The 86,012-nt window shown below is 38.0% G+C and carries 86 protein-coding genes, 6 tRNA genes and 1 rRNA gene; 14 read left to right on the top strand and 79 right to left on the bottom strand.

The window, feature by feature from the left end:
- Window positions 1-30 precede the first annotated feature (30 nt).
- The 10 genes from H9D55_RS00480 to H9D55_RS00435 form a co-directional block, all read right to left on the bottom strand.
- Window positions 31-1,182 (bottom strand): LysM peptidoglycan-binding domain-containing protein, encoded by a 1,152-nt coding sequence (locus H9D55_RS00480; RefSeq protein WP_186075861.1) that lies wholly within the window; start codon window positions 1,180-1,182, stop codon window positions 31-33.
- Between the two features lie 263 nt (window positions 1,183-1,445).
- The gene (locus H9D55_RS00475) at window positions 1,446-2,903 is read right to left on the bottom strand and encodes a C40 family peptidase (RefSeq protein WP_186075859.1); all 1,458 of its coding nucleotides are present in this window, start codon (window positions 2,901-2,903) and stop codon (window positions 1,446-1,448) included.
- Between the two features lie 141 nt (window positions 2,904-3,044).
- Complete coding sequence (locus H9D55_RS00470) at window positions 3,045-3,371, bottom strand: c-type cytochrome (RefSeq protein ID WP_186075857.1); 327 nt, start codon at window positions 3,369-3,371, stop codon at window positions 3,045-3,047.
- Window positions 3,372-3,440: 69 nt separating this feature from the next.
- Complete coding sequence (cccB, locus tag H9D55_RS00465) at window positions 3,441-3,758, bottom strand: cytochrome c551 (RefSeq protein ID WP_186075855.1); 318 nt, start codon at window positions 3,756-3,758, stop codon at window positions 3,441-3,443.
- A 202-nt stretch (window positions 3,759-3,960) separates the two neighbouring features.
- A protein-coding gene (gene prfB, locus H9D55_RS00460; protein WP_186075853.1) for a peptide chain release factor 2 occupies window positions 3,961-5,065 on the bottom strand; the annotation gives its coding sequence in 2 pieces (ribosomal slippage) (window positions 3,961-4,992 and window positions 4,994-5,065; 1,104 coding nt in all).
- A gap of 10 nt (window positions 5,066-5,075) precedes the next feature.
- Window positions 5,076-7,601 (bottom strand): preprotein translocase subunit SecA, encoded by a 2,526-nt coding sequence (secA, locus tag H9D55_RS00455; protein ID WP_186075851.1) that lies wholly within the window; start codon window positions 7,599-7,601, stop codon window positions 5,076-5,078.
- A gap of 121 nt (window positions 7,602-7,722) precedes the next feature.
- Entirely contained in the window at window positions 7,723-8,274 is a 552-nt protein-coding gene (gene hpf / locus H9D55_RS00450; protein ID WP_186075849.1) for a ribosome hibernation-promoting factor, HPF/YfiA family, read from the bottom strand.
- Between the two features lie 54 nt (window positions 8,275-8,328).
- Window positions 8,329-8,874 (bottom strand): ComF family protein, encoded by a 546-nt coding sequence (locus H9D55_RS00445; RefSeq protein WP_186075847.1) that lies wholly within the window; start codon window positions 8,872-8,874, stop codon window positions 8,329-8,331.
- Window positions 8,875-8,928: 54 nt separating this feature from the next.
- Entirely contained in the window at window positions 8,929-10,173 is a 1,245-nt protein-coding gene (locus tag H9D55_RS00440) for a DEAD/DEAH box helicase family protein (protein WP_186075845.1), read from the bottom strand.
- A 60-nt stretch (window positions 10,174-10,233) separates the two neighbouring features.
- Window positions 10,234-11,121, bottom strand: a complete 888-nt coding sequence (locus tag H9D55_RS00435) for a DegV family protein (RefSeq protein ID WP_186075843.1) — start codon at window positions 11,119-11,121, stop codon at window positions 10,234-10,236.
- A gap of 86 nt (window positions 11,122-11,207) precedes the next feature.
- Between H9D55_RS00435 and H9D55_RS00430 the strand changes: the two genes are divergently transcribed.
- Window positions 11,208-11,843 (top strand): YigZ family protein, encoded by a 636-nt coding sequence (locus tag H9D55_RS00430; protein ID WP_186075841.1) that lies wholly within the window; start codon window positions 11,208-11,210, stop codon window positions 11,841-11,843.
- Here H9D55_RS00430 and H9D55_RS00425 read toward each other — a convergent pair.
- Window positions 11,838-12,890, bottom strand: coding sequence for a glycosyltransferase family 4 protein (locus H9D55_RS00425; protein ID WP_186075839.1), 1,053 nt, complete (start codon window positions 12,888-12,890; stop codon window positions 11,838-11,840). The genes H9D55_RS00430 and H9D55_RS00425 overlap by 6 nt on opposite strands.
- A gap of 136 nt (window positions 12,891-13,026) precedes the next feature.
- On the opposite strand from H9D55_RS00425, the gene H9D55_RS00420 reads away from it, so the two are divergent.
- The gene (locus tag H9D55_RS00420) at window positions 13,027-14,076 is read left to right on the top strand and encodes a GGDEF domain-containing protein (protein WP_186075837.1); all 1,050 of its coding nucleotides are present in this window, start codon (window positions 13,027-13,029) and stop codon (window positions 14,074-14,076) included.
- Window positions 14,077-14,124: 48 nt separating this feature from the next.
- Here the strand turns inward: H9D55_RS00420 and ytxJ are convergent, their stop codons facing one another.
- Entirely contained in the window at window positions 14,125-14,445 is a 321-nt protein-coding gene (gene ytxJ, locus H9D55_RS00415) for a bacillithiol system redox-active protein YtxJ (protein ID WP_186075835.1), read from the bottom strand.
- A 93-nt stretch (window positions 14,446-14,538) separates the two neighbouring features.
- Between ytxJ and H9D55_RS00410 the strand changes: the two genes are divergently transcribed.
- Entirely contained in the window at window positions 14,539-14,769 is a 231-nt protein-coding gene (locus H9D55_RS00410; protein ID WP_186075833.1) for a hypothetical protein, read from the top strand.
- Window positions 14,770-14,788: 19 nt separating this feature from the next.
- On the opposite strand, the gene H9D55_RS00405 is transcribed toward H9D55_RS00410, so the two are convergent.
- Entirely contained in the window at window positions 14,789-15,691 is a 903-nt protein-coding gene (locus tag H9D55_RS00405; RefSeq protein WP_186075831.1) for an EMYY motif lipoprotein, read from the bottom strand.
- 132 nt (window positions 15,692-15,823) lie between these two features.
- On the opposite strand from H9D55_RS00405, the gene murB reads away from it, so the two are divergent.
- Window positions 15,824-16,741 carry a UDP-N-acetylmuramate dehydrogenase gene (gene murB / locus H9D55_RS00400; protein ID WP_186075829.1) on the top strand — a complete coding sequence of 306 codons (918 nt, stop codon included), beginning with the start codon at window positions 15,824-15,826 and terminating at the stop codon, window positions 16,739-16,741.
- 111 nt (window positions 16,742-16,852) lie between these two features.
- Here the strand turns inward: murB and H9D55_RS00395 are convergent, their stop codons facing one another.
- The 9 genes from H9D55_RS00395 to nrdI all read right to left on the bottom strand — a co-directional run bounded on the left by H9D55_RS00395 (window position 16,853) and on the right by nrdI (window position 25,892).
- A complete protein-coding gene (locus H9D55_RS00395; RefSeq protein ID WP_186075827.1) occupies window positions 16,853-17,914 on the bottom strand; it encodes a siderophore ABC transporter substrate-binding protein in 1,062 nt (353 codons plus the stop codon).
- 79 nt (window positions 17,915-17,993) lie between these two features.
- Window positions 17,994-18,788, bottom strand: coding sequence for an iron ABC transporter ATP-binding protein (locus H9D55_RS00390; RefSeq protein ID WP_186075825.1), 795 nt, complete (start codon window positions 18,786-18,788; stop codon window positions 17,994-17,996).
- Window positions 18,785-19,756, bottom strand: coding sequence for an iron chelate uptake ABC transporter family permease subunit (locus H9D55_RS00385; RefSeq protein ID WP_186075823.1), 972 nt, complete (start codon window positions 19,754-19,756; stop codon window positions 18,785-18,787). The genes H9D55_RS00390 and H9D55_RS00385 overlap by 4 nt, the downstream gene beginning before the upstream one ends.
- A complete protein-coding gene (locus H9D55_RS00380; protein ID WP_186075821.1) occupies window positions 19,749-20,714 on the bottom strand; it encodes an ABC transporter permease in 966 nt (321 codons plus the stop codon). Before H9D55_RS00380 ends, H9D55_RS00385 begins: the two co-directional genes overlap by 8 nt.
- A 202-nt stretch (window positions 20,715-20,916) precedes the next feature.
- Window positions 20,917-21,579, bottom strand: coding sequence for an SDR family oxidoreductase (locus H9D55_RS00375; protein WP_186075819.1), 663 nt, complete (start codon window positions 21,577-21,579; stop codon window positions 20,917-20,919).
- Between the two features lie 129 nt (window positions 21,580-21,708).
- A complete protein-coding gene (locus H9D55_RS00370; RefSeq protein ID WP_186075817.1) occupies window positions 21,709-22,107 on the bottom strand; it encodes a FixH family protein in 399 nt (132 codons plus the stop codon).
- A 304-nt stretch (window positions 22,108-22,411) separates the two neighbouring features.
- Window positions 22,412-23,380, bottom strand: coding sequence for a class 1b ribonucleoside-diphosphate reductase subunit beta (gene nrdF, locus H9D55_RS00365; protein ID WP_186075865.1), 969 nt, complete (start codon window positions 23,378-23,380; stop codon window positions 22,412-22,414).
- Between the two features lie 33 nt (window positions 23,381-23,413).
- Window positions 23,414-25,519: a class 1b ribonucleoside-diphosphate reductase subunit alpha gene (gene nrdE, locus H9D55_RS00360; protein WP_186075815.1), complete on the bottom strand. Its 2,106-nt coding sequence runs from the start codon at window positions 25,517-25,519 to the stop codon at window positions 23,414-23,416.
- Entirely contained in the window at window positions 25,482-25,892 is a 411-nt protein-coding gene (gene nrdI, locus H9D55_RS00355; protein WP_186075813.1) for a class Ib ribonucleoside-diphosphate reductase assembly flavoprotein NrdI, read from the bottom strand. The genes nrdE and nrdI overlap by 38 nt, the downstream gene beginning before the upstream one ends.
- Window positions 25,893-26,205: 313 nt before the next feature.
- Here nrdI and H9D55_RS00350 point away from each other — a divergent pair, with 313 nt between their 5' ends.
- A complete protein-coding gene (locus H9D55_RS00350; protein WP_186075811.1) occupies window positions 26,206-27,087 on the top strand; it encodes a DMT family transporter in 882 nt (293 codons plus the stop codon).
- 69 nt (window positions 27,088-27,156) lie between these two features.
- Here the strand turns inward: H9D55_RS00350 and recQ are convergent, their stop codons facing one another.
- The 6 genes from recQ to H9D55_RS00320 form a co-directional block, all read right to left on the bottom strand.
- Window positions 27,157-28,953, bottom strand: a complete 1,797-nt coding sequence (gene recQ, locus H9D55_RS00345; protein ID WP_186075809.1) for a DNA helicase RecQ — start codon at window positions 28,951-28,953, stop codon at window positions 27,157-27,159.
- Between the two features lie 139 nt (window positions 28,954-29,092).
- Window positions 29,093-30,001 (bottom strand): 5-oxoprolinase subunit C family protein, encoded by a 909-nt coding sequence (locus H9D55_RS00340; RefSeq protein ID WP_186075807.1) that lies wholly within the window; start codon window positions 29,999-30,001, stop codon window positions 29,093-29,095.
- Window positions 29,998-30,249: a hypothetical protein gene (locus H9D55_RS00335; protein ID WP_186075805.1), complete on the bottom strand. Its 252-nt coding sequence runs from the start codon at window positions 30,247-30,249 to the stop codon at window positions 29,998-30,000. Before H9D55_RS00335 ends, H9D55_RS00340 begins: the two co-directional genes overlap by 4 nt.
- Before the next feature lie 5 nt (window positions 30,250-30,254).
- Window positions 30,255-30,464 (bottom strand): hypothetical protein, encoded by a 210-nt coding sequence (locus H9D55_RS00330; RefSeq protein WP_186075803.1) that lies wholly within the window; start codon window positions 30,462-30,464, stop codon window positions 30,255-30,257.
- Between the two features lie 9 nt (window positions 30,465-30,473).
- Entirely contained in the window at window positions 30,474-32,156 is a 1,683-nt protein-coding gene (gene pabB, locus H9D55_RS00325; protein WP_186075801.1) for an aminodeoxychorismate synthase component I, read from the bottom strand.
- Window positions 32,153-32,734, bottom strand: coding sequence for an anthranilate synthase component II (locus H9D55_RS00320; RefSeq protein WP_186075799.1), 582 nt, complete (start codon window positions 32,732-32,734; stop codon window positions 32,153-32,155). Before H9D55_RS00320 ends, pabB begins: the two co-directional genes overlap by 4 nt.
- A gap of 152 nt (window positions 32,735-32,886) precedes the next feature.
- Here H9D55_RS00320 and H9D55_RS00315 point away from each other — a divergent pair, with 152 nt between their 5' ends.
- A complete protein-coding gene (locus tag H9D55_RS00315) occupies window positions 32,887-34,044 on the top strand; it encodes an MFS transporter (RefSeq protein WP_186075797.1) in 1,158 nt (385 codons plus the stop codon).
- A 75-nt stretch (window positions 34,045-34,119) separates the two neighbouring features.
- Entirely contained in the window at window positions 34,120-34,371 is a 252-nt protein-coding gene (locus tag H9D55_RS00310) for a GlsB/YeaQ/YmgE family stress response membrane protein (protein WP_186075795.1), read from the top strand.
- Between the two features lie 243 nt (window positions 34,372-34,614).
- Here the strand turns inward: H9D55_RS00310 and H9D55_RS00305 are convergent, their stop codons facing one another.
- From H9D55_RS00305 to H9D55_RS00265, 9 genes are all read right to left on the bottom strand, one after another.
- Complete coding sequence (locus H9D55_RS00305) at window positions 34,615-35,955, bottom strand: hemolysin family protein (RefSeq protein ID WP_186075793.1); 1,341 nt, start codon at window positions 35,953-35,955, stop codon at window positions 34,615-34,617.
- 169 nt (window positions 35,956-36,124) lie between these two features.
- A complete protein-coding gene (locus H9D55_RS00300) occupies window positions 36,125-37,681 on the bottom strand; it encodes an ATP-binding cassette domain-containing protein (protein WP_186075791.1) in 1,557 nt (518 codons plus the stop codon).
- Window positions 37,681-39,213 carry an ATP-binding cassette domain-containing protein gene (locus H9D55_RS00295; protein ID WP_186075789.1) on the bottom strand — a complete coding sequence of 511 codons (1,533 nt, stop codon included), beginning with the start codon at window positions 39,211-39,213 and terminating at the stop codon, window positions 37,681-37,683. The genes H9D55_RS00300 and H9D55_RS00295 overlap by 1 nt, the downstream gene beginning before the upstream one ends.
- A gap of 45 nt (window positions 39,214-39,258) precedes the next feature.
- Window positions 39,259-40,281, bottom strand: a complete 1,023-nt coding sequence (gene moaA, locus H9D55_RS00290; protein WP_186075787.1) for a GTP 3',8-cyclase MoaA — start codon at window positions 40,279-40,281, stop codon at window positions 39,259-39,261.
- A gap of 15 nt (window positions 40,282-40,296) precedes the next feature.
- A complete protein-coding gene (locus H9D55_RS00285) occupies window positions 40,297-40,857 on the bottom strand; it encodes a molybdenum cofactor guanylyltransferase (RefSeq protein ID WP_186075785.1) in 561 nt (186 codons plus the stop codon).
- On the bottom strand, window positions 40,854-41,087 hold the full coding sequence (locus H9D55_RS00280; RefSeq protein ID WP_186075783.1) for a MoaD/ThiS family protein: 234 nt from the start codon (window positions 41,085-41,087) through the stop codon (window positions 40,854-40,856). Before H9D55_RS00280 ends, H9D55_RS00285 begins: the two co-directional genes overlap by 4 nt.
- Window positions 41,077-41,535, bottom strand: coding sequence for a molybdenum cofactor biosynthesis protein MoaE (locus H9D55_RS00275; RefSeq protein ID WP_186075781.1), 459 nt, complete (start codon window positions 41,533-41,535; stop codon window positions 41,077-41,079). The genes H9D55_RS00280 and H9D55_RS00275 overlap by 11 nt, the downstream gene beginning before the upstream one ends.
- A 1-nt stretch (window position 41,536) precedes the next feature.
- Window positions 41,537-41,983, bottom strand: coding sequence for a molybdopterin-guanine dinucleotide biosynthesis protein B (gene mobB / locus H9D55_RS00270; RefSeq protein ID WP_186075779.1), 447 nt, complete (start codon window positions 41,981-41,983; stop codon window positions 41,537-41,539).
- Entirely contained in the window at window positions 41,980-43,242 is a 1,263-nt protein-coding gene (locus H9D55_RS00265; RefSeq protein ID WP_186075777.1) for a molybdopterin molybdotransferase MoeA, read from the bottom strand. The genes mobB and H9D55_RS00265 overlap by 4 nt, the downstream gene beginning before the upstream one ends.
- Window positions 43,243-43,301: 59 nt before the next feature.
- Between H9D55_RS00265 and moaC the strand changes: the two genes are divergently transcribed.
- Window positions 43,302-43,778, top strand: a complete 477-nt coding sequence (gene moaC, locus H9D55_RS00260) for a cyclic pyranopterin monophosphate synthase MoaC (protein ID WP_186075776.1) — start codon at window positions 43,302-43,304, stop codon at window positions 43,776-43,778.
- A 66-nt stretch (window positions 43,779-43,844) separates the two neighbouring features.
- Here the strand turns inward: moaC and H9D55_RS00255 are convergent, their stop codons facing one another.
- Complete coding sequence (locus H9D55_RS00255) at window positions 43,845-44,354, bottom strand: MogA/MoaB family molybdenum cofactor biosynthesis protein (protein WP_186075775.1); 510 nt, start codon at window positions 44,352-44,354, stop codon at window positions 43,845-43,847.
- Window positions 44,355-44,363: 9 nt separating this feature from the next.
- A complete protein-coding gene (locus H9D55_RS00250; protein WP_186075774.1) occupies window positions 44,364-45,356 on the bottom strand; it encodes a ThiF family adenylyltransferase in 993 nt (330 codons plus the stop codon).
- A 125-nt stretch (window positions 45,357-45,481) separates the two neighbouring features.
- On the opposite strand from H9D55_RS00250, the gene H9D55_RS00245 reads away from it, so the two are divergent.
- Together H9D55_RS00245 and pnpS are read left to right on the top strand one after the other, a co-directional pair.
- Window positions 45,482-46,186: a response regulator transcription factor gene (locus H9D55_RS00245; protein WP_186075863.1), complete on the top strand. Its 705-nt coding sequence runs from the start codon at window positions 45,482-45,484 to the stop codon at window positions 46,184-46,186.
- Window positions 46,183-47,955, top strand: coding sequence for a two-component system histidine kinase PnpS (gene pnpS, locus H9D55_RS00240; RefSeq protein ID WP_186075772.1), 1,773 nt, complete (start codon window positions 46,183-46,185; stop codon window positions 47,953-47,955). Before H9D55_RS00245 ends, pnpS begins: the two co-directional genes overlap by 4 nt.
- A 53-nt stretch (window positions 47,956-48,008) precedes the next feature.
- Here pnpS and H9D55_RS00235 read toward each other — a convergent pair whose 3' ends face one another.
- Entirely contained in the window at window positions 48,009-48,662 is a 654-nt protein-coding gene (locus H9D55_RS00235; protein WP_186075770.1) for a hypothetical protein, read from the bottom strand.
- Window positions 48,663-48,802: 140 nt separating this feature from the next.
- Here H9D55_RS00235 and H9D55_RS00230 point away from each other — a divergent pair, with 140 nt between their 5' ends.
- Window positions 48,803-49,591, top strand: coding sequence for a hypothetical protein (locus H9D55_RS00230; protein WP_186075768.1), 789 nt, complete (start codon window positions 48,803-48,805; stop codon window positions 49,589-49,591).
- Between the two features lie 16 nt (window positions 49,592-49,607).
- A complete protein-coding gene (locus H9D55_RS00225; protein WP_186075767.1) occupies window positions 49,608-50,207 on the top strand; it encodes an LOG family protein in 600 nt (199 codons plus the stop codon).
- 15 nt (window positions 50,208-50,222) lie between these two features.
- On the opposite strand, the gene H9D55_RS00220 is transcribed toward H9D55_RS00225, so the two are convergent.
- The 15 genes from H9D55_RS00220 to H9D55_RS00150 all read right to left on the bottom strand — a co-directional run bounded on the left by H9D55_RS00220 (window position 50,223) and on the right by H9D55_RS00150 (window position 62,696).
- Window positions 50,223-50,774 carry a GNAT family N-acetyltransferase gene (locus tag H9D55_RS00220; protein WP_186075766.1) on the bottom strand — a complete coding sequence of 184 codons (552 nt, stop codon included), beginning with the start codon at window positions 50,772-50,774 and terminating at the stop codon, window positions 50,223-50,225.
- Window positions 50,771-51,082, bottom strand: a complete 312-nt coding sequence (locus H9D55_RS00215; RefSeq protein WP_186075765.1) for a hypothetical protein — start codon at window positions 51,080-51,082, stop codon at window positions 50,771-50,773. Before H9D55_RS00215 ends, H9D55_RS00220 begins: the two co-directional genes overlap by 4 nt.
- Before the next feature lie 12 nt (window positions 51,083-51,094).
- Window positions 51,095-51,322: a FlxA-like family protein gene (locus H9D55_RS00210; protein ID WP_186075764.1), complete on the bottom strand. Its 228-nt coding sequence runs from the start codon at window positions 51,320-51,322 to the stop codon at window positions 51,095-51,097.
- A 112-nt stretch (window positions 51,323-51,434) separates the two neighbouring features.
- Window positions 51,435-51,917, bottom strand: a complete 483-nt coding sequence (locus H9D55_RS00205; protein ID WP_186075763.1) for a DUF456 domain-containing protein — start codon at window positions 51,915-51,917, stop codon at window positions 51,435-51,437.
- Entirely contained in the window at window positions 51,917-53,080 is a 1,164-nt protein-coding gene (locus H9D55_RS00200; RefSeq protein WP_235963070.1) for an MFS transporter, read from the bottom strand. Before H9D55_RS00200 ends, H9D55_RS00205 begins: the two co-directional genes overlap by 1 nt.
- Before the next feature lie 58 nt (window positions 53,081-53,138).
- Complete coding sequence (locus tag H9D55_RS00195) at window positions 53,139-53,987, bottom strand: LysR family transcriptional regulator (protein WP_186075761.1); 849 nt, start codon at window positions 53,985-53,987, stop codon at window positions 53,139-53,141.
- Between the two features lies 1 nt (window position 53,988).
- On the bottom strand, window positions 53,989-54,522 hold the full coding sequence (locus H9D55_RS00190) for a DUF402 domain-containing protein (RefSeq protein ID WP_186075759.1): 534 nt from the start codon (window positions 54,520-54,522) through the stop codon (window positions 53,989-53,991).
- Window positions 54,523-54,637: 115 nt separating this feature from the next.
- Window positions 54,638-56,653: an ABC-2 family transporter permease gene (locus tag H9D55_RS00185; RefSeq protein ID WP_186075757.1), complete on the bottom strand. Its 2,016-nt coding sequence runs from the start codon at window positions 56,651-56,653 to the stop codon at window positions 54,638-54,640.
- Window positions 56,625-57,530 carry an ABC transporter ATP-binding protein gene (locus tag H9D55_RS00180; protein ID WP_186075755.1) on the bottom strand — a complete coding sequence of 302 codons (906 nt, stop codon included), beginning with the start codon at window positions 57,528-57,530 and terminating at the stop codon, window positions 56,625-56,627. Before H9D55_RS00180 ends, H9D55_RS00185 begins: the two co-directional genes overlap by 29 nt.
- Window positions 57,511-57,912 carry a GntR family transcriptional regulator gene (locus H9D55_RS00175; protein ID WP_186075753.1) on the bottom strand — a complete coding sequence of 134 codons (402 nt, stop codon included), beginning with the start codon at window positions 57,910-57,912 and terminating at the stop codon, window positions 57,511-57,513. The genes H9D55_RS00180 and H9D55_RS00175 overlap by 20 nt, the downstream gene beginning before the upstream one ends.
- 127 nt (window positions 57,913-58,039) lie before the next feature.
- Window positions 58,040-58,759: a YebC/PmpR family DNA-binding transcriptional regulator gene (locus H9D55_RS00170; RefSeq protein WP_186075751.1), complete on the bottom strand. Its 720-nt coding sequence runs from the start codon at window positions 58,757-58,759 to the stop codon at window positions 58,040-58,042.
- A gap of 52 nt (window positions 58,760-58,811) precedes the next feature.
- On the bottom strand, window positions 58,812-59,717 hold the full coding sequence (locus H9D55_RS00165) for a Rossmann-fold NAD(P)-binding domain-containing protein (RefSeq protein ID WP_186075749.1): 906 nt from the start codon (window positions 59,715-59,717) through the stop codon (window positions 58,812-58,814).
- Between the two features lie 14 nt (window positions 59,718-59,731).
- Window positions 59,732-60,877 (bottom strand): MFS transporter, encoded by a 1,146-nt coding sequence (locus H9D55_RS00160; RefSeq protein WP_186075748.1) that lies wholly within the window; start codon window positions 60,875-60,877, stop codon window positions 59,732-59,734.
- A 90-nt stretch (window positions 60,878-60,967) separates the two neighbouring features.
- Window positions 60,968-62,164: a dicarboxylate/amino acid:cation symporter gene (locus tag H9D55_RS00155; protein WP_186075747.1), complete on the bottom strand. Its 1,197-nt coding sequence runs from the start codon at window positions 62,162-62,164 to the stop codon at window positions 60,968-60,970.
- Between the two features lie 28 nt (window positions 62,165-62,192).
- Window positions 62,193-62,696 (bottom strand): GNAT family N-acetyltransferase, encoded by a 504-nt coding sequence (locus H9D55_RS00150; RefSeq protein WP_186075746.1) that lies wholly within the window; start codon window positions 62,694-62,696, stop codon window positions 62,193-62,195.
- 107 nt (window positions 62,697-62,803) lie between these two features.
- Here H9D55_RS00150 and H9D55_RS00145 point away from each other — a divergent pair, with 107 nt between their 5' ends.
- On the top strand, window positions 62,804-63,082 hold the full coding sequence (locus tag H9D55_RS00145) for a hypothetical protein (protein ID WP_186075745.1): 279 nt from the start codon (window positions 62,804-62,806) through the stop codon (window positions 63,080-63,082).
- 225 nt (window positions 63,083-63,307) lie between these two features.
- On the opposite strand, the gene purD is transcribed toward H9D55_RS00145, so the two are convergent.
- The 10 genes from purD to H9D55_RS00095 form a co-directional block, all read right to left on the bottom strand.
- Complete coding sequence (purD, locus tag H9D55_RS00140) at window positions 63,308-64,552, bottom strand: phosphoribosylamine--glycine ligase (protein ID WP_186075744.1); 1,245 nt, start codon at window positions 64,550-64,552, stop codon at window positions 63,308-63,310.
- 9 nt (window positions 64,553-64,561) lie between these two features.
- Window positions 64,562-66,037 (bottom strand): bifunctional phosphoribosylaminoimidazolecarboxamide formyltransferase/IMP cyclohydrolase, encoded by a 1,476-nt coding sequence (purH, locus tag H9D55_RS00135; protein ID WP_186075743.1) that lies wholly within the window; start codon window positions 66,035-66,037, stop codon window positions 64,562-64,564.
- Window positions 66,034-66,594: a phosphoribosylglycinamide formyltransferase gene (gene purN / locus H9D55_RS00130; protein ID WP_186075742.1), complete on the bottom strand. Its 561-nt coding sequence runs from the start codon at window positions 66,592-66,594 to the stop codon at window positions 66,034-66,036. The genes purH and purN overlap by 4 nt, the downstream gene beginning before the upstream one ends.
- Window positions 66,584-67,606: a phosphoribosylformylglycinamidine cyclo-ligase gene (gene purM, locus H9D55_RS00125; protein ID WP_186075741.1), complete on the bottom strand. Its 1,023-nt coding sequence runs from the start codon at window positions 67,604-67,606 to the stop codon at window positions 66,584-66,586. The genes purN and purM overlap by 11 nt, the downstream gene beginning before the upstream one ends.
- Before the next feature lie 2 nt (window positions 67,607-67,608).
- The gene (gene purF, locus H9D55_RS00120; protein ID WP_186075739.1) at window positions 67,609-69,027 is read right to left on the bottom strand and encodes an amidophosphoribosyltransferase; all 1,419 of its coding nucleotides are present in this window, start codon (window positions 69,025-69,027) and stop codon (window positions 67,609-67,611) included.
- Window positions 69,015-71,180 carry a phosphoribosylformylglycinamidine synthase subunit PurL gene (gene purL / locus H9D55_RS00115; protein WP_186075737.1) on the bottom strand — a complete coding sequence of 722 codons (2,166 nt, stop codon included), beginning with the start codon at window positions 71,178-71,180 and terminating at the stop codon, window positions 69,015-69,017. The genes purF and purL overlap by 13 nt, the downstream gene beginning before the upstream one ends.
- 23 nt (window positions 71,181-71,203) lie before the next feature.
- Entirely contained in the window at window positions 71,204-72,325 is a 1,122-nt protein-coding gene (gene purK, locus H9D55_RS00110) for a 5-(carboxyamino)imidazole ribonucleotide synthase (protein ID WP_186075735.1), read from the bottom strand.
- Entirely contained in the window at window positions 72,312-72,794 is a 483-nt protein-coding gene (gene purE / locus H9D55_RS00105; protein WP_186075733.1) for a 5-(carboxyamino)imidazole ribonucleotide mutase, read from the bottom strand. The genes purK and purE overlap by 14 nt, the downstream gene beginning before the upstream one ends.
- Window positions 72,795-72,955: 161 nt before the next feature.
- Entirely contained in the window at window positions 72,956-73,594 is a 639-nt protein-coding gene (locus tag H9D55_RS00100) for a DsbA family oxidoreductase (RefSeq protein WP_186075731.1), read from the bottom strand.
- A gap of 28 nt (window positions 73,595-73,622) precedes the next feature.
- Entirely contained in the window at window positions 73,623-73,775 is a 153-nt protein-coding gene (locus tag H9D55_RS00095) for a hypothetical protein (protein ID WP_186075729.1), read from the bottom strand.
- 152 nt (window positions 73,776-73,927) lie between these two features.
- Between H9D55_RS00095 and trhO the strand changes: the two genes are divergently transcribed.
- Window positions 73,928-74,911, top strand: a complete 984-nt coding sequence (gene trhO, locus H9D55_RS00090; protein WP_186075727.1) for an oxygen-dependent tRNA uridine(34) hydroxylase TrhO — start codon at window positions 73,928-73,930, stop codon at window positions 74,909-74,911.
- 156 nt (window positions 74,912-75,067) lie between these two features.
- Here trhO and H9D55_RS00085 read toward each other — a convergent pair whose 3' ends face one another.
- The 14 genes from H9D55_RS00085 to rrf form a co-directional block, all read right to left on the bottom strand.
- The gene (locus tag H9D55_RS00085; RefSeq protein ID WP_186075725.1) at window positions 75,068-78,715 is read right to left on the bottom strand and encodes a S8 family serine peptidase; all 3,648 of its coding nucleotides are present in this window, start codon (window positions 78,713-78,715) and stop codon (window positions 75,068-75,070) included.
- Between the two features lie 246 nt (window positions 78,716-78,961).
- Window positions 78,962-79,927, bottom strand: a complete 966-nt coding sequence (locus H9D55_RS00080) for a C40 family peptidase (RefSeq protein WP_186075723.1) — start codon at window positions 79,925-79,927, stop codon at window positions 78,962-78,964.
- Between the two features lie 248 nt (window positions 79,928-80,175).
- Window positions 80,176-81,522, bottom strand: coding sequence for a phosphoglucosamine mutase (glmM, locus tag H9D55_RS00075; protein WP_186075721.1), 1,347 nt, complete (start codon window positions 81,520-81,522; stop codon window positions 80,176-80,178).
- Window positions 81,523-81,545: 23 nt separating this feature from the next.
- Window positions 81,546-82,481, bottom strand: coding sequence for a CdaR family protein (locus H9D55_RS00070; RefSeq protein ID WP_186075719.1), 936 nt, complete (start codon window positions 82,479-82,481; stop codon window positions 81,546-81,548).
- Window positions 82,468-83,289 carry a diadenylate cyclase CdaA gene (gene cdaA / locus H9D55_RS00065; protein WP_186075717.1) on the bottom strand — a complete coding sequence of 274 codons (822 nt, stop codon included), beginning with the start codon at window positions 83,287-83,289 and terminating at the stop codon, window positions 82,468-82,470. The genes H9D55_RS00070 and cdaA overlap by 14 nt, the downstream gene beginning before the upstream one ends.
- Window positions 83,290-83,308: 19 nt before the next feature.
- A complete protein-coding gene (locus H9D55_RS00060; RefSeq protein ID WP_186075715.1) occupies window positions 83,309-84,244 on the bottom strand; it encodes a helix-turn-helix domain-containing protein in 936 nt (311 codons plus the stop codon).
- Between the two features lie 115 nt (window positions 84,245-84,359).
- Window positions 84,360-85,268 (bottom strand): arginase, encoded by a 909-nt coding sequence (gene rocF / locus H9D55_RS00055; RefSeq protein WP_186075713.1) that lies wholly within the window; start codon window positions 85,266-85,268, stop codon window positions 84,360-84,362.
- Window positions 85,269-85,398: 130 nt separating this feature from the next.
- Window positions 85,399-85,471 (bottom strand) — tRNA-Lys (locus H9D55_RS00050).
- 1 nt (window position 85,472) lies between these two features.
- Window positions 85,473-85,547: transfer RNA gene (locus H9D55_RS00045), tRNA-Gln, on the bottom strand.
- A gap of 4 nt (window positions 85,548-85,551) precedes the next feature.
- A tRNA-Tyr gene (locus H9D55_RS00040) sits at window positions 85,552-85,635 on the bottom strand.
- An 11-nt stretch (window positions 85,636-85,646) separates the two neighbouring features.
- Window positions 85,647-85,719: transfer RNA gene (locus H9D55_RS00035), tRNA-Val, on the bottom strand.
- A 22-nt stretch (window positions 85,720-85,741) separates the two neighbouring features.
- Window positions 85,742-85,816, bottom strand: a tRNA-Glu gene (locus H9D55_RS00030).
- Window positions 85,817-85,828: 12 nt separating this feature from the next.
- A tRNA-Asn gene (locus H9D55_RS00025) sits at window positions 85,829-85,900 on the bottom strand.
- A gap of 16 nt (window positions 85,901-85,916) precedes the next feature.
- Window positions 85,917-86,012 (bottom strand): 5S ribosomal RNA (rrf, locus tag H9D55_RS00020); the annotation flags it as partial.

The following is an 86,012-nucleotide window of genomic DNA, read 5'->3' as shown; positions in this document are numbered from 1 at the left end:
TGCTTATTTTGTTTGTTTCTTAGCTTTTTTTTATGCTTGACGTTGTGCTTCTGCTTTTTGAGCTGCTACTCTTTGTTGCTCAGCTTTGATCGATGCTTGACGATCTGCTTCTGCTTTTTGTGCTGCTACTCTTTGTTGTTCAGCTTTAATCGCTGCTTGACGATCTGCTTCTGCTTTTTGTGCTGCTACTCTTTGTTGTTCAGCTTTGATCGCTGCTTGACGATCTGCTTCCGCTTTTTGTGCTGCAATTCTTTGTTGCTCAGCTTTGATCGCCGCTTGACGATCTGCTTCCGCTTTTTGTGCTGCAATTCTTTGTTGCTCAGCTTTGATCGCCGCTTGACGATCTGCTTCCGCTTTTTGAGCCGCAGAAACATCTTCTACTGTTTCAGAAGTTTCTTCAACTACTGGAGTGTGTTCAACCACTTCAGCTTCTTCAGTTACAACTTCTGTCACTTCTTCAACTACTGGAGTGTGTTCAACTACTTCAGCTTCTTCAGTTACAACTTCTGTCACTTCTTCAACTACTGGAGTGTGTTCAACCACTTTAGCTTCTTCAGTTACAACTTGTTCAACTACTGGCGTTTCTACTTCGCCTTTTAGTACAAGAACTTGTCCTGGGAAGATTAAATCAGATTTTAAGCCATTAACTGCTTTCAATGTGTTCAATTCAACGCCTGTTTCGCGGGAGATTTTGTATAAAGTGTCTCCAGATTGGATCACATAGGCATCAGTTGCTGATTGAGTTTTTTCTACTTTAGTTGCGTCTATTGATTCAATTGCAACTTTTGGTGCAGATACTTCTTCTACTTTGTCAACATTAAGTTTTAATGTTTGTCCTGGTAAAATCAGATCCGTTTTTAAGTTGTTTGCTTCCATGATTACTTTGTATGATACACCATACTCATTACCAATAGCCCAAAGTGTGTCTCCAGCTTTTACCGTATATGTATTCGCATTGTTGTTCGTAAATGACTGACTGTATGATAAAACATCACCAGGATGAATTAAGTTACTTGATAGATTATTTGCTGATTTAAGATCAGCTACTGTAGTACCTACAGCATTCGCAATACCCCAGAGTGAATCTCCTGATTTAACCGTTACTTCTTGCGCTTGGATATTCGCTACTGATGTACCTGCCAGAGCTGTTAAAGTTGCTACTGAAACGACCGTCTTTTTCATGTATTCTTGTTCCTCCTAGTTATTTTATGTTTTATTACTGTCTAATTGCGTTTTGAAATATGTAGATATGTCATTATTTTAAGATATGACCAAATATAACATAAAAGTAAGCGATTTAATGCGTTGTAACCGTAATGTAATATAAACGTTAAAAACCGTTGTACTTTTTTTCATTTTGCTTACTTCTTAATAATCCTATTTTAAAAAATAAAAGTCCGAGGATGAACTCGGACTATACATCTATTTTAAATATAAGGAGCGTATTAATATCTGTAATATCCGTCAACGTAACCATGAACGTATGATACAGCTCTTAAGCCAACGCCTTCAGATGGGTTAAGTGCATCTACCATCATACCGTTACCCACATATACTCCTACATGTGAATAATTATTGAAGAAAACGAGATCTCCTGGTTGCGGGTTGGATACTCTCGTTCCAGCATCTCTTTGACCCCATGTTGTACGTGGGATATTTTTACCTTTATATTGTGCCATGAATTGTTGTGCGAATGATGAGCAGTCTACAGCATACGCACTGTTTGCACCATATACATATGATTTACCTTTTGCAAGGTTTAATGCGATTGTATATGCATTGCCATTACCTTGAGAAACAGGTTGAGATGCTTGTTGTGATGCCAATTCACGTTCACGTTTTTCAGCTGCTTTTTGTGCAGCAATTCTTTGTTGTTCTTTTTGAGCAGCGATGCGTGCTTCTTCTGCACGTTGTGCTGCTACTCTTTCTTGCTCAGCTTTGATCGCCGCTTGACGGTCTGCTTCTGCTTTTTGTGCTGCTACTCTTTCTTGCTCAGCTTTAATCGCCGCTTGACGGTCTGCTTCCGCTTTTTGTGCTGCTACTCTTTCTTGCTCAGCTTTGATCTCCACTTGACGGTCTGCTTCAGCTTTTTGTGCCGCCGCTTTTTCTGCCGCTACACGATCTGCTTCTGCTTGTTGTGTTGCTGCAACATCTTCTGTTGTTTCAGAAGTTTCTTCAACTACTGGCGTTTGTTCAACTACTTCAGCTGCTTCAGTTACAACTTCTGTCACTTCTTCTACTGCTGGTGTTTGTTCAACCACTTCTACTTCTACTTCTTCTACTACTGGTGCTTCTACTTCTCCATTTAATGCAAGCACTTGTCCTGGATAGATGAGATCAGATTTTAAGCCATTAATTGATTTTAATGTATTTAAGTCAACACCTGTCTCGCGTGCGATTTTGTATAAAGTGTCTCCAGTTTGGATGACATATGCACCTGTTGATGGTTCAGTTGCTTCAACTGTTTCTACTTCTGTTACTTCTACTTCTGCTGATTCCACTGCAACTTCAGGTACAGATACTTCTTCTACTACGTCTACATTAAGTTTTAATGTTTGACCTGGGAAGATTAAATCAGTGTTTAAGTTGTTGATTGACATGATTTCTTTATAAGACAGTCCAACTTCATTCCCGATTGCCCAAAGTGTGTCACCTGATTTTACCGTGTATGTATCTTTCGATGCTTCTACTTTTTGATTAAAACTTAATACATCGCCTGGGTGGATTAAGTCTGATTTGAGATTGTTCTCTGCTTTTAAATCAGCAACAGTTGTACCTACTGATTGTGCAATATTCCAAAGAGAGTCACCTGATTTTACTGTTACTTCTTCTGCGCTTGCTGATACAGCTGATACGCCTGTTAATGCTGTTAAAGTTGCTACTGAAAAAATCGTCTTCTTCATTCTTATAATATCCTCCTACGGTTTATAACTCTGTTTCTCTAAATTCGTTTTATTAGTTGGTACTAACTATACCATAGTGGATTAATGATTTTCCCATTGTTACAGTTTTGTAACGTAACCGTTAGATTAAATTCATACATATTATTTGTGTGAATGTAGCCACTTCACAAGTGCATCAAGCTCTTCATCGTCTTTTACAAGCCCTGATGGCATGCTTCGTCTTCCGTTTATTACAACGTTTTTAATGTCCTCTTCTGATAATTTTGAGCCGATATGTCTAAGATCTTTCATACTACTTCCGCGACCATCTAGGTCTTGGCCGTGACATCCAACGCATGTTTGCTTATACACAAGCTCTCCTGGTTCTGAGTCCGCGACCGTCTCTTTTTGTACCGTGCTTCTATCTTCTGTGGTGCCACAACCAGCCAGAAGAATAACAAAAAGCAACACTGTAATTCTTGTTCGCATAATATTCTCCTTATATGTATTTACTTTTCCCAATTAAAAAAGCCTTAGGGGCGCGTGGCCCGCTAAAGCTTACTTATGATCTGCTAACCATGAAGCAAGTGCGTCAATGTCCGCTTGGTCTTTAACAAGACCTGCTGGCATCCCGCCTTGACCATTTTCAATTATGTCTTTGATTTCATCTTGAGATAATCGATCGCCGACTGTTGAAATGTCTGGACCAGAAGCACCAGTTAAGTCACTACCGTGACAGCTTGCACACGTTTGGTTGTAAATTTTTTCAGGATCAACATCACCTGTGTTAGCGTCATCAGTAGAATCTCCACCTCCGCCACAAGCTGCGAGCGTGAGAACTGCTGCGAATGAAAACGTTGCTAATAACTTTTTCATAAATTAACCCTCCTCATCTTTAGTTATAATTATGTATCACTTGCTGCTGTTATTCAATACCCTTTACTTATATTTAGAAACACTATAATTGAAACATTTGAACTTAGCGTACACTCCAATCAATGTCCAAAAGACAATCCCAAAGGACCATTAAATCATAAAAAAACCGAACTCTCGAGAGAATTCGGCCTTTTTATTATCATTAACTTACATGCCACCTGAGATAGGCGTCAATGAAGCCGTTTAAATCGCCATCCATCGTCTTGTCCGTATTACCGACTTCATATCCAGTTCTGTGATCTTTGATCATTGAATATGGATGGAAGACATAAGATCTAATTTGTGATCCCCAACCAATTTCTTTTTGTTCACCTTTAATTTTGGCGATTTCTTCTTTTTGCTTTTCAAGTTCTAATTGATATAACTTAGATTTCAGCATCTTCATTGCGGTTTCTCTGTTTTTTATTTGTGAACGTTCGTTCTGACACGTCACTACGATTCCGCTCGGATGGTGAGTAATTCGTACTGCTGAGTCTGTCGTATTGACGTGTTGGCCACCCGCACCACTCGAACGATATGTGTCAACGCTGATGTCGTCAGCATTAATTTCAACGTCAATTTCAGTATCTTTAAACTGTGGTGTTACTTCGCATGAAACGAATGACGTGTGTCTGCGGCCAGACGAGTCAAATGGAGAGATACGCACTAATCTGTGTACACCTTTTTCTCCCTTTAACATGCCGTATGCGAACGGTCCTTTGACTAGAATCGTCACACTTTTTACTCCAGCTTCATCTCCAGACTGATAATCTAAAGTTTCGAGCTTAAATCCTTCGTGCTCAGCAAAACGTTGATACATACGTAACAACATTTCTGCCCAGTCTTGTGCCTCTGTTCCTCCGGCTCCAGGATGAAGTTCTAAAATTGCGTCAGAGTCATCGTGCTCTTCGCTAAGTAATAAATTCATTTCATAATTATCCGCTTTCTCTTTTGCGGATTGAACCATGCCAACAATATCGTTAGCCAGATCTTCATCAAATTCTTCCTCAAGCAATTCAAATGTCACTTCGATGTCGTCGACTTCTGCTTCAATCTCATTGTAGCCACCCACGACTTCTTTTAGCGCGTTAGTATCTTGAATCACGGCGTTCGCCAACTCTTGGTCATCCCAAAATGTAGGCTCTGCCATGCGTTCTTCATTCTCTTGTATATTGACTTCTTTTTCCTCTAAGTCAAAGAGACCCCCTAAAGTTTTCGAGTTTGTCTCTCATTTCAGATAAGAATTGTCTAATTTCACTTTTTTCCATACATTACTCCTTAAGCACCGTGACAGTTCTTGTATTTCTTACCAGATCCACATGGACATGGGTCATTACGGCCTACAGTCACTTTCTTTCTCACGGGCTGACGTTTTACTTTTTCTTTCCCGTCTCCAGTTTGCATCTTGCTTCTGTCTACAACTTGTTCACGCTTCACTTCTTCGTCGCCTTGAACTTGAGTTTTCAGTACGTATTTCGCCGTGGCATCTTCAATCGAGAGCATCATGTTTTCAAACATTACGAGCCCTTCGTTTTGATACTCACGAAGCGGGTTGATTTGACCATATGAACGTAGATGAATACCCGTTCTCAGTTGGTCCATAGCATCAATATGCTCTGTCCACTTCTGGTCGATTTGTCGTAACATCATCATACGTTCAAATAAGCGCATGCGCTCGCTTGTTAGGATTTCTTCTTTGTTCTCTAGCTCTTTACGTGCTTTCGCTTTTACGTGCTCGATGATTTCATCGTCTGAACGGTTTACAATATCTTCAACATCGATGTCATCTTCTTTTAAGTACATATCTACAAGTACATTTTTCATATTTTCGTAATCCACAGAACCTTCAATTTCTGTGTTTAAAAATTCAACTGTGCGTGCAATTGATGAGTCAATCATGCCGTAAAGTAATTCACGCACGTCTTCTTTATCAATGATTTCGTTACGCTCACCATAGATGATTTCACGCTGACGACGGAGTACATCGTCATATTCGAGCACGCGTTTACGGGCGTCGAAGTTGTTACCTTCAACACGTTTTTGTGATGATTCAACACCACGTGTAATGAATCCACTTGTTAATTGCTCGTCTTGCATACCAAGACGATCCATCATTGCTTGAATTCTGTCTGAACCGAAACGCAGCATAAGATCGTCTTCTAGTGAGAGGTAAAATGTACTTACCCCTACGTCACCTTGACGACCTGAACGACCACGTAACTGATCGTCAATACGACGTGACTCGTGACGCTCTGTACCTATAACAGCGAGTCCGCCAAGTTCTTTGACGCCTTCGCCGAGCTTAATGTCTGTACCACGACCAGCCATGTTCGTCGCGATTGTTACTGAACCGCGCTCACCAGCGTTTTCAATGATTTCTGCTTCCATCTCATGATGTTTCGCATTTAGTACGCTGTGTCTTATACCATGTTTTTTCAGCAAATCAGAAATGTGCTCAGATGTTTCAACCGCAACTGTACCAATTAAGATTGGCTGCCCTTTTTCGTGTCTTTCTTTTACTTCATCGATTACCGCTTCAAATTTATGCTCTTTTGTCGAGAACACTTTGTCGTTATTGTCTATACGAGCAACTGGTCTGTTCGTTGGAATTTGAGTGACACGCATGTTGTAGATATTTAGGAATTCCTCTTCCTCAGTTTTCGCTGTACCCGTCATACCTGACAGTTTGTTATACAGTCTGAAGAAGTTTTGGAAGGTAATTGAAGCGAGTGTCTTAGATTCTTTTTGAATCTCTACCGCTTCTTTGGCTTCAATTGCTTGGTGAAGACCTTCAGAGAAGCGTCGTCCAGGCATTGTACGTCCCGTGAATTTATCTACAATTAAGATTTCATTGTTGTCAACAACATAGTCTACGTTCTTTTCCATCGTATAATTCGCACGGAGTGCTTGGTTAATGTGGTGCAGGGTGCCCACATGTTTTACGTCAAACAAGTTTTCTAGCTTATACCATTTCTCCGCTTTCGTCATACCCTCTTCAGTTAAGAGTATTGTATTTTTACGTACGTCGTACGTGTACTCTTCATCTCTTTTTAAAGTGCTAACGAAAAGTTGTGCTTGAACGTAAGCGTCTGTTCTCTCATCAGCAGAACCCGAAATGATTAGTGGCGTACGTGCTTCGTCGATTAAAATAGAGTCCACCTCATCCACCACACAGTAGTTTAGCGTGCGGAGTACGCGGTCTTTTTTATACGTCACCATATTGTCACGTAGATAATCGAACCCGAGTTCGTTGTTTGTTGAATATGTGATATCACATTCAAATGCTTCACGTTTTTCCTCAGCATTTTTCGAGTTTAAGTTAAGGCCAACTGAAAGTCCTAAGAAGTTATATAGGATAGACATTTCTTCACTCTGTATGCTTGAGAGGTATTCGTTCACAGTGATCACGTGAACACCGCGGCCAGTTAGAGCGTTTAGGTATACAGGCATTGTTGCAGTTAACGTTTTACCTTCACCGGTTTTCATCTCAGCGATATCACCGTTATGCAGCGCGATACCACCCATTATTTGGACTTTAAATGGTGTTAGGCCGAGAACACGTTTCGAGCCTTCACGCACGATTGCAAATGCCTCTACTAAAATTTCATCCAAAATTTTATTTTGTTTTTTAATATCATCTTTATGTTCTTTAAGTCTCGCTTGGAATTCTTGTGTCTTTTCTAGCAGTTGTTCGTCGCTTAATGCACTGATTGTACTTTCTAAAGCAAGTACTTGATCTGCTTGTTTTGATAGTGATTTTAATTCGCGTTTATTACCATCAAACATCTTACGCAAAATGCTCATGCAAATTCTCCTAACACATTAGTTATCATCATACTATTTTACCAAATAAATCTTTTAAAATAAACGTAAGCACATTAAAAGCCCCGAATGATTCATTCGGGGCTAATTTCTGTATGTCTATTTAATTTGTTTCAATTAAACCGTACTGACCATCTTTACGTTTATATACAATGCTAGTGCCATCTGTATCTCTGTCGTTAAATACGAAGAAATCATGACCGAGCATGTCCATTTGTAAGATTGCTTCTTCAGCATCCATTGGTTTTAGAGTAAATTCCTTAGATTTGAAAATTTTAATTTCCTCATCTTTATTCTCTTCTTGAACTGGCTCTTGAACGCTAAACATGTCTAATTCAGCTTGAGCTGTCTCACGGAACTTGCGGTTAATTTTTGTTTTATGCTTTCTGATTTGACGTTCTAACTTATCTACCGATTGGTCTACCGCAACATATAAATCATCGTGAACTTCTTCGGCACGTAGAGTCAAACCTTTCATTGGAATTGTTATCTCAAATTTCCCTTGCTTATTTTGATACGTTTTAATATTTGCATGTGCAAATACCTCTGGGTCATTTTTGAAGTAACGTTCTAACTTGCTTACTTTGTCTTCGATGAATCCTCTGATCGCATCTGTTACCTCGATGTTTTCTCCTCTGATTTCTACTTTAATCATGATGAAACCTCCTAATGAATCGGTTATTTCTTAATACCCATTATACCAAACTACCTAAACTTTTGAAAACGTTAACACCTTAATTTCGTTTACTCTATGCATCATTAGCACATTAACCGCATGTGTCATCGTCATCCCTGTTGTATAAATATCATCTACTATTAGTATTCTCTTATCTAATAGTTTTGAAACATCAAAAGTAGATTTAATTGTGAACGGGTTTTGACTTTCTGTGCGTTCTATTTTTGAACGTTCTGACTGCCTTTTCCTATGCGATGTTTCTAAAACATCTGTATATTTTACTTTTAAGCAGTCAAGCACTTCAGTCACTTGGTTGAACCCTCGTTCTTTAAGTCGTTTACTAGATAACGGAATCGAAATCACAAAGTCATATTGTTTAAAATTATGAGAGACAAATGAAGCAAGCACTTCTTTTAAAGCATTATCACCCATAAATTTATAGCGGTGGAAAAGATTGGCGACCGCTTCATTGTAACTTAAGAAGCTAATGACTTCATGAGGATATTCATAATTCGTATCTGTTTCTTTTAATAATTCAGTGCTACAAGATTCACAAATCGGAGAATCTTTCTCAAACATATTGAGTATCGACATCTCGGTCAAAATGGTGTTATGGCACATCAAACAGATCATCTACACCTCTCCTTTATTCAACTTACGAATCGTATGTCTTGTTTTAAGTAGCGCTAATGTATTATGACTTGTGAATAGATAGACATGACCGACCGGGTCTATGATTTTTCTTCCTGCACGTCCAGCAATTTGAACGAGGCTTGCACTATCAAAATATTCTGCGTGAACAACATATACGTCTAAACATTTAAACGTGACACCTCGCTCTAATATTGTTGTTGTTACTAAAATATCGAGTGTGTCATTTCTCATCTCTTCGACTTTTTGTTTTCTTGATTGATCACCACTATACACATAATCTATTTTTGAATAATGGTGTTTCAGTACCGCCATAAAAGGTGCGAGCATTCTAATTTCTGGCACAAAAATTAAAACTTTGCGTTTATCTTTTACACTCTTATCCAGGTATTCTTTAAGCGTTTTGTCTAGTTTATTTTTTTTAAACTGTTTTTCAATATTACGATAAATCACCTCAGGCACTGTTAACTTGTATCCATGATATCGTCTTTTTATTGTGACGATTTCAGAATTTTTAAACCCGGATAAGAGTGCGCGATTCGGTGTTGCTGTAAGTAAAATGCACGACCCATTTTTAGTAAGTGCGCGTCTGATTTGTTTTTCCAGAATTTTATCTCCATCAAGTGGAAAAGCATCGACTTCATCAACAATGATTACGTCAAAATGCTCTATAAAATTATAGAGTTGATGCACTGTGCAAACTGTAAAAACAAAGTCCGTCTCGATTTTTTCGTCAGCATACAACAAATCGATGCGCGCCGTTACAAACGCGTCTTTCAGTCGCATATAGATTTCACGAACGACATCGACGCGTGGTGACACGAATGCAACATTTAACCCATTATTTCTCGCGTATTCTATCCCTCGGAATGTGATTTCAGTCTTACCTGCTCCTGTCACAGCATATAACATCAAGTCATGATTATTTTGTATGGCTGAAACAATTCTGTCCGAAGCATGCTGTTGTTCAGAATTCAGCTCAAAGTTCAGTGTGAAATTTAAATGATCTGTGTAGCGTGTCGTATCTTCATAGAAAATTGGTGATAGACTATCACTTCGACCAAGTGCGATACAATTTAAACAATACGTACACAGCCCTCTTAAATCTTTAAAAGTATAAAACAAGTTCTGCTGATTATTACTACATCGTAGACATTTATATTTGCCTTTTTCACCTACGACACCACGTCGCGTGTATACATGGTGTCCTTTATATTTTAGTTTCATATGTCACTCCATAAAAAAATACGCACAGTAAAAAACACTGCGCGTATGTCTATAATTTTCTTAAAAACCAGTTAAATCAACGTCAAAGTCTGCGAATGTGATACCGATAGCTTCTTCACCTAAGTGAGTTCCAATTACAGGTCCGAAGTAACTCTTTATGAATGTTGTTTTAGAGAATACTGGATCCTCTTTTAACTGTGCAATCCATGCATCTGCTGATGCTTCATCATTTCCGTGTATAACAGTCATAATCATATCTTTACCATGATGACCGTCTGCATCGTAGTCCGATTTAACGAGTTGAATCACTTTGTCTTGTGCTTTTTTCATTGTACGAATTTTTTCTGTCGCAATAATTTTGCCGTTTTCAAATTTTAAAATTGGCTTGATGCGTAAGATTCCACCCAAAAATGCTTGTGCATTAGAGAGACGTCCACCTTTTTGTAAGTTTGTTAAGTCATTTACAATGAAATAAGAATTCATATGATTCTTTTGTTTTAAAGTATTCAACTCTTCTAACAGTTCGTCGATTGGTTTAATATCTTTATTTTGAGCTGCATATAATGCGAGAAGTCCTAGGGGTGTACATGCAATCTCACTATCCACCACATGAACGTTGATACCTTCTACACTCTTCGCTGCAGCTAAAGCATTTTGACAAGTTCCGCTGATTTCAGCAGATAAGTGTAAAGAAATTACATCTGTGTATCCGTCTTTGTTTAACTCTTCTAACAGTAAAATATAATCCCCAATAGACGGCTGACTTGTATTTGGTAACTTACTAAAACCTCTCATCTTTTCATAAAATTCTTCTGTCGTGATATCTTTACCCTCACGATATGTGTCTTCCCCAAAAATTGTATTCAATGAAATTGAGTAAATATTATTTTGTTTTTTTATTTCCTCTGATAGATACGCTGTTGAGTCTACTACAATCGCAACTTTCATTTGCTTGTCCTCCATACCCTTAACACTCATTAACAATAATACTATACTTACAGGCTATGTTAAACTATTTTTAGAGGTGTAAAGTAATGGAACAAACTTATATGAATTATAAAAATATTGATACCGAAATAGATATTAAAAAATCCAGGTTTATTTCACACATACAGCGAACGGAAACCGAAGAGGAAGCGCGAGAGTTTATCCAAAAAATAAAGAAAGAACACCGTGAGGCCACGCATAACTGTAGCGCGTATATTATCGGTGATAATGCACTGATCCAGCGTGCAGATGATGACGGTGAACCAAGTGGAACTGCCGGTGTCCCAATGCTCGAAGTGTTGAAGCGTGAATCACTCTATAACTGTACTATTGTTGTTACGCGTTACTTTGGTGGTATCAAGCTTGGCGCAGGTGGGCTCATTCGTGCGTACTCGCAATCTGCGGCTGAAGCTGTCAAAAAATCCGGAAAAGTGTTTTTAATACCGATGGTTCCGGCTGAGATTGTGCTCGATTATACATTTACGAATAAATTCGAGTATTTCCTAGGTAATGAAAACATTGAAATTAAGAATCAAGCATATACGGATAAAGTAACATATACGCTCATGATCGAAGACACAATGGTAGAGAAAGTGCACGAAACACTAAAAGAAATAACGAGCGACGCCTACCAAATGACTACGCGAGACGTAGAGATGGCTGAGCGCGTGCTCGTTCTATGAGGAAATCTTTTCAAATATTTTTTGCAAGAAGTTTAAAATTGGACGTTTGTTTGACCCAATTAAATCCGTCGCTTCTACAATGATTACCACTGAAAGTACGAGTAAGATGCAGATTAACACAGCACCTGTCACTGTTGATAAGTAAAGAATGATTGTAGCGACAGCAAATAATGTTGCCATAAAGTAAATCAGAATTACACTCTCACGGTGTGAGAATCCGATGTACTGTAATTTATGATGTAGATGTCCACGGTCAGCGCGAGTTAAGCTCACGCCTTCACGGTACCTTCTGACAGCAGCAAATGTGATGTCAATAAAGGGCACACCAAGAATAATGATTGGGAACAGTATCGAGAAAAACGTAACGTTCTTGAAACCGAGAATCGATAACACACCTAATACGTACCCGAGTAACATCGACCCATTATCCCCTAAGAAAAGCTTAGCAGGGTTGAAGTTATAGTAGAGTACACCAAGCGTTGACCCAATCAAGATAACACTGATCATCATGACAAAAATATTGTTTTGTAATATACCAATAAACGCGATGCTCGATAATGCAATGACACTCACACCTGCTGCGAGCCCATCAAGGCCATCAATCAAGTTGATTGCGTTGATGATGACTGCAATCCATAGGAATGTAAATGGAATTGCAAACACGCCGAAGTTCATCGTTATGCCGAATGGATTGATTGTGTCGATTATAATTCCGAAAAAGATCGGAATACTGATTACAACAAGTTGACCAAGGAATTTTACACTTGGCTTTAAGTCATATTTGTCATCGATAACCCCGAGAATAACGATTAGAGTTCCCCCTAAGATAATCGGGATATATTCTTTCTCCACTGGTTGAGCGATGATCACAGTTATTACAAATGAAACAAGGATCGAGACCCCACCGGAAAACGGCATCGGTCTCTCATGCTGCTTACGATGGTTTGGATAATCTACAAACCCAAATCGGTAGCTGAGTCTCATAAATAACGGCGCTATAATAAAGCTGATAATCGCGGATAATATTAATAAAAATAATGTATACATAGGCTCACCGTTCAGTTTAGTCCAATATACTATATCATATTTATAGCATCTATACTGAATTTTTATGTGTATACGTTTAATTAATTGTAAAATAAATGTATACTATTACAGATATCAAAAAAGGATGGCGACTGATATGGCACTTAATTTTATACTCAGTATTGCGCTCATTTTAAGTTGTATTTACATGTTTTATAGGATTCAATTCTTTGAGGATAAAAAACTCGTGGACTCAGATTTTTTCCAAGCATTTATGATGACATCCATATCTATCTTGTTGTTACTTGTCCCTATTAACCTTGGAACGGTCACTTTGAGCTTTTTCTACATACCAATCCTATTTTTATTACTGTATAATACCTTTGGCTATAAACTATTATCAACCGGAATTGTATTCGTTGTTTACTATTTCATTTTCGATAACGATCTCATACAGTTCTTTATATTCTTAGGACTCGTGATTCTGTTTTTCTTAATCGTACCGTTTATACGAACGCCTAAGATGACGATTCTTGTCGTTTCTAACTTTATTTTTACAGGACTGTATTTAGTAATGTTACACTTGTTTGTCGCACCAATCTCTTTGAATGCCGGGTTTTTGTTTGTGATTTTTTCATCACTTGCAACATTTTTAGCATCACTTTTTTACACCGATATTCAGAATTTAATTCGATTATATAAGCAAGTCGAAGAAGAGAAATTCTTTGACCCTTTGACAAAACTCGGTAATATCAAAACAATGGATACACATTTAGACGAGATGTTTTTAAAGAGTGATTCCATGAGTATTCTGCTCATTGATATCGATAATTTCAAACTGATTAATGACTTGCAAGGCTTCGAGTCTGGAGATCGTCTGATTAAGCAACTGGCAGATTTACTGAAAAACCATGTGCCAACTGGAGGCACTCTGTTTAGAAATACTGGTGAAGAATTTTCAATAGTATTGGGAGATCTAAATTTTGATAGTACGGTAAGACTAGCAGAAGGAATTCGTAAATCCGTCGAATTGACAAAGTTCCATGTTAATGAGTCACAAGTCATTAATATGACAGTCTCTATTGGGATTGGATTTGTCGATACGAAAGAGTCAACACGCAAAGATCTCGTGAAGATTGCGGACAGCATGCTGTTTGCCGCAAAAAAACAAGGTCAAAACCGAGTAATGTTTGCACCTATAGGATAAAGACCAACAAAAAAAGCCAGTAAGCAGTAACGCTTTATTGGCTCTATATTAATCTTCAACACTTGCTAGATTTTGTACTGTAATATTTGAATGAGAGTCATGCCACTTTACCGTTCTATTTTCAAAATAGAACGCTTGTGGAGATTCGTGTTTAATTTCAAAATTGTCTGCTATATAATTAGATAGCTCTCGATGATCTTGCACGATTAAATAATATCCGTCGATATCGCGCTCATAATGAAATTTCTTGAATTCTTCGAATGCGTTAATTGATATCGGGCATGTTAGACTATGCTTCATAAAGTAAAAGTAGGACTTTTCTTCAAGCAAACGTTTAAACGCCTCAATCGATGTTATTTTCGTTAGCATTTAATCACCCCTTCATCGGCTTTATTTAATTTATCACTTATTTATATTAAAATCAAATTAAAATTTGAAAAATATTTTATGGGAGGCTTTCACATGAATCGTCCGTTAAAACGATGGAATATATTAGATACAATCAATGCAACACTACTCATCGTTGTCATTCTTTATTTTATTGACTTTAAAAATAATGCGATGGTATCTTGGATATTCGTTATTGTATTTGCATTTTGGGCTATAACTTTAATTGCGCGTAATATCATGATTACACGAATGAAAAACGATCCAAATCATCCAATGCATACTCAAGATAAATCACAAGAATAAAATCAAGAAAAAGCTGGCTCTAGTTTTTAGAGTCCAGCTTTTTAACATTTTTGTGATATTTATCGGAAACTTTTTTTGACACTTCGAGTTTAGGTAAAATATTCTTAAGTGGATAGTTTCTTTCGTCCTCATATACCCTCATTAAGTTTGCGCGCTCCTCATAATATGATTTAAACGTGTAAAACATTTCAAGAGATAGCGTTCTGACTTCTTTGCCTTTATTAGTCTTAATAGCGAGTTGATTGATGCCAGAAATCTGTTCGTCAAGTAAAGGCATTAAGACATTTTTGATGTGTTCTTCTTTTTCTACAGCTGGTAAATCTTTCTGTAAAATCATCGCTTCAATTTCCAACGTTTCACTGTTATCATTGATGACTTTTACAAGTTCGTCAATTTCTTTTTTTTCAGCGTTACTGTGCGTTTCCTTAATTAGAGTATCTCTTGCTTTTTTGTTATTGAGCACTTTTTCACCATAATCAGATAGTTGCTTATTGATATCAACAGAACGCTGATAAATATCAAGGTATGCACGCAGTCCTTGTGCAAATTGTTTTTTCAGCTTGATACTTTCCAAATAAGAGTCATGAAGCATTTCGATCTCTTTATGTGTAACTTCAACACTGTTCGCCTTCTCTTGCATCTCTGTAGCAAGTGGAATGAGCGTCTCATCTAAAACTTCTAAATATTGATTGAGCTCTTCATTTTTAATTTTTAACTCTGTACCCACATAAATATTTTCAATTTTTGATGTATCTAACTGTTCTGCTGCTTTCGTGTATGTATGCTCCATATCATACACTGGCTGCATATTATTTAAATATTTTTCTTTGTCTTCTTTTAAGTTATCCCCACACGCTACTAACAAGAGTGTTAAAGTCGTGATAAGAAATATACGAATCTTATTCTTATTGAAGAGTCGCACGGATTCACTTCCAATCTACATGCTTTCTTTTGTAACCTATTTATTATAACATAACTTTTATGTCTTATTTTTAATTCTAGCAATAGTAGCTTATAATATAGAGTGATTTAAAAATGAAAGGATTTTTTAACCTTGAAACGATATGAAAACGAATTGAAGTCCTTGCTTCCTAATTCAACAATCAAAGTAGATGAACCGCTTAAAAACTACACTTATACGCATACTGGTGGTAATGCTGATTACTATATTACTGTTTACTCTCACGAAGATGCAAAAAATACGCTCATCTTCTGCAGAGAGAACAACATTCCAGTAACGATACTAGGGAATGGCTCAAATCTTATTATTCGTAACGGTGGAATACGAGGTGTTGTCTTAAACACGCTCGAGTTAAAAGAGATGATTCGAGAAGGAAATATTGTTTACGCCGGAAGCGGCGCACGTATTATTGATGTCTCTCGATTTGCTCGTGATCACTCACTCTCAGGCCTCGAGTTCGCATGTGGAATTCCTGGTAGTGTTGGAGGTGCTGTGTACATGAATGCAGGCGCTTATGGTGGCGAAATCAAAGATGTGCTTGTTGAGATTACTGCCGTGACCCCGGAAGGTGAAATCATCACCATTGATAGAGATGATCTTCAACTTGGGTATCGGAAATCCATTGTACAAAAAAATGACTATCTCGTGCTTCAAGCTACTTTTGAACTCGAAGAAAAAAATATGGCTTCTATCAATTCTGTGATGGATGAACTCACGCATCTCCGCGAATCAAAACAACCTCTGGATTTACCCTCTTGTGGATCAGTATTCCAGAGACCCCCTGGCCACTTTGCCGGAAAACTGATACAAGATTCAAATCTACAAGGCTATAGAATCGGTGGGGTTGAAGTATCAAAGAAACACGCTGGATTTATGGTGAATGTCGACCACGGTACAGGTAGTGACTACGAGGCACTCATTGCTCACGTCCAGGATGTTGTATTTGAAAAATTCGGAGTAAAGCTACAGCGTGAAGTTCGAATCATCGGAGAAAAAGATGAGGAAGAATAAAATGTAACCCGAAACTTTAAAGTTTCGGGTTTTTATCTTTAAGATACGCTTCAATTTAATATACTATTAAAAAAGCCAACCTCCAAGGGCTGACTTTCAGAAATCTTATTATTACTTGCTTCCTTGCACAATTGCATGGATTTCTTCTAATTGGCTCATTGCTGTTTTGTATCCACCTGAATTTAGGTACCACGTTACTGAATCTAATTCGAATATCGTGTCATTTTTCACAGCATCTACATCTTTAGTAACTTCCGTTTTAATTACGTCAATTTTTGTAGCATCTTTTCCATCACTGATTGCTGCTCCACGGTCCATCACAAGGATGATTCCTGGATTATTTTTGGATACGTATTCGTAACTCACCTGGTTGCCGTGTGATGTTGCTGCTTGCTTTTGTGTGTCCTCATCTGGAACTTCTCCAGCTGATTTGAAGCCAAGTGCACTATATAAGAAGTCATAACGTCCACCGATTCCGTGTAATGATAAATCTCCACCATTCGTTTGAATGAACATCATCGATTTTTCTGACGCTTCTACTTCCGAATGAATTTCTTCTACCTTGTTATCAAAATCTTCAACGAGTTTCTTGGCTTCATCTTGCTTATCGTACATTTCACCCAAGAACGTTGTCATCTTTTTAACATCATCAAAGTAAGTGTCAGGGTTCGCTGCAACATAGACAACTTTCGCATTTGGTGCAGCTTTTTTAAGTTCATTAATTGTGTCAGAGTTTGCTTGTCTACTTGAAATCATGATTACTTCCGGATCAAGCATCGCAACTTGTTCGAAGTCTGGTTCTTTTAACCCACCAAGGTTTGCGAACTTTTCATCTTCGAAATTCTTAAGTTCTTTACCAAGTACAGAGTTGCCGTCACCTTTTGGTAACCCGATAATATTATCATCTAATCCAAGTGCTGCAAATGTTGATGCGACACCGAGGTCCATCACAACCACTTTGTCTGAGTTTTTAGGTAGTTCAATTGTTTCTTTTACTGCTTCTGTATCTGAATCTGTTTCCGTACCTAACGCTAACTCATAATTATTTTCGTACGTTACAGTTTCACCTTTGTCTGTAGCATCTTCTGTTGAGGTTTCTTCTGTTTTACCACATGCTGCAATGATTAAAATACTCATAAATAATATGAGTAAACCTACTTTTTTGAAATTCATTTATTAATTAAGTCCCTTCCTTAGCCCCCACTAATTTTTGAACTATAGTGCACACACCACCTCCTTTAAGAGATTCGGTTTACACTCCAAATAATTCTTTAGATTCTGCTTCCTCACCGTCGAAGTAAATGCAGATTTGGTGACCACAAATATTTTGTATTTGGATGTCTATTTCATATATTTCACGCAGGATATTTTCCTGAATTACTTCGTCTTTTGTCCCACTGATTGCGAGTTTGCCGTCTTTCAGTGCCACGATGTTATCTGAATAACATGATGCAAAGTTGATATCGTGAATTACAATGATGATTGTCTTATTTCTTTCTCTACAGAGTCGTCTCAAGATTTGCATAATTTGTACAGAATGCTTCATGTCTAGGTTATTGAGCGGTTCATCTAAAAAGATATATTCCGTATCTTGAGCAATTGTCATTGCGATATATACGCGCTGTCTTTGACCTCCAGAGAGTTCGTCGATCATACGATCTTCAAATTCTCCGAGTCCCATATATTTTATTGCTTCGTCAATTTTTTCGTTGTCTTCTTTTCTTAAACGACCTTTACAGTATGGATAGCGACCAAATGCAATCAGCTCACGCACCGTGATATTTAAATCCAAGTTATTGCTTTGCTTCAGGATAGAGATTTTTTTCGCTAGCTCATTATCTGGCTTCGTGAATAAATCTTCACCTTCAAGTAAAACCTCACCTGAGTTTTTATCTAAAAGACGTGTAACCATTGAGATTACCGTACTCTTACCTGCTCCGTTTGGTCCAATTAGGGACAGAAGCTTGCCCTTTTCTATATCGAGTGAAACATCTTCAACTACTTTTTTTTCTCCATATGCCTTAGTTAGGCCTCTAATTTGGATCAAGCTCGACTCCTCCTTAGCATTAGATAGATAAAGTACACGCCACCTATCAAGTTAATAATAACACTTAATTCAATGTTATTCTTGAAAATGAACTGTACCACCATCTGTCCGATGAGCAGTGCAATGACACTGATCAGTGCTGTTCCTATAATGATATAAAAATGTTTGTACGTTTTAAAAATCTCATGCGACAGGTTAACTACGAGTAATCCTAAGAACATTATCGGTCCAACGAGGGCAGTTGACGCTGACACTAGAATCGCAACAATGATGAGTAAAAAGGATACTTTACGATCATAGTTTACGCCAAGGTTGATGGCATGGTCGCGTCCAAGTGCCATCACGTCAAGCGAGTGGAAATCCATCAGCAAGACTATAATCATAATAAAAACAAGGACACTCGTAATAAGAAGCAATGTTTCATTTGTTGAACTGAAGCTACCAAACAAGTTATTTTGTAAAATCATGAAATCTTCTGGACTGACGAGCACTTGCATGAATGTCGATAGATTCTGAAAAAACGTCCCCAAAATAATTCCAATAAGTAACAAGATAAACACGTTGTTCTTAGTTAATTTAAATAAATATTTAAATACAACTACTGTAAATAAAACGAGTCCTCCCATACTGAGAAAGTAGTTGTATGTTGAATTTAAAAGTAATGGTGAACTTACACCTGCTATAAATATAATCGTCGTTTGAATAAATACATATACTGAATCAAGTCCCATGATTGAAGGTGTTAAGATTCTATTTTTTACGATTGTTTGAAAGATGACCGTTGAAATTCCGATGGACAATGCAACAACAATTATCGAACCCGTACGTAATATTCGTGATGGTAACTGGTAGTGGATGATTTGGAAATTTATTCCATAAAGCAAATAAAACGCAATTAATCCAACTGATATTATTCCAAGCACGATGAGTTTGATTGTGTTCTTTCTATTCTTACTGTGATTACGCATGCTTCACCCTCCTAAAGATAAGAACGAGGAAAATGAGACTGCCAATAACTGCGATTACGAGTCCAACCGAAACTTCGTAAGGATAGATAATCACACGTCCTAAAATATCACACAACATAACAAATATTGCGCCGAGCACTGCCGTTAAGAATATTGTACTCCGTAAGTGATCCCCTTTAAATATCGAGACGATGTTTGGAACGATTAACCCTAAGAATGGTAGCATTCCAACAGTAACTACCACAACTGCTGTGATCGCAGCCGTTATGAATAATCCGATGTTTACTACACGTCTGTAATTAAGTCCTAAATTCTTAGAAAAATCCTCACCCATTCCAGCCACCGTAAATTGATGCGCGTAAAGAATGGCGATTATGAAAAGTGGAATGCTGATATATAAGACTTCATAGCGACCAGTCACAAGCGTTGAGAAGCTTCCATGCATCCAACTCGCAATAGATTGCAAGTTGTTAGTGCGTAAAGCTAGAAAGGTTCCAACGGATGCGACAACACTTCCTAGCATAATTCCGATAAGCGGCACGAAAATAATATCTTTAAACTTTATCTTCGTTATAATTTGCATGAAAATAAGTGTTCCAACCAAAGAAAGCGTTGTTGCAAATCCGAGTCTATATAATATGCTGATACTTGGGAAAAAAATCATCCCAATCAAAATCCCGAGCTGGGCCCATTCCATTGTCCCTGCAGTTGTTGGCGACACGAACTTGTTACGTGTCAACTGTTGCATGATGAGACCACAGGTTGCAAGTGCTGCTCCTGCGATAATAATGGAAACTGTTCTTGGTATCCGACTGTGTATTAAAACAGACATCTGTTGATCATCTAGTGAAAATATATCTTTTATTGGTAGACTACTGACTCCTACAAACAGGGAGACGACCGATAAAATAATAAGCAAGAAGATCATGATATCTAACCTGAATAATTTTTTAACCATAAGTAACCGCCTAATTGATAATGATTCTCAATGAAATCTATCTTAATTATACACAAGGTTTATACATTTACCAATATTCACAGCGTTTTTTCGGAATTTTGTCATTTTATGATACGATATGAAAATTAATGCCTCATAAAAATAACTTTATAAACAACAAAACACACCTACCCGCTGTAAAGTCGTTGTAGGTGTGTGTGTGCTAGTGAATTGTGATAGATTTTCCTGGTTGAAACGCAGAATTTCCTTCTAAAATTTCTAAGATGATGCGCGTTGCACTCACATCGTTCGTCTCGAACGTGTCATCACTGTCTTTTGGTCTGTAACTCAGCGTGTAAACATCAATCGCTTCCTTGCTGAGTTCTTCCGCCATAGATTTTGTCAGTCCGTTAATGGCACCAGTGATTGTGTAATACAAATTGTGCTCAAATACATCTTCCGTCGTTGGTTCTACCACGTTGATGATTTCAGCACGCTCACCGTCACGCAATAAATTGCGTAGTGTACGGATTCCAAGGTATGCGCCCCATGCATGCTCATGCATCAATCGATTAAATTCCTCGTATGATACATCGTAAATCGAGTTGTTTTCGGTGTGAATGGAGTGAATAAACACGATTCCATCTAGACCATCGAAAGTTGAATCGATTTTTTCTACCATATTGAGCCAATCAATTTCTTTCGCCTGTTCTAGAAGAAATACTTCGTGATGAACAGAACTAATTTCATTTATTTCTTCGAGTAGTTTTTCAAGTTCAGTATAGTTACTTCCTGATAAAATTAAATTATGATTTTGTTTCGCGAGTTCTACAGAGAGGCTTCTTCCAAGAGAAGATAGTGCATCTGTAATAATATAGGTTTTCATTGTTAAACCTCCAAAATAACTTCTCGCTTTATTATATCATCAAATGAAACTTCATTGTATGACTTTATAGAGATTCAAGTGCATCTGTATTTTACCTACACCAAAAGAGTGGATATCTACTAATTCTACTTATTTTACAGTAACTGCTTCAATTGGCATTGTGTGCTGATGCATTGCGTCTGTGTGAGCAATCACTTCATATGTACCTGTTTCTTCAAACGTGTAGTCAATTGTATAATCGCCGTTATCCTTATACTCTCCGTCAATCATCGCAAGACTTTCTTCACCTTTTTTCACTTCAAACATCATGCTATCCGCTTCAAGCGCTTCACCATCCATGAATACATGTGCTTTAAATTGAACTTTTTCACCAGCTGTAACTTCGGTTGGAACCGTAAGTTCCACTTCTAATGGATGAACTTCATCCGTATTTTCATGCATCGCATGATCCTCAGCTTCCGAGTTTCCGCAAGCCGCCATTGTAACCGCGATAAGTGTTGTCATTAATAATGTTAAAATTCTTTTCATTACATTCTCTCCTTTTATATTAGGCTATCACAGAATCAAATTATCCTACACAGTAAAATGTGGCAATTTATAGAATTTATAATCTAAAAACCTACGACGTATTTTGGTTGCAGGTGTATTGAGTTATCGGTGTACAGATTATAGCTTAATTTATAGGTGTTCCTTGTTACGCAAATTTTTTGTGGCTCTTTACGCACACACTGATGGTTTTCTGAAGTCTTCTGGACAGTATAAAATCATGTATGCCAATCGGCACCACGAAAAACAAAACACCCACCATCCTCGGATGGTGGGTGTGCGTATTTTAGTTATCAAACACGAAGTCTTCGTCTTGTAGTGGTTCTACATTTAGTGCAAGCACATAGCCGTCTCCTTTTACTGAGAAGAAGTCATGATTTTTTGTTGTTGTATCTAGTGCGTTCTCAATGATTGGGTTGAAGCCTTTTTCTTCGAAGTATGGTGGGTATCCTAAGTTTGCGAGTGCTCTGTTTCCGTTATATTTAACGTAGTTGAGCACGTCTTCTGTGAGTCCGATTGGATCGTACAAGCTCTTAGTGTACGCTTCTTCGTTTTGGTATAGGCCTTCAAGTAAATCATACATTTCTTTTTCTGCACGCTCTTGTTCTTCCGGAGTGAGTTTCTGGAATACTGTTTGTGCGTCAAGTCCAGTGAATACACCATGAATCGATTCATCGAGTAAAATCTTACGAATAATTTCGCCACTTGTGACCATGCGACCGTTTCCTGCTAAGTAGAGTGGGTAGTAGAATCCAGAATAGAACAAGAATGATTCTAAGAACACTGAAGCTACGCGTGCCATGTATTGATCATACATAGATGGATTTGGGTCGAGTAACTTGTGGTAGCGTCCAACAATTTGTTGTGCTTTATATTTTAAGTGTGGGTTCTTTAATACCCACTGATCTAATAATTCGTTTGTTTCTTTTGTAGAAATCAGAGTTGTAAAGATATGTGAATATGATTTCGCATGGATTTGCTCCATCATACCCATGAACGAGTATACGGCTTTCTTACGTAGGTCATCTGTATGCAAGAGGATTAAAGGCATGCCATCATCCGCTTGATGCGTGTCTAGACCAGTAAGCCCAGCAAGTACTTTCTTGAACGTTTCTTTTTCGTCGTCTGATAAACCAGCCCACGACTTGATGTCACGTGATACAGAGAATTCTGTGTCGACCCACATCTGAGCTAAGTTTTGTCTCCAGAACACGAGCGTTGTATCTTCTTCAACGTTCCAGTTAACAGCTTTCATCGATTGCTCTTTCATATTCATTCCCCTTCAAAGTTATACTGAACAGCTTGTACACTCTTCTACGCTGAGCAGTTTATTTCTAGTGTAATACAGTGATTTAAGGCCTTTGTGGTGCGCATAGATATATAATCTTGACAGTTCTCTAGTTGAGATTTCTGAGTTCACGTAGAGAATTGTACTAATTCCTTGGTCTACGTGCTCTTGAATTGTTGCGATTAAATCAATTAATTTCATTTGGTCTACGTTAAATGCACTCTTATAGAACCACATTGTTTGTTGTGATAAGAATGGCATTGGGTAGAATGTTTCTGAGTTACCATAGGTTCTTCTTTCAATGAGGTCAACGATCGGCATTACAGAGCTTGTTGCGTTTTGCACGTAAGAGATACTTTGTGTTGGCGCGATTGCTAAGCGGTAAGCGTGGAATAATCCGTTCTCCATCACTTCGTCGCGTAATTCTGCCCAGTCTTCTTTAGTGGGTACAAAAATATCTTTGAATAACGCAGCAACTTTGTCTGATTTTGGCAGGTAATCATTTTCAACATATTTCTTGAAGTACGATCCATCTGCGTAATCCGATTTGTCAAAATCTTTGAACGTCTCACCGCGCTCAATTGCAATTTGCATTGATGCTTGTAGTGAGTAGTAGTTCATCATCATGAAGAAAACATTTGAGAAGTCCTTTGCGTCTTCTGACTCGTATGGAATACCATTTTTAGCAAGGTATCCGTTTAAGTTCATCGCACCAAGGCCTACTGAGTGTAATTCCTCGTTTGCTTTCTTAACTCCAGGAGCGTTCGCAATAGAAGTATCGTCTGATACAACTGTTAAAGCTTCCATGCCTTCAAATACTGATTCGCGAATCTTACCAGAGTCCATTACGTTAGCAATATTTAGTGATCCAAGGTTACATGAGATATCTCTTTTAATTTCATCATCGGTACCGTAATCATTGATGATTGACGTTTCTTGTAACTGGAAGATTTCCGTACATAGGTTAGAAATCTTGATATCTCCAATTCCACCAAGTGGGTGTACTTTGTTTGCGTTGTCTTTAAACATTAAGTACGGGTAACCTGACTGAAGTTGTGTTTGTGCAATTGTATTTAACATGTCACGTGCATCTAATTCACGTTTCTTAATTTTATCGTTTTTAACGAGTTCATCGTACATCTCGTCCATATCCATGTCATCTAATGTAATTCCGTACTCACGCTCAACTGTGTGTGGCGCGAATAAGAAGAATTTCTTGTCATCTCTAGCAAGTTCAAAGAATTTCGTAGGTACAACGAGTCCTGTTGAAATTGTAGATAAACGTAGATCCTCATCGGCGTTTACTTTCTTAGTATCTAAAAACTCAGGAACATCGTAATGGAAGATGTTTAAATAAACGGCACCCGCTCCAGGGCGTTGTCCAAGTTGGTCTGCATAGCTGAAGCCGTTCTCTAAAGCTTTTGCTACTGGAATAACTCCTTTAGCAACACCTTCGATACCTTTAATTGCTTCTCCACGTGCACGGAGCTTAGATAAGTTAATTGCGACTCCACCACCGATTTTAGATAGCTGTTTTGCAGTTGAATCTACATAGTTGATTGAGTTTAGGCTGTCATCGACTTCAAGTAAGAAACATGATACCATTTCACCACGGCGTGCGCGTCCAGCGTTTAAGAATGTTGGTGTTGCCGGTTGGTATCTTTGCTCCATCATAGAAAGAATAAAACGTTTCGCACGATCTACGTCACCTTTTGCTAAGTATAGACTTACGATTTGGACGTGTTGTCTGTAGTCTTCTAAATATTGTTTTTTATCGTCAGTTTTAAGTGAGTAGTCTAGGAAGAACTTGCTCGCAGCCATGTAGCTCTTAAATTCAAATGGAATTTTGTTTGCATAAGCAATAATATCCTCTAAATCTTCCTCGCTATATTCTTCAAATAAGTTGTAGTAGAAGTTTTGGTCTACCAGGTAATGTAATCTTTCAAGTTCTGAATCGAAGTGGATTGTCTTCTTCTCCACTTCCTCCAGGAATACGTCAATAGCTTCTTGGTCTTTGTGAAGTTTATAAAATCCAGTTTCGTCACGCTGTGTGATTTCATTGTTTAATTCAATATGATTGTACTTTTTCTCGTCCAAAATTTTCATAGATGCTCCCTACCCTTTCTATCGTCTCTTTAAAAAGTGCGCGTTCCTTTTCGTTACCATGCAGCTCAAACTTGAGCATAAGGGGTATTCCGAATCGTTCGCTGATATGTTCTCCGGCTTTTGCGAAGTTTTGTCCCCAGTTGCGATTTCCTGTTGCGGCAACACCCACGATATTGTCCCTGTTCTCTTCAATAAACGTAGACACGATATCTGGTACCTCTCCAAAACCATATGTCGGTGTGATAAACACAAACGGACCATCGATTTTGTCGGTTTTCGTTTGTTCTGTCACTTCAAAAAGAGGGAGATCAACATCCACTCCGTTTAAAAAGCGACGTATATTACCCGTCATTGAATAATAGGCAATTGTCATGATTATCTCTCCCTCTTTATAGTAATAGTATTATAGCACGAAAACAGAACGTGTGTTCGCTTTTCGTGATTTCTTAATATTATCTAATTGTATTGTATTATTAATCAAACCACAATATATTGTGTCTGTAAAATTTTTTGACCACAATATGTGCGAATTAACAGTATTAATAATCTCATAATTCAGCAGCTAAAGCAAGTTGATTTTCTTACAAACAATGATTATATTTAACGAAATAGTCGCTGAAACGTTCATGCCATTGTGATAGACTTGTGATTAAATAATTTTTAGTATTTAATTTTTTGGGGGATATATGAATAACATCACAAAAGGAATCATCGCACTCATCATTTCATCTCTTGGTTTTAGCTTAATGTCATTCTTCGTAAAATATTCTGGTGATTTGCCAACGATTCAAAAAGCATTTTTTAGAAACTTTGTATCTATGCTCGTTGCTCTCGCCTTCGTTCTTTACTATAAAGAACGCTTATTCGGTAAAAAGGAAAACCAAGGCTGGCTAATTTTACGCTCCTCACTCGGCCTGATTGGTATTGTATTAAGCTTCTATACGCTCGATAAGCTCGTCTTGAGCGATGCAGACATCTTAAATAAACTTAGCCCATTCTTTACAATTATATTAGCGTCGATATTTTTAAAAGAATATATCAGGCGTTTTCAGCTTGTATCGATCATTATTGCATTCATCGGCGCATTATTTGTTATCAAACCATCATTTGAAAGTACAACTTTCGTTGCACTTATTGGGGTCATTGGTGCAATTGCTGCAGCTGGTGCATACACAGTACTGCGCATCCTTGGTCCTAGAGAGAAGTTCTATACAGTTGTATTTTACTTCAGCACATTTTCGACTGTTGCATTGTTGCCATTCTTCATTTACCAGTATGAAACGATGACGATATCACAGTTCACAACTTTAATCCTATCCGGTATATTCGCAGCAGTTGGACAATTTGGTCTTACAATCGCATATAGTTACGCACCAGCCAAAGAGATTTCTATCTTTGTCTATACAACGATTATTTTTACCGCACTACTCAGCATTGTGTTTTTTAAAGAGTATCCGGATATCTATTCTGTAATTGGCTATATTATTATCTTTGCAGCGAGCTTCTACATGTATATGAAAAATTTACCACCGAAGCGAAGTGCTTTGGACAGTCAAACAAATAAATAATCGCTTAAAACAGAATGAAATGGATGGCATTATAAAAAAACTCCGATGTTAAACCGGAGTTTTTTTATATTAATAGAACGAAACATTCTCTTCTTTTCTTGATTCTTTATATTTTTCAATAATTTCCATAAAGTGTGGGCTATAGTGCTTTAGTTTGTAATTCCCCATACCTGTGATATGCATCATATCTTTTTTAGTTGTTGGCATCTTCTTCGCAAACTCTCTGAGCGACACATCTGTAAAGATGCTTTCCTCATCAACGCCCTTATTCTTCGCTAATTCATGTCGTTTTTCAATCAGGGCCTGATAGAGTGTCTCATTAAATGAAGTATCTGTAGACACGTTTACAAGCTCTTTAAACTGTCTTCTAAAGGGTACGGAGTGCATTTTTGTCTTGCCTTCTAATATTTCATTTCCTAGCAATGGCACTGAAAGCATATCGTTTGAGAGATGTAAATATCCGCTCATCACGAGCTCATCGATGATGTGGTGTACATCACTTGGTTGATACCTAGAAAGTTTTCCAAAATATGGATGTTCTGGAAGTTCTGTATGAATGATATTTTCTGCTTGTTCTCCTCGCAATACTTGGATTGTTTTCTCTACTGGTAAACTAATCGTGTTTATAAGTCCGATGATGTGTTTTGATTCTTCAGTTATATCAATCGTTTTATCTTCACGTTGGCAGTTTGAACACATCCCACAATTCTCTACATATTCATCTGGATTAAAGTATTTGATGATAAAACTGGATAAACATTTTGTCGTCTTGTTGTATTGAATCATGCGTTCTAACTTCAAACGCATGTTTTCTTTCTGTTCTTCTGTAGCATTAGAACGTTCAATGAAGAACTGTTGAAGCATTACGTCTCGCGAGTTGGACAGCAAGATACATTCACTCAATTGTCCGTCACGTCCGGCACGTCCAATTTCTTGATAATAACTCTCGATATCTCCAGGTAAGTTATAATGGATAATAAATCGTATGTTGCGCTTATCAATCCCCATACCAAATGCATTCGTAGCAACAATGATATTTTTCTGTCCAGATACAAAAGCATTTTGATTATATTCACGTTCACTCTTTTTTAACCCTGCATGATATATCACGTTGTCGATGTCATTATCGTATAAGAAGCCACCTAACTTCTCTGCATCTTTACGCGTAGATACATAAATAATTCCCGGAGTATTTTTATGTTCCGCGATATATTTTAAAATAAATTGTTCACGTTGGAACGTCAGATCTACTGACAGCTTTAAGTTATCTCGTTTTACTGACGTCTTGAAGATGTTTTCTTTATTGATGGAAAGAAGTTCTATAATGTTTTCCTCAACGTCTTCGGTTGCTGTAGCAGTCAGTGCAATGTAATCTGCGTTCGGTAATTTTTCTTCTATAATTGGAATGACTTCTTGGTAGCTTGGTCTAAAGTCATGTCCCCACTTTGAAATACAGTGTGCTTCGTCGAATGCGACAAGTGGTACGTTTATTTGCTCCAATATATTCAAAAACGTCCTATTATTAAAGCGCTCTGGCGCAACATAAAGAATTTTTAATTCTCCGTTACGTAGGCGTGCCTCAACGACCGCTTGGTTTTTAGCGGTCATGTTTGAGTTGATATAGGCCGCTTCGATGTTGTTTTCTAAAAGTGCCTCAACTTGGTCTTGCATAAGTGAGATGAGAGGTGAAATGACGATTGTCGTACCTTCTAAAACAAGTGCGGGAATTTGATAACACAGTGATTTCCCAGATCCTGTAGGAAGAATTCCTAATGTATTCTTTCCTTCTAAAATCGAAGTGATGATTTCTTTTTGTTTAGGTCTAAATGAATCAAGACCAAACAGTTCCTTTAAAACACGTTCCATAACAATCATTCCCAGTAAGTGTGATATATCAAAAATAAATCTTATATATTATACATCAATTTTGAGTTTTTTTAAAGATGAGCGTTTTTTGTAAAAGTCAATTAAAAAACGAGCACCAATTTAGGCACTCGTATTTATACTACATTTTTTCTTTTACAAGTTCTTTTTTAATCTTGTAATCAATTGCTTTAAAGATCGTTTTTTTCCACATCTGGAACTTATACAGCTCTACGTGTGCGTCTTCTGCTTCAATCACTTTGAACTTAATGAGTGAACCATTCGTCTTCTGCGCGAGCTTATGCATGTGATAACTCGGAATCGTACCGATGTGTGGGAGTGATGTTGATGTGACAAAGTCATTAAATGCCATTACTGGTTGATTGTCTTGAATGAATACTCCACCCAAAATACCATAGTTATCAATTCTATCTGGATCAAATTCAATCTCTTCACCTTTAGCATAAATCGCAAAACGGTTACGCTCTCCAACAATTTTATACTCACGCTCTACAAGTTGTTCATATATATCATCAGGTGTATCGTCGCGACGAACGATATGGAAATCATCGGATAGACATATTTCTGCTAGCGCATACGTATCAATACCCCAAGATACAGTTTCATTATTTCTCATCATGTTAAAAATCTCGTCATGAAGTTCTGTGTAATCGCGGCACATGATGATCTCGTCACCAGACTCTAAGATGTTTGATTTCTCATATCGAATCCCTCCTGCCACCGCTAGGTAAATGCGTGATCCGTGGTTGATGTCCGTAAACTGCAATATGTCACCCTTGTCGAAGATGTAAATTCTATTTGGATAGATGACCTTGTCCCCAACTAATGCTTTAAAGAACGCGCCACTAAACGCGATTACAGTTGGTTCTGTAAATTGAATCACCGCAGGTCTGACCACCATCTCAACAGTATCTGCATCAACACTGTTTCCAACCAGTTTGTTCGCAAGTTGCGGTGATAGACTGTCCACTGCACCATTTGACGATTGAATGTTTGTCAGTAGCCCTTTATCTTGGATAATTATACTCATACTATTACGTCACCTACTACTTTCTTTAAAACTTCAAATGGAATTCCCGCTGGTTCAATCGTATCGTGGCGTTCCATTATCTTAGTTGGATTATATAGTAGATTCACTGTTGATTCTGTCACAATGAGTGATTCAAGTTCGTCTGACTTGTATGGAGCAAATCGTTCTAAAAAAGTTTGCCTTTCTTTATCAGTAAATACGCGCTTTACTTGAAATGTAATTGCCGCTTCCCCATTTTCAAAAAACATGTCTGTTACTCCTTATAGAAAAAGTTTAATTGGTCCGCCAAATAGTCCACCATATTACCTATGATGAGTGCCACAATGAATACACCGACAAGTACTCCCACAAATACGACGAGTACTGATACGATTTTGATGTTGTTTTCATATAGGTACGCGCTCACGTAATGGACGAACATAGCGAGCACAACTAACATTATGATTAATAGTATCGTAAACATACTTCACCTCTAGAAGAAGAGTGAGACTGGAATCATTTCTCTCAAGCTGTTGATAAGAAAGACTTCGATTTCCTCTTCCTGATATAACGATTTTAATTCATCCACAGAGTAATCTTTAAATTTTAAACGACCATCTTGTAACAATGATTCACGCATGACACCATTTAAAATTTCCACTTCTTTTGGCGTATAATACGTACCGTTCTGATAAACAACTACGTTACCGATGTTGAACTCTGTAATCATATGGTTGTTATTATAATACAAAATGAGTGGCGTATCATCTGTTGACCCAAAATATTGGTACCTTATCGTTGTTTTATGACGTAAAAAGTCATCTGGACCTTCAATGGGTCCGAGTACTTTCGCATTTGTTGAGTTCAGTTCTGGCACGGCATCATGTGAAAGCATAAGCCCATTTCTATCGAAAGTTGCACGCAGTCTATACACACCACTTAAGAGCATTTGGTTATTCACGTAGTCATTCACTTCATGTATTAGATTTACACGGCCATATCTAAAATGTTCCGCCGATTTTTTGAGACGTTCACTGTGAAGTTCAAGTCTTGGCACATAACCGTGGTCGATGCGCATCGTTTCGATTAGTGTCACTTTTGCTTGTTCTAAGAACTTCGTCTTTTGTAGGAGTTCGTCATACTCACTCTCTGCGCTTGAGTTGTACGTGATGCCACCACCTGCAGCATAAGTGTACTGTCCATCTTTAATTGACAGAGTACGAATTGGCACGTTAAAGACTGTTGTATTATCGCTGTATAGAATGCCGATTGCACCACAATAGATACCACGTTCAGTGGTTTCTAACGCTTCGATGATTTCCATTGTTTTTATTTTCGGTGCCCCAGTTATTGACCCACAAGGAAATAATGCGTCGAAAATTTTGTTTAACCCGAGCCCCTCATGTAACTCACCGACAACCGTCGACGTCATTTGGTATACTGTTTTGTACTTTTCAATTGTGAATAGTTCGGGTGTCTTCACTGTTTTCGGTTTAGAAATACGTGAGATGTCGTTACGTAAAAGATCAACAATCATCACGTTTTCTGCTTGGTCTTTTTTAGAGTTTCTTAAAAATTCATAACTTTCCTCATCTTTATGTTTTTCTTCGAAGCGAGGTGCTGTCCCCTTCATTGGACGCGTATGAATTGTTCTGTTTCCATCTATTTCAAAAAAGAGTTCGGGTGAGCATGACACGACCGTGTGCCCTTCGTGCTCGATGAAAATCGTATACCCACCATTATTATTTGCAACAAGTGTTTCATATAATGTGTGTGCATCTCCTGTAAAGTCGCCGTTCATGCGTGTCGTATAATTCGCTTGATATGTATGACCGTCGCGAATATAGCCTCTGACTTTCTCGATGTTTTCTATTGTTTGTTCTTTGGTTTCAGAAAAATGCATTGGTCCAAGTTCGAAGCTGCCGATTCCCCGGGTTTCCATGAATGCTTCACGAGAAACGGGCGCATCAAAAATCCCAATTTTAAATGATTCACGTGATGTGTCATGTGACTCGTAATCAATCATTACGACGGCATATTGGCCTGACTGTTGTGCCGCTTCTGCTTCGACTAATGCGTCATCAAGAGCGCTTGATTCGTCCAACACTTTAATTGGGTTTATGAAGTATAATTCTTCTTGTATGTTGTTGCGTGTAAATTTTGCGTGGACTCTCACTTTCTCTCCTCCAATGCAATTTCGATAAAGTTATATAGTTGTTCGTGACCGTACTCAGAAAGTATGGACTCCGGGTGATATTGTACGCCAAATAAAGGTAAATTTTTATGCCGAATGGCCATGCATACACCATTTGTTTCACCGACAATTTCAAACTCTTCGTTTTTTCCAATACACACTAAGCTATGATATCGTGTAGATAGCACTGGACTTGGAATATTTTTGTAAATAAACTTTCCATCGTGCGTTACGTCGTATGTTGCACCATGTATAGGACGCTCTCCACGTTCAACTCGGCCCCCTGTCATATGCCATAACATTTGATGACCAAGGCAAATTCCGAAAACCGGGAGATTATAGTATATTTTTTTCACGAATTCAATCACTTCTGGACGATCCTTTGGATGGGATGGTCCTGGAGAAATAATCACACCAATGATATCGTATTTATCAATTAAATCTGTATTTAATTCGTGCGGTTGCACGACAACGATACCTACGTCAAATGGGTTGGACTCTAAATAGTGCACCAAGTTATACGTAAAGCTATCGTAGTTATCTATCATTAATACATTCATATTAATACCTCTAAATTTTTATATACTTCAATCATATATGATTCAGTCTTTTTTTAAAAATAATTTTGACGATTTCAAAAAGTGTATTTTAATTTCTAAACATGTAAAATAGTATTCATTAAACTTCTGAATAATATGAAAGGAGCGTAATTATGGATTCCCATAAGCCACCAATTTGGACTAAAGATTTTATTACGATACTATTCGTAAATTTTTTTCTATTCGCTGCATTCCAAATGACATTACCTACACTCCCATTATTTATTCAAGAAATTGGACTGGATAATCGCTATGTCGGGCTCATCGTAGGAATTTTTACGTTTAGTGCATTGTTTTTAAGACCTATAGGCGGTCAATTACTCGACTCAATCGGACGCGGACCCGTATTTATTGGCGGTCTGATTATACTCGTCGGTTCACTGTATTCACTTGCATTCAGTGTGACACTCTCATTACTGCTCATTGTTCGAATCATTCAAGGAATCGGTTGGGGGTTAACAACAACTGCCACAGGGACAATCGCAACTGATTTAGTTCCTGCTGAGAGACGCGGTGAAGGTCTCGGTTTCTTTGGAGTAAGTGGTAACTTAGCACTTGCAATTGGTCCAGCGTTCGGTTTATTTTTAGTCGATCATATCAGCTTTAAATCCTTATTTCTTATCTGTGGATCGATCACACTCATCGGACTACTTCTCGCTTCTACAATTAAATATGTAAAACCAGCGCCTGAAGATCACACAAAAACACTGACATTTGATGTTTTGGAAATGACTGCGATTCCGGCAGCTATTCTTCTATTTTTTGTGACATTTACGTTTGGTGGAATCGCAACATTTCTACCACCCTATACATTTGAACTTGGATTTGATTCAAGTAGTGTGCAAATTTATTTCGTAATTTATGCGCTCAGTCTTTTATCTACTCGGCTATTCGCAGGACAACTGTATGACCGACGCGGTATGGTTGTTGTGTTTATACCAGGAATTGTACTCATCGTCATTGCTATGGTCATTTTATCTATCATGACGACACCTACAATGTTATATGTTGCAGCAATACTTTACGGTTTTGGATTCGGTCTCGTGCAACCAGCGTTACAAGCATACTCCGTCCAGCGTGCGGCTTTAAATCGACGTGGTATGGCAAACGCAACGTTTTTCTCAGCTTTTGATATCGGTGTCGGACTTGGGGCGCTGTCATTCGGATTCGTTGCGAATTATTTAGGTTATAGTTCAATTTATATCATCAGTGCTGTTTCAGCAGCACTTTCCCTCGTTGCATTCCTAATTATGCGATTTATAAAAAAATAATTTCAAAAAAATGTTTAATTAGAAACATACGTGGGAATTACTAACTATATGAAAAGTTAAAGGGGGAGAAATACTATGGGTTGGATATGGACAATTATTGTCGGTGGTCTCTTAGGATGGCTTGCAGGCTTAATCGTTAGCAGAGATATCCCAGGTGGTGTAGTTGGTAACATCATTGCTGGTATTGTCGGTTCGGCTATCGGTAACTCGTTAGGTCTGAACTTTGGACCAACAGTTGGTGGCATGAGTATTATCGGTACAATCATAGGTGCAATTATCTTAATTCTAATTGTGTCATTTATTTTTGGACGCATGCGCAAAAACTAAACAGTCTTGTAAATATTTAAATATGTAATTATAAAGCGATACTCTGTTGAGTATCGCTTTTTTTGAAGTCTTTCATTGGCATCATAATTGATAGATAATGTTTCGGATATTATTGGATTTAAGATGACTTTGACACGCATCTTTTTATGTTTAAAACAAGAAGTTCTTCTCGTTTTTATTTAATAAAAATACGCTATATGACACTAAAAAAAGGCCCTTGAACTTCTTCAAGGGCCTTTCATCTTATTCCTCTTTTAATTCTTGATCGATTGTTGCGATTTTATTATAGTTTCTTAAGTACGAAACTTTATTGATTGTGTGGTTTTCGACGTCGAGTACAATCCATTTATCGTTTTTAGTATTTACATAGCTATTTGCTTGGATATTCGGATTGATACTTTGTAGCCATCCACCAATTGTATCGATGTCTTCACTTTCATCGAATTCAATTCCGAATTCTTCTTCAAGTGAGTCGAGTAAAACGCGTCCATTGATATGGTAAATATCGTTTTCAACTTTCACGATATCCGGCTCTTCATCTTCGTCAAATTCGTCACGGATTTCTCCGACGATTTCTTCTAATATATCTTCCATAGTAATCATACCTGCTGTTCCACCGTACTCATCAATGATGAGGGCGATATGAACACGTTCGCGCTGCATTTTTACAAGGGCATCACTGATTCTTGAAACTTCCGTGATAACAGGTAATTCATGTATGAATTCGTTTGTTTCGCTAATTTCTTTAGATATATGATTCGTTAAGAACTCACGCACATTAATAAACCCAACAATCTGGTCTTTGTCTCCACTCGAGTCTGTAACTGGATATCTCGTGTAGCTATGTTCTTTAACAACCTCAAGTACATCGTCGATTGTAACAGGTTGTTGAAGTGTGATCATTTGAGTCCTAGGTACCATTATATCTTTGGCCATTCTCTCATCGAATGAGAAAATGTTTTGCATGTATGCAAGCTCAGTTTGGTTAATTTCACCGCTTTGATAACTTTGTGTCATGATGATTTTTAATTCTTCTTCAGAATGAGCTTGTTCTGTAGCCATTTCTTTAATACCTATTAAACGTACGAGCGCACGTGCAGTTCCGTTCATCAACCAAATGAATGGTTTCATTATGACACCAAAGAAGTATAACGGTCCTGAGAATAAAAGTGCCATTTTTTCTGCATATTGAATCGCAACTGTTTTAGGTGCAAGTTCACCTACAACGACGTGTAAGAATGTCACAATCACGAATGAAGCCGCGATAGTAATTGGTAGTGTTAAGTGCGATGGTATATTGAACAATTCTAAAATTGGTATAATTACCGATGCAAATGTAGATTCACCAATCCAACCCAGTCCTAATGCAGTCACCGTAATACCCAACTGACAAGCAGAAAGATAATAGTCAAGATTTATCATCATGTTTTTAACACGTTCCGCTTTCTTGTTCCCATCATCTATCAATGCTTCAATTCTAGACATTCTCGCTTTAACAAATGCGAACTCTGATCCGACAAAAATCATCGTCAATGCAATTAATGCTACAAATAATACAAAATTTAATATCGTGGTCGTTTCCAATACTCTCCCTTAAAAGGGATTCACCTCCAGAAATTTGACACGCGCCAGAAAGACGCGTACGTTTTAATGCTGTTTTGATATGCTACTTTAAGTTTTAAATGCGCCTTCCCAACGAATGTCACCCCACGTCCATAATTAATCATATTTTACCATAAAACTTTGTAAAATATTATTCTAATGTCTGAATTAATTCATTAAAATTTTGTACTGCTTCATAAATGTGTGTATCCGGCTTCATAGCCTCTTCCACTTTCAATGTTTCTAATACTCTTCCATTCTCTATATAGTGTATAAAATCAAATGCTTCGAGATGACTTAAGTCATGAGTCGCAACGATAACAGTCTCTTGACTCATCACGGTATCCCATACTTTTTTAGAGAGTTCAGCTGAGAGTCCTGCTGTTGGTTCATCTAAGATCCATATGTTTTTATCTTCTAATAACATTCGGATAATCTGCAATCTTTTTTGTTCACCTGTTGACATGTGATGCGTGTAATACATATGAGTATCACTCTTTACTGCTGACAATTTGTATTCCTCTAAAAGTGCATTCACTTCCTTTTCAGTTGCATCATTAGCCCCGAACATCGTGACGTTTTCATGTATTGTCGCGTTATAAAAGTCAAGGAACTGTGGCATTACAGATGCTGATTTCGTACGCAATAATTGGTTTAATAGAGTTGTTTTACCCGAACCGCTTGGTCCAATAATCACGTGTTTTTCTCCAGGTGCGACTTTAAAGTTCACGCCATATAATGCGTCACGCTTAGAACCTTCATACCTAAATGAATGATTTTCTAAAACAATTTTTTCAGTCATTATTTGCATGTCACTCGGCTTCTTTTCAACTTCAGTAAGCGACGCTTTTACGTTTTTGTATTCAGCGGCTGGTCTTAAGATCGGAAATACGATTTCCGCGAAGTTTAAGAAAAGTAAGACGAGCATGGGTAAATATAATGCATGTGTATGTTCTAATGATAAAATGATTGTTACAATTGCAACAATCTGAAACACTTGTGTGACAAACACCATAATACTTTCTGTCTTCATGCGTTTACGCTCGATTTCATTTAGGTCTTTGAACATCTCAAGTGTATCGTGTTTTTTATCTTTAATACGATTGGATACATATAAGTCTGTAAACCCATGAATAAGGTGATACATCGCCATATATAACTGATCCAGTTTGGTGTTGTTTTCTTCATCTAAAACTTTAAATTTATTTTGAAACAGAAACGGAATAACGATAAGCGTTATAAGAGTAAATACGACCATGATTAAGACTAGCTTAATATTCACTATGAATGCGAGTAACGTCAAAATAATGGCAATTAGTGCAGTCGTCATGAACGGATAAATAATACGAATGTAATAATCCTCAATACGTTCAAAGTGTGTGTTCAATCGAGAGACAAACCACTCGTGATTTGTCTCCTCTTCACTATGAATACTATCTTTAAAATAATTCTTGCGTAAACTGTTAATCAGCTCGAATGTTGCTTCATGCGAAAACAATCGTTCAAAATACCTAAAAACACCTTTTGCCATACCAAACAGTTTAATGACAACGATGATTAGGATGATAATGAATAACGGTGGTTCAAAATAGCTGAGACTTATCATGTATCCACTCAATCCAAAAATTGAAATTCCGACCAGCCCACCTATGATTCCGAGAACAATGCTTAGGAGTACGCGTGAACGTTCATTTTTAAAGAAAGTCATTATCTCACCCTCCTAATTTCATTGTTTTTATATTCGTAGTGGACGTCACTATAACTTAATAGTTGTCGTCTGTGCACAACCGCCACGATGAGACATTCTTTTTTTAATTCATATAATTTCTCTAACACGAGTGCTTCTGTTCTAGAATCTAAAAACTCTGTCGGTTCATCCATCAGGATGACGTCCGGTCTACGAATGATTACTCTAGCAAGCTTCAGCCTCACAATTTCCCCACCGGAAAGCGGTATGTTGTTATTTTTAATGTATGTGTGAATGCCATTTTCTAAATTGTAAATACTAAAGAAGAGACCGAGGTCTCTGAGTACCGACTTAATCGTCTCTTCCTCTCCACAGCCTAAAAATTCGTAAATTGTTGTGTCAGATAAATACAATGTATCAGAAATGTAATCCATGTTGTAACTCGGTACCGTAATTGTCCCCTCATCTGGTCGATGAAGACCGAGTAACGCGCGTAAGAGCGTACTCTTACCAACACCGGATTGGCCTGTTATAGCAACAAGTCCAGTTTTCGGAAACTTGATACTCTCATTATCTAAAATAACTCTCGGCACTGTTAGTGTCACATCATTCAATGCAAGAGTATCGCCTTTTTCACGGTATTCTTTATTGCTTACTGAGATGTATTCTTCTAACTTTTCTTTATGCGCTAAGGCTGTTTTACCATTATGGAATTCTGTTCCCATAACCTTTAGGCCACTGTAGAATAATGGTGATAAAAACAGTACATAAAATGCTGTGTAGAAAGAAATATCTTTAAAGATGATAATACGGAGCCCTACTTCTAAGGCCACAAGACCAATACCAAGTATCGTAATAAACTCGAGCATCATTGTCGATTGAAAGGCGTACTTTAATATCTCCATTGTTGTCTTTAAAAACTGTACGTTGCTTTTATCTAAAGCTTTTTCAACGGCTTGCTCACTTTCCGTATAATGAATTGTTTTCTTCCCACGAATCAAGTTTAGGAAAAGTGTTCCCATCTCATCGAACTCGTCTGCTTTTTTCTTTGCTTCATCTTGTGTTCTAAGTCCAACTAAGATATAAAATAATGGAATAAATGGTGCTGAAATAATTAAAATTAGTGCTGCAATCCAGTCGACATAAATTAATACAGCAATGATCATGACTACCTTCACAACTGTGTTAATGATCGTAGGAACGAATTGTGTTAGATATGGTCTGTATTTGTCCAAATGAACAAAAAGGCGGTTCATGGTGCGCTCACTTTCTTGCGCACTCCTCACATGAATATCGTCAATAATCATTTGACCGTAATTCGACACAACATTCGTCGATACACGACCCGTATAATTTTTATAGAAAAAATCAAAGGTCATAAATAAAATAAATGCTAACGCCATATAAAAAATCGTGTTGGAAGTTGTATGTTCTATGATTAATGCGTCTAAAAATGTAGAAATATAATGTCCAAACAGGAGGTAACTCCCTGTCGCAAGTACAGAAATCAGCGTGTAAACGAGTGTTTGTTTTTTTGTTAATTCTAATTTCATCTATAGCCTCCAAAATAAAAAACGTGAGCATGCTCACGTTAAAACTTAACCACCGATGTAGCTCATGTTGATTTTTTTGCGTGCATTACGACGTTCTTCAGAAATTTCATGTCTGATTTCTGAGTATCTGTCATCGCGTTTCTCCCAAACACCTGTGACAACATCTGTCAGTTCTTCATCAGATATGCCTTCTCTCATTAATTTCTTGATGTCAAAGCCATCAACCGCAAAGAGACATCCATAGAATTTACCATCAGATGACAGTCGTGCGCGCGTACATGTTGAACAGAAGCTTTCAGATACACTTGTGATAAATCCAAGGTACGATTCTGCGTCGTCATGTTTGTATACTTTCGCCACTTCACCATAGTATGCAGGATCTAATGGCGATAGTTTAAATTCTGTTTCTAATATTTCTAAAATCTCTTTTTTGCTGACTACTTTGTCAAAATTCCAACCATTATCATTCCCTACATCCATGAACTCTATGAAACGCAGCGTAATTGGTCTTTCTTTAAAGTAACGTGCCATCGGTAAAATTTCGTGTTCATTTAACCCTTTTTGGACGACCATGTTCACTTTGATTTGGAAACCTAATGACAACCCATAGTCAATCTGTTCAAGTATTTGACTCGTAGTGATTCCACGGTCGTTTATTGAACCAAAGAGCTCATCATCCATGGCATCTAATGAAATATTTAAGCGACGTAGTCCAGCTTCATAAAGCTTTTGCCCGTGTTTTTTTAAGAGTAGTCCGTTTGTCGTAAGGCCAATGTCTTCAATACCTTCGATTTTATTAAGTCGAGCGATAAGTTGATCTAGGTCTCTACGAAGTAATGGTTCTCCTCCAGTGATACGTAGTTTTTTAACGCCAAGCGATGCATATATCTTAGATATTCTTTCGATCTCGTCAAAATTTAGAAGTTGTTCGCGACCCATAAACTGAAAATCATCACCGAATATTTCTTTAGGCATGCAGTAACGACATCTAAAGTTACATTTATCAGTAACAGAAATTCGAAGATCTCGAATTGGACGTCCGAACTTATCTGTAACAGTCTTCGTCATTCTCTTACCTCCCTATTATATATCCGATTTATGATTAATATTTTTAAAATCTGATTCTGAAAGTTGTTCTGCTTCTATGTCGAGTATCATATAGTCCAACTTGTTCAAAAACTGCCTGATTGACAATTGTTTACTATTTAGTTGGTCCTCTAATATCATAGCTAGATTTGGATCGTGGTATATCCCAACTAATGGATGTAATTGTTTACCTTTAGTTACAACCGTCTTCCCATTTTTTTTATATATATCAGATAAAATCTGTAACCATACACTAGGAACATATGGGGTATCGGTTGAAACAACAAGTAGAGGGTGCCCTACATATCGTTTTGCAACTGAATAAATACCCGATAGCGGACCGTGATCTCTATACCTGTCTTCATCAATAATCGTTTCGTACTCACTAAACTCACTCTTTAATCGTTCGTTTGTACTGATTACAATTTTATCACAAACCCCACTATTAATTAAGTTAGACGCAACGTGCTTGTACATTGCAGCTCCGTCCAAATTATAAAGCGATTTGTCCTCACCGAAGCGTGTAGAGTTACCTCCAGCTAAAATGACACCAATCATCCACCACTCACTGGTGGAATCAAAGCAACAACATCTCCAGATTTAACAACAAAGTCATCCGTTTGGAATGCTTCATTTACTGCAACTTGAAACACTTCACCGTCTAATTCTGGATAGTCGATGTGAATTCTATCTTTCAATTCTGCTACTGTAATTTCATCTCCAGCTGGAATTTCAATTACAGGCGTACCCATTTTTTCTTTGATGCCAGCAAAAATTTTAATTTCCATTAATATCCTCCTCATTAATGCTTGAGTGATAATGTCTTGAATCGCCTATCCACTCTTCGCCGTCTTCCCAAATTTCTTTTTTCCATATTGGAACAATTTCTTTAAGTCTATCTACTGCGTACATATTTGCGTGATAACCGTCCTGTCGGTGTGGGCTTGAAGTGACAACAACTACAGCAACTTCTGTTTGATCAAGCTTACCGATTCTATGACAGATTGCTGTTTTAACACCGGGCCATTTTTCACTGATCTCATCACCAATTTGTGAAAGCATCTTTTCAGCCATTGGTACATATGCCTCGTACTCTAGATGTACGGTTCTCGTTCCTTTCGTCCATTCGCGCACGTGTCCAGTGAATGTTACGACGGCACCTTGGTGTGAATTGACAAGCGCGTCGTGAAATTTTAAAACATCTATTTTGTCTTCTGTTACTTCAAATAGCTTCATACTATTTACTCCATTCTTTAAACCAATCAATCGCATCATCTAACTCTGTGTTTAAATCAAATGCTTTAACGCAGTTAACGACCTCCAAGTCATCTCGATGCGTTTTCGTTTCAATAAGCGGAGTCGTTAAAAGGACTTTTTCATACGACTCGTTTTTGTATCCTTCGATTAAAACGATATCTACATCACGTTTCTCTGCCGCTTCAACCTGTTGTGCGAGAGTCACCACGTCTCGTGTCGAATGATATGATACACTCGGTGTATTTAAAATCACATCATCTGCATATTCCAGAAATCTCTCAGAATCAGTGGTGTGAAGCTCAAAATCGATATGATGATGTTTGATCGCACACACTTTTTTCCCTCTTGATTTAAGTACTTCTAAAAATTCTATCATTAGAGTCGTCTTGCCGGTGTTTTTATATCCGACAATTTGGAGAACTTTCATGTCTCGACCACGAAGTCTACTGCGCCACCGACAACATCCGTCAACATTACCTTGACTTTATCACCAGTAGTGAATCCGCGAGTACCGCCTGGCAAGATAACAACTCCGTTACTCTCAGCAATTGAAGTTACTGCGTTAGACTTATTAAAGCCTGCCGGTCTTGCTTCAATAACGCCATTTACAAAGTTCAGTTCAGCACGCAAGAATCTCGTGAATGGGTTTGGTTTTGTGAAGTCGCCTGCTAATGTTGCGTCAATGATTGGTGCAAAAGGTCTCTGACTCCCTGTCATCAAGTTCATGACTGGTCTCACGAATAGTTCAAATCCTGAGTAGCATGCGCTTGGATTTCCGCTCAATCCAAACAAGTACTTATTTCCTAGTTTCGCAACTGTCGTGACGCTTCCCGGTCTCATCGCAACTTTGTTAAATAGGACTTCAGCACCAAGTTGTTCGTATATTGCTGGTAATAAGTCATAGTCTCCGACTGATACACCACCCGTTGTGATGAGGGCGTCTGTTTCTTCCAATATTACTTTCACCTTGTTATATAGTGATTCCAGTTCGTCTTTTTCGAGTTTATATATTGTGTAATCCACACCGACACGTTCTAGTTGCGCTGCTACCATTGGTGTGTTTGAGTTGCGAATCTTGCCACGCTCTAACTCATCATCCACATCTAACAGTTCATTTCCAGTCGATAAAATACCAACTAACGGTTTCTTATACACGTCCACTTTACTGATACCAAAAGTCGCGAGTGTCGCCACTGTCCCTGGGTTTACATAACTTCCAGCTGTTAAGATGACGTCCCCTTTCTTACACTCTTCTCCCTGAATTGCGATGTTTTCATTCTTTTCAAAAGGTCTACGAATCGTAAATCCATCGTCTGTTTCTTTTGTTTGTTCAAACATAACAACAGTATCCGCTGACTCTGGAATTTCAGCACCTGTCATAATTCTGAAAGCTTCAAATGGCTTTAATTCGTAATCGCTTGAACTCCCAGCTGGCACCTCTACTACAACTGTGAAAGCGACTCTGTTGTCACGACTCGCCTCTATAGAATCTTCACTTCTAATCGCGAAACCATCCATTGCAGACTTCGTAAAAATTGGCACATCCATCGTTGCAACAAGATCGCTCGCAATAAAACGTCCGTGACTCTCGCTCAATTGCACTGTTTCTTTATCTATAACATTTACGTTTTTTGTAACACTGTTGACCGCATCATGAATATGAATGGGTGTTCTGCCTAGCGACATACTCATTCTCCTTTTTGGTATACTATACTTATATTAAGTATACTAAATGAGGTTAAGATATGTCTAAATTCACTCACTTTAATGAGGAAGGCCGTGCGCGCATGGTCGATGTTTCAGATAAAACACAATCAAAACGCGTGGCAACTGCGACGAGTAAGATTGTCGTTTCGAAAGAGATTTATGAAGGTATTTCTGATAAAAAAATGAAGAAAGGCGATGTGCTACAAGTGGCACAGATCGCTGGGATTATGGCTGCAAAAAATACTCACCAGATTATTCCAATGTGTCACCCGCTGATGTTGAATGGCGTGGACATTTCTTTTGAATGGGACACTAAAACAGAGTACGTTTTAAATATAAAGGCGACTGTGAGTGTAACTGGTAAGACAGGCGTTGAGATGGAAGCACTGACGGCAGTAAGTGCAGCTGCACTAACGGTTTATGACATGTGTAAATCGTTAGATAAAGGTATGATCATCCGCGAGACGAAATTGGTCGCGAAATCGGGTGGGAAATCCGGGAATTATTACGTATAGAAATTGATTTAGGTTTAAAAAGGGACTAAAAAAGACGAACAGCTCATCGCTCTTCGTCTTTTTCCTTTATGCATCTTTATTTAATTCATACACTAAGTGATTCAATTCTTTCAGAATGAGTTTTTCCATTCCGAGTTTGATTGCTCCAGTTGAACCTGGTAATGATACGATCAACTTGTTGTGATGCGTTCCCATAATTGCTCTCGACAACAAACTTCTCGAGCCGATGTCTTCTGTATACGACAGCATTCTAAACAATTCTCCAAATCCTTCTACTTCTTTATGGAAGAAGTATTGTACTGCTTCTATCGTTACATCTCTCTTCGCAATTCCTGTACCACCAGTCGTAATAACAACATCTACGTCTTCTAACATCATAGTGATCATACCTCTAATATCTGATACGCTGTCTTTTACGATCTTCCTATGTTTATCTAGTACAACAGTATTTAAGTCGCCATTAGTAAGGTAGTCGTAAATCAAATTTCCACCTTTATCTGTCTCTTGCGTACGCGTGTCACTAACCGTAATAATTCCGACCTCTATATTACGATCAATTTTTTGTATAATACTCATAATATTCTCCTATCCAAGTAATTGGCTTATAATCGTTCTGGCCTTTTTCTCGTTCTCTACTCCGTGAATCAACATCCTGCCGTTATCAAAAACAACGATGCGATACGTTTCAAAATAAAATTCTAGAAAATATGGTGTGTCTCGGTGTTTTGAACCAAGTGTATCAATCGCAAACTTCACACGTTCTTTCGTAATCGTCTTATCAGTAATTTGTACAGTGTCTCGTCCACAAAGTTGCATCAAATTCGTGTGCTCATTATAAGTCGGGTATTCTTTCTTCTGACATGTCGAACAATCTTTATTCACGATATTTTTAAAGTTGATTTGATTCTGTTCTAAGTCCCAAACATTCCCAAAGATTAAAACAGGATCTAAACTCGTATTCGTCATCACTTTCATGGCTTGTGCAACTTGTGTGGACACCGCCATATGCACCGCTGGGGCAATCACCCCTGCTGTGTCACAAGTCATCGTTTTTGACGGCAGCACTGGGGTTAGACATCGGTAGCATGGTGTCTCATTTGGGATAAACGTGGCAGACGTGTAAGATCCTTCAACAACCGCGGCGTGACAAAATGGAATATTGTGTTTGAATGCAACATCGTTGATGACGAGACGGGTCTCAAAGTTATCCGTACCATCCATAATTAAGTCAACATCTTGTACAAGGGCATCTAAAAACTGAGCATCTGCATGTGCAATATGTATATCGATATCTAAGTCACTACGAATTTTAGAGAGATGCGCTTTTGCTGCTACCACTTTCGGATTTTTATCGGCGGCATCTTGTTCGTTAAACAGTGACTGACGTTGAAGATTTGACGCTTCTACGTAATCTCGGTCAACAAGAACGAGCTTTTTGATGCCTGCGCGTGCGAGCATCTCACTTGAAACTGAACCGAGCGCCCCGACACCAACAATCATCACTGTCTTTTCTTTAAGTTTGGCCTGGCCCTCTTCACCAATTGCTCTAAATAAAATTTGCCTACTATATCTATCCATAATATTCACCACAAAGTTCGTTATATATTTAGAATAGCATAACCCATGTTAAGTTTATGTAAATATTGATAATTTTAAAATCTTGTGTGGTAAAATCGAGTTAATAATCTCGCGGGAGGCACAATATTATGAAAAAGATTCTTGTTGTCGATGATGAACAATCCATCTTAACTCTACTTAAATACAACCTTGAACAAAATGGATTCCAAGTTTATACAGCAGATAATGGTGTAGACGCGTTAGACATCGCACGTTCATTAAAGCCACAAGCAATAGTCTTGGACCTTATGCTCCCTAAAAAAGACGGTATCGAAGTGGCAAAAGAATTACGTCAAGATAAAATTAATATCCCCATTTTAATGCTCACAGCTAAAGATGACGAGCTCGATAAAATTATTGGTCTAGAAATTGGTGCCGACGATTATATGACAAAGCCATTCAGTCCGAGAGAAGTCGTTGCACGCATTAAGGCAATCTTGCGACGTGTTGACCTCGAGTCGATTTCAAATAAGGAATCCGCTGATATCATCACTGTTGGCGATCTTGAAATTCATACCCTCACTTACTCTGTGTATTTGCGTGGTAAGAAGTTAGACTTAACGCCACGTGAATACGAGCTATTAATGTACCTCACTGATCATATCGGTCATGTATTATCGCGTCATCAGCTACTTAATGGCGTGTGGAATTTTGACTTTGATGGTGATACGCGTATCGTGGATGTACACATCAGTAAATTAAGGGAAAAAATAGAACAAGATTCACGTCGTCCGAAGTACATTCAGACGGTGCGTGGTTTTGGGTATAAATTGGAAGTGCCGGGCAAGTGAAAAAACTCTGGCTTAGAATAACGCTTGGTTTCTTTGCGATTGCTGTGCTTGGACTCGCAATAATTTGGTTTTTCATGTCGTCTATTAACAGAACTTCATATGAAGAAATCATCGAAACCCACTTAGGTGAAAACAGTGCCTTTATTTCCAGCTCTATTGAAGCAGGCGACATGGATATTAAAAAAGACAACATGATTGAATGGTTTAATAAGTTGGACCTCCCGAATGATATTCGATTTACATTGATCGATAGTGATGGCAATGTATTATTTGATAACGAGAACCGTTATCGCATTATGGAGAATCACTTGAAGCGTCCAGAAGTTGTTGCAGCTCAGGAGCTAAACGATATGAGCGAGTCATTTATTCGTTATAGCGATACTGAAAAAATCGACATGATGTATGTTGCTAAACCGATTCATAAGGATGGTAAAATCACTGGTTATATTCGTACAGCTACCCCACTTTATACAATAGATGAAGCGGTTAAGCAGATGTGGTGGACACTTTTAATTGTGTTTATATTTATTTTATTCGCTGCTTTGATTTCTGCTGCATTCTTATCGTATAACATTACGAAACCTATCAACAAAATCATGGGTGTAACAAATCGTTTAAAACAACAAGACTATAGCGCCCGCGTGAATGAAAAATTCTCTGGAGAACTAAATGATCTTGGGAGTTCCATCAACGTGCTCGCGAGCAGCTTACAGAAACACGTCACTGAAATTGAGGACCAATCACGACAGCTTGACAGTATTTTATCTAACTTAGTGACCGGAGTCGTTTTAATTAACCCTGAAGGTATAATCGAAATGGTGAATAAGTCAGCCGTTGGACTACTTGGTAAGAATAGCGATGCGATTATTCATAGCCATTACCGCACGAACTTAATGCATCTGAATATTGACCGTATGATTCGCCAAGTGATTGAAGAAGATGAACCAAAAACACGTGAGGTGGCTTTGTATACGCCGAATGAATGTATTTTAGAAGTGAACGTTGCCCCATATTACGGTCAGAGTTGGGAAAAACGTGGCGTGATTATTGCACTGCATGATATAACGAAGTTGAAACATCTCGAGAGTGTGCGTCGTGATTTTGTTGCGAACGTTTCTCATGAACTTAAAACGCCAATAACAAGTGTCAAAGGATTCACGGAAACCCTCTTACAAAGTGAAGGTATGCCGAGAGAAACTGAACGTGAATTTATGCAAATTATTTATGATGAGAGTGAGCGTTTGAACACCATTATCAATGATCTCTTGAATTTATCTAAGATTGAAAAGCACGACTTACAGTTAAATATAGAAAAAATCGACCTTGTAAAATTAATTCATAAGACAGCAAAGCCACTAAAAAAAGCGTTCAGTGATAAAAACTTAACACTGAACCTTCCAAAAAAGGATCGCTCTATTGAACTCTTTGCAGATAAAGACAGAATTTCTCAAATTTTAGTGAACCTTTTATCGAACGCGGTGAACTATACGCCAGATGGTGGGATGATTTCTGTCAAAGTTCGCGAGAAGAAATCACGCATAGAGTTCAGTGTGAAAGACACGGGTATTGGGATTCCTGAAACAAGTATTCCGCGTCTTTTCGAGAGATTTTACCGCGTAGATACCGCACGTGCTAGAAACGAAGGGGGGACGGGACTTGGTCTCGCCATTGTGAAGCACTTAGTAGATCTGCATGGTGGTACGATTACAGTGGATTCTGTAGAAAATGAGTACACTGAATTTAAGATAGATCTACCGGCTGAAAGATAGTATAAATTATACAAAAAAGCATGCTTCCTGTAATAAATCAGGAAACATGCTTTTTATTTCATTACTTCTTTATACGTTTTTGTTTCTAATAAGAGCATATCTAATATTGTGTCTTCGATCGCATTCATACGACTGTATAAGAATTGCGTTTCTGCAGTAGCATCTTCTGCGACATAGTGATTTGTTTTTTCACGGAGTCTTTTTAATACGTCTAATGTGCCGCGCTTCAACTCAGCTTGTTTTGTCACACTTGGTGTAATCGTATTTTTATCTTGTCCATCAATGACTGCCTTCACAAGTGGATGCAACGTTTCTTTCGCATACTCTATATAACTGTTTACCTGTTCTACTAGTGACTCGAATACTTCGATGACTTCGCTGCCAGCCGTGTCTTTTGAATCAATGAATTTTTCAACGTAAATTCTTAACACCGGCATTTCGTCTATCAGGTCTTCAAAATATGTTTCGTCTATGATGTCAAGTAATTCACTGACATTTTTCTCACCTAAGTCACGATCCATTTCTTCTTTTAAGAGCTCATTTATTTCACGTACAAACCCTTCTACGTCAAGATTATTATTCGTCGCAACATCTCCGATAGTCAGGTTGTCATCCGTTAGATATTCAAATGTATACGGTTTAAATATTTTTACTAAATCTGCATATTTCACTAAAACCTGTGTGATTTTCGTGTTTTTATTTACCATAAATATGACCTCCTCTAGCTCGCTACTTATTACTTTACCTGAATCGTGAACTTTCAAACTTATTTTATAGCTCGTTTAATGCAAGTCACATAGGGGTACGTTATAATAAAGATAACTTCACGAAAGCGGAGGACGAGTTTATGAATAAAAAATTAAGAATGATCGCTTCTTTGGCACCACTCATTTTAGTGCCGCTCATCAGAGAACGCAGTAAGATAAAAGACCATCCGGACATGGTAAAGTTGAATGACAACTCGCGTTTGTTGTATGGTAAGGCTAAAGGTTCTCTTGATGCTGCAACTGCGAAAGCAAAGAACGCCAGCATCGTTGTTGCTGATAAAACCAAAGATTCTGCTGAGTTTATCAGTGAAAAATATTTAGATAATCGTAAGAAACATTACTACAAAAAAGAGATGTCAAGTTACGAAAAGAAACAAAAAAAAGAAGATAAATTGCTAGAGAAATACGAGGCAGATGTAGAGAAAGCTCGTGAGAAGCGATTAAATGAAGAAGCAAAAGAATTGGATACAAATGTACCAACAAGTGAGGAGAAACAAAACAAAATGGATATACAAGACAAAAATAAAAAGTTAGATATTGAAAGACCAGAAACAACAAATGTTCAGGAGTTAAACGAAGAAAAAGTGATTGCAACTGAATATAAAGAAGACTATTCACATGGTGAGTTATTCTTGAAACATAAAAACACTCTAGATCCTAAGAGTGCACAGTTATGGAAAGAAAAACGTGAGCGTCCCGGATCTCGTTCTGCAGAAATCGATGATTCATTATTTTTAAAGCATCGCTTAAGAAATGATGCACATTTTGAAAAATCTGGACGTACAACAGGTACTGGTACAGGCTACGTAAAATCAGATGCGCACCTTGCTTTTGAAGAGTACAAATCAAGTTTTAAGAAAAACAGTTAAGAAAAAGGACTCCTTTATGAAAATTAAGAGTATTTCAGTCTTCTGTGGTGCACGTTCCGGCAACGACAGAATTTTTGAAGAATCGGCATACAATTTAGGTAAGATACTAGCAGAAAGAGATATTCGTCTCGTTTATGGGGGCGGTGGACTTGGATTAATGGGCGCAGTTGCAACAGGTGCACTTGATCATGGGGGTGAGGTAACTGGAATTATTCCAGAAATACTCGTTGACCGAGAGATGGCACATACTGGCGTGAAGGATATGCGTATCGTTAAAGACATGAGTGTTCGTAAAGAACAGCTGATTGACGAAGCAGATGCGATTATTTTGTTACCCGGTGGCGCTGGAACAATGGAAGAGTTCTTCCAAGTTTTTGTAGCAGGGCAAATTGGCATTTACCAAAAACCAATTGCGTTTGTTAACACAGCTGGTTACTATGATTCTCTGTTTGAACTTTTAGATACATTCATTTACCATGACTTCTTAGAGGAACGATTCATAGAGCTCGTACGTAAAGTAGATCGTATCGAAGATGTTATCGAGGAACTGGAACATTTTAAACCCGTTAAAGGACGTACAAGAGAAGATATTGAAAAAGGACACTCCCATAGATAATTGGGGTGTCCCTTTTTATGTTTCCAACTTATAAATAATAAATTGTTGTTTGCTGTGACCGTCGACATATTGTTGATGTTTAAACGTATCGATTCTTTGCATACCGAGCTTATCCACGACATTAAGTGCTGGATTATTCCTGTTACAGACAAACGCGTATAAATCACGGATATCCGTCTTTTTTTCTGTGAACTTAATTACACCGCGAAGTGCTTCTGTTGCAAACCCTTGGTTCCAATACTTCTTGATGAGCATCACGTATAACTCTATACAAGGGAACATCGTATGCATATCTACTTCGTGTTTCTTCTCATCAAATTGTTTCACACGTATACCTGCAATACCAATAAATTCCTTAGTATCTCGTCTTTCCACTGCGAATAGTCCAAAACCTCGGTCATTTACGCTCGCACTAGAAAGTCGCGCAAACTCACGTGCCTCTTTTATTGTTTTTTTAATTGGAGAAAACTGAACGACATCGTTATCCTGTGTTGCTTTTAAATATGGAATGACGTCTTCTGGTTTCCAACTCCTTAAATTCAAACGTTTTGTCTTAATATATCTCATTCTGCATCTCTTCTGTTATAACTGAGAAGACGAACTTTAAACGACTCGTTTTCGAAGTCGTATTTCTCTAATTTCTTTTTGTTTTTCGTTGTAACAACGCCGCTGATAAAGTCGCGAGAATCATCAACTTGATATGTGACGTTAAATGTCTCAAATCCTTGTTCAGGGGCTGGTTTTTTAACAACGACACGATCAGGACTACCGAGGATATCAACAACTGGTTTTCCGATAATCGATTCGATCTCAGCACCTAGTTCTTTTAATGTCATTTTTTTACCTTCTACTAAAATAAATTCTTTTTCATACATTATAGAATCCTCCTATTTACTATCCTCTTTAGCTTTTCTTTCTAGCTCAGTTAATTGTTCTTGCTTTTGATTTTTCTTTTCAGTTAATAACTCGTTTTCATTATTTAATTCGCTGATGCGCTGTTCTAAGTTGACGATCTGTTTGTCTAGGTTTTCTATATCTTTATCAATTTGAGATTGCTCGCCCGAACATGCTGATAAACATACAGTAACCATGAGTAAAAGAATCAATCGTATCATGCATTCTCACCTATTTTCTTCTTATAGAGTAGTATACCATTTTTACACGATTAATTTTAAGTGATTCAACAAAAAAGCATGCTTCTTGTAAACCAAGAACCACGCTTAATTTCTAAAATAAGAATATATCTAGCAGGAACCACACGACAATAAGAGTGTATACGATCACTTTAAACATTGTAGTTGTAACGAATGCGAGTAGTGATCCAAGCGATGCATAAAATGCTGGCTTAACTTTTCTAAACATCACGAGTTCTACGATAAATACAAGGAATATCGGTACAAAAATCACGCCGAGCGGCGGATACACAAACATTCCAACGATTATACCTATAATTGCTGCTACCTGTCCTGCTTTTGTTCCACCTAATTTTTTCACATAATATTGAGTAATTGCCATATCACTTAAGAATACGAGAATCGTTAAAACGATGAGTACAAGCCAAAACATAATCGACAGCTCGTCTCCAACGAGATATTTATATATAAATGCTGCTACCCAAAACATTAATATAGATGGTATTGCTGGGAATACAAGACCTAGATACCCAAGTCCAAAGGATAGAATTATCAGTATCCACCAAAGTGCTTCCATTATACGATACCTTCCTTAACTTCATTTTTTTCAAATCCAAACATGACTACTGCGATGATGAGCATAATTCCGCTCGCTATAAACGAATACTGCACTGACAGATAGTCAGAAATTAATCCACCCATCAAATTACCTAACAGCTGTCCGACTATCATTCCATTCGCGTACAATGTCGACGCGTAGCCTGGAAATTGCGGTAACACATCTTGGAAGTAGCTTATCCCAAGACCTAAGATCACTGCTAGAAACATAGCCAAGAATACTTGTCCTACAAGGATGACCATAAAACTGTTAAACATTCCTACAATGATAAAAAACATAGCGCCAATCATACCTGCAACCATCAGCAAGTGCTTCGTCTGATATTTTGAAGCCACTAGTCCAATTCCGATCATGAACGGAACTTCTAACCCTGCACATATACTAGATAATAAACCTACTTTTTCATTACCTTCACCGAGAAAATTCGTCACGTACAGCGGCATATTTAAAAGATAACTCCATTGCCCAACTTGTAAAAAGGTGAATGCAATAAACGGAATCAATAATGCCGGTGTCTTGAACAGCTTCGGAGCTTCTGTTTCTCCTAACATCTGCGCAGGAATAATATCTTGTTCGGATTGCCTTTTGGGATTACTAATAAATAGAGTCGATACAAACACTGTTAAGAACATGAAAATTGCACCAATAAATAGCCCCATAAAGTCATACTTAATCAATAGAATAGACCCAATTAAAGGTCCGAATAGGAAGCCGAAACTGAACATTGAACGGAGCAGTGTATTTGCGAAGGTCTTAAAATTAGAACTTTTATTATTCGCATCGTTCACACTCTCTCGTGCCGATGCATATAACTGCGGCATAGCAGGTGCACCTAAGCTATAAAACAAAATAAATCCTAAAACTAGTATCCACGTTTGATTTAAGATTAAAAACAGTGAATATGTGATCACTTCCATAAATAATGCCGCAAGTATCAAGTACTTTCTGTCAAAAGGCAAACGGTCACTAAACCTGCCAACTATCGTATTCACGATGAATGAACCTACCGCGCCAGTTCCCATAAAAAGACCAAAGCCTGTCACTGTCATTCCGTGATATTTAGTCATATAGATGACCATGTATGGAGCAGTAATCGCAATCGCAACTCCTAAAAACACCATGTTCAATATATAAATTTTGTAATTATTAAGACGTAATAGTTCTAAAAACATATTTCACCTATTTATGTTCTTCTGTAATTAGATCAATAAATGATTTAACCTGTGGTAACTCTAACACACGACTGTCATATGAAATAAAAGTGTCACGTAAAAGGGCAACACCGTCAATTTCAACCTTCTCAACATGGAAATTTGAAAGATCCATAGTCTTCGTTATTAATGCAGGAAGTACTGTCATTCCAACATCATTTAAGAGTAATTCACGACATGTCGTAATTTGGTCGACATGTATTTGTGGTACATAAGGTTTATCAAATCGTGCCTCGAAGAACTGCTTTAACTGATTGCTGTACCAAGCGTCAGCTTGGAATTCAATGAGTGGTTGTTCTTCAATCGGCTTATTTTTAGGTGCAACGAGGTAGTGTTCATCACTAAATAGTAAGAGATTCTCCTTGTTTAACACCTTGTTACCACGTGTGATTGATACGTGATACTTATCTGCATTTGTAACGATTTTAGATGTTGACCCAACCTGAACTTGAACGTTCACCATTGGATACTCTTTCAAGAATTTTTCTAGCACTGATGGAATAATCGTATAACCGATAAGTGATGACACCCCAATCGTTACTTTACCATCAATATTTGAACGGTTTCTATTAATGGAATCCATCAAATGTGTTTCTTTGTCGACCACATGCTTCGCATGAGCTATGATTTTTTCACCAGCACTCGTTACGATAAGTTCTTTCTTTGTACGGATAAAGATCTGTGTACCCCACTGTTCTTCTATCGATTTTAATCTTTGACTCACTGCAGGCTGTGAAATGTATAATACCTCTGCTGCTTGTCTTAATGTTTTCGTTTCGTTTAATGTAACGAGTAACTCGTAATCATCAAATCTCATTTTATCTCTCCATCACTTTCTTATACGCAAACTGCGCTAACTCTTTGAATTTGTCAAAATCATTACCAATTTCTTCTATTAATTGGTGTGCGATTTTATACGCAAATTCCTTTTCTCTAGTTGTCATCTTTTTGTACTTAACTGCACGAACTACATCATCTTCATCTACGATTTCACATCGTCCATCTGGTAACGCAAGAACGTCTAAATACATGTCTTCACGACGTGCTTTCCCAAGCTCTAATATGTGTGACTTATTAATATCAAAATAGTATTGCACTACTTCGTTTTTATCGTTGTACATAACTGTCATGCTGTAATTTGTGTTTTCTGGCATAATCTGAAGCCATGTAAAATGATCATCAGCAACCAATACTTCCTGATCGATTATTTTGACAGTTAGGGGGGCTTTTACCTCTTTAATTTCTAGCGCACCAATGAGTACATTTGTCTCTTGATACGAAGTTAATACTTCTTTGTAAGAGCTACGTTTCAAACGGCGCCATTTACGTTTATCTAAGTATTTTGTTTTCACCGTACTCAACTCCTTAACTAATTATACAAAACATCGAAATAAAAAGTATAGCTATAAGAATTACTTATCACTATATAACAAAAATAAAATTAAAAAAAGACGGTCTCCCGTCTTTTTAGTCTAATACGACACTGAAGTATAGTCCGAGAGGCTCATTTAATACAAGATCTTCTTCCTTCATCATAGGAGTTATCAGGATTAGACTATCCCCTTCAGTATTAAACTCAAGAGTATCTAACTGTTTCATTGCTTTTGAACGCTCTTCACCTTCAAGTGTTTCAATATTATATGCTTCTTTAAATTCTTCGTAACTCATGTAGTTCAAGTCTTCGTATATCTTGTCTTTATTCTTCACTTTCGATAAGTCCAATTTATACATAGACGTGTAAGGATCTTCTAAATTTAAAATCGTCGACATACTATAGTCATATTCTTTTAAGAAATCTGTCACCGCAGTATTATAAATGGAACTTTCTCCGTAGAGCATTGTATAGCCAGTTTTTACACCTAGGCCGAAAGGTACTTTACCTGTATATTTTACTGCTGGTTGATTCAGAGTTTTAAGCGATACATACGCATCATTGTAATTCTTTTGAAGTTTTTCCACAACCTTGTTCGTGATAGTATTTTCATCACCGACATAGAAGTTAAATATTTCAAGTGAGCCAGTCTCGTATTCATTTCCTTCTTTTAAGTTATAGAAGAAATCTCTTTTCGCCGTTAACGCTGAATTATCCAGCTTTTTAAGTTCATTCATGATTGTCCCATTAGGATCTTCTGTCACTTGGTACTCACGGTGTATTTTACTTCCGTCTTTTAATAAATAATTGATGTTTACAGTGTTTACAAGCTGATCTGTATTATATACTTTAAGTTCTTGGTTCTGTAATGTTTCATGTAGGCTAATGACATTTTTAACATCCTTAGTGGATCTAGTGTATTCATAATCCGGTCTGAAATATTTCTCTGTTTCACTATCATAGAAATATTGAGTCGATGTCCAATCTGAAACTTTTACCGCTTCTACTTCTGAAATTTCTGGCACGTGAGATACATACATCTTCCATCCTGCTATAAAAATTATCCAGAATAATGCGATTATGGCTAGAGTAATCAGGATATTTTTAAGTTCAAATTTAATTCGTACGTTATCTTGCATGAACATTAATGCAAGAATGTAGGATATTAACGCACCAATCGCAAACATGAATACTGTGATGACGAGACCAATTGGAATGAGCACTGTCAAAACTAAACCAATCATCAACATTCCAAGAATCGTTAGGATCGTGACAGAAATATTGTATAGCACCGTGTAGTTGAAAACTGAATTTACGTTTTCATTCTTCCTATTTTTATAAAGTATATAACTTCCAGCAAAAAGTATCATTGCAAGAACAATCCAGAAGATAAAGTTAAGAGATCCAAGATTTTCTGCACTCATGTCAAGGAGTATGGAAACTGGGAACGATAAATTCGTTAGAAAGTTAGAATTGAGGATCATATTTTCTGCTACTCCATTGAAAAAGTATGATCCGTTAAGTATCACGAAAGCGAACAATACAATAGGTAGGAACATCGCGATTACAATCATCTCAAGATGTAAGTTCAAGCTGTTGACCAAGAATCCTACAAAGAGACTGATTGAATAGATGATGAACTGTACGACTAACGTAAAGAGTGCCCATACACTAATTTCCATCGGTGTAATTAAGCCTTCTAGAAAAGGACTCATGATGAGTGCTATTACGACAACTGTCCCTAATGGAATAATCATTGCCAAGAATCCAACGATATTCGCGCTCATAAAAATGCTACCACGTTTAATTGGTAAACTATGAATATAATCTGACGATGCTTCTTTGTTTTTAAATCCAAACAACATGACAGCTAACGTTACTGCAAATACCATGGATACAATCATCTGAAGGTAGCCATTAATAATCAGTATGTTTCCCGTCGCGTAACTCTCTGGATCAACAATGTTAAACTGATTTGCTTTACTCATAATATACAGAGAAACGGGAACGAGAATAATCATTAAGAGCGTGTATGCAAAAGTGACCCAGAATATCGTTCCCGTAAAATACTTCGTTAATACGCTATTCGATGATAATATTTTCGATTTCATAACCAATCTCCCCCATTTCATAAGCAAATATTTCTTCTAATGTTAATGGTAAGATATCGTACATGAGCGGATTGTATTTTGATACTTTTTCCTCAACGTTACTAATATCACCACGTAAGATAGATGTAATGATGCGTCCTTTTATCGATTTGTGAACAACATTTAAATCTTTGTAGAAATCTTCGCTTGGTAGTTCTTTAAATGCAATCTGTAATTTACAGTGTGATCCTTTCACTTCGTTTAAATCTTGAGTAATGAGTATATGTCCTTTATGCATAATCGATACGGCGTCACATAAATCTTCCATTTCACGCAAGTTATGACTGGATGCTAGGACTGTTAAACCATAGTTTGAAATATCCTGCATCATGATATTTTTAACTTGTCGTCTGACAATCGGATCTAACCCATCAAAGGGTTCGTCTAACAACATGACTTTAGGTTTTGATGCAAAAGCGAGTATAAATGAAGCTTGTCTCTTCATGCCTTTAGACATTTGATTTAAAGGCTTTTTTGGGTTTAACCTAAAGTGTTCACATAACTTTTTAAATCTTGATTCGCTGAAGTTTGGATACATCGCTCTATAATACTCAGCCATCTTGTTAATTGTTGCACCAGGGAAATAGAATGGAATGTCGTTGATAAACAACACTTCTCTCTTTATAGATACATTCTCATAAACAGGTATGTCATTATAAAGTACCGTACCGTTATCCGCTTCATAAATACCGGCAAACACTTTCATTAACGTTGTTTTACCCGCACCGTTTGACCCAAGCAATCCATGGATTGTCCCAGACTGTACTACGATATCTGTGTTATCTACTGCTTTAAATTTACCGAAGTATTTATTTACATTATTTGCTACGATTTTCATCTACATTCACCTCTTCTATTTCATATTCAATGGCGTCTATGATTTTTATTAATTCATCTTTTGATACATTTAAAAATAATAATTCTTTTAATATCGCAACAAGGTCCTCTTTTAATGCACTGACATGAACGTTGTTTTTCATCTCACTGACCTCTTTCACATAACTGCCTTTTCCAGGTAGTGAGTAAATATAACCAAGTCGTTCGAGTTCTCTATATGCTTTTTGTATGGTGTTCGGATTGATTGTGAGTTCACTTGCAAGTTGACGTACAGATGGCATTTTTTCATCTGCTTGAATGACACCTTGGAAAATCATCTCTTTTATATGCTCAACAAGTTGTTCGTAAATGGGTATGCGACTCTTTAAGTCTAGATCAAACATAGACACACCTCCTATATTATCTGTATTAATTAGTATAATACAGATGAGTTGGTCGTAAGTCAATTGAAATTACTTGTAGTGTATATTAAAAAAGACATGTTCCCGTTTGGAAACATGTCTGTAATTCTTATTTACTTAAATCTACATTGTGGTGTACTGTTTGTACGTCTTCTAAGTCCTCTAGCGCATCGATGAGTTTGTCAAAGAGTGCAAGGTCTACATCATCTAACTGTACTTCATTTTGAGCAACCATAGAGAGTTCCGCAACCTCATACTCCTTGACACCAATTTCGTCTAATGCAGTCTTTATTTCATTATAGTCTGTCGTTTCTCCGTAAACTACCGTAAAGCCGTTTTCTTCTGTCACGTCTTTAACGTTTACATCTCTCTCTAAGAGTTCCATCATAATTATGTCAGCATCAAACGCGTTAAATACAAATACTGATACTGCATCAAACATATAGCTTACTGCGCCACTGACACCCATGTTACCACCGTTTTTACCAAATGCTGCACGCACATCACTTGCTGTTCTGTTGTGGTTATTTGTCAATGCATCTACAATGATCATCGAACCGTTTGGTCCAAACCCTTCATATCTTAACTCATCGAAGTTCTCATCGTCTGTTCCCTTCGCTTTGTCTATTGCCTTATCGATGATGTGCTTAGGAATCGAAAATGTTTTAGCACGTTCTAACACCATCTTAAGTGCTGCGTTACTCTCAGGATTGGGTTCTCCTTTTTTGGCAGCAACATAAATTTCGCGGCCAAATTTCGCGTAAATTCGACTAGTGTTCTGGTCTTTTTGTGCTTTCTTTTCTTTAATATTGTTCCACTTTCTGCCCATTCTCATCTTCCTTACTTCCAAATTTAACTGTTTAATTATACCAAAACATAGGCTATTCTGGTTTATTTTTTTGATTTTCTTCTAACAAAGTATTATTAATGACCATTTCCACTTGATAAATTCTTGATACCAGTCCGTGTAGTGGTGCTTGAGTCATCTTGTAGATTGTCCATGGTAGACGTGATTTAAAGTCATGAAGCATCATGATGAATGTTTTATTATCTGGTAATGCTCTAAATTCAAATTTCGCTTCTGTACCTTTTTCTAGAAGCGAGCCACCAACAACTTTAAGAAGGACCATGCGTTCTTCTTCGTTTTCTCTATCCCTCTCCATGATGAGCATGGCTTTATCTAAAGTAGGAAATGTGATTTCAATCGTATCATCATATACTTCAATTTCGACAACGCCAAACACGATTGTGTCTAACCATTTGAAGTAATATTTGGCAACGTCTTCTAGAGTCCAGCCGTCCGGAATATGGGCGCGCTGTGCGCTACGCATTGTATGGTTGGAAGGATTTTTATATTTCAAGCTCTTTCCATAACGCAGTATTTTCGTATTCGTGTGCGTCACTGGTGTTTGATATGCACTTAAAATTTCTTTAACTTCTTCGTGTTCAATCTCTTCAGATACATAAATAATCTGCTTTACAGTAGATGCTTCAGCAGCGCGACCTAAGTTATCCGCAATGAGTTGTAAAAATGTATCGAATCGCCCTTGGTTAAGTCGCGCAAATCTCATAATTGGGTCTTCATGAAAGATGACGATATCCATATGAGCTACTGCTTCTCTCATGTCATCTAGCTCATAAAAATCAAGATCTAACCAATTGATTTCATGGAATAGACTGGGTTTATCTGGATTAATAAATGCATAAATTTCGTTATTCTCTTTTAAAGAGTCATACAGAGACTGACCGACTTCTCCATACACACCCATTAGAAGTATCTTCGCCATAGTTTCACGTTCACCTACACTTCTTTAAAGTTTATGTTTCTTCCTAAAATGAATAGGATTAAAAATAAAACAATCATTACGATTGCCATACTGAGAAACGGCAGTCCGAATAGTGTTGTGAAGTACCCTGCAAGAGTAGATCCGACAACTGAACCAAGTGAAAAGTAACTGTAAAAAATTCCGTTTGCTTTTCCACGTTCACTCATATTGGCGAACTGTCCAATAATCTTATTCATGGATGGGAAAACGAGGGCATATCCACATCCGTAGAGCGCGAGCGTCAAATACATGAACGATAATGACGTTGCAAAGTGAATACAAATCATCGATATTGTGATGACTAAAATCCCGATTTCAATAAGTTTTAATGCTGAAACGTCTGTGTACATTCTGTTTAATGGCGTGCCAAATATAATTACCGCTGTGATTCCAAATACACTTAATAGCGCACCTGTGACGTGATCGTCGAGTCCAAGTTCTATTGTCTTTAACGGAAGCGCAAAAGATAATGCTCCCATAGATGTCATTAGTGCGAGTGATGACAGATATGAAACATTTAGTGTACGTCTCTTTAGTAATGTAATCCAAGATGTCTCACTCGATGATTTTCTCGACTCTACTGTCGAGCTCTCTTTCGTACCGTATGCTGTTAATAAGAATCCAACTACATAGATACCTGCAAGCACCATGTATAGTGTCTCATAGCTTGCTTTAGATGAAATGATTCCACCCATCGCTGGTCCCACTACTGCTGCTGTACCAATTGCAACTCCTGTAAATGCCATTGATTTACCAATTGCTTGTCGTCTAGAAATATCCTGTACTAAGCTAAATGCCGCTGGCGTCAATGTCCCACTCGTAAATCCGTGTATCGCACGGATTCCGATTAAAACTGGGATTGACGGTGTACTCACATAAATACTGATGATGATTACTTGTAAGAACATACCAAATAGCAATGTCTTTTTACGCCCTACTTTGTCAGATAAATACCCACCTATAATATTACCGAGCAAGTTTGTAACTGAGTATGTAGCAACAACGATGCTTGCAGTGAATTCATCTGCACCTAGAGACATTGCGAACGGTGTCACAACAGGTAGTTGGACAAATAAGTCTAGGAAACAGATAACGATTATAAAATAAATTAACCCCTTCATCTTCAACGTCCTTATATTATATATATATCAATCAATTACCATTAATAGATTATACCAAAAAAGGCCCCAGTAATCACTGAGACCGATTGATTAAACTCTATCTTTTTTATTTAATGTGCTTTCGTACTTGTCTATGATACCCGCGATTGCTCCGTCACCAGTAATATTTGCTGCTGTACCAAAGCTATCTTGTGCAATGTATAGTGCAATCATGAATGCAACAGCTGCTTCACTAAAGCCAAGTTGTGATACTAAAATACCGCTCGCTGCCATAATTGCTCCACCTGGAACCCCAGGAGCTGCTACCATTACAATACCAAGAAGTAAGATAAACCCAATCATCTTACCAACACCGACAACTTCAAATCCTGGCATAACGCTCATTACCGCTACAGAACACGCTGTGATTGTGATAGTAGATCCAGAAAGATGAATCGTTGCTCCAAGCGGAATAACGAAGTTTGCAATCTTCTCACGAATGCCTGCCTCTTTCGTTTTTGGTAACGTAACAGTGATCGTTGCCGCACTGCTCATTGTACCAAGTGCCGTAACGTATGCAGGAATCATTGTACCAAGCATCTTAAAAGGATTCTTTCCAAGTAAACTTCCTGCGATTGTGTACTGAATAACAAGCCATATCCAGTGTAAGATTACTGCAACGAGTAATACAACTCCAAATACCGAAAGTGTTTCAAATACAGTTCCTGTTGCTGCCATTCCAGCGAAAACACCTGCGATGTAGAATGGTAGAATACGAATAACTACGCGTTCAATTAAGAACTCAACGATTTCTTTACCTTGGTGTACCCATGTTTTCATCGTTTCAGCTTTTAAGATATTCATAACAATTCCCAGTGAAAATGCAAGAACTAATGCTGTTAAGATATCCATTGGTGGTGGAATATCAAATTCTAAGAATGTTTTGATGCCTTCTGCTTCCTCAGGCACCGATCCACCGCTTGTTACGATTGGCATGATGAATCGAGCGACGAAGTATGCAAGTAAGCCTGCACAAATCGTTGATACATATGCAACACCGATCGTTGCTCCAACCACTTTCCCTGATCCAGTTCCAATAGATGAAATACCATCTGCAATAAAGAATAAAATGATTAGTGGAATCAAGAAGAAAATAAACGAACCAAGCACTGATTGCATCGTGACAAATAGACGTGCAATTATTTCCATAATTGATTGAGCTGTCGTACCATCAGAAGTTAAATAATAACCTCCGCCTACTAAAATACCAATAACAATACCTGCAATTAACTTACCTAAGAGTTTCACATTACTCCTCCTTTATATAAGCGTATCCTTAAAACACCTTTTCATAAGCAACGTACCAACGGTCTAATCTGCCATGTAAATTTAACTTACCGCGATATTCATATCCACGTTTTTCAAATAAACGTTGCATCGGTATATTTTCGATTGACGTATCAGAATGTACTCCGAGATACCCTTTTTCTTTAAACATCTCTTCTGCATTTTCCATAAGTCTTGATGCGATACCCTTTGATTGTACATCTGGATCTACTGCTGCTCTATGGAATGCAATACTATCAAGTCGAGTCAGTTCCCAAGGGATATCGTCATATTCATAGGCATGGTTATCATCAGCAACAATAAAGCCTAGAACTTCCCCTTCTTCCTCATATACATATAAAGAACGTTCTTTGATATCTTTTAAGAAAACGTCTTCATTTGGATAATCCGCATTCCATTGTGGATTTCCAGACTTTTGCATTACTTTAGCGACACGATTCTTAATATCCATTATGGTGTGAATATCGGACTCTTTACCTTGTCTTATTCCCATAGATCATACTTCCTTTTTAAATAAGTGTTTTAATTTATACTCTTTACATGGTATTATACATATATGTAAAGCGTTTTAATAGATTAATATAGTAAGGAGTTTGACAAATGTTCAAATTTGATAGAGATACAAAACCATATCATTTAACAAATTTAGTATTTTACCTCTTTACCTTAGTAGTACTTTGTGCAATTTACTATTTCGGTTTCTTACCACCGTTACTAGACGCAGTCGATGAAGGATTTTTCACTAACTTTGGACTTAGAGAATTAGGTGGTTCATTATTCTTCCTAATCTTAGTAATTGTGCCTCTTGCACTAATCGCAGGTATAATTTACCATACCAAAGGATTTTTAAACCCAGAAACTAAAGCACACGTAAGATAAGTTTAAATACATAAATTCCCCTCCCTTTAGACAAAAGTCTAAAGGGAGGGGAATTTTTATAGTCTATTATTTACTTTTTCTATGTGCATATCTTGGTGTATCATGCCATGTTGTGTCTACTCTTCAAAGTATTTCAAATTCATGCGCTCTATTCAATTATATTGTTATGAGTTTGATTTCCAAACAGCGTTAAATCTTTCTGCACAACGACCTAATTAATCTCCACTAGAATGCCCGATGTCCAATATCCTTACGATAAAACACGGCATCGTTTTCAAATTCGATTTGTTCGACTTTTTTATATGCATCTGTCTTCGCATCTTCAATCGTTTGTCCGCGTCCGAGCACAAGTACTGTGCGTCCGCCGCTCGTCACAAACGTGTTATCGTCTGTTCTCTTCAAGGCGCTAATAACGCAGTCGTCTTGAATACTTTCAGGTATCACAACTTCATTGCCGAGTTCTGGCGTGTCTGGATAATTCTTTGACGCAAGCATTACTCCAACAACATATTCATCTCTGAATGAAAGCTTGGTCTCTTTCTTTTCATCTAGATTCATTAACACCTCTAACAGATCGCTTTCCATCAGATCGAGCAATACTTGTGCTTCCGGATCACCTAGACGCGCATTATACTCAATCGTTTTCACGCCATCTTGCGTCACAATCGCACCAAGATAAAGTACGCCAAAATAGTTCATGCCTTCAGATACCATCGCGTCCACCGTTGGCTTAACTATTTTTTCAACAGCTTCGTCAACAAACTTCTGTTCGATGTAGTCAACCGGTGCGTAAACACCCATACCACCAGTGTTCGGGCCTTTATCTCCGTCATATGCACGCTTGTGGTCTTGCGCGATAATACTGAATGGAATGAATGTGTCACCGTTCACAAACACCATCAGACTGAATTCATCGCCGTCTAAGAATTCTTCTATAACGAGTTCTTCGTTTTCTGATTGCAGTGCGTCGACTCCGTTTAACGCTTCTTCTAATGTGTGTGCGATAATTACACCCTTACCTGCTGCGAGTCCATCTTTCTTAAGTACAATCGGAAAATCCGTAGTTTTTAAATATGCTTTTGACTCCTCGACGCTCATGAATGTCTTGTGTGTCGCTGTCGGAATATCGTATTTCTCCATGAGTGCTTTAGTGAATGCTTTGGATGATTCCATCTGAGCTTCATATTTACGTGGACCAAAAACTTTAAGTCTAAAGTCGCCTTCTAGTGTGTCTGTTAGTCCTTCAGATAGTGGTGCTTCTGGTCCGATAAACACCCAGTCAACCTTATTATCTCGTGCGAATTCACCAATTTTTTGGTGATCGCTCATGTCGATATCCGTTACACATTCCGCTTCAGTCACACCATCGTTACCGTTGAGAATAAATATTTTATTACTATGCTTTGATCTTGCTAATGCCTTAACAATTGCAGCTTCTCGTCCGCCGCTTCCAATAACTAAAGTGTTCATAATTTCTCCTTAATGTTTGAAATGACGTTTTCCAGTAAATACCATTGCCATGCCATGTGCGTCACAGTAATCAATAGATTCTTGATCTCGCTTAGAACCACCCGGTTGAATAATCGCCTTGATACCCGCTTTATCTGCAGTTTCTACGGAGTCCGGCATAGGGAAGAATCCATCACTTGCCATTACAACATTGTCGCCCATTTCGACTGCGCGTTCAATCGCAATCTTAAGCGCACCTACACGGTTCATTTGTCCTGCACCGATACCAACAGTTTGTTTATCATTTGCTAAAACGATTGCGTTAGATTTAACGTGCTTCACAACTTCCCATGCGAGAGTCATCGCTGTGAGCTGTTCATCTGTAGGCTGTACTTTCGTTACAACTTTAATGTCGTCTAAATTTAGGTGTTCTGCGTCTCTTGATTGAACGAGATAGCCACCCGATACGCTCACGATTTCATCGTCGTTAAAGTTCTCAGTGAAGTCAACTTCTAGTACACGTAGGTTTTTCTTTTCTTGTAATAGTTCGAGTGCTGCTGCCGTGTATTTTGGAGCAATAATCACTTCCAGGAAAATCTTAGATAGCTCTTGAGCTGTCTCTAAGTCTACTTCTTTGTTCAGTGCAACGATACCCCCGAATATTGATTGAGTGTCCGCTTCATATGCATTCATGTATGCTTCGTGAATCGTTTCTCCGACACCAACACCACATGGGTTCATGTGTTTTACAGCAACTGCCGCTGGTTTCGTAAATTTACGGGCCAAAAGATATGCACTATCTGCGTCACGTAAGTTATTGTATGAAAGTTCTTTACCGTTTAAGATTTTCGCATTTAAAATCGTGTTCTTTTCATTTGATGTCTTCACATATTTCGCAGTCTGTTGCGGGTTCTCACCGTAGCGAAGGGTCTTTTCATTCTGACTAAAAAAGTTCACAATCGCTTGATCATAATTATTTGTATGACTAAACACTTTAATCATAAGTTCTTTTCTGTAGTCTTCCGTCACATCGTTCGTTTCGATTCTAGAAATTAACCCTTTATAATCGTTGGGATCTACAACTGCAATCACGTGCTTGTAGTTCTTTGCTGCTGCACGAAGCATCGTCGGTCCACCAATATCGATGTTTTCAATCGCTTCTTCAATCGTTACATTCGGATCTTTCACTGTTTCTTCAAATGGATAAAGGTTCACAACAACCATGTCGATGAGTTCAATACCGTTACGTTTTAAATCTCCTAAATGAGCATGTTTACTTCTGTCCGCTAAGATTCCGCCATGAACACTTGGGTGTAATGTCTTTACACGACCATCCATGATTTCTTCAAACTGAGTCAGTTCGAACACACTTTTAACTGGGATATTTTTATCTTCTAAAAACTTTAACGTTCCACCTGTTGAGTATAGTTCATAACCGTTTTTTACTAAATCACTGGCAAAAGTATCGAGTCCACTCTTGTCAGATACGCTTAACAAAGCTTTCATTGTCGTTCCTCCAGTACCATTTTTAAGGCTTCAATATATAGTCGATATTCTACTTCATGTATTTTTTCTTCAAGAGTTTCGAGTGTGTCTTTATCTTCAATAATCACGGCTTCTTGCGCGATAATCATTCCTGTATCAATTCCGCTGTCTACATAATGCACTGTTACACCGGTAACTTTCACGCCGTATTCGAATGCGTCTTTAATACCTTCGCGTCCCTTGAATGACGGAAGTAATGACGGATGGAGATTGATGATTTTATCTTCATATTTACTGATAAAATCAGGGGACAAAATTTTCATGAACCCTGCCAAGACAATAAGTTCCACTTCATACTCTTTAAGTATCGTGAGAATTTCTTTCTCAAATGAGTCTTTTGTATGTTGTTTTCTATCTACAATTCGATAGGGAACGTCTAGATTTTTCGCGCGTTCAATCGCGTAAGCATGGGGATTATCTACAATCAAGACCTTGATACTGATATCAAGGTCCGACTGTACTATATTCTGGAAATTAGAACCAGAACCTGAGGCAAGTATAGCGACATTAGTTGCCATATAGCTCAAGTCCTTCGCCTTCTATGACTTCTCCGATTAAAACGGCATCTTCACCATTTTCTTTTAAGATATTGATTGCTTTTTCTGCTTCGTCTTCTGTTACTACAATCATGTATCCAATTCCCATGTTGAATACGTTATACGCTTCTTCTTGACTTAGCTTTGATGTCTCAAGTAACCAGTCAATCACCACAGGCATCTTAATAGTAGAAAGATCAATCTTCGCGCCTAACCCTTCAGGTAATGCACGTGGTACGTTTTCATAGAATCCACCACCTGTGATATGACTCATTGATTTGATTGCGACGTGCTTCTTGAGTTCAAGAACAGGTTTTACATAGATTTTCGTTGGTTCTAATAATCTTTCGATTAAAGGTTTCCCCGCTAAATCCATGTTAAAGTCGACTCTGTTATCTGCTAACACTTTACGAACAAGAGAGAAACCATTTGAATGTACACCACTTGAAGGTAAACCAATAATTTTATCTCCTGCTTTTACATTTACGAAATCAACATACTCTTCTTTTTCAACTGCACCAACTGCAAATCCAGCGATGTCGTAGTCACCTGGTTTGTACATGTCTCCCATCTCAGCAGTCTCCCCACCGATCAGTGCACAGTTTGATTGAACGCAACCTTCTGATACCCCTTTAACGATGTCTGCAACGTGCTCAGGGATTACTTTATTTACCGCGATGTAATCTAAGAAATAAAGTGGTTCTGCACCAACTGTTAAAATGTCGTTTACACACATCGCAACTGCATCGATACCGATTGTGTCATGTTTATCGCTCTCAATCGCAAGTGCAAGTTTTGTACCAACTCCATCAGTTCCTGAAACTAAAATCGGATGTTTCATATTGAGTTCAGATAAATCAAATGCCGCACCAAATCCGCCAAGTCCACCAAGGACTTCTTTTCTCATTGTTTTTTGAACATGAACCTTCATTTGCTTTACAGCTTCATATCCTGCTTCAATATCAACGCCTGCTTGTTTATATTGCTCTGACATAATTAAACTCCTTTAGATTTTTGCTCTTTCACTTGTGGAAGTACGTTGTCAACCACTTCAATTGGATAGTTTCCAGTAAAACATGCATCGCATTGTCCACGTGATCCGAAGCTATGATAGACTTCATGCATTTTTCCTACTGAAAGGTAAGTCAGTGAGTCCGCACCGATCTCATCTCTAATTTCTTCTGTCGTTTTTTTTGATGCGATAATTTCTGCATGAGTTGATACGTCGATTCCGTAGAAACATGGATGTTTTAACGGAGGAGACGATACGCCCATATGCACTTCTTTCGCTCCTGCTTTTCTTAATGCTTTAACGATATATTTTGATGTTGTACCACGCACGATCGAGTCGTCGATAACGATGATTTTCTTACCTTCAACGATATCCCTTACTGGAGAAAGCTTCATGCGTACTGCACGTTCTCTTGCTTCCTGTCCAGGTGTGATAAAGGTACGACCCACATATCGATTCTTAAGTAATCCCGCTTCATGTGGAATGCCAGATTTATTTGCATATCCACGTGCTGCAGCAAGTGACGAATCCGGTACACCGATGACAATATCTGCATCTACGTTCATCTCTTCAGACAATGCTTCACCGAGGGCTTTTCTGATTCGATAAGTCGAGTGATGTCTAAATTCAGAGTCTGCTCTTGCGAAATAGATGTACTCCATTGAACACATGCTTGGGTTCTCAACGAATGAATGGCGATCGTATTCGATACCCTCGTCTGAGATCGTGATGAGTTCACCCGGTTCAAGATCTCTTATGTACTCGGCACCTATTGCAGAGAACGCACATGTTTCACTTGCAACACACCAACACCCATCTATCTTGCCGAGCATAAGCGGACGTACGCCGTGATCGTCTAATGCTACTGTGAGTGAATCTTCATGAAGAATCGCAAATGCATAGGCACCTTTGATTTGACGAAGTGCGCTCTTGATTTTGCCCTTTTTATTTCTTGACTTTGAACGCTTTAAAAGATGTGCGAAGACCTCGATATCTGATGATGTTTGGAAAATAGAACCTTCTGACTCTAACGCTTTACGAAGATGGATTGCATTCGTAAAGTTACCATTATGTGCAAGTCCAAGATCTCCACTATAGCTCTTGAATAGAAATGGCTGAACGTTTGCGAGTTCACTAGAAGTTTTCGTCGCATATCTAACATGTCCAATCGCATTTGGAAATGGCTTCAGAGATTTAACTTGTTCTGTCGATAACGCTTCGTTTAGTAAACCTAAACCGCGTGCACCGAATAGAAATTCTCCATTCGATGCAACGATTCCTGCACCATTTTGACCACGGTGCTGTAGGCTGTGTAGTGCAATGTACGTGAGTTCACTTGCTTTTTCATGACCCCAAACACCAAAAATGCCACACTCTTCATTAATTCCTTTTAATTCATACATTCTGGGATTGCGCCTCCCCAAAGTCCTTTAACTTTCTCTTGTTTCATGTATAATTCAAAGTTTTGTGCAGATACTTTAAAGTCATCTCCACCAACTGTTCCGATTTCAATACCATCTTTAATGTTTAGTCCTTTTTTACCAACAACAATGTATGTTCCTGGAGTCTCTGCAAATAATAAATCTGCACGAACGTCGACACTCACGTCCACTCCTAAGTCATATGCACTCGCAAGTTGAGCAAGTTTAATGATAAATCCACCGCGTGCAATCGGTGCGATTTTCTTTAAGTCTCCTGCTACGAGCATTTCACGTAATGTGTTGCCACGCTCTAACTCTGTTTTAAGATCAACGACACGCTCCCCACGACGCGCAACACCATCAACGAGTTTCTCAATCTGACTTCCGTTGAACTGCTCTGTTAATTCACCTACTAGGTAGATGCTGTCACCGTTATCAATCCAAGCATCTTGTAAGTAAGTAGAGTCTTCGATTAACCCAACCATACCAATGATTGGTGTTGGGTGTACTGGACCGTCTTTTGTCTCGTTGTATAGAGATACGTTACCTGATATAACAGGGATGTTTAATGCTTTGCCCGCTTCAGCCATACCTTTAGTTGATTCGCTGATTGTGTAGTACATCTTTTTATTTTCTGGGTTACCGAAGTTTAATCCATCTGTTAAACCGATTGGCACCGCACCAGTTGCAATTGTTGTTCTGAACGCGTTAAGAATCGTTTCTTTACCACCATTGTATGGATCTGAGTAAACGTAACGGCCTTTACCGTCGATTGCTACTGAGATTGCTTTGTTGCTATCACCGATTTGAACAATCGCGCCTCCAAAACCTGAACCTTGGAGTGTGTTTTTATCTCCACTATTGAATTTAGAGTAAATGTAGCTCTTGTCTCCAAGAGTTGGATGACCCATTAGTTCTATGAATACTTTTTCTAGGTCTTCGTTACTGAAGTCTGTTCTTAGTTCATCTTGCTCGATTGGTTCTGATTCTAAAATGTACTCAGGCGCATTCTCTAAGTGCTCAGTTGGCAGATCTGCATATAATTCTCCTTCGTAGTAAAGTTTTAATGCATCGCCTTCTATTACTTCACCAATGACCGCTGTTGGTAGACCGTGCCTTCTAAAGATTTCTAAGAATTCTTCTTCTGAACCATCTTCAACAACAAGTAACATTCTTTCTTGTGTTTCAGAAAGCATCATTTCAAATGGTGAAATTGTTTCGTCATCGACTGGTACTTGGTCTAAGTAAAGTACTAAGCCGTGCCCACCTTTAGCTGCCATTTCAGCAGAAGAAGACGTTAAACCAGCCGCACCCATGTCTTGAATACCTATGAGTTTCGGATGTTTGATTGCTTCAAGCGTTGACTCCATTAACTTTTTACCAACTTCAGGGTAACCTTCTTGCGTGTCCGGAATTTCTACTTTACGATCTTCACCAAGTTCTTCAGAAGAGAATGATGCGCCTAAAATTCCGTCCTTACCCGTTTCGAGGCCTGCGTATATCACTTTGTTACCGACACCTTTAGCAAGACCTTTTTGAATATCATCATGGTCAATTAACCCTACAGCCATAGCGTTTACAAGTGGACGTCCTTGGAAGGCACTGTCAAATTCAGTTTCACCAGTCACTGCTGGGATATCAATTGTATTACCATAGTATGCAAGGCCATCTGTTGCCTCTTTTAATAACCATTTACTGTTGTCGTTATCAAGCTCACCAAAACGAAGCGAGTTTACGAGTGCGATTGGCTTTGAGCCTATTGATACGATGTCACGAACAATACCACCGATACCAGTACCTGCACCGTGGAATGGTGCTACTGCTGATGGTGAGTTGTGTGATTCAACTTTAAATACAACTGCCTGGTTGTCCCCGATATCTACTACTCCAGCACCTTCACCAGGTCCCATTAGTACACGTTCGCCTTCAGTCATGAACTGACGTAAAAAGGTCTTAGAAGTTTTATATGAACAGTGCTCACTCCACATTGATGCAAAGATTCCCGCTTCAGTGTAGTTTGGTTCACGGCCTAATAGTTCTACTATCTTTTTGTATTCATCTTCTCTTAGTCCCATGTTCAAATATAGCTTTTGCTCTTTTACTTCAGCTGGTGTTGGTTCATTAAATTTAGTCATTATGTTCCTCCAAGGTACGGTTTTTATTTAAATTTTTTCTTAAAAAATGTGCTTTCTAAAACGTCTAATGTGTTTTCTATGTCTTCAGTCAAAATTGTCACGTGGCCCATCTTACGTTCAGGCTTACGATCTGTCTTACCGTAAAGATGCACATGCCAGTCTGAATGATCGAATAACGTATTTTCTAATCTGTCTAAGTCTTTGCCAAGCAAGTTTAGCATTATCGAATCTTCTAATAAATGAACTTTCGGTAACGGATGGTTACAGATCGCTAAGATATGCGCATCGAACTGACTGATGTTACACCCTTCTATTGAATAGTGTGCTGAGTTGTGAGGTCTTGGTGCGATTTCATTCACGTAGAGTGTCATGTTTTTATCGACAAAGAATTCTACAGTGAATGAGCCAACAAAATGGAGCTTCTCAAGGATCATTGCAACTTGTTCTTTTGCTTCGTCGAAGAGTTTAATTCTTGATGGCACAATTGTGCGGTAAAGAATCTGGTTTTTGTGTAAGTTCTCTTGTAGTGGGAAAAATACTGTTTGACCGTCGACGTTACGTGACACTGTAAGTGACACTTCTCCGTATAACTCTAAATATTTCTCTACTATGAGTTCTGTTTCACCGAAAGGAATGTCATCCATATCTGATTCTTGTTCGACGAGATATTGACCTTTACCATCATATCCTCCTGTTGCAGTCTTAACGATGACTGGGTAATCTTCTCGTCCGATGAATTCGAGTAAGTCTGTTTTTGTTTTTATATTATTGTAAGGTACGATGCGTGCACCTGAGTCGGAGATCGTGCGTTTTTCATCGTCTCTATTTTGTAGTGTGAGCACTGTTTTTGCACCTTGTGGTACGTAGTATGTATCTACGAGTGTTGTGAGCAGCTCTGCGTCGATGTTTTCAAACTCATACGTCAGAACGTCAGACATTTCTGCGAGTTTTAGTAGCGCATCTTTGTCGCTGAAGTCCGCGCAAATAAATTCATGACACGACGACTTAGCTGGTGCGTCTTCCGAAGGGTCTAAAATCGCCACGCGATATCCCATGCGCAACGCACTTTGAGCTAGCATTTTCCCGAGCTGTCCGCCTCCGATGATGCCGATCGTTTGATTTGGATATATTCTATTTGAGGTCATCTTGCATATCCTCCACTTTTTGTTCGAGTTCTTTTGTATATACACTTAATTTTTCATAGAGTTCTGGGTTTGACAGTGATAGGATCTTTGCTGCAAATAATCCGGCATTTGTAGCACCAGCTTCACCGATCGCCATTGTAGCAACAGGTACGCCTCCTGGCATTTGTACAATTGAGTAGAGTGAATCTAAACCTGACAGTGATTTAGACTGAATCGGAACACCAATCACTGGAACGTGAGTCATGCTTGCAATCATGCCTGGTAAGTGTGCAGCACCACCAGCGCCAGCAATAATTACATCGATCCCTTTGTCTTTAGCACATTGTGCGTATTCCACCATTTTGATTGGAGTTCGATGGGCACTGACTACTTCTGTACGTACTTCAACTCCAAATTTCACTAGAATGTCTTTCGCTTTTTTCATCGTTGGCCAATCTGATGATGAGCCCATAACGATACTGACGACCATTTATTCCACCTCGTTTTTAAATTCATAATAAATATACCATACTCTCGAGCCTAAAAATATAAATAAGCGAACTTTATTTATATTTTAATATATAACGTTTGTGTTTTCGGTTGATTTACACACTTTATATGAGAAAATAACCGATTTACACTGTAAATCGGTTATTTTTCATCTCCTGATGCCTGGAGGATCGCATCTATATAATGTTGTGATTCACGTGCACCATTCAGTGCATGTGTTTTATTAAAAATAAAGAAAGGTACACCTTGAATACCAAGCACGTATGCATAGTTTTCATCTGCAATCACTTCTTCTGTGTATATCGAAGCATCTTTTAACATCACACGAGTCTTATTTGCATCTAATCCGTTATTAGACGCAATTTCTACAAGGGTTTCGAAATCTGCGAGATTCTTATTTTCAGTAAAATGCGCATAATAAAGTGCTTCTAAAACGTCATGTTCGTGTCCTGTCTCTGCTGCATATTTAATTAAACGATGCGCATCGCGTGTGTTTGAAGGTACAATATTATCTAGATTTAATGTAATACCAATTTTTTTTGCATTAGAAATAAGCGGTTTATTGTTTTCTTTAACCGCTTCTTCTGTACTATTATAACGCATGGCTAATGTTTCATATAACGACTTTGTCGGGTACTTTTCTGCTTGGTTATCTAGTTCAAAACTCTTATAAATAACGTTAAACTTATCTTCACCAAATTCTTTCAATGCCGTTTCTAAGTTGCGTTTCCCTATATAACAAAATGGGCAAGATGTATCTAAGTAAACTTCAACATCCATAGTGTCACTTCCTTTATAATCATTACATTTAGTGTACCAAATTTATGAGTGAATTAACGACCTTAAGACTGCTTCCGCTATCAAGACCTGGTTGGATTAGTTCACGCGCGTCTCCAGACACGTTAGCCATCCCTGCTTGTATAATTGGAAATTGAATATTGAGTAATGATTCAAACTTCATAATAAGACTCCTTTCTTTCATCATAACCGTATCATTAAGTCCCTCAATCAATAAACATTTTATATTATTATTTAGAATTTTATAGTATAATAGTGAACTGCAAGGCTATCTAAAGTAACCTGCAATTATTTCTAGATAGGAGAAAATTTAATATGAAATACCGTGTATTATTGTACTATCATTATGTGAAGATCGAGGATCCTGAGACATTTGCTGCGGAGCATTTAAAGTTTTGTAAGGACCTTGGACTAAAAGGAAGAATTTTAGTTGCACAAGAAGGTATCAACGGAACTGTTTCAGGAGATTTTGAACAGACTGAACGATACATTGAATACATGAACAATCACCCAATGTTTAAGGACATGCCGTTCAAGATTGACGAAGCAAACAATCACGCATTTAAAAAGATGCATTGCCGTCCGCGTCCAGAGCTTGTTAACCTAAGCCTCGAAGAAGACATTGACCCACATGAAATCACTGGTGACTATCTAACTCCTGAAGAGTGGTATGAAGCAATACAAGATGAAAACACTGTTGTACTTGATGTACGTAACGACTATGAGTATGATGTTGGCCACTTTAGAGGCGCAATCAAACCAGATGTGACTACTTTCAGGGATACACCGGAATGGGTGTTAAAAAACAAAGAATTATTTGAAGGAAAACGTGTACTAACGTACTGTACGGGCGGTATTCGCTGTGAGAAATTCTCAGGGTGGCTAAAACGTGAAGGTATCGGTGAAAACATCGGCCAACTCCACGGAGGAATCGCAACTTACGCGAAGAACCCTGCATCACAAGGACAGCTTTGGGATGGTAAAATGTACGTCTTCGACGAAAGACTTACAGTACCAATCAATCAAGTGAACCCAACAATCGTAGGTAAGGACTACTACGACGGTACGCCATGTGAACGCTATGTAAATTGTGCAAACCCAGAATGTAACGCACAAATTCTTTGTTCAGAAGAAAACCAAGATAAACATCTTGGCGCATGCTCAATGGAATGTGCTGAACACCCAAGAAACAGATATATCATGAAATATAACTTACCTCAAGACATCGTAGAAGAACGATTAGAATCAATGAGAAATAGTGACTTTTCTAACTTAGATCAAGTTGGTCCGAGGAAATAGAATACCATAGAAATTCACCCTTCATGTTGGTTAACCAATGTGTAGGGTGTTTTTTATTTTTAATTATTGCTTGATAATGTGCATGTATATTAGCTGTTTTTCTAGAACACAAAAAACCTCACAGACCATGAGGTCAGTGAGGTTTCATTTTAAATATTATTGAGTGATTACTGCGTAGCTACCAAAGTTTACTTCTTTCACAATCATTTGTCCTGTCTTTTTATCGAATAATCCATTTCCTTTAAGTACATCACCACTATCCACTAATAGGATATTGAATTTATTTCCTGTGGCTGGAATTCCGACATTAAAGTTTGAGAGCACTAGTTCAGTGACTTCTCCACTATTTTCTCCTGTTGCTACAACTGTAAATACGTGAGATACGTACTCGCTTGCTTTATGGCTCAGGTTAAACGTTACAGAATCTAAATGCTGTAATTCTTGGAAGTGTTTTGGAGATAAAATCACGCTATACCCATCAACATTGATTTCGAATGATTTGTTATGTTTCATAGCTGCAAGTGCATTGATTACATCTTTGTTCACTTTTACATCTACAGATCCGTCTACTACCGCTTGTGCCGGAACTTTCGCAACGACTTTTTTGTCTTTACCTGCAATTGCAGCATGTAAGTCTGCAAGTTTAAGTTCATAAGCATCAGAAACTGGTTCTTCTGGATCTTTAGGTAATTCCTCAAGTCCTTCCACAATTGTTTCTTCATCAAAGTTAAGTGTGTACTCGTAAGATGCACTGTTACCAGCTGCATCTTGGAATTCAAACACTAAGTGTTTTACACCAGTTACATCTTTAAAGTCTACGCTTGAAGTTCCTTCATTCGCAATAGATAGGAACCCTTCTGACAATGTTTCTTCATCAGATAACGTGTACTTACCTTTCACGAAGATATTTGGGTCGTAAACTAGATTGTACATTGTCTCAAGTTGTTCACGAACGTTGAAGTACAGGTCATCAACAGTAAGTTTTACTGTATTATCATTTACACTAATATCTTCAACCTTCGTCGCTTCACGTTTGATAAAGATTGGCCCATCATAATTGCTATCATATTCAGATCCAGAATATACGCTAAATGCATCTACTGTATAGACACCGTCAGCCACTTCTCCTGGTACACGTTTGCCATCTTCTATGTTATACATTGAGCCGTCTACTTTAAGTTGATGTTTACCTTCAAGTCCCATTTCGAATGCGATTGTACCCACATATCCATCGGACTCAGAACCACCTTCAGGATTTAATAAATCCCAATAGTCGAAGATAGTCATATCTTGCTTGCCACCGAATACTGTAGTAAGTACTGTTTCATCTAATACACCATCACCATTTGGTGAGATATGATAGTCATTAAGTGCAATCGTTTCAATGCCGTTAACCACTTCTTCACCGAGTAATGCTGCATATGGAACTTGATAATTGCCTTGATCACTTGTTACATTGATGTATCCTTGTACTTCTGTACCCGCATCAATTCCTTCAGGAACTGAAATTGTAAAGTCTACTGTTGCTGTGCCATCAGTTGTTACACTACTCACACTCGGTGTAATTGTTACACCCTCAACCCCAACAAGAGGCATCACTTCAAAGTTGTAAGTTGTGCTGACACCCGAACGGTTTTCAATTAATAGCTCACGTGACGTATCTTCACCAAGAGAGATCACACCGAATGACATTGTTCCACGAGTGTGAAGATGTAGAACTGAGTCCATTGTTGTTTCATGCTCAACTTTAAGAAGAGTATCTGTCGTTGCTGCACGATAAGGATCTACAAGACCCGCACCTTGAGCAAATACGTCATACTTGCTCGTATCTAAAAGTTTTGCTGTGTTTGATAATGCTGACTTAACATCAAATGCATCGTAATCAGGGTTTAACTCTAAAATTAACGCACTGATTGCAGTGATATGTGGTGTTGCCATAGACGTACCTGTGTACTGCGCATATGCATATGTGTAATCCATTTCTGGATCGAATTCTTCGAATACTGGTACTGTCGAAAGAATATTAGTTCCTGGTGCCGTTACGTCAGGTTTGATATCAAAATTTGGTTTTGATGGACCTCTTGATGATGAATCATTGACGTCATCACCAGCTACTTCTTTGACGTTAAATGCACGGTAAGCAATTGTACCTGAACCATTTTTTTCGATTGCTTCTTTAAATTCTTTACCATCTGTTAAGCTAACATCGAGTGTTGGTAAGTAATCAAACGCTTGTCCTAAGAATAATCCAGTAGGACCCGGTGCACCTGAACCTGTTTCTGAGTTATAGATTATAACACCTTTAGCACCGTTGTCTCTTGCATTCCAAACTTTTTCAACGAATGCAATTTCACCACGTTGGATTAATGCGACTTTGTCTTTAACATCGATTCCTTCAAAGTCTTTGACATTACCAACACCTGGAACAACGACTACATCTTCAGTCGCATTGAGTTGTTCTTCTGGTTTTTCACCAATAGTGAATGTCATGAATAATACGTCGTTTAATTCTTTAGAATAGTCTCCGGCTTTAAATGTTACATCTCCATACCATTGTTCTTCAGGTAGAGTTGTGTTTCCTACACTGATACCTATTGCACCAGATGCTGGACCACCAATTGTTGAACGATTTGGACCAGAGTTACCTGTTGCTGAAACAGCTACAGTTCCAAGTAACATTGCGTTATTTACTGCAAATGAGTTTGCTTGTGCTTCGTCAGGTGAAGAGTTACCAAGTGAAAGGTTGATGACATCCATGCCGTCTTTCACTGCATCTTCAATTCCGCCTACAATCCAGTTTGTGTATCCACTTCCGTAAGCGCCTAAAACTCTGTACGCATAAAGCTCAACGTTAGGTGAGATACCAGTTACTCCATAGTTCCCATTGTTTTGAGCTGCAATTGTACCTGCTACGTGTGTACCATGAGTTGTGTAATATTCACTACCATTCGAGTTAACCTCTGGTAGGTTAGATGGACGGTCTGACGGCGCAGTTTCATATGGATCATCTGCTGCACGCGTGCTTAGATAGTCAGAACCATTTGCATAGTTACGACCACCCTTATAAATGTCTTTTAAATCAGGATGGTTATAGTCGATACCTGTATCGAGTACTCCGACTTTAATTCCTTTTCCTTTATTTCCAATTTCCCATACTTTATCAATACCTAAGTGAGAAATGCTTGGGATATATGGACTTGAGATTGCTTCTTCTGCAACACTGTCATTCATATCTCCTACAAAATTTTCTGTAATCTCAGGGTCTAGTGTCACAAGTTGATCTTCCTCTACTAGAGCAACCTCTGGAAGTTCGATTAACTTATGTAAATCTTTAGCATCTACAGTCATCGCTTCTGCGTTGATAACTAAGTTGAATGCGCGAATTTTGTTTACGTTAATGTTCTTTAATCGCATACTCTTTTGAGCTTGTGCTTGTTGTTTTTCAATCTTTTGACGCACTTTATCTGCGTCTAAGTTAGACCATTTTTTTCCTTGTGATTCAGATATACCTTTTGAAAGACCAATTGAAGGTTCTCTATAATGAACGATGACGTTCACTTGACCCGTTCTATCTTCTAATTCTTTCGATAGAGTCGCTGGGCCATTTAATACATCGAGCTGGTCTTCGACTATCAGTTGTTTTTCAATATCTTTTTCGCTCAATTTCACTTCATGTTTCAAATCGAGTTTTGTTTTGCTATCTAGCGCATCAAACTCGGATGCAGAAACCATCGGCGATAATGAGCCAATCACAACCAGTAGTACTGTTAACATGATAAACACACGTTTTAAGGTGTTGTTCATTGTGCAATTCCTCCCTTGCTTGATTGAACTTTTATTAACTATCAATACTTAACATAATATGATAAGGCTTCCATATTTCTGAAAATTATTAATAGTTACCCTAATTCTATCTAAAAGGCGAAAAATTAACAACACTTATTGTAACGAATTTCGAAATAGTTTTGTACAAAATAAAAAAATGTAAGGGGTTACAGCCCTTACATTTTTTATAATTTCTGTAATTTTACAATTTATTTGTGAATATTATTAATATCTGTAGTAACCATCTACATGTCCATGAACGTATGATACAGCTCTTAAGCCTACTCCTTCAGATGGATTTAATGCATCAACCATCATCCCATTACCTACGTAAACACCAACGTGTGAGAAGTTGTTGAAGAAAACTAGATCTCCTGGTTGTGGGTTAGATACTGGTGTACCTTGTGACGCTTGTCCATATGTTGAACGTGCAATGTTCTTACCTTTGTATGCTCTCATGAACTGTTGAGCAAATGATGAGCAGTCTACCGCATATGTTGAGTTTGCACCATATACATATGTTTTACCTGCTGCTAAGTTCACTGCTACGTTGTATGCGTTCCCGCTAGCTGGAGTTGATGCAGGTGTTTGTGTTTTTTGCTGAGTTGAAACATTTTGAGTTTGAACTTGTTGTTGTGGCTGTGATTGAGTGTGTTGTACTTGCTGTACTTGTTGCTGTGACTGTGATTGTTGAGCCGTTTGGTTCTGTGATTGACTTTGGTTGTTCGTGTTGTATGAAACGTTATTTGATTTATTAGTGCTTTCAGATGCTTGGTTATCTTGAACCGTAACAGCTTCTACTTTAGTACCTTCAACTTTAACCTTTTGACCTGGGAAAATTAAATCAGTTGATAGGTTGTTCCATACCATAATGTCTTTGTAAGAAACATTGAATTTTTGACCAATATTGAAAAGTGTATCTCCTGATTTTACAGTGTATGTACCAGTGCTCACTTTATTCGTTGGTGCTTTCTTAACTTCACCTTCTGTTTCAATAACGTCACCTGGGAAGATAAGATCCGAATTTAAATTATTTATATGTTTAAGTTGATCTACTGTTGTATTTGCTTTTGCTGCAATTGCCCAGAGCGTGTCTCCAGACTGTACTGTGTGTTCTGCTGCTTGTGTATGAGTTGCATAGGCACCTGATAAGATTGCTACAGATCCTAATGTTACTAAACTTTTCTTCATGAAAAATAATCCTCCAAATAATTCGTAATAAATACGAGCTATGAGTACTCTTTTCCTCTAGCTATTCCATACTATAACATGTTTAAACCTCTTTTATGTCATTGTTATGATATCGTAAAAATAAATAACCCTTTGATAACATTCCTGTCATCAAAGGGTAATATAGTTACAACGCACTCAAAGTTTCAGATCCTTTTTACTTATATAATGTGTTTGATGATTTGAGTATTTTTTATATAAGATAAGATCTAAAGTCCCATCTCTTTCTTAACAACTTCTGCGATTTCTTCTGTGTATTGCGTTGCAAGTTCTTCTGTTTCAGCTTCTACCATTACACGAACGAGAGGTTCTGTACCAGACGCACGTACTAATATGCGTCCGTTGCCAGCCATTTTTTCTTCAACCGCATTAATCTTTTCTTTTACTTTTGGGTTATCCATAACACTATGTTTATCTGTAACACGTACGTTAATTAACTCTTGTGGGAAAGTTTCCATCTGAGTTGCAAGTTCTGATAATTTCTTACCAGATTCTTTGATGATAGATGCAAGTTGAATACCTGTTAATAACCCGTCACCTGTCGTGTTGAAGTCAAGCATCACAATATGTCCACTTTGTTCTCCACCTAAGTTATAATCATGCTCACGCATTTCTTTTACAACATAGCGATCTCCAACTTGTGTCTTGTCACTCTTGATACCGTGTTTTTCTAATGCCTTATAGAAACCTAGGTTACTCATGACTGTTGAAACAACCATATCGTCGTTAAGTGTGCCTTTTTGTTTCATAGACTGCGCTAAGATAAACATTATTTTATCTCCATCAACAATGTTACCTTTTTCGTCTACAGCAATGATTCTGTCTCCGTCACCATCGAACGCTAGTCCGAAGTCTGCTTCAGAGTCGATGACTTTCTTAGAAAGTGCCTCTGGGTGTGTAGATCCAACATCTTTGTTGATGTTTGTTCCATCAGGATTACAGCCAATTGTTACAGTATCTGCTTCAAGATCACCAAATAAGAATGGAGCTAGTGAGTACGTCGCACCATGTGCTCCATCTAGAGCAATCATTAGACCTTCAAGATCATTTTCAATCGTTGATTTTAGGTAGCTCAGATACTTCTGTCCACCTTCGAAGTACTCTGTGATGAACCCAACATCTACACCAGTTGGTCTAGGCAGGTTGTCTTCACCTTCAAGTAATGTTTCAATCTTATCTTCAGTTTCATCGCTTAATTTAAATCCGTCTGGACCGAAGAATTTAATTCCGTTATCTTCTACAGGGTTGTGCGACGCCGAGATCATAACTCCTGCATCAGCATCCATATCTTTCGTTAAATAAGCTACACCTGGTGTTGAAATTACACCCAAGCGAATGACTTCTGCACCGATAGAGAGAAGACCTGCAATAAGTGCAGACTCTAACATTTCACCTGAAATTCTAGTATCTCTACCAACAAGTACGCGTGGGCGTTCATTATCTTCAGTATGAAGTAATGCATATCCTCCCATACGTCCTAATTTATAAGCGAGTTCTGGTGTTAGTCCTTCATTAGCGACTCCTCTTACACCATCTGTTCCAAAATATTTTCCCATGATAAACTCCTAAATTTTAATTATTATTTAGATACTTTTACTTTTGCTATGATTACAGCAGGTTCCGTTCTCGTTATAGAGTCCGGGACCTGGATGCGTACATCTTTATCACCTGATTCTTTAATACCACTTAAATCAAGTTCTGCCTCAATTTGATAGAGCTGATCTAGCACCTCTTGTGCGCCATAAACTTTCACAACGTCTTTCGATAAACTTATACTATCAATTTGATAGCCACTAGGCAACTGCCCAACCATCTGTAATGACACTGGTACTTCTTTAGATGATTCTTTTACTTCTATTACCACTGAAACGTTTTGTGGTTCAATTTCAACGTCTAGTTTATTATACTGTGCATCAAATACATTGACCTGAACATTCTCTGTCGTTTGATCAGTAATTTTAGACGACTCCGTAAGCATTGCCCTTACAAATTGTATACGTTCCATATCCTCCTCGCCACCGCGCACTTTGACCGTTCTCGGTTCTACTACTACATCTTCTAATGTGTAATTCGCTCCGATACGACTATCGTTCACTTCGGCTTGGACTTCAAAAGTTTGTTCAACTAAATTTTGAATTGTGATGTTTGCTTTTTCTGGCAATACAATCGCTTCTATCCCTTCAGGTAGGCCTTCAACCGCATAGCTGACCTCATATTCCCCTGGACTATACGTATTTAAATTTACAACGACTTCAAAATCCTTCGTCGTTTCAATGCGCTTTACTGTGGCAGGTGTTCCACTGAGTTGGACCTGTACGTATTTTTGTACACCACTGACATAATAGTTTTCTGAGTCGTACTCTGTTGTTACTGGCATGTTTTCGATAGTCACTTTATCAGAACCATTATTTGAATCAAAAAGATTTGTATTCTCAAACACTTTGTTTGCCGTTAAAAACATGAACAGAGCGAGTATTAACGAGACAATTAATATCCCAGGTTTACTTTCTAGCAAAGATACCGCCTCCTTCTTTATGAGACGTAGTTGAAATCCAGTTTCGCTGGAGTAGTTCGTCTAACTCTTCTAACGTAATATCTTTAGTTAACATAGAATCCGTTGTCACTGAGACATTACCTGTTTCTTCTGAAATTACGATTGTAAATGCATCTGTCACTTCAGAGATACCAACCGCAGCTCTATGTCTTGTTCCTAAATCTTTGGCAATGCGATTGCTTTCTGATAAAGGTAAGTAGCTCGCTGCTGTTGCAATCTTATCTCCTTGAATGATCATCGCACCGTCATGTAGAGGTGTGTTTGGGATGAAGATATTAATGAGTAGCTCTGAAGAAATCTCTGCATTGATTAAAATACCTGTTTCAATGTAGTCTTTCAACCCCGTTTCACGTTCAAAAACAATTAAGGCCCCTATACGACGCTTTGCCATATACTGCACTGCTTTGATCATATCCGAACGATGTTTTTCAAATTCTTGTTGTGCAGTATGTGTCGCTTTTCTAAAAAATCCGCCACGACCTAATTGTTCTAGCGCACGTCTCAGTTCAGGCTGGAAGATTACAATTATTGCCAGGAATCCCCACTGTAAGACCATATCAAACAACTGAGTTGTCGTTGTTAAATCAAAGAAATCACTGAGTGCACGACCAATTAAAATAAAGAATATACCTTTAATTAGCTGGACGGCTTTTGTCCCTTTAATGACTGTGATGAGTTTATATACCACAAACCATACAATCAAAAGGTCCACTATACTTGCTATGATATGAAGTGTTGTCATATCTTCAAATAGTTTTCCTAACAGCATATTATCTTCCCTTCCTATTCTATAGTGAACCGAGTCTTTCTTTTAATTCTTTGTAGATTTTTTCAAAATGATTATCTTGATAATCATTTGCATCGAGAGATTTAAATTGTTCATTCGCAGTTCTTAGATCTCCCTCATTCAGATTAATATATGATCCTAGAAGATTAGATACTGCATTTTTATAATTTTTTAATTCTATCTTTAGTGTATCAAAATTACGGAGTTCATACATCGCTACGAGTGCTTTTTCAGTAACACTTTCCTCTATTAATAGATTAAATTTATTCGAATGTATTTTAAGAAGCTTCATTATTCGTGATACTGTAAAGTATTCTTCCATATAGAAGTATACTGTTAAAATCTGTTCTAATAGATCTCTAGTCTGTATGATAAAACTACGATCATCATAAATTTCAAACACGAGAGGTTCTAACAAATCTAGCGCTTTATCATATGTCTCATCGCGCATGAATAACTCTGCATACAATAGACTTGCATCTACAAAATACGTACTGAGCATCACTTCTTTTAATTTTGAATAACTTAAATCTACATACTTAATTGCTTCTTTAAAATCTTCCTTAATATAAAAATAACGTGCATAAATAAGAAACATGCGACCTTGATCTAAAAAGTCGAGATTGTGTATAAAGCTCTCAGATTCTTCAATAAAGCGTATTACATTCTTAGTATCGCCACGACTAAGTTTATTTTCATTAAACAGAATTTCACGTCTAATATTCAATGGATCATGATAAGATGATGATGCTTCTTCCATTAAATCAGAAACTGAGACGCCTAGCCTCTCACTTAAACGTATGAGAACGTTGTTAGAAGGTTCAACACTCCCTTTTTCGATCAGACTTAAATACGTACGAGAAATTATACCCTCACTTAATGCTTCTTGTGTGAGATTATTTTGATTCCTAAGTTCTTTTATTCTTTGACCAATCACACATGTCACCTCGTTCTTATATCTACTATATTATGAAGAACAATTTAACAAAGCGCAACATTTTAATGAAAAAGTTAACAAAAAAGACTAGCAAATGCTAGCCGTTAATTTTATCTTATAGTTTTCTCTTGCCAAAAATATATTCTGTCATGAGAACTGCATTCTCTGCCGTTTGGTTAAAGGTATCAAGTAGTGGGTTTACTTCAACTAAATCTACTGAAGTGAGTAAACCTGTCTCTGAAAGACGTTCCATGAACATGATTACTTCAGCGATGAACATACCCCCAGGAACTTTTGTTCCAGTGCCGATCATCTCACTCGGGTCTAATGAATCTACATCAAATGACAGGTGCAAGCCATCACAGTGAGCCAGATGCTTCATTGTACGGTCTAAGATTTCAACTAAACCCAGTGCACGCACATCACTCATCGTAAATGCTAATATATTACGCTTTTTAATAAGTTCCTTTTCACCATCATCTAAATCTCTAAGACCAATTAAAACAACGTTTTCTGTCTTTAAACTTGGCCCCTCATTATATGTATCGATTAGACCTTTATCACCAACACCTAAAAGTTCAGCTAAAATCATCCCATGGATGTTACCACTCGGGGACGTTTCGCTTGTGTTTAAATCCCCGTGCGCATCAAACCAAATAACGCCTAAATTGTCGTAGTGTTTCGCAATACCCGTTATACTTCCTAGAGCTAATGAGTGGTCTCCTCCAATTACCAATGGGAAACGCCCATTCTGTACTGAAGCATCTGTAACTTTAGCTAATGCTTCGCTGTAATCTTTAACTTCATCATAATTTTTTAAACCGTTCTTAACTTGAACGTTATCTTTAACAAACTGTGTTTGATATTTACCATATACATTTCCTAAATCTGATACATCATGTCCTATTGCTTCTAGAACTTGTACGATACCAGCAATTCTAAGTGCATCCGGACCAAGAACAACACCTGGTTTTGGCTGACCAAAATTTGTAGTCGCACCAATTAAATCAATTTGCTTTGTCATTATTATGTCTCCTTTTTATGTCTATATATATAATTCTATAAAACAAAACAAGAAGTAACAACATGTAAATAAAACCGTTTTCATGCATAACAAAACAAAAAACACTAGTGAGACTAGTGTTTTAAAAGTATGAGCCATACAGGATTCGAACCTGTGACCCTCTGATTAAAAGTCAGATGCTCTACCGACTGAGCTAATGGCTCGTGGCTGGCCTGGAAGGATTCGAACCTTCGCGTGATGGAGCCAAAATCCATTGCCTTACCGCTTGGCTACAGGCCAACAATGGTGGAAGGGGGCAGATTCGAACTGCCGAACCCGAAGGAGCGGATTTACAGTCCGCCGCGTTTAGCCACTTCGCTACCCTTCCGTACAAAAAAATGGAGAATGACGGGATCGAACCGCCGACCCTCTGCTTGTAAGGCAGATGCTCTCCCAGCTGAGCTAATTCTCCATTATACTAAAGTTTATAAAAATGGTGACCCCTACGGGATTCGAACCCGTGTTACCGCCGTGAAAGGGCGGTGTCTTAACCGCTTGACCAAGGGGCCATAACTATAAAGCTCCACAGGTAGGATTCGAACCTACGACCGATCGGTTAACAGCCGATAGCTCTACCACTGAGCTACTGTGGAATAATAATAAATAATTGCCTAGCAGCGTCCTACTCTCGCAGGGAAACCCCAACTACCATCGGCGCTGGAGAGCTTAACTTCTGTGTTCGGCATGGGAACAGGTGTGGCCTCT

The sequence above is a fragment of the Phocicoccus pinnipedialis genome, from assembly GCF_903994035.1.
GTDB classification, from domain to species: Bacteria; Bacillota; Bacilli; order Staphylococcales; family Salinicoccaceae; genus Phocicoccus; species Phocicoccus pinnipedialis.
Note: the sequence above shows the minus strand (reverse complement) of the source record. Positions and strands in the feature narration are given on the sequence as shown.

Coding starts and splice junctions, on each gene's coding strand:
- H9D55_RS00480 (WP_186075861.1), bottom strand. CDS start 1,182: ATGAAAAAGACGGTCGTTTCAGTAGCAACTTTAACAGCTCTGGCAGGT.
- H9D55_RS00475 (WP_186075859.1), bottom strand. CDS start 2,903: ATGAAGAAGACGATTTTTTCAGTAGCAACTTTAACAGCATTAACAGGC.
- H9D55_RS00470 (WP_186075857.1), bottom strand. CDS start 3,371: ATGCGAACAAGAATTACAGTGTTGCTTTTTGTTATTCTTCTGGCTGGT.
- cccB (WP_186075855.1), bottom strand. CDS start 3,758: ATGAAAAAGTTATTAGCAACGTTTTCATTCGCAGCAGTTCTCACGCTC.
- secA (WP_186075851.1), bottom strand. CDS start 7,601: ATGAGCATTTTGCGTAAGATGTTTGATGGTAATAAACGCGAATTAAAA.
- hpf (WP_186075849.1), bottom strand. CDS start 8,274: ATGATTAAAGTAGAAATCAGAGGAGAAAACATCGAGGTAACAGATGCG.
- H9D55_RS00445 (WP_186075847.1), bottom strand. CDS start 8,874: ATGTTTGAGAAAGATTCTCCGATTTGTGAATCTTGTAGCACTGAATTA.
- H9D55_RS00440 (WP_186075845.1), bottom strand. CDS start 10,173: ATGAAACTAAAATATAAAGGACACCATGTATACACGCGACGTGGTGTC.
- H9D55_RS00435 (WP_186075843.1), bottom strand. CDS start 11,121: ATGAAAGTTGCGATTGTAGTAGACTCAACAGCGTATCTATCAGAGGAA.
- H9D55_RS00430 (WP_186075841.1), top strand. CDS start 11,208: ATGGAACAAACTTATATGAATTATAAAAATATTGATACCGAAATAGAT.
- H9D55_RS00425 (WP_186075839.1), bottom strand. CDS start 12,890: ATGTATACATTATTTTTATTAATATTATCCGCGATTATCAGCTTTATT.
- H9D55_RS00420 (WP_186075837.1), top strand. CDS start 13,027: ATGGCACTTAATTTTATACTCAGTATTGCGCTCATTTTAAGTTGTATT.
- ytxJ (WP_186075835.1), bottom strand. CDS start 14,445: ATGCTAACGAAAATAACATCGATTGAGGCGTTTAAACGTTTGCTTGAA.
- H9D55_RS00410 (WP_186075833.1), top strand. CDS start 14,539: ATGAATCGTCCGTTAAAACGATGGAATATATTAGATACAATCAATGCA.
- H9D55_RS00395 (WP_186075827.1), bottom strand. CDS start 17,914: ATGAATTTCAAAAAAGTAGGTTTACTCATATTATTTATGAGTATTTTA.
- H9D55_RS00385 (WP_186075823.1), bottom strand. CDS start 19,756: ATGCGTAATCACAGTAAGAATAGAAAGAACACAATCAAACTCATCGTG.
- H9D55_RS00380 (WP_186075821.1), bottom strand. CDS start 20,714: ATGGTTAAAAAATTATTCAGGTTAGATATCATGATCTTCTTGCTTATT.
- H9D55_RS00375 (WP_186075819.1), bottom strand. CDS start 21,579: ATGAAAACCTATATTATTACAGATGCACTATCTTCTCTTGGAAGAAGC.
- H9D55_RS00370 (WP_186075817.1), bottom strand. CDS start 22,107: ATGAAAAGAATTTTAACATTATTAATGACAACACTTATCGCGGTTACA.
- nrdF (WP_186075865.1), bottom strand. CDS start 23,380: ATGAAAGCTGTTAACTGGAACGTTGAAGAAGATACAACGCTCGTGTTC.
- nrdE (WP_186075815.1), bottom strand. CDS start 25,519: ATGAAAATTTTGGACGAGAAAAAGTACAATCATATTGAATTAAACAAT.
- nrdI (WP_186075813.1), bottom strand. CDS start 25,892: ATGACAATTGCCTATTATTCAATGACGGGTAATATACGTCGCTTTTTA.
- H9D55_RS00350 (WP_186075811.1), top strand. CDS start 26,206: ATGAATAACATCACAAAAGGAATCATCGCACTCATCATTTCATCTCTT.
- recQ (WP_186075809.1), bottom strand. CDS start 28,953: ATGGAACGTGTTTTAAAGGAACTGTTTGGTCTTGATTCATTTAGACCT.
- H9D55_RS00340 (WP_186075807.1), bottom strand. CDS start 30,001: ATGAGTATAATTATCCAAGATAAAGGGCTACTGACAAACATTCAATCG.
- H9D55_RS00335 (WP_186075805.1), bottom strand. CDS start 30,249: ATGTTTTTTGAAAATGGGGAAGCGGCAATTACATTTCAAGTAAAGCGC.
- H9D55_RS00330 (WP_186075803.1), bottom strand. CDS start 30,464: ATGTTTACGATACTATTAATCATAATGTTAGTTGTGCTCGCTATGTTC.
- H9D55_RS00320 (WP_186075799.1), bottom strand. CDS start 32,734: ATGAATGTATTAATGATAGATAACTACGATAGCTTTACGTATAACTTG.
- H9D55_RS00315 (WP_186075797.1), top strand. CDS start 32,887: ATGGATTCCCATAAGCCACCAATTTGGACTAAAGATTTTATTACGATA.
- H9D55_RS00310 (WP_186075795.1), top strand. CDS start 34,120: ATGGGTTGGATATGGACAATTATTGTCGGTGGTCTCTTAGGATGGCTT.
- H9D55_RS00300 (WP_186075791.1), bottom strand. CDS start 37,681: ATGACTTTCTTTAAAAATGAACGTTCACGCGTACTCCTAAGCATTGTT.
- H9D55_RS00295 (WP_186075789.1), bottom strand. CDS start 39,213: ATGAAATTAGAATTAACAAAAAAACAAACACTCGTTTACACGCTGATT.
- moaA (WP_186075787.1), bottom strand. CDS start 40,281: ATGACGAAGACTGTTACAGATAAGTTCGGACGTCCAATTCGAGATCTT.
- H9D55_RS00285 (WP_186075785.1), bottom strand. CDS start 40,857: ATGATTGGTGTCATTTTAGCTGGAGGTAACTCTACACGCTTCGGTGAG.
- H9D55_RS00280 (WP_186075783.1), bottom strand. CDS start 41,087: ATGGAAATTAAAATTTTTGCTGGCATCAAAGAAAAAATGGGTACGCCT.
- H9D55_RS00275 (WP_186075781.1), bottom strand. CDS start 41,535: ATGAAGCTATTTGAAGTAACAGAAGACAAAATAGATGTTTTAAAATTT.
- mobB (WP_186075779.1), bottom strand. CDS start 41,983: ATGAAAGTTCTCCAAATTGTCGGATATAAAAACACCGGCAAGACGACT.
- H9D55_RS00265 (WP_186075777.1), bottom strand. CDS start 43,242: ATGTCGCTAGGCAGAACACCCATTCATATTCATGATGCGGTCAACAGT.
- moaC (WP_186075776.1), top strand. CDS start 43,302: ATGTCTAAATTCACTCACTTTAATGAGGAAGGCCGTGCGCGCATGGTC.
- H9D55_RS00255 (WP_186075775.1), bottom strand. CDS start 44,354: ATGAGTATTATACAAAAAATTGATCGTAATATAGAGGTCGGAATTATT.
- H9D55_RS00250 (WP_186075774.1), bottom strand. CDS start 45,356: ATGGATAGATATAGTAGGCAAATTTTATTTAGAGCAATTGGTGAAGAG.
- H9D55_RS00235 (WP_186075770.1), bottom strand. CDS start 48,662: ATGGTAAATAAAAACACGAAAATCACACAGGTTTTAGTGAAATATGCA.
- H9D55_RS00230 (WP_186075768.1), top strand. CDS start 48,803: ATGAATAAAAAATTAAGAATGATCGCTTCTTTGGCACCACTCATTTTA.
- H9D55_RS00225 (WP_186075767.1), top strand. CDS start 49,608: ATGAAAATTAAGAGTATTTCAGTCTTCTGTGGTGCACGTTCCGGCAAC.
- H9D55_RS00220 (WP_186075766.1), bottom strand. CDS start 50,774: ATGAGATATATTAAGACAAAACGTTTGAATTTAAGGAGTTGGAAACCA.
- H9D55_RS00215 (WP_186075765.1), bottom strand. CDS start 51,082: ATGTATGAAAAAGAATTTATTTTAGTAGAAGGTAAAAAAATGACATTA.
- H9D55_RS00210 (WP_186075764.1), bottom strand. CDS start 51,322: ATGATACGATTGATTCTTTTACTCATGGTTACTGTATGTTTATCAGCA.
- H9D55_RS00205 (WP_186075763.1), bottom strand. CDS start 51,917: ATGGAAGCACTTTGGTGGATACTGATAATTCTATCCTTTGGACTTGGG.
- H9D55_RS00200 (WP_235963070.1), bottom strand. CDS start 53,080: ATGGTGTTTTTAGGAGTTGCGATTGCGATTACTGCTCCATACATGGTC.
- H9D55_RS00195 (WP_186075761.1), bottom strand. CDS start 53,987: ATGAGATTTGATGATTACGAGTTACTCGTTACATTAAACGAAACGAAA.
- H9D55_RS00185 (WP_186075757.1), bottom strand. CDS start 56,653: ATGAAATCGAAAATATTATCATCGAATAGCGTATTAACGAAGTATTTT.
- H9D55_RS00180 (WP_186075755.1), bottom strand. CDS start 57,530: ATGAAAATCGTAGCAAATAATGTAAATAAATACTTCGGTAAATTTAAA.
- H9D55_RS00175 (WP_186075753.1), bottom strand. CDS start 57,912: ATGTTTGATCTAGACTTAAAGAGTCGCATACCCATTTACGAACAACTT.
- H9D55_RS00170 (WP_186075751.1), bottom strand. CDS start 58,759: ATGGGCAGAAAGTGGAACAATATTAAAGAAAAGAAAGCACAAAAAGAC.
- H9D55_RS00165 (WP_186075749.1), bottom strand. CDS start 59,717: ATGGCGAAGATACTTCTAATGGGTGTGTATGGAGAAGTCGGTCAGTCT.
- H9D55_RS00160 (WP_186075748.1), bottom strand. CDS start 60,877: ATGAAGGGGTTAATTTATTTTATAATCGTTATCTGTTTCCTAGACTTA.
- H9D55_RS00150 (WP_186075746.1), bottom strand. CDS start 62,696: ATGGGAATAAGACAAGGTAAAGAGTCCGATATTCACACCATAATGGAT.
- H9D55_RS00145 (WP_186075745.1), top strand. CDS start 62,804: ATGTTCAAATTTGATAGAGATACAAAACCATATCATTTAACAAATTTA.
- purD (WP_186075744.1), bottom strand. CDS start 64,552: ATGAACACTTTAGTTATTGGAAGCGGCGGACGAGAAGCTGCAATTGTT.
- purH (WP_186075743.1), bottom strand. CDS start 66,037: ATGAAAGCTTTGTTAAGCGTATCTGACAAGAGTGGACTCGATACTTTT.
- purN (WP_186075742.1), bottom strand. CDS start 66,594: ATGGCAACTAATGTCGCTATACTTGCCTCAGGTTCTGGTTCTAATTTC.
- purM (WP_186075741.1), bottom strand. CDS start 67,606: ATGTCAGAGCAATATAAACAAGCAGGCGTTGATATTGAAGCAGGATAT.
- purF (WP_186075739.1), bottom strand. CDS start 69,027: ATGTATGAATTAAAAGGAATTAATGAAGAGTGTGGCATTTTTGGTGTT.
- purL (WP_186075737.1), bottom strand. CDS start 71,180: ATGACTAAATTTAATGAACCAACACCAGCTGAAGTAAAAGAGCAAAAG.
- purK (WP_186075735.1), bottom strand. CDS start 72,325: ATGACCTCAAATAGAATATATCCAAATCAAACGATCGGCATCATCGGA.
- purE (WP_186075733.1), bottom strand. CDS start 72,794: ATGGTCGTCAGTATCGTTATGGGCTCATCATCAGATTGGCCAACGATG.
- H9D55_RS00100 (WP_186075731.1), bottom strand. CDS start 73,594: ATGGATGTTGAAGTTTACTTAGATACATCTTGCCCATTTTGTTATATA.
- H9D55_RS00095 (WP_186075729.1), bottom strand. CDS start 73,775: ATGAAGTTTGAATCATTACTCAATATTCAATTTCCAATTATACAAGCA.
- trhO (WP_186075727.1), top strand. CDS start 73,928: ATGAAATACCGTGTATTATTGTACTATCATTATGTGAAGATCGAGGAT.
- H9D55_RS00085 (WP_186075725.1), bottom strand. CDS start 78,715: ATGAACAACACCTTAAAACGTGTGTTTATCATGTTAACAGTACTACTG.
- H9D55_RS00080 (WP_186075723.1), bottom strand. CDS start 79,927: ATGAAGAAAAGTTTAGTAACATTAGGATCTGTAGCAATCTTATCAGGT.
- glmM (WP_186075721.1), bottom strand. CDS start 81,522: ATGGGAAAATATTTTGGAACAGATGGTGTAAGAGGAGTCGCTAATGAA.
- cdaA (WP_186075717.1), bottom strand. CDS start 83,289: ATGCTGTTAGGAAAACTATTTGAAGATATGACAACACTTCATATCATA.
- rocF (WP_186075713.1), bottom strand. CDS start 85,268: ATGACAAAGCAAATTGATTTAATTGGTGCGACTACAAATTTTGGTCAG.